This window comes from Peribacillus kribbensis DSM 17871 (assembly GCF_000430765.1).
Lineage (GTDB): Bacteria > Bacillota > Bacilli > Bacillales > DSM-1321 > Paraperibacillus > Paraperibacillus kribbensis.
Map to the genome: position 1 here is coordinate 81,617 of NZ_KE387241.1, position 115,343 is coordinate 196,959.

111 protein-coding genes, 6 pseudogenes, 2 riboswitches and 3 other annotated features (1 of these 122 cut by a window edge) are annotated in these 115,343 nt (G+C 44.2%); of the genes and pseudogenes, 46 read left to right on the forward strand and 71 right to left on the reverse strand.

Annotated elements, in window-relative coordinates; all coding sequences use genetic code 11:
- Nucleotides 1-434: 434 nt before the first annotated feature.
- Together H539_RS0120630 and H539_RS0120645 are read right to left on the reverse strand one after the other, a co-directional pair.
- Nucleotides 435-3,185, reverse strand: coding sequence for a hypothetical protein (locus H539_RS0120630; RefSeq protein WP_026695095.1), 2,751 nt, complete (start codon nucleotides 3,183-3,185; stop codon nucleotides 435-437).
- A gap of 736 nt (nucleotides 3,186-3,921) precedes the next feature.
- Nucleotides 3,922-4,242: an Mpo1-like protein gene (locus H539_RS0120645; RefSeq protein WP_026695096.1), complete on the reverse strand. Its 321-nt coding sequence runs from the start codon at nucleotides 4,240-4,242 to the stop codon at nucleotides 3,922-3,924.
- 194 nt (nucleotides 4,243-4,436) lie between these two features.
- Here H539_RS0120645 and H539_RS32465 point away from each other — a divergent pair, with 194 nt between their 5' ends.
- Nucleotides 4,437-4,592, forward strand: coding sequence for a hypothetical protein (locus tag H539_RS32465; protein WP_169816042.1), 156 nt, complete (start codon nucleotides 4,437-4,439; stop codon nucleotides 4,590-4,592).
- Between the two features lie 253 nt (nucleotides 4,593-4,845).
- On the opposite strand, the gene H539_RS0120655 is transcribed toward H539_RS32465, so the two are convergent.
- The 8 genes and pseudogenes from H539_RS0120655 to H539_RS0120685 form a co-directional block, all read right to left on the reverse strand.
- Entirely contained in the window at nucleotides 4,846-5,670 is an 825-nt protein-coding gene (locus tag H539_RS0120655) for an STAS domain-containing protein (RefSeq protein WP_026695097.1), read from the reverse strand.
- A 146-nt stretch (nucleotides 5,671-5,816) separates the two neighbouring features.
- Nucleotides 5,817-6,395, reverse strand: a complete 579-nt coding sequence (locus tag H539_RS0120660; protein WP_026695098.1) for a TetR/AcrR family transcriptional regulator — start codon at nucleotides 6,393-6,395, stop codon at nucleotides 5,817-5,819.
- Nucleotides 6,373-7,110 carry an MBL fold metallo-hydrolase gene (locus tag H539_RS0120665; protein WP_026695099.1) on the reverse strand — a complete coding sequence of 246 codons (738 nt, stop codon included), beginning with the start codon at nucleotides 7,108-7,110 and terminating at the stop codon, nucleotides 6,373-6,375. The genes H539_RS0120660 and H539_RS0120665 overlap by 23 nt, the downstream gene beginning before the upstream one ends.
- 251 nt (nucleotides 7,111-7,361) lie before the next feature.
- The gene (locus tag H539_RS0120670; RefSeq protein WP_026695100.1) at nucleotides 7,362-7,574 is read right to left on the reverse strand and encodes a hypothetical protein; all 213 of its coding nucleotides are present in this window, start codon (nucleotides 7,572-7,574) and stop codon (nucleotides 7,362-7,364) included.
- Between the two features lie 375 nt (nucleotides 7,575-7,949).
- Nucleotides 7,950-9,587: a glycoside hydrolase family 13 protein gene (locus H539_RS0120675; protein WP_026695101.1), complete on the reverse strand. Its 1,638-nt coding sequence runs from the start codon at nucleotides 9,585-9,587 to the stop codon at nucleotides 7,950-7,952.
- Between the two features lie 81 nt (nucleotides 9,588-9,668).
- On the reverse strand, nucleotides 9,669-11,351 hold the full coding sequence (locus H539_RS0120680) for a glycoside hydrolase family 13 protein (RefSeq protein ID WP_026695102.1): 1,683 nt from the start codon (nucleotides 11,349-11,351) through the stop codon (nucleotides 9,669-9,671).
- Between the two features lie 37 nt (nucleotides 11,352-11,388).
- A pseudogene (locus H539_RS32900) lies at nucleotides 11,389-11,502 on the reverse strand (carbohydrate ABC transporter permease); the annotation flags it as partial.
- Between the two features lie 87 nt (nucleotides 11,503-11,589).
- Complete coding sequence (locus tag H539_RS0120685; protein WP_026695103.1) at nucleotides 11,590-12,597, reverse strand: LacI family DNA-binding transcriptional regulator; 1,008 nt, start codon at nucleotides 12,595-12,597, stop codon at nucleotides 11,590-11,592.
- A 215-nt stretch (nucleotides 12,598-12,812) separates the two neighbouring features.
- Here H539_RS0120685 and H539_RS0120690 point away from each other — a divergent pair, with 215 nt between their 5' ends.
- Nucleotides 12,813-13,745, forward strand: coding sequence for a catalase family peroxidase (locus tag H539_RS0120690; protein WP_026695104.1), 933 nt, complete (start codon nucleotides 12,813-12,815; stop codon nucleotides 13,743-13,745).
- Between the two features lie 292 nt (nucleotides 13,746-14,037).
- On the opposite strand, the gene H539_RS29225 is transcribed toward H539_RS0120690, so the two are convergent.
- The 7 genes and pseudogenes from H539_RS29225 to H539_RS0120725 all read right to left on the reverse strand — a co-directional run bounded on the left by H539_RS29225 (nucleotide 14,038) and on the right by H539_RS0120725 (nucleotide 20,708).
- The gene (locus H539_RS29225) at nucleotides 14,038-15,300 is read right to left on the reverse strand and encodes an MDR family MFS transporter (RefSeq protein WP_051348712.1); all 1,263 of its coding nucleotides are present in this window, start codon (nucleotides 15,298-15,300) and stop codon (nucleotides 14,038-14,040) included.
- Between the two features lie 80 nt (nucleotides 15,301-15,380).
- Nucleotides 15,381-15,651: pseudogene (locus H539_RS31025) on the reverse strand (carboxymuconolactone decarboxylase family protein); the annotation flags it as partial.
- Between the two features lie 52 nt (nucleotides 15,652-15,703).
- Complete coding sequence (locus H539_RS0120705; RefSeq protein WP_026695106.1) at nucleotides 15,704-15,889, reverse strand: FeoB-associated Cys-rich membrane protein; 186 nt, start codon at nucleotides 15,887-15,889, stop codon at nucleotides 15,704-15,706.
- Nucleotides 15,890-15,933: 44 nt separating this feature from the next.
- Nucleotides 15,934-17,934 (reverse strand): ferrous iron transport protein B, encoded by a 2,001-nt coding sequence (gene feoB / locus H539_RS0120710; RefSeq protein ID WP_026695107.1) that lies wholly within the window; start codon nucleotides 17,932-17,934, stop codon nucleotides 15,934-15,936.
- The gene (locus H539_RS0120715) at nucleotides 17,931-18,158 is read right to left on the reverse strand and encodes a FeoA family protein (RefSeq protein ID WP_026695108.1); all 228 of its coding nucleotides are present in this window, start codon (nucleotides 18,156-18,158) and stop codon (nucleotides 17,931-17,933) included. Before H539_RS0120715 ends, feoB begins: the two co-directional genes overlap by 4 nt.
- 417 nt (nucleotides 18,159-18,575) lie before the next feature.
- Nucleotides 18,576-19,961, reverse strand: a complete 1,386-nt coding sequence (locus H539_RS0120720; RefSeq protein WP_026695109.1) for an NAD-dependent succinate-semialdehyde dehydrogenase — start codon at nucleotides 19,959-19,961, stop codon at nucleotides 18,576-18,578.
- 129 nt (nucleotides 19,962-20,090) lie between these two features.
- Nucleotides 20,091-20,708: an exonuclease domain-containing protein gene (locus H539_RS0120725; RefSeq protein ID WP_026695110.1), complete on the reverse strand. Its 618-nt coding sequence runs from the start codon at nucleotides 20,706-20,708 to the stop codon at nucleotides 20,091-20,093.
- Between the two features lie 195 nt (nucleotides 20,709-20,903).
- Here H539_RS0120725 and pepV point away from each other — a divergent pair, with 195 nt between their 5' ends.
- The 8 genes from pepV (at nucleotide 20,904) to H539_RS0120775 (ending at nucleotide 28,104) form a co-directional block, all read left to right on the forward strand.
- On the forward strand, nucleotides 20,904-22,328 hold the full coding sequence (pepV, locus tag H539_RS0120735; RefSeq protein WP_026695111.1) for a dipeptidase PepV: 1,425 nt from the start codon (nucleotides 20,904-20,906) through the stop codon (nucleotides 22,326-22,328).
- 166 nt (nucleotides 22,329-22,494) lie between these two features.
- The gene (locus tag H539_RS0120740; RefSeq protein WP_026695112.1) at nucleotides 22,495-22,683 is read left to right on the forward strand and encodes a hypothetical protein; all 189 of its coding nucleotides are present in this window, start codon (nucleotides 22,495-22,497) and stop codon (nucleotides 22,681-22,683) included.
- 196 nt (nucleotides 22,684-22,879) lie between these two features.
- Nucleotides 22,880-23,596 (forward strand): 3-ketoacyl-ACP reductase, encoded by a 717-nt coding sequence (locus H539_RS0120745; protein ID WP_026695113.1) that lies wholly within the window; start codon nucleotides 22,880-22,882, stop codon nucleotides 23,594-23,596.
- 171 nt (nucleotides 23,597-23,767) lie between these two features.
- Nucleotides 23,768-23,998, forward strand: a complete 231-nt coding sequence (locus H539_RS0120750; protein WP_026695114.1) for a hypothetical protein — start codon at nucleotides 23,768-23,770, stop codon at nucleotides 23,996-23,998.
- A gap of 360 nt (nucleotides 23,999-24,358) precedes the next feature.
- A complete protein-coding gene (locus H539_RS0120755) occupies nucleotides 24,359-25,492 on the forward strand; it encodes an amidohydrolase (protein WP_026695115.1) in 1,134 nt (377 codons plus the stop codon).
- Between the two features lie 10 nt (nucleotides 25,493-25,502).
- Nucleotides 25,503-26,336: a GNAT family N-acetyltransferase gene (locus tag H539_RS0120760; RefSeq protein ID WP_245602232.1), complete on the forward strand. Its 834-nt coding sequence runs from the start codon at nucleotides 25,503-25,505 to the stop codon at nucleotides 26,334-26,336.
- Nucleotides 26,333-27,457: an o-succinylbenzoate synthase gene (menC, locus tag H539_RS0120765; protein ID WP_026695117.1), complete on the forward strand. Its 1,125-nt coding sequence runs from the start codon at nucleotides 26,333-26,335 to the stop codon at nucleotides 27,455-27,457. The genes H539_RS0120760 and menC overlap by 4 nt, the downstream gene beginning before the upstream one ends.
- A gap of 233 nt (nucleotides 27,458-27,690) precedes the next feature.
- The gene (locus H539_RS0120775) at nucleotides 27,691-28,104 is read left to right on the forward strand and encodes a YkvA family protein (protein WP_026695118.1); all 414 of its coding nucleotides are present in this window, start codon (nucleotides 27,691-27,693) and stop codon (nucleotides 28,102-28,104) included.
- Between the two features lie 24 nt (nucleotides 28,105-28,128).
- On the opposite strand, the gene H539_RS33165 is transcribed toward H539_RS0120775, so the two are convergent.
- Nucleotides 28,129-28,260: a hypothetical protein gene (locus H539_RS33165; RefSeq protein ID WP_281171454.1), complete on the reverse strand. Its 132-nt coding sequence runs from the start codon at nucleotides 28,258-28,260 to the stop codon at nucleotides 28,129-28,131.
- 39 nt (nucleotides 28,261-28,299) lie between these two features.
- Complete coding sequence (locus tag H539_RS0120780; protein ID WP_026695119.1) at nucleotides 28,300-29,460, reverse strand: YecA family protein; 1,161 nt, start codon at nucleotides 29,458-29,460, stop codon at nucleotides 28,300-28,302.
- A 155-nt stretch (nucleotides 29,461-29,615) separates the two neighbouring features.
- On the opposite strand from H539_RS0120780, the gene pepT reads away from it, so the two are divergent.
- The 6 genes from pepT to H539_RS0120810 all read left to right on the forward strand — a co-directional run bounded on the left by pepT (nucleotide 29,616) and on the right by H539_RS0120810 (nucleotide 35,936).
- Nucleotides 29,616-30,848 (forward strand): peptidase T, encoded by a 1,233-nt coding sequence (pepT, locus tag H539_RS0120785; RefSeq protein WP_026695120.1) that lies wholly within the window; start codon nucleotides 29,616-29,618, stop codon nucleotides 30,846-30,848.
- A 188-nt stretch (nucleotides 30,849-31,036) separates the two neighbouring features.
- A complete protein-coding gene (locus H539_RS0120790; RefSeq protein WP_026695121.1) occupies nucleotides 31,037-32,668 on the forward strand; it encodes a PAS domain-containing sensor histidine kinase in 1,632 nt (543 codons plus the stop codon).
- Between the two features lie 308 nt (nucleotides 32,669-32,976).
- The gene (locus H539_RS0120795) at nucleotides 32,977-33,255 is read left to right on the forward strand and encodes a DUF1292 domain-containing protein (protein WP_155890175.1); all 279 of its coding nucleotides are present in this window, start codon (nucleotides 32,977-32,979) and stop codon (nucleotides 33,253-33,255) included.
- A 76-nt stretch (nucleotides 33,256-33,331) separates the two neighbouring features.
- The gene (locus H539_RS0120800) at nucleotides 33,332-33,526 is read left to right on the forward strand and encodes an alpha/beta-type small acid-soluble spore protein (RefSeq protein WP_026695123.1); all 195 of its coding nucleotides are present in this window, start codon (nucleotides 33,332-33,334) and stop codon (nucleotides 33,524-33,526) included.
- A 149-nt stretch (nucleotides 33,527-33,675) separates the two neighbouring features.
- Nucleotides 33,676-33,936 (forward strand) — a binding site (T-box leader).
- 104 nt (nucleotides 33,937-34,040) lie between these two features.
- Nucleotides 34,041-35,363: a branched-chain amino acid transport system II carrier protein gene (gene brnQ / locus H539_RS0120805; protein WP_026695124.1), complete on the forward strand. Its 1,323-nt coding sequence runs from the start codon at nucleotides 34,041-34,043 to the stop codon at nucleotides 35,361-35,363.
- Nucleotides 35,364-35,390: 27 nt separating this feature from the next.
- Nucleotides 35,391-35,936: a GNAT family N-acetyltransferase gene (locus H539_RS0120810; protein ID WP_035323598.1), complete on the forward strand. Its 546-nt coding sequence runs from the start codon at nucleotides 35,391-35,393 to the stop codon at nucleotides 35,934-35,936.
- 208 nt (nucleotides 35,937-36,144) lie between these two features.
- Here the strand turns inward: H539_RS0120810 and H539_RS0120815 are convergent, their stop codons facing one another.
- The 7 genes from H539_RS0120815 to H539_RS29235 form a co-directional block, all read right to left on the reverse strand.
- Entirely contained in the window at nucleotides 36,145-37,476 is a 1,332-nt protein-coding gene (locus H539_RS0120815; protein WP_026695126.1) for an amino acid permease, read from the reverse strand.
- Nucleotides 37,477-37,598: 122 nt separating this feature from the next.
- Nucleotides 37,599-37,800, reverse strand: a binding site (T-box leader).
- Nucleotides 37,801-37,872: 72 nt separating this feature from the next.
- Nucleotides 37,873-38,304, reverse strand: a complete 432-nt coding sequence (locus H539_RS0120820) for a ferritin-like domain-containing protein (RefSeq protein WP_026695127.1) — start codon at nucleotides 38,302-38,304, stop codon at nucleotides 37,873-37,875.
- 79 nt (nucleotides 38,305-38,383) lie between these two features.
- A complete protein-coding gene (locus H539_RS0120825; protein ID WP_026695128.1) occupies nucleotides 38,384-38,614 on the reverse strand; it encodes an excisionase family DNA-binding protein in 231 nt (76 codons plus the stop codon).
- A 33-nt stretch (nucleotides 38,615-38,647) separates the two neighbouring features.
- Nucleotides 38,648-39,265: a TetR/AcrR family transcriptional regulator gene (locus tag H539_RS0120830; RefSeq protein WP_245602235.1), complete on the reverse strand. Its 618-nt coding sequence runs from the start codon at nucleotides 39,263-39,265 to the stop codon at nucleotides 38,648-38,650.
- A complete protein-coding gene (locus tag H539_RS0120835) occupies nucleotides 39,237-40,496 on the reverse strand; it encodes an MFS transporter (RefSeq protein ID WP_026695130.1) in 1,260 nt (419 codons plus the stop codon). The genes H539_RS0120830 and H539_RS0120835 overlap by 29 nt, the downstream gene beginning before the upstream one ends.
- 159 nt (nucleotides 40,497-40,655) lie before the next feature.
- Nucleotides 40,656-42,827, reverse strand: coding sequence for an ABC transporter permease (locus H539_RS30285; RefSeq protein WP_051348715.1), 2,172 nt, complete (start codon nucleotides 42,825-42,827; stop codon nucleotides 40,656-40,658).
- A gap of 20 nt (nucleotides 42,828-42,847) precedes the next feature.
- Nucleotides 42,848-44,752: an ABC transporter permease subunit gene (locus H539_RS29235; RefSeq protein WP_162144762.1), complete on the reverse strand. Its 1,905-nt coding sequence runs from the start codon at nucleotides 44,750-44,752 to the stop codon at nucleotides 42,848-42,850.
- 199 nt (nucleotides 44,753-44,951) lie between these two features.
- Between H539_RS29235 and H539_RS0120850 the strand changes: the two genes are divergently transcribed.
- The 5 genes and pseudogenes from H539_RS0120850 to H539_RS0120875 all read left to right on the forward strand — a co-directional run bounded on the left by H539_RS0120850 (nucleotide 44,952) and on the right by H539_RS0120875 (nucleotide 49,989).
- Complete coding sequence (locus tag H539_RS0120850) at nucleotides 44,952-45,899, forward strand: serine hydrolase domain-containing protein (RefSeq protein WP_026695131.1); 948 nt, start codon at nucleotides 44,952-44,954, stop codon at nucleotides 45,897-45,899.
- Nucleotides 45,900-45,957: 58 nt separating this feature from the next.
- Complete coding sequence (locus H539_RS0120855; protein ID WP_026695132.1) at nucleotides 45,958-46,143, forward strand: type Z 30S ribosomal protein S14; 186 nt, start codon at nucleotides 45,958-45,960, stop codon at nucleotides 46,141-46,143.
- A 470-nt stretch (nucleotides 46,144-46,613) separates the two neighbouring features.
- A complete protein-coding gene (locus tag H539_RS0120865) occupies nucleotides 46,614-49,013 on the forward strand; it encodes an immune inhibitor A domain-containing protein (protein WP_026695134.1) in 2,400 nt (799 codons plus the stop codon).
- A 403-nt stretch (nucleotides 49,014-49,416) separates the two neighbouring features.
- Nucleotides 49,417-49,640 (forward strand): annotated as a pseudogene (locus tag H539_RS33455) (DUF2533 family protein); the annotation flags it as partial.
- Nucleotides 49,641-49,767: 127 nt separating this feature from the next.
- On the forward strand, nucleotides 49,768-49,989 hold the full coding sequence (locus H539_RS0120875) for a hypothetical protein (RefSeq protein ID WP_026695135.1): 222 nt from the start codon (nucleotides 49,768-49,770) through the stop codon (nucleotides 49,987-49,989).
- Between the two features lie 52 nt (nucleotides 49,990-50,041).
- On the opposite strand, the gene cstA is transcribed toward H539_RS0120875, so the two are convergent.
- The 3 genes from cstA to H539_RS0120890 form a co-directional block, all read right to left on the reverse strand.
- Nucleotides 50,042-51,835, reverse strand: coding sequence for a carbon starvation protein CstA (gene cstA / locus H539_RS0120880; protein WP_026695136.1), 1,794 nt, complete (start codon nucleotides 51,833-51,835; stop codon nucleotides 50,042-50,044).
- 181 nt (nucleotides 51,836-52,016) lie between these two features.
- Nucleotides 52,017-52,757, reverse strand: coding sequence for a LytR/AlgR family response regulator transcription factor (locus H539_RS0120885; protein ID WP_026695137.1), 741 nt, complete (start codon nucleotides 52,755-52,757; stop codon nucleotides 52,017-52,019).
- The gene (locus tag H539_RS0120890) at nucleotides 52,732-54,510 is read right to left on the reverse strand and encodes a sensor histidine kinase (RefSeq protein WP_026695138.1); all 1,779 of its coding nucleotides are present in this window, start codon (nucleotides 54,508-54,510) and stop codon (nucleotides 52,732-52,734) included. Before H539_RS0120890 ends, H539_RS0120885 begins: the two co-directional genes overlap by 26 nt.
- Before the next feature lie 212 nt (nucleotides 54,511-54,722).
- Between H539_RS0120890 and H539_RS0120895 the strand changes: the two genes are divergently transcribed.
- The 3 genes from H539_RS0120895 to H539_RS0120910 all read left to right on the forward strand — a co-directional run bounded on the left by H539_RS0120895 (nucleotide 54,723) and on the right by H539_RS0120910 (nucleotide 57,053).
- The gene (locus tag H539_RS0120895; protein WP_026695139.1) at nucleotides 54,723-55,679 is read left to right on the forward strand and encodes a D-2-hydroxyacid dehydrogenase; all 957 of its coding nucleotides are present in this window, start codon (nucleotides 54,723-54,725) and stop codon (nucleotides 55,677-55,679) included.
- Nucleotides 55,680-55,959: 280 nt separating this feature from the next.
- A complete protein-coding gene (locus H539_RS0120905; RefSeq protein WP_026695140.1) occupies nucleotides 55,960-56,223 on the forward strand; it encodes a CD3324 family protein in 264 nt (87 codons plus the stop codon).
- Nucleotides 56,224-56,399: 176 nt separating this feature from the next.
- A complete protein-coding gene (locus tag H539_RS0120910) occupies nucleotides 56,400-57,053 on the forward strand; it encodes a FusB/FusC family EF-G-binding protein (RefSeq protein WP_026695141.1) in 654 nt (217 codons plus the stop codon).
- Between the two features lie 36 nt (nucleotides 57,054-57,089).
- On the opposite strand, the gene H539_RS0120915 is transcribed toward H539_RS0120910, so the two are convergent.
- The 6 genes and pseudogenes from H539_RS0120915 to H539_RS0120940 form a co-directional block, all read right to left on the reverse strand.
- Nucleotides 57,090-58,193: a threonine aldolase family protein gene (locus tag H539_RS0120915; RefSeq protein ID WP_026695142.1), complete on the reverse strand. Its 1,104-nt coding sequence runs from the start codon at nucleotides 58,191-58,193 to the stop codon at nucleotides 57,090-57,092.
- Nucleotides 58,194-58,722: 529 nt separating this feature from the next.
- Nucleotides 58,723-59,043 carry a hypothetical protein gene (locus H539_RS0120920; protein WP_026695143.1) on the reverse strand — a complete coding sequence of 107 codons (321 nt, stop codon included), beginning with the start codon at nucleotides 59,041-59,043 and terminating at the stop codon, nucleotides 58,723-58,725.
- A gap of 74 nt (nucleotides 59,044-59,117) precedes the next feature.
- Complete coding sequence (locus tag H539_RS0120925) at nucleotides 59,118-60,038, reverse strand: hypothetical protein (RefSeq protein ID WP_026695144.1); 921 nt, start codon at nucleotides 60,036-60,038, stop codon at nucleotides 59,118-59,120.
- Between the two features lie 115 nt (nucleotides 60,039-60,153).
- Nucleotides 60,154-60,960 (reverse strand): annotated as a pseudogene (locus tag H539_RS29245) (aldo/keto reductase).
- A 43-nt stretch (nucleotides 60,961-61,003) separates the two neighbouring features.
- Nucleotides 61,004-61,855, reverse strand: a complete 852-nt coding sequence (locus H539_RS0120935; protein ID WP_026695145.1) for an NAD-dependent epimerase/dehydratase family protein — start codon at nucleotides 61,853-61,855, stop codon at nucleotides 61,004-61,006.
- A 55-nt stretch (nucleotides 61,856-61,910) separates the two neighbouring features.
- Entirely contained in the window at nucleotides 61,911-62,150 is a 240-nt protein-coding gene (locus H539_RS0120940; protein ID WP_026695146.1) for a hypothetical protein, read from the reverse strand.
- A gap of 359 nt (nucleotides 62,151-62,509) precedes the next feature.
- On the opposite strand from H539_RS0120940, the gene H539_RS0120945 reads away from it, so the two are divergent.
- Entirely contained in the window at nucleotides 62,510-64,117 is a 1,608-nt protein-coding gene (locus H539_RS0120945) for a glycoside hydrolase family 43 protein (protein WP_026695147.1), read from the forward strand.
- Between the two features lie 123 nt (nucleotides 64,118-64,240).
- Here H539_RS0120945 and H539_RS0120950 read toward each other — a convergent pair whose 3' ends face one another.
- Nucleotides 64,241-65,416: an ROK family protein gene (locus tag H539_RS0120950; protein ID WP_026695148.1), complete on the reverse strand. Its 1,176-nt coding sequence runs from the start codon at nucleotides 65,414-65,416 to the stop codon at nucleotides 64,241-64,243.
- Between the two features lie 329 nt (nucleotides 65,417-65,745).
- Between H539_RS0120950 and xylA the strand changes: the two genes are divergently transcribed.
- Complete coding sequence (gene xylA / locus H539_RS0120955; RefSeq protein ID WP_026695149.1) at nucleotides 65,746-67,068, forward strand: xylose isomerase; 1,323 nt, start codon at nucleotides 65,746-65,748, stop codon at nucleotides 67,066-67,068.
- Between the two features lie 82 nt (nucleotides 67,069-67,150).
- Nucleotides 67,151-68,653 (forward strand): xylulokinase, encoded by a 1,503-nt coding sequence (xylB, locus tag H539_RS0120960; protein WP_026695150.1) that lies wholly within the window; start codon nucleotides 67,151-67,153, stop codon nucleotides 68,651-68,653.
- Between the two features lie 148 nt (nucleotides 68,654-68,801).
- Here the strand turns inward: xylB and H539_RS0120965 are convergent, their stop codons facing one another.
- The gene (locus H539_RS0120965; protein ID WP_026695151.1) at nucleotides 68,802-69,152 is read right to left on the reverse strand and encodes a general stress protein; all 351 of its coding nucleotides are present in this window, start codon (nucleotides 69,150-69,152) and stop codon (nucleotides 68,802-68,804) included.
- A gap of 68 nt (nucleotides 69,153-69,220) precedes the next feature.
- Nucleotides 69,221-70,285 carry a C45 family autoproteolytic acyltransferase/hydrolase gene (locus tag H539_RS0120970; protein ID WP_026695152.1) on the reverse strand — a complete coding sequence of 355 codons (1,065 nt, stop codon included), beginning with the start codon at nucleotides 70,283-70,285 and terminating at the stop codon, nucleotides 69,221-69,223.
- Nucleotides 70,286-70,449: 164 nt separating this feature from the next.
- Between H539_RS0120970 and H539_RS0120975 the strand changes: the two genes are divergently transcribed.
- A complete protein-coding gene (locus H539_RS0120975) occupies nucleotides 70,450-70,827 on the forward strand; it encodes a VOC family protein (protein ID WP_026695153.1) in 378 nt (125 codons plus the stop codon).
- Nucleotides 70,828-70,866: 39 nt separating this feature from the next.
- Here the strand turns inward: H539_RS0120975 and H539_RS0120980 are convergent, their stop codons facing one another.
- On the reverse strand, nucleotides 70,867-71,475 hold the full coding sequence (locus tag H539_RS0120980; protein ID WP_026695154.1) for a class I SAM-dependent methyltransferase: 609 nt from the start codon (nucleotides 71,473-71,475) through the stop codon (nucleotides 70,867-70,869).
- A gap of 268 nt (nucleotides 71,476-71,743) precedes the next feature.
- Here H539_RS0120980 and H539_RS0120985 point away from each other — a divergent pair, with 268 nt between their 5' ends.
- Nucleotides 71,744-73,108, forward strand: coding sequence for an aldehyde dehydrogenase (locus tag H539_RS0120985; protein ID WP_026695155.1), 1,365 nt, complete (start codon nucleotides 71,744-71,746; stop codon nucleotides 73,106-73,108).
- Between the two features lie 233 nt (nucleotides 73,109-73,341).
- Here the strand turns inward: H539_RS0120985 and H539_RS31730 are convergent, their stop codons facing one another.
- Both H539_RS31730 and H539_RS0121000 read right to left on the reverse strand, forming a co-directional pair.
- Nucleotides 73,342-73,548 carry a hypothetical protein gene (locus H539_RS31730; RefSeq protein WP_155890177.1) on the reverse strand — a complete coding sequence of 69 codons (207 nt, stop codon included), beginning with the start codon at nucleotides 73,546-73,548 and terminating at the stop codon, nucleotides 73,342-73,344.
- A gap of 529 nt (nucleotides 73,549-74,077) precedes the next feature.
- The gene (locus H539_RS0121000; protein WP_026695157.1) at nucleotides 74,078-74,827 is read right to left on the reverse strand and encodes a creatininase family protein; all 750 of its coding nucleotides are present in this window, start codon (nucleotides 74,825-74,827) and stop codon (nucleotides 74,078-74,080) included.
- A 336-nt stretch (nucleotides 74,828-75,163) separates the two neighbouring features.
- Between H539_RS0121000 and H539_RS0121005 the strand changes: the two genes are divergently transcribed.
- A complete protein-coding gene (locus tag H539_RS0121005; RefSeq protein ID WP_026695158.1) occupies nucleotides 75,164-75,859 on the forward strand; it encodes a response regulator transcription factor in 696 nt (231 codons plus the stop codon).
- A gap of 1 nt (nucleotide 75,860) precedes the next feature.
- A complete protein-coding gene (locus H539_RS0121010) occupies nucleotides 75,861-77,255 on the forward strand; it encodes a sensor histidine kinase (protein ID WP_026695159.1) in 1,395 nt (464 codons plus the stop codon).
- A 160-nt stretch (nucleotides 77,256-77,415) separates the two neighbouring features.
- On the opposite strand, the gene H539_RS29250 is transcribed toward H539_RS0121010, so the two are convergent.
- Entirely contained in the window at nucleotides 77,416-77,844 is a 429-nt protein-coding gene (locus H539_RS29250; RefSeq protein ID WP_051348717.1) for a BsuPI-related putative proteinase inhibitor, read from the reverse strand.
- Between the two features lie 138 nt (nucleotides 77,845-77,982).
- Here H539_RS29250 and H539_RS0121020 point away from each other — a divergent pair, with 138 nt between their 5' ends.
- Nucleotides 77,983-79,236, forward strand: a complete 1,254-nt coding sequence (locus H539_RS0121020) for an MDR family MFS transporter (RefSeq protein ID WP_026695160.1) — start codon at nucleotides 77,983-77,985, stop codon at nucleotides 79,234-79,236.
- A 191-nt stretch (nucleotides 79,237-79,427) separates the two neighbouring features.
- Here H539_RS0121020 and H539_RS31735 read toward each other — a convergent pair whose 3' ends face one another.
- From H539_RS31735 to H539_RS29255, 3 genes are all read right to left on the reverse strand, one after another.
- Complete coding sequence (locus tag H539_RS31735) at nucleotides 79,428-79,580, reverse strand: hypothetical protein (RefSeq protein WP_155890179.1); 153 nt, start codon at nucleotides 79,578-79,580, stop codon at nucleotides 79,428-79,430.
- Between the two features lie 86 nt (nucleotides 79,581-79,666).
- Nucleotides 79,667-80,551 (reverse strand): AraC family transcriptional regulator, encoded by an 885-nt coding sequence (locus H539_RS0121030; protein WP_026695161.1) that lies wholly within the window; start codon nucleotides 80,549-80,551, stop codon nucleotides 79,667-79,669.
- Between the two features lie 123 nt (nucleotides 80,552-80,674).
- The gene (locus H539_RS29255; RefSeq protein ID WP_051348718.1) at nucleotides 80,675-81,865 is read right to left on the reverse strand and encodes an MFS transporter; all 1,191 of its coding nucleotides are present in this window, start codon (nucleotides 81,863-81,865) and stop codon (nucleotides 80,675-80,677) included.
- A gap of 121 nt (nucleotides 81,866-81,986) precedes the next feature.
- Between H539_RS29255 and H539_RS30290 the strand changes: the two genes are divergently transcribed.
- Nucleotides 81,987-82,817 (forward strand): helix-turn-helix domain-containing protein, encoded by an 831-nt coding sequence (locus tag H539_RS30290; RefSeq protein WP_026695162.1) that lies wholly within the window; start codon nucleotides 81,987-81,989, stop codon nucleotides 82,815-82,817.
- 11 nt (nucleotides 82,818-82,828) lie between these two features.
- Nucleotides 82,829-83,620, forward strand: a complete 792-nt coding sequence (locus H539_RS0121045; RefSeq protein ID WP_035323608.1) for a Cof-type HAD-IIB family hydrolase — start codon at nucleotides 82,829-82,831, stop codon at nucleotides 83,618-83,620.
- 186 nt (nucleotides 83,621-83,806) lie between these two features.
- Here H539_RS0121045 and H539_RS0121050 read toward each other — a convergent pair whose 3' ends face one another.
- Together H539_RS0121050 and H539_RS0121055 are read right to left on the reverse strand one after the other, a co-directional pair.
- The gene (locus H539_RS0121050; protein ID WP_035323611.1) at nucleotides 83,807-84,043 is read right to left on the reverse strand and encodes a hypothetical protein; all 237 of its coding nucleotides are present in this window, start codon (nucleotides 84,041-84,043) and stop codon (nucleotides 83,807-83,809) included.
- A gap of 15 nt (nucleotides 84,044-84,058) precedes the next feature.
- A complete protein-coding gene (locus tag H539_RS0121055; RefSeq protein ID WP_051348733.1) occupies nucleotides 84,059-84,265 on the reverse strand; it encodes a hypothetical protein in 207 nt (68 codons plus the stop codon).
- Nucleotides 84,266-84,368: 103 nt separating this feature from the next.
- Between H539_RS0121055 and H539_RS0121060 the strand changes: the two genes are divergently transcribed.
- Nucleotides 84,369-84,848: an Hsp20/alpha crystallin family protein gene (locus H539_RS0121060; protein ID WP_026695166.1), complete on the forward strand. Its 480-nt coding sequence runs from the start codon at nucleotides 84,369-84,371 to the stop codon at nucleotides 84,846-84,848.
- On the opposite strand, the gene H539_RS0121065 is transcribed toward H539_RS0121060, so the two are convergent.
- On the reverse strand, nucleotides 84,845-85,072 hold the full coding sequence (locus H539_RS0121065) for a hypothetical protein (protein ID WP_026695167.1): 228 nt from the start codon (nucleotides 85,070-85,072) through the stop codon (nucleotides 84,845-84,847). The genes H539_RS0121060 and H539_RS0121065 overlap by 4 nt on opposite strands.
- 48 nt (nucleotides 85,073-85,120) lie before the next feature.
- Between H539_RS0121065 and H539_RS30295 the strand changes: the two genes are divergently transcribed.
- The gene (locus tag H539_RS30295) at nucleotides 85,121-85,978 is read left to right on the forward strand and encodes a hypothetical protein (protein WP_051348719.1); all 858 of its coding nucleotides are present in this window, start codon (nucleotides 85,121-85,123) and stop codon (nucleotides 85,976-85,978) included.
- Nucleotides 85,979-86,311: 333 nt separating this feature from the next.
- On the opposite strand, the gene H539_RS0121075 is transcribed toward H539_RS30295, so the two are convergent.
- Both H539_RS0121075 and H539_RS0121080 read right to left on the reverse strand, forming a co-directional pair.
- On the reverse strand, nucleotides 86,312-86,776 hold the full coding sequence (locus H539_RS0121075) for a hypothetical protein (RefSeq protein ID WP_026695168.1): 465 nt from the start codon (nucleotides 86,774-86,776) through the stop codon (nucleotides 86,312-86,314).
- 71 nt (nucleotides 86,777-86,847) lie between these two features.
- Nucleotides 86,848-87,231: a YidH family protein gene (locus tag H539_RS0121080; protein WP_035323614.1), complete on the reverse strand. Its 384-nt coding sequence runs from the start codon at nucleotides 87,229-87,231 to the stop codon at nucleotides 86,848-86,850.
- Nucleotides 87,232-87,390: 159 nt separating this feature from the next.
- Between H539_RS0121080 and H539_RS0121085 the strand changes: the two genes are divergently transcribed.
- The 3 genes and pseudogenes from H539_RS0121085 (at nucleotide 87,391) to H539_RS29275 (ending at nucleotide 89,594) form a co-directional block, all read left to right on the forward strand.
- Nucleotides 87,391-88,401 carry a DUF3231 family protein gene (locus tag H539_RS0121085; protein ID WP_026695170.1) on the forward strand — a complete coding sequence of 337 codons (1,011 nt, stop codon included), beginning with the start codon at nucleotides 87,391-87,393 and terminating at the stop codon, nucleotides 88,399-88,401.
- Between the two features lie 3 nt (nucleotides 88,402-88,404).
- Entirely contained in the window at nucleotides 88,405-88,866 is a 462-nt protein-coding gene (locus H539_RS29270) for a hypothetical protein (protein ID WP_035323617.1), read from the forward strand.
- Nucleotides 88,867-88,986: 120 nt separating this feature from the next.
- Nucleotides 88,987-89,594 (forward strand): annotated as a pseudogene (locus H539_RS29275) (DUF2238 domain-containing protein).
- A gap of 169 nt (nucleotides 89,595-89,763) precedes the next feature.
- Here H539_RS29275 and H539_RS29280 read toward each other — a convergent pair.
- Nucleotides 89,764-90,606, reverse strand: a complete 843-nt coding sequence (locus H539_RS29280) for a class I SAM-dependent methyltransferase (protein ID WP_051348720.1) — start codon at nucleotides 90,604-90,606, stop codon at nucleotides 89,764-89,766.
- A gap of 139 nt (nucleotides 90,607-90,745) precedes the next feature.
- Between H539_RS29280 and H539_RS0121105 the strand changes: the two genes are divergently transcribed.
- Nucleotides 90,746-91,030 (forward strand): YtxH domain-containing protein, encoded by a 285-nt coding sequence (locus H539_RS0121105; RefSeq protein ID WP_026695171.1) that lies wholly within the window; start codon nucleotides 90,746-90,748, stop codon nucleotides 91,028-91,030.
- 143 nt (nucleotides 91,031-91,173) lie between these two features.
- Here H539_RS0121105 and H539_RS29285 read toward each other — a convergent pair whose 3' ends face one another.
- Nucleotides 91,174-92,484 carry a VTT domain-containing protein gene (locus tag H539_RS29285; protein ID WP_051348721.1) on the reverse strand — a complete coding sequence of 437 codons (1,311 nt, stop codon included), beginning with the start codon at nucleotides 92,482-92,484 and terminating at the stop codon, nucleotides 91,174-91,176.
- Nucleotides 92,485-92,734: 250 nt separating this feature from the next.
- Between H539_RS29285 and H539_RS0121115 the strand changes: the two genes are divergently transcribed.
- The gene (locus H539_RS0121115; RefSeq protein ID WP_026695172.1) at nucleotides 92,735-92,980 is read left to right on the forward strand and encodes a DUF2164 domain-containing protein; all 246 of its coding nucleotides are present in this window, start codon (nucleotides 92,735-92,737) and stop codon (nucleotides 92,978-92,980) included.
- Between the two features lie 28 nt (nucleotides 92,981-93,008).
- Here the strand turns inward: H539_RS0121115 and tyrS are convergent, their stop codons facing one another.
- From tyrS to H539_RS0121130, 3 genes are all read right to left on the reverse strand, one after another.
- Nucleotides 93,009-94,214 carry a tyrosine--tRNA ligase gene (tyrS, locus tag H539_RS0121120; protein WP_425414754.1) on the reverse strand — a complete coding sequence of 402 codons (1,206 nt, stop codon included), beginning with the start codon at nucleotides 94,212-94,214 and terminating at the stop codon, nucleotides 93,009-93,011.
- Nucleotides 94,215-94,310: 96 nt separating this feature from the next.
- Nucleotides 94,311-94,519, reverse strand: a binding site (T-box leader).
- 87 nt (nucleotides 94,520-94,606) lie between these two features.
- Nucleotides 94,607-94,753, reverse strand: coding sequence for a hypothetical protein (locus tag H539_RS31740; RefSeq protein WP_155890181.1), 147 nt, complete (start codon nucleotides 94,751-94,753; stop codon nucleotides 94,607-94,609).
- 14 nt (nucleotides 94,754-94,767) lie between these two features.
- Nucleotides 94,768-95,397: a chloramphenicol acetyltransferase gene (locus H539_RS0121130; protein ID WP_026695174.1), complete on the reverse strand. Its 630-nt coding sequence runs from the start codon at nucleotides 95,395-95,397 to the stop codon at nucleotides 94,768-94,770.
- Nucleotides 95,398-95,639: 242 nt separating this feature from the next.
- Here H539_RS0121130 and H539_RS0121135 point away from each other — a divergent pair, with 242 nt between their 5' ends.
- Complete coding sequence (locus H539_RS0121135) at nucleotides 95,640-95,957, forward strand: hypothetical protein (protein ID WP_026695175.1); 318 nt, start codon at nucleotides 95,640-95,642, stop codon at nucleotides 95,955-95,957.
- 51 nt (nucleotides 95,958-96,008) lie between these two features.
- Here the strand turns inward: H539_RS0121135 and H539_RS0121140 are convergent, their stop codons facing one another.
- From H539_RS0121140 to H539_RS29290, 8 genes and pseudogenes are all read right to left on the reverse strand, one after another.
- A complete protein-coding gene (locus tag H539_RS0121140; RefSeq protein ID WP_026695176.1) occupies nucleotides 96,009-97,355 on the reverse strand; it encodes a TrkH family potassium uptake protein in 1,347 nt (448 codons plus the stop codon).
- Between the two features lie 495 nt (nucleotides 97,356-97,850).
- Nucleotides 97,851-99,497 (reverse strand): M4 family metallopeptidase, encoded by a 1,647-nt coding sequence (locus tag H539_RS0121150; protein ID WP_026695177.1) that lies wholly within the window; start codon nucleotides 99,495-99,497, stop codon nucleotides 97,851-97,853.
- 161 nt (nucleotides 99,498-99,658) lie between these two features.
- Nucleotides 99,659-99,802, reverse strand: coding sequence for a hypothetical protein (locus H539_RS31745; protein ID WP_155890183.1), 144 nt, complete (start codon nucleotides 99,800-99,802; stop codon nucleotides 99,659-99,661).
- Entirely contained in the window at nucleotides 99,753-100,703 is a 951-nt protein-coding gene (locus H539_RS0121155; protein WP_180321070.1) for a siderophore ABC transporter substrate-binding protein, read from the reverse strand. Before H539_RS0121155 ends, H539_RS31745 begins: the two co-directional genes overlap by 50 nt.
- A gap of 36 nt (nucleotides 100,704-100,739) precedes the next feature.
- Nucleotides 100,740-101,498 carry an iron ABC transporter ATP-binding protein gene (locus H539_RS0121160; RefSeq protein ID WP_026695179.1) on the reverse strand — a complete coding sequence of 253 codons (759 nt, stop codon included), beginning with the start codon at nucleotides 101,496-101,498 and terminating at the stop codon, nucleotides 100,740-100,742.
- A complete protein-coding gene (locus H539_RS0121165; protein WP_026695180.1) occupies nucleotides 101,495-102,442 on the reverse strand; it encodes an iron chelate uptake ABC transporter family permease subunit in 948 nt (315 codons plus the stop codon). The genes H539_RS0121160 and H539_RS0121165 overlap by 4 nt, the downstream gene beginning before the upstream one ends.
- The gene (locus H539_RS0121170; RefSeq protein ID WP_026695181.1) at nucleotides 102,432-103,388 is read right to left on the reverse strand and encodes an ABC transporter permease; all 957 of its coding nucleotides are present in this window, start codon (nucleotides 103,386-103,388) and stop codon (nucleotides 102,432-102,434) included. Before H539_RS0121170 ends, H539_RS0121165 begins: the two co-directional genes overlap by 11 nt.
- Before the next feature lie 66 nt (nucleotides 103,389-103,454).
- Nucleotides 103,455-103,780, reverse strand: a pseudogene (locus H539_RS29290) (antibiotic biosynthesis monooxygenase).
- A 439-nt stretch (nucleotides 103,781-104,219) separates the two neighbouring features.
- On the opposite strand from H539_RS29290, the gene H539_RS31750 reads away from it, so the two are divergent.
- A complete protein-coding gene (locus tag H539_RS31750) occupies nucleotides 104,220-104,417 on the forward strand; it encodes a hypothetical protein (protein ID WP_155890185.1) in 198 nt (65 codons plus the stop codon).
- An 87-nt stretch (nucleotides 104,418-104,504) separates the two neighbouring features.
- Here the strand turns inward: H539_RS31750 and H539_RS0121185 are convergent, their stop codons facing one another.
- The 4 genes from H539_RS0121185 to H539_RS0121200 all read right to left on the reverse strand — a co-directional run bounded on the left by H539_RS0121185 (nucleotide 104,505) and on the right by H539_RS0121200 (nucleotide 108,905).
- Complete coding sequence (locus H539_RS0121185; protein ID WP_026695182.1) at nucleotides 104,505-105,695, reverse strand: MFS transporter; 1,191 nt, start codon at nucleotides 105,693-105,695, stop codon at nucleotides 104,505-104,507.
- Between the two features lie 65 nt (nucleotides 105,696-105,760).
- Nucleotides 105,761-105,860, reverse strand: a riboswitch (purine riboswitch).
- Nucleotides 105,861-106,026: 166 nt separating this feature from the next.
- Nucleotides 106,027-106,848: a Cof-type HAD-IIB family hydrolase gene (locus tag H539_RS0121190; RefSeq protein WP_026695183.1), complete on the reverse strand. Its 822-nt coding sequence runs from the start codon at nucleotides 106,846-106,848 to the stop codon at nucleotides 106,027-106,029.
- A gap of 141 nt (nucleotides 106,849-106,989) precedes the next feature.
- A complete protein-coding gene (locus tag H539_RS0121195) occupies nucleotides 106,990-107,415 on the reverse strand; it encodes an ASCH domain-containing protein (RefSeq protein WP_026695184.1) in 426 nt (141 codons plus the stop codon).
- 38 nt (nucleotides 107,416-107,453) lie between these two features.
- Nucleotides 107,454-108,905 (reverse strand): protein adenylyltransferase SelO, encoded by a 1,452-nt coding sequence (locus tag H539_RS0121200; RefSeq protein WP_026695185.1) that lies wholly within the window; start codon nucleotides 108,903-108,905, stop codon nucleotides 107,454-107,456.
- A 273-nt stretch (nucleotides 108,906-109,178) separates the two neighbouring features.
- On the opposite strand from H539_RS0121200, the gene H539_RS0121205 reads away from it, so the two are divergent.
- Nucleotides 109,179-109,784 carry a YdcF family protein gene (locus H539_RS0121205; RefSeq protein WP_026695186.1) on the forward strand — a complete coding sequence of 202 codons (606 nt, stop codon included), beginning with the start codon at nucleotides 109,179-109,181 and terminating at the stop codon, nucleotides 109,782-109,784.
- A gap of 126 nt (nucleotides 109,785-109,910) precedes the next feature.
- Here H539_RS0121205 and H539_RS0121210 read toward each other — a convergent pair whose 3' ends face one another.
- Complete coding sequence (locus H539_RS0121210; RefSeq protein ID WP_026695187.1) at nucleotides 109,911-111,206, reverse strand: NCS2 family permease; 1,296 nt, start codon at nucleotides 111,204-111,206, stop codon at nucleotides 109,911-109,913.
- A gap of 90 nt (nucleotides 111,207-111,296) precedes the next feature.
- Nucleotides 111,297-111,398, reverse strand: a riboswitch (purine riboswitch).
- A gap of 173 nt (nucleotides 111,399-111,571) precedes the next feature.
- On the reverse strand, nucleotides 111,572-111,775 hold the full coding sequence (locus H539_RS0121215; protein WP_026695188.1) for a hypothetical protein: 204 nt from the start codon (nucleotides 111,773-111,775) through the stop codon (nucleotides 111,572-111,574).
- A 567-nt stretch (nucleotides 111,776-112,342) separates the two neighbouring features.
- Here H539_RS0121215 and H539_RS29300 point away from each other — a divergent pair.
- Nucleotides 112,343-112,828, forward strand: a complete 486-nt coding sequence (locus H539_RS29300) for a GNAT family N-acetyltransferase (RefSeq protein WP_051348723.1) — start codon at nucleotides 112,343-112,345, stop codon at nucleotides 112,826-112,828.
- A gap of 364 nt (nucleotides 112,829-113,192) precedes the next feature.
- Complete coding sequence (locus H539_RS0121235) at nucleotides 113,193-114,098, forward strand: DMT family transporter (protein WP_026695190.1); 906 nt, start codon at nucleotides 113,193-113,195, stop codon at nucleotides 114,096-114,098.
- Between the two features lie 67 nt (nucleotides 114,099-114,165).
- Here H539_RS0121235 and H539_RS0121240 read toward each other — a convergent pair whose 3' ends face one another.
- Both H539_RS0121240 and H539_RS0121245 read right to left on the reverse strand, forming a co-directional pair.
- Nucleotides 114,166-114,873 carry a M48 family metallopeptidase gene (locus H539_RS0121240; protein ID WP_026695191.1) on the reverse strand — a complete coding sequence of 236 codons (708 nt, stop codon included), beginning with the start codon at nucleotides 114,871-114,873 and terminating at the stop codon, nucleotides 114,166-114,168.
- A 156-nt stretch (nucleotides 114,874-115,029) separates the two neighbouring features.
- Nucleotides 115,030-115,343, reverse strand: partial view of a DUF421 domain-containing protein gene (locus H539_RS0121245; RefSeq protein WP_026695192.1) — the 3' portion only. 394 nt of this gene lie beyond the right edge of the window; the window shows 314 of its 708 coding nt (coding positions 395-708); its start codon lies beyond the right edge, outside the window; its stop codon occupies nucleotides 115,030-115,032.

The following is a 115,343-nucleotide window of genomic DNA, read 5'->3' on the forward strand; positions in this document are numbered from 1 at the left end:
TGTCCTTTAGACCCTTCCTCATGGACAAATCTCTGACTCTCTATGAAAATTTGTCCCTTAGAAACCCCTCAATTTAACAAAACCCATTTATATTATTGAATTGATCAAACTCAGGACGAATTGCGGTGCCAGGGACCAATAGAACTTAAAACCGATAAAAAAAGACTGCAGATAACTCAGCTTTTGAGTTAATCTGCAGTCTGGATAGCTTCGTATATTAACATTTTTTAAGATTGTTTTAAAAGATGTTGAGTAAATAAAAGTAATTAAATTAGGTTGGACTTCGTTCCAGGTAGGGGTTCCCGCGATTAGCATCAGCGGGACAGGTGAGACCCGCAGGCTCAAGCTTGAGGAGGCTTACCGCCCGCCCCGCGGAAAGCGGGCATCCTGGAACGCTACTACTTCAAAAGCAATTCATTTTTTAAAAACCTGCTTTAATAAATATACTGAACTTCCTTATCAACAATCATGATCCATTCGAATGAGCGGAGGCGTACTTCGAATAGGGTCAGTGGATCATAATAGGCTGCCGGGTCCTGTTTGAGGGCTTCCAGCGTCTTGGTGTTGCTGCTGATTGCTTTCTCGGTGTCTTCTATGACGGAGAGGAGTTCTTTATTTGGTTCTTTAAAGAACATTCTCATGTCTCTATTCAGCGACCGTTCGAACATGTCGAATTGGCTGAGAAACTTGTCTGTGACTTTTTTAGCTATTTCACTGTAGTCTTCGCTTTCGATATACTGCTTGTATTTGTTATAGACTGGTGTTTTATTTTGAGATATTGCCCCAAACAGCTTCCCAGCACTTTTCAGCAGGAACTGCTGAGGCGAGAATCTGTGCAAAATCTTCATGTTGTCGAGGTGGAAGCCTCCCGTCATCCGGTCAGAATCGCGCTGCCAGTCGTCGAGAACCTTGAAATCGCATTTCAGGGCAAGCTTCTCTTCTCCATACATCGAGTTAAATCCTTCTCTCATTTCATCAAGGAAAGTCTGGCTCTCATTGAACTCACCTGCTGCATTTTTGATCCATTCCTGCAGGGATAAATAGAATCTTGGCAGGATATCGCGGTCAATATAGCTTTCGATCCGTTCATTCATTTCGTCGTTCAGTTTTTCTTCAATGGTTGAGAAGTCGCTGTCCTCGTTGATAAAATCTGAGCTTTTCTTCAGGAGCTGAGGAATCTTCTCTTCCATTTCAGCCCTTACCTTGGCTTTGATAGAGGCAAAGGATTTCTCAACACGGCCTGCTTTTACTTTCTCAAGATCATCCAGCTGATGGGAAGCACCTTTTAGCTTGCTGAGGATATCAACATCCCATTGGACGGTCTTCTCCAGTCTTTTTTCCTGTTGAGACCGCTTTTCAATGAGGCCTTTGATGGTCTGACGGATATAAAATAGCAGCTTGGCTGTGCGTTCTTTTTCGAAATTCCCTTGTGAATAGCTTGTGCTGATGAATTCTCCCAGTTCCCTGAAGCCCTTAAAGCTTTCTTCCTCTGAAGAATAGCCAAATACATGCGCCTTAGGGAAATAGGCATTAATCAAGCTCCTGGTTTCTTCAGCAACCCGGTGCGCGGCATCCTTTCCATAATACGCATCCATGCTATTGATGACGAAATGGATCGGAAGGTCTGGGGCTGCTTCCCTGATTTGCATCAGGATGTCCCGCTCCTCAGCCGTGAATGGAGTATCTGCATTCAAGATAAACAACAGGCTGTCCGCAAAATGCAGGTAGTCGAACACAGGATTTCGATCAGGAGTAGCATCCGTGAACGCAGGTGTTTCCAATAACGATAACCCATTTTCTCTGAAGAATTTGGACGGCAGTTTAAATTCGATGATTTCAGATCTGTTCTGCCCACGTCCTGTCAGTTCATAAAAATCCTTATGGGTAATATCCTGGACCTGGGCATCCGTAATGCGCTGAATCGCGGTATCCTGATAATTTTTAAAGGCAATGACTCCAGTGGTGTCTGCATTCAATATGGACTGCCCTATTAAAGAATTGGAAAATGTAAATTTGCCGTTTCCTTTGGTTCCTGCCACCACAATATGTCTGGTCTTAAGGTCAAGAAGTTCCTGGATGATCCATTCATATTTGGAATCAATGACCGTATCATTCTTCTCTGCCCAAGAAACAATGGATTGATATAATTCGATTCCATTTTTAAGTGCATCATATTCTTTGCCAGTCCTATAGATCAGGTTTTCGGCCTGGTTGATCACATCCTGGCTGATGCTTTCCTGGAAAAGCTCGCTCCATGATAAAACTGCTGCGGAAGCAAACAGGATATCGGAGTCGTGAGCCAGTCCCAGCCAATTGGAGACAAGCCCCGGCACCATATGCTCCACTTCCTTCAGCGTGAAACGGCCATTCACTAGATAAGAATAGGTTTCTTTAAAGCTTGAAGAAAGCTGATGCCATGCGTGATTGCCAATTTCCATCCCAGCAAGGATACTGTTGATATTGATAATCCACTGAATATAGGATTCCTCATTTTTAAAGTGATTCCATAAGGCACGGACAAGACTTTCAAAGACCTCATCCCGGACTCCTTCTGCCGCATAAATGGCTTTATTAAAATAATCGGGGGCTGTCCCTTTGGCATGGCCGCTCCTGATATAGGAGATCAGAGTATTAAACCAGTCCTCATTTTTGGTGCGTGCCGATTCATTGACTGCCAGTTCAATGGCGCTGTCATAGTCCTTGTTTTCCTCAAAGAAGACGCGGGCTATTTCGGTCAAAGTCGGATAATCCGGATGAATCTGGACAATATCCTTAATCACCCTGTCAGCAGAGCTTATGTTTTCTTCTCTGATATAGAGTGAAAACAGCTGGAGAGCCACCTCTGCCTTAAGGGTCATATCTTCCGTTTCAATTGTTTTGTACATTTCCTCTGCCTTTGAGAAATATCCCTGGGCATAATAGGCATCACCAATGTTTTTTCTCGCCCAAAACTTCAGGGGGTTATCCACAAGCTCCCATTTAAAAACAGCAGATTCAAAGTCTTTATTCTTAAAATAGACCTCCCCCTGGGCAAAGCGGATGCTGGCAAGATCCGCAGATTCGTCTGCCTGTCCTGCCATCAGGGCTTCCCCGAGAATTGCTATTGGGTGAACCGTTTCATCATTATTATTTTGATAAAAAGAATTATAAAATGCCTTCTCGACTAATTGCTTTTCCAGTGTCATATTAAACCTCCACCATTCAGGAAAATAAAAATTTACATCTATTTTTATTATCCTTATATTGTAACAAAGTTTTTTTACAAAAATATTTCTGAGTATTGCAGAATGAATACAACTTTAACAGAGAAGCAATCCTCCTGAATTTCTCAGGAAGATTCGTTTAGCAGTTTCTTCAGAGGTTTTAAATTGGGGCTGCGATTAGAATCACTCATTTATTTTCCACTTATATCATATTTCAAACAATATATGCACGTAAAAAGCCTTTACCACTTTTGTACAAAAGAACTGCCCTGAGCAGGGCTCAGGGCAGCTCTTTATTATTTAGATTTTCCTTTAGGAGCAGTTACAGTGGCCGTTACCTTTGCTGTATTGCCGGCTTTATCTTTATTGCTAGGTAATCCCATCTGGCCATAGCATTAGTAAACTTTAACTTTGGGAATCGAAATCATCCAGCTGTTCATTGTTTTACTAGCAAAACCCATCCTTTTTTATCTGCAAAAATTCAAAAAATACCGGGCTGGCGTAAGTACAGGGTCTGCGGTCATCTTTATCCCTGGCTTTATCTGGCTCATCCAGCGGTTCAGCTGATTGAAAAAGGCTGCCATATAAGGATTAGAAGCCTTATGCGGCAGCCTTCTATGCTGAAGTCTGAACCTGCTGCGCCATAGCGGACTTCGGACTGCATCCCGCCCTTGAGCAGAGCTGTCCGAACCTTCTTGAATTCACGCTTCACGTTAGTTTAAGATGCCACTCTTTTCAATTCGTTATTAAGTCTGCCAGACAAAGTAAGACAGTACATCCGGAAATCCGCCCTGAGGGACCAGAATGGATGGCCGAAGGTAGCAGGCTTGTTGCCCTCTATAAAGAAATGGCTGATCCAGGCAAGTGAATAAGCTGAAACAGGGGCCAAAATCAGGATCCAAAAGTTCCATGTAATAAAAGATAGCAGGATAAAGACAAACACCAAGCTGGTCCCCGCAAAATGCCATGCCCTGGTTACAGGCTTTCTGTGCTGTGTAAGATAAAAAAGCCAGAATTCCTCATAATTTTTAAACTCCATAGATTCACTTCCCTTTTACAGATACTTAGTAATTTCATCATCTGTCATCTCAATACCTTCTATAGACCCCTAATAATTCATTATTTCAGGAAAATATAGGAATTAAGAAGGAGTTTTATATAGGAATATAGAATCATATATATCTAACTACATGTATAAACACCCCTATACAAAACCGATAAAGCAGGTGCAAAATGGAAAATAAGCCTATGTATTATGATGGAAGCGGCACGCTGAACCCTCCGCTTAGAAAAACACCCATCCAACACCAGATCACCCCGGAAATCAGAAAAGTAATCGGCTGCAATCCTTACAGCAGGCATACTGCAGAAAAGACTAATCAACAATAAACACTTTTTGAAAAGCAGACATCCGACCAGCATAAGGCGGGCAGCCCGTGGGAGCGTTTATCTTCCCATGGGCTGCTTGACTTATGACTCGAGGATGTCAGTTCGATGGATCAGGAGTTTCGCACCTTCCGCTCCAATCAACCTGTTTAATAATGAAATCGCCTCTCATATTTTTAAAAAACAACTTCTGCCTTATTTTATTAGTTTTCTGCCTGTTAGTTATAAACGCATGTGGTCTTAAGCAGGCACTGTTCTACGCTTTTGATGTCAAACTGTCAATCGCCTGTCTTACTGTCGCATAGGTTTTAATGGCGGTGAGGTTCAGGTTTTCTTTTGTGATAATCTGGGCCAGGTCGGGCCTGATTCCGGTGGCTATGGTGCTTACTCCAATAAGGCGGAGTACATTGTGAATGTCAAAGATGTACTTAGCGATGAAGGAATCGATTGTAAGGATACCCGAAAAATCCAGAATCAGGCAGGTTACTTTAAGTTTTGTGATTTTAGGGATCACTTTTTCTTGAATCACCGCAGCTCTGTCATAGTCAATGGAGCCAATGAGCGGCAGGATGGCTATGCCGTCCTGAATAGGAACAACAGGTGCAGACAGCTCCTGTGCTTCATTCCTTGCCTGCTTAATCATTTCCTCGGCATGCCGTTCAAAAGCATAAACGGTTTCATTGATGCTTAAGTCCAGGAAATAGTTGACTCGTGTAATGATGGTAACCATTTCGTCTGGCGAAAGGCTGTATTCCATGCAGATCGAAGATATTTTTTTGGTAAACACAATCCTTGTGTCAGGATAACGGGATAAAATGACAGATATCTGTCCGTTAACAGAGGCTTCCCGCTCGCCGTTCTCTTTACTCCATGAGAGGAGTTCTTCCGGGATTCTTTCTTCATTGCAGGGAAGAAATTCTCCTAAGAACTCAAAGAAATTTTCATAAATATGTTTTGCTTGCTCTATTTCACTATGAGGAACCTCAAACTTAAATCTGCTTGCTATTTCTGTGACAATTTCATTCGCCAGCCTTGATGCATGGTTAGAAAGATGTTCAGCAATATCTGTAATGGTAGCCAAATTTCATACACCCTCTACTTGTGATATCTAATATTATATAATATTTTTTCTTAGGCTAAATAGGGTATTTAATAGGATATGGTTCCCATCTTCTATTCCTTTCATTTTAAATTAATTACAAATGGAACAAGAAATAAAGAAAGCCTTCATTCATAAAGGCTTTTTTTATCCTCTTTTAACCCTTCAAGATAATACCGGATGATATGCTCCCGACTTTCTTCAAGGTCCGTATTCATTTGAAATTGATGCTTCAATTCCAAATATGCAAATCCATGCAGCAGGCTCCGAAGTCCCCTGATGGCATGGACTTTATGCTCTTCGCTTAAATGATAGGCACCCAGTACGCTGTACATGATGCTGAGAATCGCTTCTGAGGGGGCCTTGATGGCATCGTCCGAAAAATCCGTATAGCCCATGGTTGCCTCGTAAAGCTGGGGCTGAGTTCTTACAAATGAAAGGTAGGCAGCAGAAAGGCTGTATATCGCTTCATCCCCTGACTTTCCGATCACTGCCTGCAGTAAACAATTCTTGAATTCTGTCAGTCCCAGGACTGCCAGTTCTTTTTTGAGTCCGTTAATTCCGGCGATATGGTTATACAATGATGGAGTTTTAATCCCGATTCTTTTGGCAATTTCACCGAGTGAAATGGCATCCATTCCCTTTTCTTTCGCTATGGCCAGCGCCTCTTTCACTATACCGTCTTTATCGGCCAGTCTTTTTGGCATCTTCTGCTCCCCTGCATTCCTGCTGTAAATTTGATATAGCCTGAGCCATCGCTGCATCAGGATCATGCATAATTTTCCCGTGTCCGCAGGCAAGAACGGCTGGAGCCAGCTCTTTCAGCTTTCTTGCGCTGTCAAGGGCGGTTTCCTTATGCCAGGTTCCTATTGCGGGAAATGGAAAACGGAGGTTTTTACCGCCAGATACAGTCACCCTGCCCACGGAATGAAAAGCATCTCCTGCAATGAGCGCCCGGGTTTCCCTATGCAGGAGGGCGATGGACCCCGGCGTATGTCCAGGAGCAGAAATGACTTGTAAGGAACCAATCATGTCTCCCTCCTGTACCAGGATATCTGCTCTCGCCTTCATCTTCTTAGGCACTCCTCCCCGGATCTGAGCAGAAGCTTCACCGGGTTCAAGCGATCGGTCGCCGTCCATAAGCCTTGAATCTCTTCGGGAAATATAAATTTTTACATCACCCAGCTCTTCTTTCAGGCGGTCCAATGCTCCGACATGATCGTCATGAGCATGAGTCAGGATAATTCTTGTAATCCTTCTGCCCATTGATTCAGCAGCCTTTAAGATGCCTTTCCAGCTGTATGGAAGTGCCGCATCAATCAGTGTCAATTCATTTTCCTCTTCAACAAGATAGCAATTCACAGGAAATACCGAAGGAAGAAATGTGACCTGGCGAATAGGTCCAAATGGGGTAACCTTCAAGGGAAAACCTCCTAAACTAATGATATTAACATCATAACTAATATCGTTAGTTTTGTAAATCATTTCCTCTTATGGAAAATAATATTTTTTCGAAAAGGTTATATCAATAAAAAAGGAGCACCATGGAGAGAGCAGACCGCCCGTTTTTTGTTACAAGAAAACCTCGTAAGCTCCTAAGCTTAAAAGGCTCCTTAAGCCAAAAAGGCTGCACGCATAAGATGCGGCACAGCCTGTTGGCAACGGAAAGCTGTCTATAAATCAAGGAGATGCAGCAATCGTTCCCTTCCTGCCACACGGATTAACAGCGGAACTCTTGGTCCCTGGTTTCTGCCTGTCGTGAGCTGATAGATATGCCTGAATAACTGCTTCTTCCTTTTCCGCATCTTCTTTGAAGCACAGGTAAACACTTTGTGCGCAGGATACTTTTCTATTAATCGATTTGCAATCTCATATGCCCAATGCATTTAAACACGCCTTCCAGCATTTTTTATGTTGCGGACAAAATAAAAAACTCCCGCCTCCAGGATTCTTCATCTTGAGGGCGAGAGTTTGACTTCGCGGTACCACCTCAGTTTGCTTACCTGATCGCTCAGGATAAGCCTCATCAGGTACGGCATTCTATGCGATACCTTATCCCTGGAACGGGGGAACCCGTCGCAGCATCCCTAAAAACATCTTAGTTCCGTGCGAAGCTCAGAGGGTTTTTTCAGCAAGAATACCCTTCCCTCTTTTCAGCTGCCGAGGGTCTCTGTAAAGCTTCTTCTTACTTGCTCGTCTCATCATCTGCTTTTAATATTGAAATAATATTAACAAATTTTTCCCCGCGTACCAATGATTTATTAACCCATTTTCAATTCATAAATCCGGGCCTCGTGCGGCTGCAGAGAAAGTCCATCTCCCTCACTTTGAGGGTCCGGATAATTGGCGATTACGATTCTCTTATCCAAACTCTGGAACTTTTCAGGAATGGCTGCTGTATGCGTCTGGTCGGAATGGTTTAAGACGACCAGCCATGTCACATCGCCATAAGAACGTGTATACATATATACATGCTCATCTCCCTCCGACCAGTCGATGTAATCTCCGTACACCATGACTTCGTTTTCTTTTCTTAACGAAATAAGCTTCTTATAATAATAGAATACGGAATTTTCATCTTCCAATGCCTTCTTTACATTGATGTCCTTATAATTTGGATTGACTTTGATCCATGGAGTCCCTGCCGTAAAGCCGGCTTCAGGAGAGTCATCCCACTGCATGGGAGTTCTTGAATTATCACGGCTTAATAGAAGAAGGCTTTCAAAAACCTCCTGCGGATTCCCGCCCTTTTCCACCAATTCTGCGTATTTGTTCTTCATGGCAATGTCATCATAATCTTCAATGGAGTCAAATCGGACACCTGTCATCCCAATTTCCTCTCCCTGATAAATATACGCCGTGCCCGGAAGAGTGTGGATCATGGTGGCCAGAAGCTTAGAGGACTGCACACGGTACCCGCGGTCATTTCCATACCGGGTAACCTGCCTGGTATGATCATGGTTATTGAGGAACTGGGAATTCCAGCCCTTATCCTTTAATCCATTGTACCAGGCGGATTGTATTTCTTTATAGCGGCACATATCCCAAACCGCCATTTCATCGGCGACCTGGAAATGAAATAAGGTATTTAATTCATTCCGGTCCTCATGCACATACAAAAGGCCGGTTTCAGGTGTAACGAAAGGAATTTCTCCTACAGTCATGGCATCATAATGCTGAAGCACTTCCCTGTTCATTTCCTCCAGGTATTCATGGATGCCGGGATTGTCTGCGAGATAGCTGATATCATATGGGTCTGCCGCATCAGGAAAGCCCTCCTGCTTAGCCAGAAGGTTGATTACATCCATCCGGAAGCCATCGATACCTTTGTCCAGCCAAAAGCGCATCATTCTATAAATTTCCTTGCGGAGCTCCGGATTTTTCCAATTAAGGTCCGGCTGTTCGACAGCAAAGGAATGGAAATAGTACTGTGCGGAAGCCTGGTCCCATTCCCATGCCGATGGTGCAAAATAGGACCGCCAGTTATTGGGCTCCCTGCCCTCCTTCGGCTCCTTCCAGATGTACCAATCGCGCTTTGGATTTTCTTTGGAGGTTTTAGACTCAATGAACCATGGATGCTGATCGGAAGTGTGATTCACCACTAAATCCATAATCACCTTCATTCCCCGTTTGTGAATTTCACCTACAAGCCTTTCAAACACTTCCATGTCTCCCGCTTTTTCCATCACTTGATAATAATCTGCAATGTCATAGCCATTGTCCCGGTCTGGCGATCTATAGAAAGGATTCATCCAGATAACATCGATGCCAAGACTTTTCACATAATCAAGCTTTTGGATGACACCTTCCAGATCGCCAAAGCCATCGCCATTCGTATCATAAAAACTGCGCCAATAGATTTGGTATACAACCGCTTCTTTCCACCACTTCTTGTTCATTTCCATTCTCCTTTCAGTTGTGTGACAGCTCCCGTACTCTTTTAAAAAAGGACCCTTTAAAAGCGGTCCTTCATACATGAATTATTTAATTTTATATACCCTGGATTCATATGGTTTAAGAGCCAGTTTTTCTATAGACTCCTGCGGATCAACATTGTAATTGGCGATCAGCAGCTCCCTCGAATTGTGCTGCAGTTCATCGGGAAGGATAAATTCAGGAGATTCCCCGCTGAAATTACAGATCACAAGCAGCACTTCTTCTCCAAGTGTCCTTGTATAAGCAAAGATTTGCTCATCATCTTCCATCAGCAGATCAAATGCTCCATAGACGATCACTTCATTCTGCTTACGCATCTGAATCAGTTTTTTATAATAATAGAAAATAGAATGTTGATCCTTCAATACTGCTTCAGCGTTGATCTCTTTATAGTTAGGATTCACTTCAATCCATGGAGTTCCTGTTGTAAAGCCCGCATTCTTGCTGCCGTCCCATTGGATCGGTGTCCGTGCATTATCACGGCTGCGCTCATGTATGCCTTTGAAGATCTGTTCATGAGTGAGTGCTCCATCCGTTAAATCACGGTATGCATTCAGGGTTTCAATGTCCCGGTAATCCTCGATGCTTTCAAAGTGAACATTGGTCATCCCGATTTCTTCCCCTTGATAAATGTAAGGGGAGCCCTGCATCATATGAAGGCAGGTCGCAATCATCTTCCCTGATACCACCCTGTATTCCTCTGAATCATTCCCCCAGCGGGAAATGGCGCGAGGCTGATCATGATTGCTCCAATACAGACTGTTCCAGCCTTCATTTTCCAGTCCCTTTTGCCATTTTGTAAAGATCTTCTTCAAGTCAGTCAGCTTCCATGGATTTGGATCCCATTTGCCGAAGTTCCCATCACCTAAACCAACATGCTCAAAGTGGAAAACCATATTTAATTCATTTCGGTCTTCACCAGTATAAAGCTTGCCCTGTTCAACAGTCACTCCGGGCATTTCTCCAACTGTGATGGTATCATACCTGCTTAACGCCTCTTTATTCATTTCCTGCAGAAATTCATGGATACGGGGTCCGTTCATGTAATATTTTCCGCCGTCTCCATACTTATGGCCATCATGGATTTCACCCTGTGGATAGCTTGTATCCTTGGAAATGAAGTTTATGACATCCATCCGGAAGCCATCGATTCCCTTATCCAGCCAGAAGCGCATCATTTCATATACTTCCTGGCGAAGCTTTGGATTCTCCCAGTTTAAATCCGGCTGCTTCTTGCTGAATAAATGCAAATAATACTCTCCTGTCTGCTCATCGTATTCCCAGACACTTCCGCCAAAGGCAGCTCCCCAATTCGTAGGGGGTTCACCGTTAACGGGTTTTTTCCAGATATAGTAGTCCCTGTATGGGTTATCTGCAGATTTCCTGGATTCCTGGAACCATTCATGTTCATCGCTGGAGTGGTTCACAACCAGGTCCATCATGATTTTAATATTATATTTATGTGCTTCAGCAAGCATATAATCGAAATCTTCCATGGTCCCAAATTCGTTCATAATGTCCCTGTAGTCAGAGATATCATATCCATTGTCATCGTTCGGAGATTTGAAAACCGGGGAAAGCCAGATGACATCGACCCCTAATTCATTTAAATACGGAATCTTTTCTTTAATGCCGTTCAAATCTCCGATTCCGTCACCATTGCTGTCGTTAAAGCTTCTTGGATAAATTTGATAAATGATGCTCTCTTTCCACCATGTTTTATTCATAATATCCACTCCGATCGATTTGTTATTAAGGCAAAGCCTATTTAATAGATCCCTTCATGACGCCGCTGATGACCCAGCGCTGGGCAAAGATGTATACGATGATCATAGGGGCAAGTGCCATCAGGTATGCAAATGCAAGGTTATAGTCCGAAATCGTTTACGTAATTCAGTAAAAAAATAAGTTCCTACTGATCGAACTTCTACGTAAACGTTTACGCAAAAGTCCATAAAAGAAAGGTTACCCCTTTTCTTTTACACTTAGCCTTTCAATCATCTGATGGGGCATGATTCGGCTTTTTGCTGCCTCTCCCGATTCCAGCATGCTGAAAACCATCCTGGCTGCTTCCTCTCCCATTTTTATCAACGGCTGTTCTACCGTTGTAAGAGGAGGAATCGACATCTTAGCAATGCTTAAATTATCGTAGCCAATAATGGATAAATCGTCAGGCACTCTAAGATCCATCTGGTAAAGAGTAGAATAGGCACCTATAGCTAACTCATCACTTGCCGCAAAAATCGCTGTAAGTTCCGGGTTCTGCTCAAGTAACTTCCTGCTTCCCTCCACTCCATCCAAAAAGGCGAATCCTTCGCAATACACCACGTTCTTTTCATTAACCGATATGCCGTGATCTTCAAGCGCTTTCTTAAAGCCCTCTATCCTCGGTATTCCCGCAATGATGTCCATCTTGTTGCCGCTGATCATACCAATTTTCGTATGTCCCTTTGCAACCAAATATTCCGCAGCAGCATAGGATGCCTTGTAATCATCCACTTTCACATAAGGCACAGGATGCTTATGTGAAAGAGTAGCCAAAAGCACCATCGGTATCTTCATCTTACTGGTGAATTCATAGTATTCATCCTTTAAGATTCCACTGGTAAAGATAATACCGTCAATCCGCTTTTCATTCAGCAGCTGGAGATAATTCATGGTTTTTTCACCATTGGACTCGGTATGGCAGACAATTATGCTGGAGCCGGCTTCATTGGCTGCTTTTTCAATGCCATCCAGCACCTCTGCTACAAACATGCTGGACAAGGCCGGTACAAGCACTCCGATTGTATGCGTCCTTTTATTGACCAGCCCTCTTGCAACAGCATTGGGATGGTATCCCAGCTCTTCAATAACCGTCAAAACCTTCTTTTTGGTTTTCTCGGAGTAGCCAGTTTGATTATTGAGGATCCGAGAAACGGTAGCAATGGAAACATTGGCTTTTTTAGCGACATCCTTAATGGTATAGGGCATCTTCCCACCTGCTTTTCAATCTGACATCAATTCAACGAAAACGTTTACGTAGGTATAATAACATGCTTTAAAAACGCTTTCAAGATAATTTTTTTATTTTATTCCCGCGGCTGTTTGGAACGCTCAGAATTTGATAGGAGATTGTTTCTTCAAATGATAGTAACATTCCATAATTTTGGGTAAATAATTTGATACCATTGCTAGGAGGAGTGTATATGAAGCTGTCAGAAACATCGCAAAGGGACCTTGCCGGCAAGGCCATAGATCATATAGAAACAATCGGAGGAAAATTCCCGGCTCTAAGGAGGGCGCATGCCAGAGGCTGCTTCTATGAAGGCATATTTAAACCGAACGGCCGTGCAGCCGGGCTGACAACGGCTCCTCATCTTCAAAACGAAAAAGTCCAGGCGATCATCCGGTTTTCAAACAGTTCAACGAATCCCGGCCACAGTGATGCTCTCACCCCTCCCAAGGGGATGGCCGTTCAATTCAAGCTTTCCGGCGGTTCTGTTACCAATTTGGTATGCACCAGCATTCCGATATTTTTTGCACGGACCCCAGAGTCTTTTACCGAGATCCTGCAGCTTGCTGCTTCTCTTAAAAAGGGGAAACCTGATGTAAAATCCATGCTGAAGATTGCCGCAAAATATCCGGAAAGCAAAGGCTTCTTTGAAATGCTTCAGGAAATCCGCCTGCCTGCAAGCTATGCCATGGCACCTTATTATTCTATCCATGCCTTTTATCTTATCAATCAGGAAGGCAAGCGAACCCCAGCCAAGTATATATGGAAGCCGCATGCCGGAATCAGCATGTTCACCAAAAAAGAAGCAGCCGGGCTTATGCCGGATTATCTGGATGAGGAAATGCAAGAAAGAGTGGAAGCGGGGCCGGTTGGATTTCAGCTCTTCCTCCAGATTGGGGAAGAGGATGATCCGATAGACGACCCCACAGCCGTCTGGCCTGGAGGAAGGCAGCAGATCCACATCGGTGATTTATTCATCAATCAAAAGCTCATGCCCGCTCCTGACAGCCTTCTCTTTGATCCAACCATCCTCCCTCAGGGGATTGAATGCACACCTGATCCCATCCTGCAATTCAGGCATGCGGCGTATGAAAACTCTTATCGCCGCAGGACGGATATGAATTGAGGATTGCCGGCAGGTGATTCCCTGGATACTAAAAAAAGGAGCTCTCCGGAAAGTCAGGTAAAAAGATCAGAATCCTGTTCTCAATGAAGTAACCAGCAAAAGAAAATTAAACAGAGAGATTCCGGTCGGATTCTGAACGGAATCTCTCTGTTTATTTATCAACCGGGTGCATAAATCCTCGAATCGACAATTCCTTGAGGGAGAAATCAGCCGAATAAAACCAAAAGCAGGTGGAGTACTTTTCGTTTTTCTCCATCCGCTTTTAGTTAGCGTTTTATTGACAGCCCCCTGATTATACCGCCCTGCCCGCCTGCTTTTTCACAGTACTGCCGGCATGCTTCTTTATCACCAGGCTGAATAGTGCGAATGATAAAAACCCGCAGAGGACATAAACCAGTGACATCCCCATGGATCCAACTGCCGCTCCAAGGATGATCCCTCCTGCTCCAATCAGCTTGGCCCCCTGGAATACCAGGCCATTGATCGCCATATAAGCCCCTCTGGCATTCTCCTCCATCAACTCCGCCATCATGGACTGCCTCACCGGGATATAAAGCATTTCCCCAATGGTCTGGATCAGTCCTGCCGTCAGCAGGATCCAGATTGAATTGCTGCAGGCCAGGACCGCATAGCCGGCAACCTGTGTCAGGATGCCAAGGAATAATACATCTTTTTCTCTGTATTTCCTGACCCAGCCTGCAACCGCCACAGTGAACAATACAATGATGAAGGTGTTCTCGGTTGTCAGGAAACTGAACATCCGAATGCCGTCAATGTGAAGATCTGTTCTGAACCAGTCCAGTGCCGCGGACGGAAATTCCTTTTCAAGCCTAATGGAAATATAGTTATTCCTCTGCATCTCGAGGCCCAGAATAAAAATGCTGGCAAGGGAAAAGACCAAAAACAATGAATTATGCATCACCGCTTTATAGCTTAGCGCCATGTCCTTCCAGATGTTTACCTTTACTGGATTCGCCGCCGGCTTATAGCTGTCAGTCATCAAAAATATAACCAGGAGCAATGTGAGTACTGCTACTCCTGTGACGGCAAGAAACAGCTCGAATTTATGAGTTTTAAATAAAAATCCGCCCATCAGCGAGCCGATCATGATAGAGGCATTAATGGCCCAATAGTTGATACTGTACATAAAGGTCCTTGTTTCTTTGGTGCTCACATCAATCAGCATCGCCTCTGCCGCCGGATTGATAAAGCCCGAACTGATGCTGTTTACAAGCATCATGGCGAATGTCACCCATACCGATTCCATCCATGGGGAATTGGCTGCGGCCATGACAGTAAATGCTCCCGTCGTCAGCGCCTGCCCTGCAACAAGCACCTTTTTCCTTCCAATTTTATCAGTGATATATCCCCCGTAAAAACCGGAAAGAATGGAGGCTCCAACGTTAATCAGCAGGAGGATACCTGCCAGGGCATCCCCAAGCTCCTGTGCAAAGTAAATCGCCATGAACGGAAAAATCATGGAACCTACGATTCTTGTTAAAAATGAAGTTAAGATTCTAATTTGAATATTGCGGTGAAGTGTAAAAAATGTCATGGTTCCCAGCTCCTTTTTCCCAGTATAGGGTAAAAAAGGAGGAAAAAAAAGGATAGACTTAACTAAAAAATGTCCCCTTTTTATGCTTTTGCTTCCAAAATTCCCCGTTCCTCAAAATTTCCCTTAGCGGTAAAATTAGCATTAAGAACCCTCGGGAATTCTGTATTGGAACACAATGAACAATCGCTTCCGTCACCCGGGAGTAAGGCCTGCATTAAGCGCAGCCTTTATATGTACCTTTTGCTGCGGCTCACATCCTCCCTGTGTGGTCAGAGCCGCAATTGTGATGAGCTGCCGCTGCTTTAGTTCCAGTCCTTCCCGCGAATAGATATCCCCAAAGACGAATTCCACCCCCTAACTAAAAAGGGCCCAGCCAATACTTTCTAGCTGTGCCCTTTTATAATTAACTTAATTTTTTATTTGCCGCCCACATATTGGGCTCGCCTTGAACTGCACTGCAGGCGGACTTACAGTTTTTGCTTAAGGAGCAGGCCGCGCATTTTCCCTGCCTGCTTTTTACTACATGTTTATACAGGGTAAAGCCGGCGTATCCAAAGATGATGGCGCCAATCAATAGATTGATGATCATGCAAGATTCCCTTCCTTCTGCAAAGTTTCTCGGGGCAAAGCTTCTCAATATCCCAGCAGACGACCGATTTGATAGATGACAAGCGATACAATATAGGCAATGATCAGCGCATATACAATGGAAAACCACGTCCATTTTGCCGATCTTGTTTCGTTTTTAATGACTGCAACCGTGGCCAGGCATGGCACGTACAGCAGTAAAAATGCCATGAAGCTGTAGGCTGACAGCGGAGTGAAATGATGTGCCATGATTCCCTGCAAAGTCGTTAAGTCAGGGGCTGCATAAATAATATTCATGGTGGAAACAACCACTTCTTTGGCCAGGAAACCTGTCAGGAGGGCAGCACCTGCCTGCCAGCTGCCAAATCCGATTGGCTCGAACAGAGGGGCAAGTACTCCTCCAATCATCGCCAGGAAGCTTTTATCCATAGATACATTGAATCCAGCAGGACCCGCATAGCTTAAGAACCAAATGGCAACTGAGCCTCCAAAAATGAAGGTCCCGGCTTTCTTGATGAAGCCTTTCCCTTTTTCCCAGGTATTGCGGAGCAGCGACTGCCATTGCGGGAAACGGTAAGGCGGCAGCTCGATGACAAACATGGAGCTTTCATTTTTCAAAAGAGTGGATGAGAAAATCTTGGCCAGCAAGAGGGCAATGATAATTCCCAACAGATACAGGGACAGCACAATCAATGCCTGATTATGTGTGAAAAAAGCTCCTGCAAAGAGACTGTATACCGAAAGCCTTGCAGAGCAGGACATAAGCGGTGTCAGGATCACCGTCAAAAGCCTTTCCTTAGGCTGCTCGATTGTCCTAGCCGCCATGATTCCAGGCACATTGCAGCCGAAGCCGATAATCATCGGGATGAAGGCCTTTCCGTTCAGCCCTACACTTTCCAATACTTTATCCATCACAAGCGCAATCCTGGCCATATAGCCGGAATCCTCAATGAAGGATATCAAGAAAAATAGAATCATAATCTGCGGAACAAACACCAGTACCCCGCCGACTCCTGCCACAATTCCCTGAAGGACCACCGCCTTGATAAAATCGGATGCCCCTGCTGAATTCAGCGCGGATCTTAGAAAGTCTGTTACCGTTCCCGTCAGAAAGCCGTCCAGCATATCTGACAAGGGGGTGCCCAGCCAGTCAAATGTCAATTTGAAAATTAAAAACATGAACAGAATGAAAATGGGAATTCCTAAATATTTATTCGTAACAATGGTGTCAATCCGGTCCGACAGTGTATAGGAAGCTGATGCTTGGGTTTTGACTGCTGACGAAAGAATTTGATCAATATAAGCTGATTTAACCGTCCTGATATAGTAAGGCAGTGATTTAGAAGCATGCTTCACCGCATTTTCGGCTTCTGAATAGATTTCTTGCAGCTGCCGATGGGAGATGTGTTTCTCCAGAAGCTCCTTAACAACCGTATTCCCCTCAAAGAATTGAAGGGCCAGCCATCTTGAAGGCGGAAATTTTTCGTCTTCAGGAAATAATCCGCTCAGCCTGTGTATGGAGGCTTCCAATTCAGGCCCATAATCCAAGATCAGCGGTTCAGAGCTGCCGTTCAATCCAGCAAGCATCCCTGAAAGCTCCCGGCAGCCCTTCCCTGTACGGGCAACAATGGGTTTTACCGAACAGCCAAGCTGTTCTGAGAGCTTTCTTTCATCAATCACGAGTCCTCTTCCCCGCGCGACATCAATCATATTCAGGCCGATAATAATCGGCTTGCCGTACTCCAGCAGCTGAAGCGTTAAGTATAGGTTTCTTTTAATCTGTGAAGCGTCAATAATATTAAGTATGCTTGTGAATTCCTCATTCAATAGGAAATGGGTGGCTACTGCCTCATCATTCGAAAGTGGATTCAGCGAATAAATGCCGGGCAGATCAATGATCTTTCCCTCTTTGCTTTTCAATACGCCTACTTTCTTTTCAACCGTAACTCCGGACCAGTTTCCCACATACTCATATGAGCCCGTCAGTATATTGAACAAGGAAGTTTTACCGGTATTTGGGTTTCCAGCCAGCGCTACTTGAATCATGATACTTCAACCTGAATCAGCTTTGCTTCCTTTCGGCGGATGCCGATGGACTGGCCCCCGGCTTCAAGAGCAAACGGACCTCCAAATGGAAGTATGCGCTTTATTGAGATTTCCGTTCCTTCTATAACACCAAGGTCTAAAAGACGTCTTTTTACAAGAACATTCACTTTTTCGATATCGAGTATCTTTGCTCTGCCTCCAGGCTGCAGCTCCGTCAGTACCATTGATTCCACCCCAATTTCATATCAGCTGTTTATATCCATAAACCTCAACAACAGAGATTTCTAAACGACAATGATAATTATTATCAGTGATCTTATTTTCTATTATATGAGATTCATTCTCATTAGTAAATAGATTTACTGCTGCGGCCTTAAAAAATCTTGCATCCTCATATGGGCAATAAGAACAAAAGACACCCTGGCAGGGTGTCTTTTGTCAATCTTATCATAATTCAGTTTAGGCCCTGATCGTCCTCCGACGTTTCATTAAAATGTAAACAGCATGGAATTAGATGAGCGCCGCTCCAACACTAAAGCAGTCCCCGAAGAAAATAAAGAGGCAGTCCCTGCAGGAGACCGGCATGCTGCGTTTAGAACCGATGCCTGACTTCCTGTTTTGGGACAGCCTCTTTCTTTCCCTTAAATTCCCATAGAAATGTATTTTACTTCAAGATACTCTTCCATACCAAAGTGTCCGCCCTCGCGGCCCAGTCCGCTCTGCTTAAAGCCTCCAAAAGGCGCCTGTGCTACAGACGGCAGACCGTCATTCAGACCTACAATTCCATATTCCAGTCCCTCTGAGATGGCAAAGGCCTGGCTGAGGTTTTGGGTGAATACATAGGCAGCTAGTCCATAGATGGTATTGTTCGCTCTTTCAATGGCCTCCTCCGCTGTTTTGAAGGTGGCAATCGGTGCGAACGGGCCGAAGGTTTCCTCATTCATGCAGAGCATTTCGTCCGTGGCCCCTGTAAGAACAGTGGGTTCGACAAAATAGCCTGAACCGCCCTCTTCGGGATTCCCGCTTCCCAATACCAGCTTTCCTCCCTTTTCGAGTGCATCGTTTATATGGCGTCTTACTTTCTCGACCGCATTTTCATCAATTAACGGACCAATTTCCACGCCATCCTCCATTCCATTGCCAACTTTCAGCTTAGCGACCGCATCGGTAAACTTGCGGCTGAACTCCTCCGCAATTCCTTCCTGTACATAAATCCGGTTCGCACAAACACAGGTCTGCCCGGCATTCCTGAATTTGGAGGCAATCAAGCCCGCAACAGCGGCATCCATATCCGCATCTTCCATGATGATAAAGGGTGCGTGGCCGCCAAGCTCCAGCGATAATTTTTTGACCGTATCAGCCGCTTTTTTCATCAGGATCTTCCCAACCTCGGTCGAGCCTGTGAAGGAAATTTTCCGTACTCTTTCATCCTCCATCCATGCATCGCCTATTTCAGAAGCGCTTCCTGTCACAATCTGAAGGACCCCTTTTGGAATTCCTGCTTCGTACGCAAGCTCTGCCATCCGAATGGCAGTCAATGGAGTCTGCTCGGCAGGCTTTACCACCGCTGTGCAGCCGGATGCAAGTGCCGGGCCCACCTTCCTAGTGATCATGGCAGCAGGAAAATTCCATGGAGTAATGGCTGCTATGACGCCTACCGGCTGTTTCTGGACCAGAATTCTCTTATTAGGATGGGAAGCAGGTATGGTCTGGCCATAGATCCGTTTCCCCTCTTCCGCATACCAGGAAATAAAGCTGTTTGCGTAGGAAACCTCTCCAATCGCTTCCTTAAGAGGCTTCCCTTGCTCCTTTGTCATGATTTCTCCAATCTCCTGCTTATGCTCTTCAATCAAATCATGCCATTTCATCAGTAAACTGCTGCGCTCATCCGCAGTCTTCTTCGACCAGCTTTTAAATGCCTCCGCTGCAGCATCTACTGCAGCCCTCGCTTCCGCTCTGCCTCCATTCGGCACTGAAGCAATCACCTCAAGCGTAGCCGGATTCACAATATCGATCACTGAACTCATACGGCATCTCCTCTCTTTATTGGGGGGTCTGACCCCACTTCCCAAATTATTTCCAGCTGACAAACTCTTTATTTCTTATTTCTAAGATAACGCAATCTGTGTGCTGATAAAAATAATTGGCTTAGGAGTTTAGAATCCCGACGTCCTGCTCTTTTGCACGGAGGGCTGATATCGTCTCATCGGTCTTGCGTTAATAATTTCTTTAAGATAGGTGGTGCCGTCCGGATTGGTCTGCTTCAGGAGCTCCATTAAATATGTAATATCGTCAAGCGCCCTGTGTGTCTGGTGGTCTGTGATCCCATGCGCCTGCAGAAGGGTGAGGAGCTTACTGTCCGGAAATCCATATTTCTTCCAGGGTACACTTCTCATCGTACAGAACCACTTCAGCTCATTCACTTCCGGATACATTCTGTACAAGAAGCTTCTGTCAAAGGAGGCATTATGGGCAAAAACTGTTTCAGCCCTCTCGAAATATTGTTTGATTTTCGGTTCATAAAAGGTTTTCCCTTCCACCATCTCATAAGGAATCCCATGCACCCGGAAGGCATTGCCGTAATTCCTCCTGGCAGAGAAAGACAGCGGTTCCCTTAAGAAAGAATCCTTCTCGATAATTTCAAGCACTTCTCCTGTTTCCTCATGGTAGGAAAAAAGCTTCAGCGCAAGCTCAATGATTTCATCCCGGTCTGGACCAAGCCCGGTTGTCTCTACATCGACCACGAGACCCAGCTTCTGTTCTTTATTCAACATGCTGCACATCCTTTAACAGATTTATTTCTTAGTAGTATTGTAAACTTCCTTTTCTGCCAATTATATAAAAACCGGCTATTTCCATAAACTGATTTGCCTTCTGTACGTTGAACCTCATAAGCGCTCTCCCGCTATACGGATGGATACTACTGAAGAAAACCATGCTAGAATAGTACTGAAGAAATATTTAGGAGGCTGACTTTGATGAACTGGCAGGAAAAAATGAACGAAAAGCAGGACAGTCTTTTATCGGATTTAATATCCCTTCTCCGTATTAAGAGTGTGAAGGATCCAGGGAGTTCTTCTGCTTCAGCCCCTATGGGGGAACGGGTTGCAGAAGCCTTGGAATTTATGCTGGGCAAGGCCAGAAAAGATGGCTTCAGGACCAAAAATATTGAGGGCTACGCAGGGTATGCTGAAATGGGGCCGGAGGATGCAGAGGGCTATATTGCAGTTCTGTGCCATGTGGATGTAGTCCCGGCCTCAGCTGGATGGACTTCTCCTCCTTTCGAGCCTGAAATCCGTGAAGGAAAGCTCTTTGGAAGGGGTGCCATCGATGACAAAGGACCGACTATGGCCGCTTATTATGCGTTCAGCCTTCTAAAAGAACTGGGACTCCCCTTAAAGCATAGAGTGAGGATTATTTTTGGTACAGATGAAGAAAGCGGCATGAGCTGTATGGCTAAATATTTGGAAACAGAGCCCCACCCCATCACAGGATTTGCCCCTGATGCCGATTTCCCCATCATCTATGCCGAAAAAGGACAGGTCAATCTGCAGCTCGATTATCAAAAGGAAGATACTTCCGCTATAGCTGGAGACATCCAGGTCCTATCCTTTCAGTCAGGAGAACGGGCTAACGTGGTGCCAGACTCTGCAGAGGCTGTGCTTTTTGGACAAGGCCTTTCAGATGCCGCAGAACGCTTCAAGTCTTATTGCAGAAAACAGAAACTTGAAGGCAGCAGCTCTATTGACCAAGATCAGCTGACCCTGAACGTAAAAGGACAATCAGCGCATGCCATGGAGCCGGAAAAAGGAATTAATGCGGCAGCCCATCTTGCCTCCTTCCTGTCCTCCGAAAAGCTGGACAGCCGCGGCCAGGGTTATATGGAGTTTATCGCCGGACACCTGGCAGGCGATCATTATGGAAAAGGACTATCGATCGATTTCAGCGATGAAATCACCGGCCCGCTTACAGTGAATCCCGGAATCTTCAGATATGGGACCGAGGAGGCATTCATCCATTTAAATATCCGCTGCCCGGTTAAAACTCCCTACGAGGAGATGCACCAAAACTTAGAGGAAACAGCCCGCACTCATGGATTCAGAATCAGCGGCCTGCGTGAAAGACTTCCGCATCATGTAGACAAGAACCATCCGTTGATCAAAACCCTCCAGAGAGTCTACTTGGAGGAAACTGGACTCGAGCCCAGTCTGCTGACAACAGGCGGAAATACATATGCACGGATGATTAACAATGGCGTCGCTTTCGGTGCGCTCTTTCCAGGCCGTGAGGACAAGGCCCATCAAAAGGATGAATATATCATCATAGAGGACCTATTAAAGGCCGCTGCCATTTATGTCCGCGCCATCCACGAACTCGCCAATCTGGACTATTAACCTATTCCGAAGGGCTGTCTCACAGGAGGCAGCCTTTTTTTGCTTGGCAAGGAAAAGCTGCGTCCAAAAAATTTACAAAATAGCCTCTGGATTTATATAAAATCCCTGCTATAATATCAATGTAAACCTGATCTTTACATTAAAAATCATTTAAAAGGTGGGACTCATGGGAAAGTCTTCTTCCAGATTTATCATCCAGGCTACAGGGAAAGGCGGGGAAACATACTACACGTCCTGCCAGTGCAAAAACGAGTTGAAGAAATGGATGGCCGATCATCAGGATAAATTGCTGCTGAATGAAGTAAGAGTTACGGATAATAGGAAGAACCCTTTACTGAAGCTGTTCTCCTTTTAAGAGATGTTATGCACGGAATATTCACAGATGTTTTTCATCTAACATAGATTTGGATTCTTATTTTGCAGCCGTTCGTATAGAACGGCTTTTTTTCATATCTTTTATGAAGCAAAAGCATGCATCCTAGGCATTTTCCATGAAATTTTCTATCAAAAAAGGGTATATTATGATGGAGAAAACTAGAAGGAGTGATTGAATGATTTCCTTAAAGGGAAAGAATGCCCTCATCACTGGGGGAGGCCGAGGCATAGGGCGTGCCTGCGCACTGGCTTTAGCGGCTGAAGGAGTCAACATTGGCTTGATGGGCCTAAATTTATCAAATCTTGAAAAAGTGACTGAAGAGCTCGAGCAATATGACGTCACTGTATCTGCTGCCAGAGGAGATGTTTCTGATCTAGAGTCTGCCAGGAATGCAGTTGAGCATATCGTTTCGGACCTGGGATCAGTTGATATTCTGATCAATAATGCCGGCATCGCAAAGTTTGGGGGCTTCCTTGATCTCGATCCTGAGGAATGGGAAAAGATCATTTCCGTTAATTTAATGGGAGTTTACAATGTGACAAGGGCCGCGCTGCCTGGAATGATTGAGCAAAAGTCCGGCGATATCATCAATATTTCTTCCTCAGCGGGTCAAAGGGGAGCACCCGCAACCAGCGCCTACAGCGCCTCTAAATTTGCTGTACTCGGTTTAACGGAATCTCTGGCTCTTGAAGTCAGAAAACATAATATCCGGGTGAGCGCCCTTGCTCCGAGCACCGTGGCTACCGACCTTGCCATTGAAACGAATTTAACCGATGGAAATCCCGAAAAAGTCATGCAGCCGGAAGACCTGGCAGAATTCATTGTTTCCCAGCTAAAGCTGCATCCAAGGGTATTTGTTAAAACAGCGGGGCTTTGGTCAACAAACCCTTAAATTCCCGCCATGAAGAAGCTGTCTCAGAAAGCGTTCCGCTTTGTATGAGGCAGCTTCTTTTGCTTTGTTTTTTTAAAGAGAAACTAGTATTTACACACAATTTTCATAGAAGTAGTTTCAGCCCTTTCCTTCTTCCTTTTAACTACATATCTTGTAGTGTAGTTAAAAAATTTGAAGGGCCAACAAATTGCAAAATTAAACGGGTTTAATTATGGGTATGGAGATTATCAGCCTGATGGCCACAGAAAAATGGAAATGGAACATGCTTATGATTCAAGCAAGGGAAAGCGCAAAAAAGACTTCCAAGAAAAAATCATAAGTCATGTAACAGTAATTAAAATTTACTGTGGCGGTAAAAAGAACAAGAAGAAAGAAAAGAAATGCCGTCACTATGACTATTAAAAATATAAGGTTTCCTTTAGGGACAAGCATCTCCAGGAATAAGCATTCTCTTGCTGGACATGGCTTTGACTCCTCAATATTTTCAGAGTCTATTCTATTGCTGGAAGCAAATTCTTTCTATTTATGATATAAGTGAGAATATAGGCTGAACCAGGCTTTAGGATTCGGTTTAACGTTTGCTAAAACGAAGCTTTCATTCAACTTTTCCCGGCTGCTTTACTTCCTCATCATCCAGAGAATATCCGGCACCGTCAGAGGACTGGCTTACATACCAGACCGAAGCACTTTTAGATTCTTGGGCATATAATAAAAAAAGAGTGTGTGAATTCCTTAAACCACATGAAAAACTGAGGTGTTATCTTGGACCCCCTATCTTTTATCGACAAAAGTGTAAAACAGATTTACAAAACTTATGAAGAGCTTCACCGACTGGCTGAGCCGAGCTGGCAGGAAAAACAAACTTCTGCATACATAGCAAACGAGCTGAGAAATGCCGGCATTGCTTTTAAAACATTTGACAGCCACTATGGAATTGCAGCTGAAATCCCCGGTACAATGAAGGAAGCTGTCATACTCAGGGCGGACTTGGATGCCCTTGTTCAAGAGGTGGATGGCAGAGTGCGGCCCAACCATTCCTGCGGGCATGATGCGCACAGCACCATGGTGCTCTATACAGCTCTGGCAATTGCAAAAAGCGGCGTCAAACCCAGGCATACTCTCCGTTTTATCTTCCAGCCTGCAGAAGAAAAAGGAGAAGGCGCCTTAAAGATGATGTCAGAAGGAGTTCTAAAGGATGCGGAATATCTCTTCGGGCTCCATCTCCGGCCTTCTTTCGAAGTGCCCTTTAATCAAGCTTCACCTGTCATCATCCACAGCTCTTCAGGCACGATCAAAGGAAGAATTAAAGGGAGGCAGGCACACGCAGCAAGGCCGGATGACGGCATTAATGCCATCGAAGCCGCTGCCCTTCTTGTCCATAAATTAAAGCAGGTCACAATTGATACCAAAGCATCCTACTCAATCAAGATGACCCAGCTCCAAACCTCTAATAATGCAAGCAATGTCATTCCCGAGACAGCGGATTTCTCGCTTGATGCCCGCGCTCAGGAAAACAGGGTCATGACAGAGCTTAAGCGGCTTGCCCATCTTGTCATGGACGAGGTATCAGCCGAAACAGGAACCGAGATTTCCTGTACACTGGAAGAGTTTGTACCAGCTGCCCAGCCGAATAAGGACGCTATGAAAATAGCTGAAACCGCCATAAAAGATGTGCTTGGAGAAGAAAACTTCCTTCCCGTCTGCATTTCTCCAGGCGGAGAGGACTTTCACTTTTACACACTGGAAAACCCAGGAATTAACGCTACCATGGTGGGACTTGGCTGCGGCCTGGCCCCCGGGCTGCATCACCCAAAAATGAGCTTTCGGAAGGAAGCCTTGATTTACGGATGCAAGATTCTGATAAAAACCGTGCTGCTTGCCTCGGAAAAGGAGTGATGTTCTGATCATGGAATCCATTGAAATAAGGACACTTACTGATATGAAGGACCTTGAGGATGTGAGGAGGCTGGAAAGTGAGATATGGGGAGCCCATGATTCAATCCCATCACACCAGACCCTCACAGCTGTCAAAAATGGCGGAATGGTACTTGGCGCTTATGATGGCGGACGTCTCGCGGGCTTTCAGTACAGCTTTCCGGGCTTTAACGGCACCTCCGTCTACCTTTGCTCCCACATTCTCGGCACTCATCCGGATTACCGAAATCAAGGGATCGGCGAAAAGCTGAAACTCGCCCAGAGAAAGGAAGCCCTGAAGCTCGGGTATTCCCTGATCACTTGGACCTACGATCCTCTAGAGAGCATAAACGGCTATTTAAATATCGGCAAACTGGGCGGCACTTGCTCCCAATACGTAGAAAACTGCTATGGAGAAATGGAAGACTTATTAAACCGCGGCCTCCCTTCAGACCGATTCCTCGTTGAATGGGATATCTCTGAAGCAGCAAGGCAGATTCCCCGCCCGGAAGACGAGCTGCAAACGGCGGCGGCAGAGTCCTTGATTTCCTGGCATATGGAGAACGGCCTTCCTATCCCGCTGGATATCAAGGAATCTCCCCTGTCCAAAGAGGAGTTCATATACACAGCTATCCCTGCCGATTTTAGAAGGATCAGGGAAACCAGTCCAGACACCGCACTTGCCTGGCGGATGAAAACGAGAATGGTCTTTTCGCGGCTGTTTCAGGAAGGCTGGAGTGTAGTCCGCTTCTTAAAGGGTCCCAAAGAAAGCCCGGTCCATTTTTATGTCCTTACAAAAAATTCAAATGATGAGGTGTACATATGAAAATAACGCAGGTCGTTTTAAGATATATGAAGCTTAAGCTTCTGACTCCTTTTGTGACGAGCTTTGGAACGGAATATGACAAAGATTTTATACTGGTAGAAATCAGAACTGACAAGGGTATAACCGGCTGGGGTGAGTCGGTTGCCATGGTCGATCCTCTTTATAACGAAGAGACAGTAAAAACGAACTGGCACCTGCTTGAGGACTATTTGATCCCGATCATACTTAAATCCGAGATCCAGCACCCGGATGAGGTCTCAGAGGTGCTGTTCAAACATATTAAAGGAAACTATATGGCCAAGGCGGCACTTGAAGGGGCTGTGTGGGACGCCTATTCAAAAATGAACAATCTTTCCCTTGCAAAAGCACTTGGAGGAACAAAAGAAAAAATTGAAGTCGGTGTCAGTATCGGCATCAGGGAAACGGTTGAAGATACCGTAAAAGTCATTGAAGACCGGCTCCGGGAGGGGTATAAGCGATTTAAATTAAAGGTGAAGCCAGGCTGGGATTTGGAGCTTCTTGAGGGAGTACGGGAGGTCTATCCTGACATCCCATTGATGGCGGATGCAAATTCAGCTTATACGCTCCAGGATATAGAGCATCTGGCAAAGTTTGACCGCTTTAATTTGATGATGATCGAGCAGCCGCTGGCCCATCATGATATTATGGATCACGCTGAGCTCCAGAGGTCCATCAAGACCCCTATTTGTCTTGATGAAAGCATTCATACATATGAAGATGCGAAAAATGCCATCAAGCTTGGCAGCTGTCAGATTATCAACATTAAAGTAGGACGTGTCGGCGGACTGACACAGGCAAGAAAAATTCATGATTTATGCCAGGCAAATGGAATCCCAGTGTGGTGCGGCGGAATGCTGGAAGCTGGAATCGGACGTGCCCATAATATCGCCATCACTTCCCTGCCCAACTTCCGCCTGCCGGGAGATACTGCGGGATCCGCTCTTTACTGGGCTGAAGATATCATCCGTCCCGAGGTCATTGCCGAAAACGGGTATATAACAGTGCCTGTCTCACCAGGGATTGGGTATGAAGCCGACCTGGACATCATTGAAAAATATACTTTGCATAAAAAGGAATACTCTAGTCAATCCATTAACTAAGAAGAAAGCTTTGCAGCTCCAATGCTGCAAAGCTTTCTTCTTTGACCTTTCATGGAATCATCCAGCCATGCCTGCATATATTGTTTGACTCCGCTCCCATAATATTTTAAAATAGCACTAAACACACACACAAGTGTGCATTAAATAAATCTTTTGCACATGTCTATGGACAATCATTAACAGAAACACATATACATGTGCATCAGCACTGCTGACCTTGAGGAGGTCCTTTTATGCTCGATAAAAAATATGAAAAGGTATTCAGACGTTTTCTCCCTAAAGCCAGCCATTATACGGACAATAAAGATAAAGTATTCGTACTTTTAAAGGAAGCCGCAGTGAAGGCGTCTGCTGAAAAGGGAAATCTTGGAGAAGCCTGGGAAAGTCTTCAGCTTTTGTTCCAAATGGTACGGTCCTGGCTGAAGGGCGAATATCAAATCCCTAAAAAATCCCTTGTCACCATATTGGCTGCCATCCTTTATTTTGTGATCCCTATAGATACCATTCCCGATTTCATTCTGGGATTTGGCCTGATAGATGATGCAGCTGTCATCGGCTTTGCCGTGAAAAAGGTCATGGGAGAACTGGACAATTTTAAACTCTGGAAAGAATCCAGCCCTCATATCATTGAAAATAAGTCCGAATAAATCTTCAAATAATCCTTTTGCTTTTTAAACTGCAATAGCGGCGTGCATAAGACTGCCAGCTTGTTGAAAAGCAGGACCGATAAAGAAGGCTGAAATAGTAAAGCAGGCCATTCCACTTAGCGTTTTAGGAATGGCCTGCTTTTTTTCTTGGTTCAATAGCAGTGTCCTGAGTTGAGGATACTAAAAGAGAACCTGCTATTTCCCACAGCACTTTTTATATTTTTTCCCGCTTCCGCACGGACAAGGGTCATTCCTGCCTATTTTCTCTGTCTGGAGTGTCTGCTCCAATTCTTCCTCCAGCACCAGCATCTGGTCTGCTTTCCCCTGCTCTTCAGCCTGACGCTTCCAATGTGCGAGTTTGGGATGTGTAAGATTTAATAGTTTATAAAAGCTGTATGCATCAAGCTCCTTTTCAACCATGTATGCATCATAGCCTCTTTCCATAAAATCAGCAATTTCAGGCAGGCATTCGTGTGATAATTGATGGGCCAATTCTTCAAATATAAGTTCTTTATCCATATCTTCCAGGCTGTAATATAAATCTTTTAATTCCTGGACGGCCCTTGGAGATTTTGTTCCACCCAGCACAGATGCAGCGTACACACTCCCCTGTCTGGCATAAGGCAGGACAGCTTCCACCGCTTCATCACTCTGCCAGCCTATCAGCACATCCGCAGTTTCTTCAAGCAAAAAATCCTCTTCTTCTCTGGCAAACAGCCCTTTTAGTAAAGGAAGATATTCTTTTTTTCCCTGGATGCCTATCATATAGACAACGAAAATCCCTGCAAAGGTAAACCAATCAGAATTCAGGTTTTCATTAAGGACCACTTTGAACTCGAAGTCATCCACCCAGCCCTTTTCCGCAATCCTTTTGGCAAGCAGCTTAGCTCTCCGATAGCTTTCTGGATTATAGGGATTTTCTGTATCCAGCTTTGCGAGATACGAGCCGTATTCCTCCCAGACCTTCTCCTCATCGCCATGCACGATAATATCATAAAGCTCCCATAGACCTTCGGGGAGGACAGAACGAAGATCCTTCTTGTATTTCATGGCTGATTCAGGACTGATAAGCTGTAAAAGATTTAAGTCAACCTTCTTCCCCTGGATAACTGCTTGTACGATGAGCTCTGCCGTTTCCCTTCCCAATTCATGTTTTTGCAGATGGAAGCCTGCATGAACGGCCTCTTCCTTTCCCTCAAGGACCCGCTCTACCTTTTCCTTCACATACTCTTCAGGAACAAATGGGTAGTCAACCAGCGTCTGCGCAATAAACTCCCGGACCAGTTTGTCGTCTGAAGTAATGAATGGACGTATCTTCTCTATGAATTCCGTATTCATCACATGATTTTTTTTCATTATGCACCATCCGTTTATATATTCTCTATTTTATTTTACCCCTTCCCTCTTAACATCTCCATGGATATAATTCTGCCCGAAAGCTTTTGCACATTATGCGGGGGATTTTTTTCATGGTAAAATAAACATACAACATTACAGGAGATGAATGGACATTGAAACAAGACATCATTAACCGCTTTACATCCTATGTAAAAGTGGATACTCAATCCAATGAAACAAGTGAAACCACTCCTTCCACTCCGGGACAGCTTACCCTTGCCAATATGCTGGCAGAGGAGCTTCAAGCCATCGGCATGGAGGATGTGACCATAGATGAAAATGGATATGTAATGGCGACACTTCACGGGAATACAGACAAGGAAGTTCCGACCATCGGGTTTTTAGCCCATGTCGATACGGCAACAGACTTTACAGGAAAAAATGTAAACCCGCAAATCGTCGACGATTATGACGGCGGCATCATTACACTAAATGAGGGAATGGGAGTATACCTTTCTCCGGAGGAATTCCCAAGCCTGTCCCGCTACAAAGGCCATACTCTCATCACAACAGACGGCACTACACTTTTAGGGGCTGATAATAAGGCAGGCATAGCAGAGATCATGACAGCTATGGAATATTTGATTCAGCATCCGGAAATTAAGCACGGCAGGATAAGGGCAGCCTTCACGCCCGATGAGGAAATCGGCCGTGGCCCTCATAAATTTGATGTCAAGGCATTCAATGCTTCATTTGCCTATACAGTCGATGGCGGCCCGCTTGGAGAGCTGGAATATGAAAGCTTTAACGCGGCCCAGGCCAAAATTACGATAAAAGGACTTAATATCCATCCTGGCTCCGCAAAGGATAAAATGGTCAATTCTGCTAAAATCGCCATGGAATTAAACTCCAGGCTGCCGCAGGAAGAAGCTCCGGAATCAACCGAGGGTTATGAAGGATTCTACCATCTAAGCTCAATCGGCGGAGACGTATCAGAAACAAACCTTACCTATATCATCCGGGATTTTGACAGAGACAGCTTCAATAATAGAAAAGCAAGTCTTGAAAAAATAGCCGATGATTTAAGAGAGCAATACGGCAGGGAGAATATTCAACTGGATATCAAAGATCAATACTATAATATGAAAGAAAAAATTGAGCCTGTCAAAGAAATTGTGGACATTGCCTATCAGGCCATGGAGAATTTGAATATTACACCTGATATTAAGCCAATCCGCGGGGGAACAGACGGTTCACAGCTTTCTTACATGGGGCTTCCGACCCCCAATATCTTTACCGGCGGCGAAAACTATCATGGCAAATACGAATACATATCAGCCGATAATATGGTGAAAGCTGTTGAAACAATAGTAGAAATTGCAAAGCTTTACGAACAAAGAGCGTAATCCGGACCAGCTGCAGAAGGCTGTCTTCAAAAAAGGAATGTTTACAGGGCGATTCCCGTGGCACCTTCCTTTAGGAGACAGCCTTTTTTCTTAGTCTGTTTTGGGGCACCTTTCCCCCTGTAAATGTATTTTGCTTCTTATTCCTGATATAATATGTTAGTTCTAAACGGGCTTTGAAGGAGACTAAAATGAATAAACAAAAAATATTGATAATATATCTCATTTCCGGGATCATTTGGGTATTTTTGACCGATTTTTTTATCGACTCATATGTATCTAATGCTCAATTATACAGCTTGATCCAAAAAGCAAAAGGACTTTTTTTCATTCTATTAACAGGCCTGCTATTATATCAAGTCCTTAAAAAAAGCGAAAAGTTCTCCATTCTCCAGGAGCAGGAGGAACGGCTCTCTACCTTAATCAATTCTATGGTGGACTTTGTAAACTTCAAGGATGGTGAAGGACGATGGATTGAGGCGAATGAATTCGGTCTTAAGCTCTTCCAAATTGAAGGCGCAGAGTATAAAGGGCTGAAGGATTCTGAGCTGGCCAAACACTCAGATTTTTACGGCGATGCGTTGACGTATTGTGAGATTTCAGATGAAGAGACCTGGAACGAAGGAAAAATCACCCGCTGCGAGGAGATCATTCCACTCCCTGAAGGCGGCTGTAAAACCTTTGATACAATCAAGGTTCCCTTGTTCAACAGTGATGGATCTAGAAAAGGCCTGGTGGTCATAGGAAGGGATATTACGGAGCGTGTAAAGGCTGAAAAGAATCTGTCAGACAGCCAGCAAATGTACAAATCGCTCTTTGATTATAATCCCGATTCAGTATTCATGATGAATCTAGAGGGCATATTGACTAAGGCCAATCCTAAATTTCAAACCCTGATGGACATGGGTAACGGAGCACTTGCCGGAACCCGGCTCGACGGCTTTGTTACAGGCATTGAATCCGATAAGGATAAGCTGAGGAAAGCATTCTTATATGTAGTGAATAACAAGACTGGAATCGCTACAGATGATATTACCTTTATTACATCAAAAGGGAGCAAGGTCCTTCTTCACTGCACATTTGTTCCCATGCTGATTGATGGAGAGCTTGCAGGCGTCATAGGCTACGCAAAAGATGTGACGCTGATCAGGGAAACCGCAGAACGGCTTAGAAAAACAGAAAAACTGTCGATTGTAGGTGAACTGGCCGCCAGTGTCGCCCATGAAGTGCGTAATCCGCTTACTTCATTAAAGGGGTTTGTCCAGCTTCTTAAGGACAATGAAAGCCAATATCAAACCTATTATTCCATCATGCTAAGCGAGCTGGACCGGATCAATCAGATTGTGAGTGAACTGCTGGTCCTAGCTAAGCCTCAGGATAAAAAGTTTAAGAAATGCAATCTGGGTATTCTGCTTAAAGAGGTTAAAGCCCTTCTTGAGCCCCAGGCCATGATTGAAGGAGCCGAAATACTCATTGAAGAGAAGGAAGAACTCCCGTTGATTTTGTGTGAAGCCAATCAAATTAAACAGGTGTTTATCAATATCATCAAGAATTCCATAGAAGCTGCTGCCACTACAATCAAGATTTCCCTGCAGCGGGCAGGCGAAGAGACCCTGATCCACATCAAGGATAATGGATGCGGCATCGAGCAGGAAAGAATTCCCCACCTCGGCGAGCCCTTTTACTCATCCAAGGAAAAAGGAACCGGTCTTGGACTTACCGTCACTCAACGGATTATCCAGGCCCACCATGGCAGGCTAGCATTTCAAAGCAAAGTGAAAGAAGGGACAGATGTAACCATCCTCCTCCCTTCAATAAATTAGCTGCAAAAAAAATCAGGAGCTGCTGCCTCTGATTTTTTTATGTTCTGTGCTTCAACGTCGGCCAGATATAGAGCCCCAGTTCCCTATTTCAAAGCATAAGCCCTTTTAATGATAAGAGAGAAACTAATAAATTGCCGATTATCGTCTTCGATTCCGTTTTGTAAGCGTATAAAATCCACTATTCATTTTTTAGTATTAGCCTCCCATTTCGCCTTCATGCCAAGCATTATGTCGTGGATCATAAATTTCTTCCTTTTATTATCCTTTTTCCTGGATAGGATAATAAAGAATACATGGAGGTGACCATCTTGGAAGAACAGGAATTGAGAGATTTTGTCATTATAGAAGATGAAGAAGGAACCGAACAGCAATACGCCATTGAAGCCCTTTTTGATATGGAAGACCAGTCCTATGCCTTGCTGACTTCGGGAGAGGATACCATTCTCGTCCGTGTCGAAGAAGATGAAGGAGAACAATATATCGAAAACATTACTGATCCAGAGGAAAGAGATAATATACTGGCTGCCTATCAGATCGCAGTAGAAGCTGCCCCTGCAGAAGAAGTGGACCGGACCATGGACTTTTAATGCATTCAAATCAGGAAAAAAGGTTATCTTAACAGAGAGCCTAGCTGGCTCAATTCCTCGTCGGGAGTGATGTGTCTTGGCAAGAAACAAACTTTTGGTCCCTGGCGCCGGCAACGCCCTTGATCAGATGAAGCAAGAAATTGCGAATGAGTTTGGAGTTCAGCTTGGAGCAGATGCGACCGCACGTGCAAATGGTTCTGTCGGCGGTGAAATGACCAAGCGGATGGTGGCGTTCGCCCAGCAGCAGCTTAGAAATCAGCAAGGACAGTAACCAAGGAGAAGAGACCCCAAACCGGGTCTCTTTTTCTGGCTCTCCATTCTTCCAGCAAAGCCCTGCAGACCTTCCAAATTTTTAATATATAGAATTATCTAAATTTCGTTGACAATGACTACGATACCTGTTAAATTATATCTACATAATAAAAATCAGTGACGAGAAGAGTAGGATAAGATTATGTTCCACAGAGAGCCGGCAGGCTGCTTTTAAAAGGCGGCAGGGTGAAAGCCGGTGTACAGATCGTGTCCGAAGATCATCTCCGAGATTCAAAGCTGAACTAAAAGTAAGCTTTGACGGGTTTTCCTCCGTTATAAAGGACCGCGTATGATTGTACGTGTACAGAGCGCCGCATATTTTTCATGCGGAATTAGGGTGGTAACGCGAGATAACAACTCGTCCCTTTACTAGGGGCGGGTTTTTTATTTTGTTCTTTTAGCAGATGTTTTGGCCATTCATCTGTTATATAAATATAATATTTTTCAATAAATCCATAAAGGAGATAAATGACATGAATCGAAAAGACACCTTATTTATTGGACTAATGCTGTTTTCCATGTTTTTCGGAGCAGGAAATTTAATTTTCCCGCCATTTTTAGGAGCAGAAGCAGGAACCTCCTTCTGGGGAGCAATCACAGGATTTATTATAACCGGAGTCGGCCTTCCCTTTGCCGTTTTGCTTGCGGTTTCCCTTGTCAAAGGTGGCGCGCAGACCATTGGGAACAGAGTTCATCCTGTTTTCAGCACAATTTTCATGGTTATTATTTATTTGAGCATCGGTCCTTTTCTGGCCATTCCCAGAAATGCCAATGTCGCATACGAAATGGGGGTAAAGCCCTTCCTTGGCACATCGGCGTCCGGAACCTCACTGCTCTTATTCACCCTGGTATTTTTCGTATTGGTTTACCTGGTCAGCTTGAATCCATCCACCATGGAGAAATACATGGGGCGCTGGATTACACCTGCTCTTCTGCTGGCCATGGTCGTATTATGTACAACCGGCCTGCTGAAGTTCCATTCTCCGTTCCAGGCTCCATCCGAAGCCTACAAGAACGGCGCCTTTTTCAAAGGATTTTTGGAAGGATACAACACCATGGACGCACTTGCCTCCCTTGCCTTTGGAATTGTCATCCTGACAGCAATCAGTCAAAAAGGCGTCAAAAAGAGAAGCGATTTAACCAAATACACATTAAAAGCAGGAATGATCGCCGGGCTGCTCCTTGCCCTTGTCTATCTTAGCCTTGGCCTGATGGGAGCTAAGATGCCTTCTGAAGGAGCCGCAAATGGGACTGAGCTTTTATCCTCTGCTTCTGTTATCCTTCTTGGGACGAAAGGCACTGCCCTGCTTGGAGTCATCTTTACCCTGGCTTGCTTTACAACCGTGGTCGGTCTGACATCAGCATGCGGCCAATACTTTTCAAAGCTCCTGCCAAGGCTCAGCTACAAAACCGTTGTATTGCTGGTTACACTTACAGGTTTCATTTTGTCCAACCTGGGATTGGATCAAATCTTAAAGGTATCGGTTCCTTTCCTTGTTATGGCCTATCCGCTGACGATCGTCCTTGTCGCATTGACGTTCTTCAGCCGTTTTTTCAACAATTCCAGAAAAGTCTATGCCAGTACGGTCATCTGCTCAGGATTCTTTGCCATCCTGGACGGACTGGGAGCCTTCGGGCTTCATCTTGGACCCCTGCAGGCGCTAAAGGATGCCCTTCCTCTCTCAGCACAGGGACTTGAATGGGCACTGCCCGCCCTTGCCGGGGCATTGATCGGGCTTATTCTCGATAGATGGAAGCCCTCCCTGCCCGCTGAAGGAGAATCACTCGAGCTATAAAGTCATATAATTACCGAGGTGAATACTATGCTGTTAAAGGTGAACAATGATTTGTTTATAGAGTTGATGGGACCCGAGCACAAATACGAGCTCTTTCATATCATTGATACAAACCGGGAGCATCTCGGTAAATGGCTTTTATGGGTGAACAAACGGCAGGCAGCGGACGACCTTGATCCGGTCTTCCCAGTCTGGCTGAAAAATTTTGAAGACAGCAATGGCTTTGACGCCGGAATCCGCTATCAAGGAAGGCTTGTTGGAATGATCAGCCTTCATTACATCGACTGGAAAAACAAATCAACAAGCATTGGCTACTTTCTCTCGAAAGAGGCCGAGGGCCGGGGGATTATCACAAAAACCATCTCCTCCCTGCTCACCCACATCTTTGAAGAGCTTGGTCTAAACCGCGCAGAAATCCGGGTAGCTTCCGGCAATACCAGAAGCCGGGCCATTCCGGAACGCCTCGGCTTCATCCAGGAAGGCATCACCCGGGACGGCCAATGGCTTCATGACCATTTCGAAGATCTTATCAATTACAGCATGCTCGGACGGGATTGGGTACAAAAAAAATAAACTAACCAGGCAGCCGAATGACAGAGGAATGGACGTATGTATGGGCATACGTCTTTTCTTTATTTCATTAAGCTTAGACCAGTTGTCCATTGTTTGATGATGGACAGTTTTTTTCATGGCAGCCCTATCTATCGGAAGGAACTATCGTTTTATTTGTGCACCCATGCCTGCGCACACACGAAAAAGAGGCCGCAATGGCCTCTTTTCCTTACTTGGTTTTCAGTTTTTTCACCGCAAAGGACATCAGGGCCAAAACCGCGACCATGACAATGCACACGATGGAGCTGAGGCGGTTTTCCGGGCTGATCAAAAGAGTGATGAATGAAATTACAAGGCCAATGATGACCAGCAGCGTCAGATACGGGAAACCCCAAAGTTTGAAGTACGGCTGGTTGGGATATGTGCGTCTGAGCTTTAACTGTGCCAGACAGATACTGACCCAGATGATGGATACAGCGAAGCCGGGAATAGCCATTAGATAGGTAAAAATTTTATCCGGCTCCAGATAAGCAAGATACGTTCCGAGCAGAAGGACGAGTGCGCTTATGCTCAATGAAACATATGGAACTCCTCTTTTTGTCACACGCTTTAAGCTTTGAGGAGCGACCCCGCTTGCTGCAAGTGAGTGCATCATTCGTGTACTTCCATAAATCCCTGAGTTGGCTGCAGACAGAACCGCTGTAATCAACACAAAATTCACAACGTGGGAAGCCCCATTCATTCCCGCTGTTTCGAATACCTGTACGAATGGACTTCCGCTTTGAGAAATGTGATCCCAGGGAATGAGACCGCAGATCACAAGAATAGGCAGTGTATAGAATAAAATGACGCGCACCATGACCCCTTTTACAATGCCGGGAAGTGCCTTTTCGGCATCCTTCATCTCCGTAATGGTCAAACCGATGAGCTCAGAGCCGCCATATGAGAACATGACGATCAGAAGCGTAGAAAAAATGGCACCCCAGCCGTTTGGCACGAAATCCGTGAAGTTATGGAGACGGGGAGCTGGTCCGTCGCCCGGAATGATGCCGAATAATATGGCGGCCCCCAGTAATATGAAGGCAATGATCACCACAATCTTCAAGCCCGCAAACCAAAATTCGATTTCACCATATAATTTCACACTGAAGCTGTTAAGAAGGATGATTCCAAGGGCACAGATCAGGCTGAGCGCCCAAAGCGGTGCCGAGGTGAACCAGTATTGCAGGAAGCTTCCTGCAGCTATTACCTCAATGACACATACAACAAGCCAGAGGATGACATAAAGCCATCCGGTTATGAAGGCATATCTGCTTCCCAATGCTTTTTCAATCAGCTGGTTCATATCATGCCCGCGATAGACGATGGCCATTTCAGCCATGGCACCCATCACTACGAGAAGAAGCAGTCCCGCAAACAGGTAAGAAAAAATGACTCCAGGCCCTGCCATTCCCACTGTATCAGCGCTTCCTTTGAAAATCCCTGTTCCAATCATGCCGCCCAAGGCAATCATTCTTACATGGCGGGATTGAAGCTGTTTTTTTAACTTGTCGTCTTGCATGTGACACCTTCCTTTATTATTATTTATACACGAAATAGATTCGGCTTAATCCCGATGAGCTGGATAAAGCTTCAATGAGAGACAGGCCCAGAGAAAATAAAAAAGTCCCTGCTGAATAAATCAGCAGGGACGAATGAACGCGGTACCACCCTTGTTGCAGCTATAGCTGCCTCTCATTTTTATAACGGGACTGCCCGTCTCCTCTAGGTAAGGAGAAGCTCCAGGATTGAAATTCGTTTCTAATCTATGTACCGGCTCTCAGCACCGCCGGCTCTCTTAGACATAAAACATTAGCAACTACTAAATTCCCTTCAACACTTATCTATTTTATTTTGGTATAATTCCTGAGTATATTTCTTGATTATAGAAGGGCTGGAGTGCCATGTCAACTTTAATTTAGATTCTATGCACCATGAAGTATAGGAACCAAACGGCATGATTTTGTTCATCTGCAGCTGCACTACGGAAGGCTTCCCTGATAGATGGATCATTCGTCATCTGCGCAATCCGGTGATATTTATCTACCGTTTCCTGTTCATCTTTAAAGGCAAAGTCAAGGCCCCTCCGGTAGTCCCTTGGGCATTCCTCTCTGATTTGGACCTGAGGCTGTCTGCCAAACAGAGTGGAGTATATTTGAACAAAGGTCTGATAATGATGGATTTCATCTTTGCGGATTTCTAAGATTTGATTCCTGGCTGCTTCAGTGGGCGCCATGGATGCGATCTTCTCATAGCAGATGATAGCTGTATATTCACCGTTAATCGCATTGCCTATTTCCCTTCTGATCTCCTCGTTCTGCCTGGCATATTCCATATATGAATATTCCATTTACATCCCTCCCCAGAATAGTTTATGGGGAGAAATAGTGTAGGTGCCTGCCTTCAATAATCTTATTTACCAGCTTAGCCTAGTCTTCATCCTTCACATCCATATCCTCTGGAATCGATTCATTCTGCCATTCTGCAAAAAGGCTTTTATATTTTTCCATCTGCTCAAAATGAGTGGCAAACTGCTCTTTATTAATTAAATACTGCTTCCCGTCATGGACCGCCCTGATCTTTTTCTGCATGACCAGACTTTCCACATAATGGGCTGGAAGTGAGAGGTACTCTGCCGTCTCCTCTATAGTTAGATACATAGTTTCACCTACTTTTATCAGGAATTCTTAATTTTATTGTTCCACCTGCAGGACTGCTTTCAAATACATCCTTAATGCTTCAACCTGCTCAGAGACATAGACTTCCTTGGGTCCCAGCCTGTTGAAGCTCATCAGGCGGTATAGCAGCAGTCCGTCCGAAACATTCATGATAAACAGTATGATCGCGTCTATAGGCTGAAGGGGCTTGAACTCCCCAGTCTCGACCCCATTTTGTATCAGCTTGGAGAAATACTCCCTCAAGAACTGGAATCTTTTCATTAAGTAGGAAGCCCGCTCCTCCACCCGGAGGCTGTTCAGAAAGTATTCAAATTGAACCACGCCAAACCCGATGCCGTCAGACAGCCGGTCCTGCTCTGTCTCTTGAAGAAGCTTTTCAACAGCTTCCCAGGCAGTGCTGCTATTCTCGATCAAGCTGAGGAACCATTTTTTTGATTCCTGATCATTACGGTCCGTTATATGCCGGAACATTTCATCCGTGCTTGAAAAATATTGATAGACCCCGCCGCGGCTGAGACCGGTGGCTTCCACGATGTCTGTCATGGTGGTCTTTTCAAAGCCCTGCTTGATAAATATTTCCCTTGCTGTTTCCAGAATTTCTTCTTTACGCTTCTCTTTGTATTCCTCGCTCACTTTCGGCAACTGTCACACTTCCTCCTGATGCTGGTTTGACCCATGCAGAAGCAAGCCCAATCAGGACGAGCATACTGCCGGATAGGATAAAGGCTGCTTTAATGCCGGCAGCTTCCACAAGGATCCCGCCTAATAGCATTCCGATAACGGCAGCACTGGATGTTACACTATTAATAGTACCAAAAACCCTGCCGCTCATGTGCACAGGTGCGCTCTTTTGTGCCAGAACATTGAAAGGAATAAAAATGGAGGCCGCTGCTATTCCCACGATAAAAAATAAAACCGGATAAACGATTTTTATAAACAATATAGGAAAGCCTGTAAATAGCACGCATACAGCAAATCCTCCGCCTACCCCAATCGCACCGAGTGATAAAAACCATCGCGCAGATTTAATTGGTTTTTTACTTAAGATGGCTGCCATGACAAACATTCCTCCGCCTGAGGCCGACATGGCGTAGCCTGCCAGGTCTATAGGGATCCCTGGTATTTCGCGGAGCAGGATCATAAACTGGGAGTCTGCGATTTGCAGTACGAGAAGAGAAAGACTCATCACCACAAGTCCTGCCAAGACCTCGGGGACTGACTTCAAAAAGGAAAATCCGGCCTTCATTTCTACCAGGAAGTTTTTCTTCTCCCCTGAATCCGCATCATTCTTAAGATTGGTGCTTTTCTTTATATTCAGGAGCAATACTGCAGATAATACGAAGGTCGCAGCATCGATATAAAAGGCGGGATGAACACCGAATGAAGATACAACTACGCCGCTGACCATTGGGCCGATGATCTTGCTTCCATTGTCGATCATCGAGCTGATGGATACAGCCTGCTGCATGTGTTCATCCGATACAATTTCTTTTAGCTTTCCATTCTTTGCGGGCATAAATAATGCGGAAAAGGAGCTTTTCATAAAAATCAGCAGATAAACGGTCCAGAGATTGGGGGCAAACACAACCAAAGCTACAACCGCCGCCCTCATGATATCAGTAAAAATCATTATTTTCTTGCGGTCGACTTTATCTGCGGCCACTCCTGCGAAGGATCCAAACAGGATGGAAGGAAGTACAAGACAAAGCATTAAATACGTCATTTCCATCGGGCTCGCCTTCCAATTGATGCTTACCAGGGCCATGAGTGCCAGGAGATCCAGCCAATCCCCTATGCTTGATACAATCTGAGAGCTAATCAGGTACACATACTGTTTATTTTTCAACAGTTTAACATTTTCCATTATACCCTCCAATAAAAATGACATCTTTGTCGTTATTATAAACGACATTAATGTCATTTTACAATGGGCTATTTAAAATATTTTCCAATACTTCCATTACACACAAAAAAAACGGCATATAAAATGCCGTCGGAAAGTGAAGCAACAGAATTCAAGATCTCACTTAATAATCTTTCCTCTTCCGGATGAATAGTAATCCAGATAGTCAGCAGATAAAGCATCAACCGGCCCATATACCTTTTCCATCGCTTTAAGAGCAAGCTCATTCGTCTCTGGAAGCTTGTTCTGAATTTCTTTATCAATATAGTCATTTTTCTTCAGCTCAGCTGCAAATTCTTTGAATTTTTCCAATCCTTTTTCTCTTAAAAGATAGCTGGTGAGCAAGAATCCTGATGCATACTGCTCCATCCAGTTCTTAGTCTGCAGTTTCCCGATTTGGCCGATTGGCAGGGGGTGGGATTTCAGCATCTGCAATCTGTCTCCTTCATCAAATCGTAAAACATCCAGATTTAGAAGCAGTCCTCCATCCCCGCTATCCGTTACTGCACTCCTCAATGCATCCGCCACCCCGTTCTGCAGATAGGAAGGTGCATTATCATTGGTCATTTCCTGCATCATTTTGGAGGAAAGCTGAGAAACCAGGATGGATAATACAGGGCTGCCTGGCCTTCCAACAGGGGTAATCATTTTGATGGATTCACCATAATTGCTCCAATCCTCCACCATATAGGCCGGAATCGTCGCACCCATCTCCTCAATGGTTTTATATAGTTTTATATGGATAGGGCCTGGTTCCCAGCCAAATTCCTGTTTGTAAAGCCGGACCACGGACGTAGCATCCAGCAGCAGGCTGTCTGCCTCTTTGTCCATTCCTTTGAGATAATGGACAGTGACAGTATTGTATCTCTTTTCTTTAAAAGGAAGGTCGTTCAAAAGCCATTTTCCGCCGGATTTACTAATGGAATACGTCACCTTTTCCGCGTACTCCTCCCCTTTTGATGTTTTGATGTTTACTTTCAGTTCGAGGGAGCCTGTATCGGCGGACTTCAGATTTATACTTCCTTTCTGCACTGAAGTCTCCCAGCCGGCTTTTTTATTCTGGCTGATTTCCTCCAGCCAGCTTTCTTGCTCTCGATAGAAGAGTGCATTCGATTTGTTTTGAAATGAGAGAAACTTCTTCATATTGTTATCTTCAATGGCTTTAAGCATGGAATTAAACTGCTTTTTAATCTTGGCATTTGATAGGGCTATCGTTTTATCCCCTGATGCCTCCGCTCTGGCACTCGTGGATAAGAGAATATTTTTAAGGGGGTCTTCATCCGTCCGGAGATAATACCCGCAATAAAATACAAAAAGCGCTGCACCTAGAATAGCTGCCCTATGTTTGACAGACGCAGTCAGGATTCTTCCAGGCTCCTTCCAAATCCTCCATTCCATGATCGCAGCCATTCCAGATCTGCTGCCCGTGCTCCTCTCTGCTTCCAAATGATCCAGCCATTCCTGCCCTGCCTGATAGAATATAAAAAAGGGAGTGTAAATCATCAGAAGTGCAGCGGAAAGGACCATTGGCTTGAAGTCGAGCATGATATAGTATGTCAATCCTCTCGTATTGTAAATATATTCAACTATGAATAAACTCGACATTCCTCCCCATACTAAAATCTTAGAATGATGAAAGATCGATGGGAAAATGTTGCGGAAATTATGGATGGTTACAATTCTGAATCTGCCCATCCCTTTTGCCATGGCATATTCTGTATAGGGTTTAATCTGTTCTTCCTCCACCAGCATCAGCAGCAGCCGGAATAGGTAGATGGCCGGAAGGATGGCAAGAGTCAGGATGGGGGCCAAATAAATGGTTTCATCACCCAAAACTGCAAAATTGACCAGCATGACACCTGTCTTTTTGAAAATGGCAACCACAGTCACTTGCAGAAAGACTGCGATTAATAAGTCCGGGACTGTCTCTAACACTCCCAATACCCGCTTAATCGGATCAATCACATAATAAGGCAGAAAGAGCGTCAGCAGGGCCAGAAGCAAGGCAGCAGCAAATCCAAGTAAAATTCCGGAGATAAATATTTTGGCTGAATATATATAAGGCTCCTTCAGGAAATCCAGGATTGGCATCGGCACATTTTTGTAGGTATACACCCAGTTTTCAGGCTTAATAAAAACTAGGACAAACCTGTAAAATTCTTTGAAATATAAAGGGATATTATAAATCTGCCCTGATGAAATGACACTCGGAACAATGCTGACAAATACAATCCCAAGAGCCCCAAGAAGGTAGTAAAACAAAATTTTAATAGATCTGATAATGAATTCCAAAGAATCCCCTCCCTTCGCGGTTACATAGCTTGTCTATTTTTCTTGGACAATAGGGAAAAAGAGTTTTTTTCCTTAAGGGATACAGGTTTTTCTAAGTCTGCACCCTGCTTTTTTCTGGACCGCTTCGGCATTAAAACACCAACCTTCCGCTGCTGTACCTCTTTAACTCCCTGAACAATGAGCTGCATGGCGAGAATGCAGAGCATAAAGGCTGCCAAGGCAGGAACCACAAGCCAATATTTTTGGTACATAAAAGCATCCCTGGCGTCAGCAATCAGCCCTGACCATTCATAGGTAAGACTTCTAGGCGGATCCGGTGTCTCGCTTAGTGAAATGATGGTGCCTCCAAAAAAAAGATAGAACAGACCCAAATGGACGAATATGAGCAGAACCTGGATAAACTGCTGGCCGAACAAAATGAACAGACGCGGAGCCAGCTGCGGAAAGATGTGCTTCCAGAGAATATGGCGGCTGTCACCTCCCAGTGTCTTAGCGCTTTCTACATACGTCTGCTGGGATATGATCTTCATCTCATTCCCGATTAATACGGTGATCAGAGGAACAACAAGAAGAGTTAAAATGACTACCTCCAGCACCACCCGCTCAAGGAATGAATAATCCCAATTCCTCCCTCCCCTGTCCATTACAATGGGATTCAGGAGAATAATAGCTATAAGACTCAGCGGCAGGAAATGAATGGAGTCCACTACTTTGATAATGAAAATTCTGGTAGTTTCCTTAAAATGAAAAGTGTAGTATATCACAAAGAAAAATCCCCCCGCCACTCTTAATAGGGCGATGAGCAAACCATAGGAGATCGTATATTTTGCCCCGACAAAAAGCTGATCTCTTATGCTCCTTCCCCCTGTATCCGAACCGAACCACATCTGGGAAGAAGGCGGATGAGGAGAAGAACTGAGCAATTTCCCATGTGAGTCCATTAAGAGAAGGACCTTTTTGATTTCATGTTCTTTAAACTCAGAATAGAAAAAGCTGAATGCCACTAAACCGAATAAGAATAAAAACCCCACCGTAAATTTCGGGTTGGAAAAGTGAACCCCGATTCCCTTAACGGCATGGATCAGCCGATTTTTCCAGTTTAGTGTAAATCCATACATTTCACTGTCGTTTTGGCTCCTGCCCAGAAGCGAGGCTGTATGGGTGATAATAAAAAATGGAGTATAAAGAAACAGCAGGCCAGCCGCCATAATGACTGGTTTAAAGGAGGCGGCCATATAGATGCTCAATCCCTTGATTTGAAGAATGGATTCCACGGCAAAAAGACCCATGATCAAAAGGGAGGCCGCCGTCCTCAGATGTCCTGCCAAACTTTCCCCGCGGACTTTAGCCTGAACAATAAATTCCCGGAAAATAGGAAAGAACCCCCTACTTTTCAGTTTTATTGCTTCTTTTTCATCCCACAGCAAACATTTACCAAATAAATAAACAGCTGGAAAGACAGCAGCAGCCAATATTCCAATGATTATACTCACCGGTGCTGAAAAGTGTATTTCCAGAGCAGAAAGAAAATACATGAGACCAAAGCCTATTAATAAACTCAGTCCTGCTTCAGAGAATATTTGATAAATCTCCTGTATCGATTTATTCACTGCTGAAGGCAGATGAGCAGTCACACGTCTGAGCAGAAGCACTGCAAGCATTCCTGTGCAAAGAGCACCGATCAGGACAGAGAGCGAGATTAAATAAGGAGCCTTCATAACCTCCATGATAGAAAATGACGTGCGTTGGTAGGTAACAATCCAATTGCCCGGATGGATAAATTTCGGGATCAAATCTAGAAGCTCTTCTACATATCCGGTTATATTGAATGGCCCTTTTTCGATGGCTACCCTTGGAATTACACTGACCGCAAGGATCACCAGCACTGTAAAGAAATATTGCAAAAACACTTTAAGGCCTTTCATCCAACGTCCTTCCTCCCTTTTCATTTTTGGATATTCCTTTGGTCAAATATCCATCCAAAGGACTTTTCCCTCACATTTTTTATTAGACGATCCAAAACTTTGAATGTTACATTTATAAGCGAATTATTTGATTTATTTTACAATTTTGTAAATTTTATATTTTACAAATGTGGATTCCCCAAGGAAAAGGAGAGGAAGAATGAATCTGGATTTTTTGAATAAAGAAATTAAAAAAGAAAAGGTGAACTGCTGTCTAATTTATCAAAACCAAGATCTCCAATATTCCTACTATAAAAACAATAAGCAGCGGGATAAGCTGCACAAGCTCAACTCCTGCACCAAAAGCATTCTCTCGATTTTGATAGCAATAGCTATAGATAAAGGATATATCCCATCCATTCATACCCCCATACGATTTTACTTCCCAAAAGTCCTCTCTTCACAGGCGGACCCCAGAAAAAAGGAGTTAACCATCCGCCATCTGCTGACAATGTCTGATGGATTGGACTTTCCGGAACTTGGGGAATGGAACAGCTTTGCACCCATGGTGTACCATCACGATATCATTAAGTTTGTTTTGGATAGACCCCTTATACACGAGCCTGGGACCCACATGAATTACAATTCCGGATGCTCCCACATCCTGTCGGGCATCCTTCAGCTCTCAGCTGGGATGAAGACAGAAGAGTTTGCAGTAAAGCATCTATTTAAGCCGCTTGGCATCTCAGAATACAGATGGTATGAGGATCGGATGAAAATTAACAAGGGTGCGGACGGACTGGTCCTTAAAGCAGAGGATATGATCAAGATTGGATGTCTAATGCTTCAAAAAGGGCTGTACAGTGGAAAGAGAGTGGTTTCTGAAGAATGGCTTCTGGAAAGTATAAAGCCCAACCTTTTAACCTATGAATTTATCGGACATCATGGGATGCACTGGTGGGTGAATAAACTGGAGCCCTTGAACGATTTTTCTCCAAAAAATTCATTCTACTTTGCCCTTGGCTTTGGAGGACAATATATCATCGTACTTCCTTCCCTCCAAATGGTCATAGTTATAACAGGTGAATTGTACCATGACAGCCTGAAGCCGATGAGAATTATTAGAGAGAAACTATTCCCTGTTCTTAAAGAAAACCTGCCATCATAATCTTGGCAATTTTTTCTCATTAAAACATTATCATACTATAAAGAAGGAGGTTAACTATATGGCGAAAAAGTCCATGATTATCAAGCAAAAGCGTACACTTAAATTTATGGTCCAAGAATATACACGATGTGAAAAATGCGGACGTCCGCACTCTGTCTATAAAAAGTTTAAGCTTTGCCGTATTTGCTTCAGAGAGCTAGCCTACAAAGGGCAGATTCCTGGAGTGAGAAAGGCAAGCTGGTAATAAGCCTCCTGATTGGAGGCTTATTTTTTTGGTTATCAAGCATTAGATAACCATACGCCCGGCTCAGCCAGCTCCGGAATCCATCTCGGCGCAAAGAATAAAAAAGGCAAGCTTAGCTTAAACGAATGTACTATAATCCTGGTGGTATTTTTATTATTCTGCAAAAAAGTTCTTTTTCATGTGCTTCGATGAAAACTACTTACCGCATTTTAGAAAAAACACACCTTTATTCTTCAAATTCCAGCAACATTTATCCAATTTTTGGTTTAACTATTAAAATACAACTAGTTAAACCAGGCAGAATTAATGCCATTTAACTGTTAAATTCCCCATTATCCGCAGTTTCTCTATCATTTTTCCGGTAGCACCTTATAGTTAAATTGTCTGAATATAAGGAAATTTACCTATATGTTTATCTCAATTTTTAGAATATTATGGGATTATACTAAAACATATAGGGGGGTTCTTTATTGAACAAGTTCTTTAAGACAGGCATTACTTCAGTAGTAGTAGCAGGTACTCTCTTCACTGGCCTTCCCGGCTATATGGCAGGTCCTGTTCAAGCGCAGACTACAATTGAGGCTAATGTCTCTAATTCACATGGTTCACTCGACAAGGCCATTGTCAATGACGATAAATTGCTCGAGGCCTTAATCAAGCGCGGAGAAATTTCTGCAAAGGCTTCTGCAGCAGACAAACAAAAAGCGCTGCAGAACTATCTTGATTTAAAAGGGAAGCAGGATTCTGTTAAGCAGAAGGATCCTCTTGCTCCAAAGGTGAAGGCAGCTGAATCTACTAAACAGAAAAAATTCAAAAACTTTAATAATGGTCTATTAAATGGCAGCGGTAACAAGAACGGCCATTTAAAGGGCAATCCTGATCCAGTTAAAGAAGGTACTTCCCCTGGAATCCAGAAACAAGGAAAGCTATTAACTTTGATGGTTGAGTTCTCTGATGTTGAGCACAACAATATCAAGCCTGAGGATACTGACAACTATTACAAGGATTATAATACTGAACACTATGAAAATATGATTTTCGGCAAAAAGGGAGAATATAAAGGCCCTAGCGGCGAGGATCAGATTTCACAGAAGCAATTCTATGAAGAGCAGTCAGGCGGCACCTATACTGTGGATGGACAAGCCTACGGCTGGCTTAAGGTTCCTGGCACTGCGGCATATTATGGAGCAGACAAGTCTACTGGAGGTCATGACAATGTGACTCCAGGAGGTTCAAAGCAATTAGTAATAGATGCTTATGCTGCAGCTAAGGCGGCTGGTATTCCATTGAAAGACTATGACTTAGAGGATCCGCATGATTTAGACGGAGACGGAAACTTCTGGGAGCCGGACGGCCTTGTTGACCACCTGCAGATCATCCATTCCGGAATGGGCCAGGAAGCTGGCGGCGGAGCTCAGGGCGATAACGCAATCTGGTCCCACCGTTCTGCTAAATTCGTAGATCCTGATGGCTTAGGAAAAGGACTGCCAGGTTTCTATGATTACACCATGATGCCTGAAGATGGTGCAACCGGTGTATTCGCACACGAATACGGCCACGATCTAGGCCTTCCTGATGAATATGACACCATCTACTCTGGTACTGGTGAGGCAATCGGCTATTGGTCCATCATGGCAAGCGGCTCCTGGGCTGGTAAAATCCCTGGTGCAGAACCTACTGGCTTCTCTCCGTGGGCTAAGCAGTACTTCCAGTCTACCTTGGGCGGTAAATGGACTGCGCCAACTGTTGTAAACTGGGATCAAGTATCAACAACAGGTACACAGCTCCTGCTTGACCAGGCTAACTCACCGCTTGGACAGAATAATCAGGCAATCCGTGTAAACCTGCCGAAAAAGAAAACACCTGTAAACACTCCAGCAGCCGGTTCCTACGAATATTGGGGCGGCCAGGCTGATGAAATGGACAACAGCATGGTTACCTCTGTTGACCTTACAGGAAAGTCTTCAGCAACTTTAACCTTTGATGCTTGGTATGACATGGAAGAGCAATGGGATTTTGCTTTTGTTCAAGTTTCTACTGACAACGGGGCAACTTGGAAGTCGCTAGGAAATGGTAACACACGCAGTGATGTGGTTCCTGAAGGCTATCCAACAATCCTAAATTCAATGCCTGGATTCACTGGAAACTCCGACGGCTGGAAGCCACAGTCCTTTGACCTTTCAGCTTACAAAGGACAAAAAATTCAGCTGCGTCTGCGTTCAGCAACTGACTGGGGCACTTCAAATGTCGGATTCTTTGCTGACAACATTAAAGTAACAGCCGATGGTGCTACACTGGTAGACGATGGTGCAGAAAATGCTGCTTCCCCATTCACTTTAAAAGGCTTCCAGAAGTTTGATGGGAACAAACTGACTGACCACTACTACCTGCTTGAATGGAGAAACCACAAGGGCGTTGACGAAGGCCTTGGACACATTGCCCGCGGTGCATCCTTGATGAGCTATGACGGCGGATTAGTTGTATGGTATGCAGATGACAGCTTTACTGAGAACTGGACTGGGGTGCACCCTGGCGATGGCTATTTGGGGGTTGTGGATGCACATCCAAACACAAACCTTTTATGGGATATGGCGGATAGGTCTCCTGCAAAACAAGCCAGCACCCGCTACCATATCGCCGACGCTGCATTCGGTTTAAATCCGACTTCTGGTTTAAATATTAATTATCCAGGAGTACAGACTCTAACACTATCCAGCCAGCCTGCTGTATCTCTATTCAACGACAGCAGCTCATTTGCTAACACATTTATGCCGGATGCCGGCCGTAACCTTACTAACTATGGCCTAAAGGTCCGAGTGAATGGGCAAGCAGTTGATAAATCTGTTGGTTCTGTTGTGATCTATAAATAACATTACAGTTTGATAGCTTTAAGTTTGAAAACCTCTTGTCCAGCATTGTGGACGAGAGGTTTTTTATTCAATCACTCATGAAAAGGATTTATAAACATCACCGATAAAATTAAGGATTGAAAGTCCTTGCTTCTCTCATCTAAGATTGTTCAAAGCTTTCAGCAAAGCTTAATAAGGCCGTTTGGATTTATATCCTTCTCCTTATGTCTATGCTCTGGTTTATGGTTGTGAAGCCGTCTCTGTTGGTAAGTCATTACACTATTAACGGAGCTATAATTGAATAGTTCAGGAGTGTTCAGGATAAGTGTTCAGGATAAGTGTTCAGGATAAGTGTTCAGGATAAGTGTTCAGGATAAGTGTTCAGGATAAGTGTTCATAAGGATTTTAAAAAAATGCTGAGAAGCAAAACAAGATTTATAATCAATTTCTGCCTCTGGATGAGAAAAGAGAGCAATATATTGAGCAAGCCTTGCGTTATGCCAGCAGGGCTCTTCATTCAGCACCGGTCCCATCAATGAAGTCACAGATAAAATTAACCGGATGGAAATGAGTATTATACCAAAACGCAAACATGTAACAGCTGAGGCGATCCGGGAATATGTAAGTAAACTGCAGAAGGAAAAATAGAAGCTATTAAGTGGATAAGGGCTGAATGCTCTAGGGGGTTTCCTCCCTTCAACTGCTTAAGCCATCTTTATTTTAATTGTTATATTATCTGATCCCAGAGGAAAGCTAGTTATATGGAGGCGATAAAATGGCAGATAAAGAACAAGGTGGAAGCACTGGACAGAAGAGATCAAGCGGCAGCCATGCTGTTGACGTGAGCAGTTTATCCACAAACAGTATTCAGAATCCTGATATCCGCTCACATGGCAGAGGGCCGGTAAAAATAAATGATCAAGAAGCTACATCCCTTAATAATGCAATATTTGATCATTCTAACAGTGAATTTTATGATGGTGACGAGTTCCGGTAGAAGTCCATAGAACAGGAAAAGACCAGGCCATAAATTGCCTGGTCTTTTTGCTTTATGCTGTTTTTCTGCTTAATTTCACTTCAGGCCTGTTCCAATTTTCAAGCCAGTTTTTCACGGCTGTGACCATAATGACTACTCCCAATACAAGCATGATGATTGATAAAATGCCATTTAGCACATTGTAGCCTGCAGCCGCCGAATTAAGGTATACATTTTTAACCATCCAGTAGCCCGCATAATTGACGGTTACGTATAGATATGCAAGCGGGATCAAACATGTCAGCATATACCTGCGCTTGTCGGCAACCTTCAGGATGACGGTAGCACCAATGATCAGTCCGATTGATGCCATCAGCTGATTCGATACTCCGAACAATGCCCAGACAGAGCCGATGTCCCCGGAGAATAACAGGTAGCCCCATAATAGACAGGCAAGCGCACTTGCAAAGATATTACCCGGAATCCAATCTACACGTTTTAATGGCTTATAAAAGGCACCGCCGAAATCCTGAATTAAGTAGCGGGCAACACGGGTCCCTGAATCAATCGCCGTCAAGATAAATAGTGCTTCAAACATGATTACGAACTGGAAGAAGAACGAGGCAAGCTTTGAGAACCATGGAATGTCTGTGAATATATATGTCATCCCTACAGCGAGTGTAACAGCTCCCCCAGTTCGTCCTTCCAGGTTCAGGCCGATTTCCTTGCTTAGCTGTGGCAGGTTCACCGTATCCATACCAAGTGTTTTGAACACTTCAGGAGCAGAGTTAATAGCAAAATAATCTCCTGGATGAAGCGCAGTTGCAGCCACAAGAGCCATAATACCGACAACACACTCAACAAGCATCGCACCGAAGCCTACAGATTTAATATCGGTCCATCGGTCAAGCATTTTGGGCGTTGTACCGGAGCCGACAAAGGCGTGAAAGCCGGAAATGGCCCCACATGCTATCGTTATAGAAATGAACGGCCAGACTGGACCATTTAACACCGGTCCGCCGCCATGGATAAACTTAGTAAAAGCAGGCATCTGCAAAGTCGGGTTAACCACAAACACACCAGCGATTAAAGCAACGAAAACACCGATCTTCATAAAGCTGCTCAAATAATCTCTAGGCGCAAGCAAAAGCCAGACTGGCAGGGCAGCTGCAAAAAATGCGTAAACAGGAAGTATGATCGATAATGTCTTAACATCAAGGGTCAGCCACTCACCCAGCTGTGAATCCTGGATATAGGGCCCGCAGAACACGGCAGCCATAATCAAGATAAAGCCTGCAATGGACGCTCCCTTTAAATTTCCTGTTTTACGGTGATACAATCCAACAGCCATTGCAATAGGGATGGTAATTCCTACAGAGAATGTTCCCCAAGGGTTATTTTCCAATGCATGAAGCACCACCATGGACAAGCCTGCCATTGTAATCGTAATGATAAAAAGCATAGCAAGTCCTGTACAAAAGCCGGCTACAGGGCCTAATTCCTTCTTAGCAACCTCTGCAAGGGATTCACCCCTCTGTCTCATGGAAGCAAATAATACGACTGCATCATGGACAGCTCCCCCTATAACTGCACCTATTAACAGCCATAGCAGGCCGGGAAGATATCCGAATTGTGCCGCAAGAATGGGTCCTACAAGCGGTCCCGCCGCCGCTATGGCAGCAAAATGGTGGCCGAATGTAACCCAGCGGTTCGTCGGCACATAGTCTTTTCCGTCCTCAAATTCATGGGCAGGAGTCTTTTTTGAATCGTCCAATTTTAATACCTTGACGGCCATAAATGTACCGTACAAACGATAAGCTATCATTAGGATACAAATAGAGCCTATTACCATTGTAATCGCATTCATTTTTCTGCCTCCTCATGTTTGTATAAAACAAATATACCTTATGAAAACGAAATGTCAGCGTTTTCAATGCAAACAACAAAGAATATGGCCTGAGTTGCAGCCAAAGGAGGCTGAAATGCAAGAATGAAAGCGGATAAATAAAACCCAATGCGGCGAAGACAGCATTGGGCCTAATCATAATTTAAAAGCCAATCAGGGTCCTGAGATCTTTAACATAAGTCCTGCTTACGGGCACCTTTGAATGGTCTTTCATAATTAAGTTGTAAGTAGAATTAAACCATGGCTCTATTTCAGCTATATGGTCCAGATTTACTAAGTAGCTCCTATGTACCCGCACAAGCCGATTGGGGCTCAGCTTCTTTTCAACCGCAGTCAGGGTATCTGCGGCTTTATATTCTGAATCTAAGGTTTTGATCAAGGTTTTTCCCTCATCTGTAGCAATATAGACAATGGAACTGATATCAACGAGCACAATCCGTTCATCGGAGGCGACTGCAAACTTTCCTGTCCCCTGCTCTTTATGTGTTTGAGAAGCAGGAGCAATCCTGGCAGCTCCAATAGTTTTCAGGCTTTGGATTTTATTAAGAGTCTGCCTGATTCTATCTTCATCAAAGGGCTTTAGAAGATAATCAAAAGCATTCAGCTCAAACGCCTGTAAGGCATATTCATCATACGCGGTCGCAAAAACCACAGCCGGTTCCCAGTCCATCTGCTGGATCCGCTCTGCCAGCTCAAGTCCGCTGTCCCCGGATAGGTCGATGTCCAAGAATACCAGGTCTGGTTTTAGTACGTTAATTTGGGTCAAAGAATCGGCAATGCTTCCTGCTTCACCTATGATCTCTATTTCCTTCGTTCTCATGAGAAGATACTTTAATTCATCCCTTGCAAGCGGCTCATCATCCACTAAAAACGCCTTCATCATAAAGCTCCCATCCTCCCTTCTTTGCCGATGGAATCCTAATAGCTATCGCAGTGCCGGCGTCTTCGCTGCTTGATATATTAAACGAGGATTCATTGTTATAGATTCCCTCCAGGCGTTCCCGGATATTAACAAGTGCCGTTCCAGTCCCGCGCTTTGACTTCACAGGTTCTTTGCCGATCACGTCCAGAACTTCGGGAGCAATTCCCCTGCCATTATCAGTTACCTCAATATACAGGTCATCCCCTCTATACTGCACAGTTACCGCCACTCTTCCCTTTTGCTTTCCTGAAAAAGCATGCCGGATGCAGTTTTCAACGAGAGGCTGCAGGACAAAGGGCGGCAGCCGAAATTTCTCCAGACCTGGTCCTATGTCAAACCCGACTTCATATTTATCAGGGAAGCGCGCCTGCTCCAGGGATAAATAGGCCCTGACATGCTCCAGCTCCTTTTCCAGGGGTATTAACATAGATCTGGCTCCCTGAAGATTACTTCTAAAGAAGTGGCTTAATTCAAGCAGGAGCTTACGGGCCTTTTCGGGGTTTGTCCGGCAGAGAACCGAGATTGTATTGATGGCATTAAATAAGAAATGAGGATGGACCTGAGCCTGAAGAGCTTTTATTTCAGCATTTTTAAGCAGCTTGCTTTGCTGCTCTGCCTCCGCCAGTTCCAACTGTGTGGAAAACAGATTGGCAAGCCCCTCCGCCAGCTCCTTCTCAACCTCTGTAAGCTTGTCCGGGTTTGTAAAATAAAGCTTTAGCGTACCAACCGTTTTTCCATGAACCTTCAATGGAAGGACAACAGCCCCGCGAAGCGGACAGGATTCATGCCTGCACAGAATCTCTTCACGGCTCTTGGCAGTGATGACCCTTCCCTCTTTCAATACTTTTTTGGTCAAACCCGTTGAGAACCCTTTCGTCGGCACATGATGGTCAGAGGCCGCCCCGGCATGTGCCAGTACACCCACGGAGTCTGTAATCGCAATGGCATCTGCATCCGTAAGCTGCAGCATGAGCTCAGCTACCTTTAAGCAGGACTCAGAATTCAGGCCTCTTCTAAAAAACGGCAGAGTCTGGTCTGCAATATAAAAGGCTTTGCTGGTCTGAAGGGCTCTGGCCCTCTCCTGCTCCTTTAAAATGTACTGGATAATGAGCATGAATAACAGCATACCCAGTCCGTTAATTACAATCATAGGGATTCCTATAATTTTCACTAACCCCCATGCCAGGTGAAGCGGTTTTGTGACCAAAAGAATGATCAACATTTGCATGATCTCCATTACCACTCCCACACTTACTGCAAATAAGGGAGTCAGCGGGGCCCGCCGCTTCCAGAGAAGCCCTAAATATCCAGCTGCAAAGCCTGCCAGAATTGCTGAGGCAGCACAGGCAAACGCCGTAAACCCGCCAAGAAGGAATCTGTGGACGCCAGCAATAACTCCTATGCCCAGCCCTACAACCGGTCCGCCTAGAAGTGACCCAATCACAATACTGATAATCCGGGTATTGGCAATGGCACTATCTGGTTCAATCCCTATTAGCCAGGAGGTGTCCGCAGCTGAATTGAGATGAATTTCAATACCAGTGTAATTGCTTATCACACCAAACAGACCAAAGACAGCAATTAAAAGGGTTTTCTCGCGCAGCCCCTGGTCGTGATGGATGATTTTGCGGAAGGATTTCATTTGAGAGAGGAGAAAAACGGCAATTAGAATAACCCCGACTCGTTCAATCATTAAGGGTAATAAGTGAATCATTTGTCCTTCACCTCAGGAAAAGTTGTTCCTTTTATTATACTAGCCATGGACCAATTGTCGAAATTCTTTGTATTGTGCAATTTTTTTACAACAAAAAATCAGACGGCGGGACTTTTAATCATATTTTCAAAAAAACTAAGCTTTCATTTTTACCTAGGGAAATTCCTTTGCTACAATTATTTTCAAATGGGCTGTTGATAGGAGATGGAGAAATGTCAGTAAGAAAGCTAATAATTGCACAAAATCTGGAACATACATATGTAGAACGGATTCGGGCTGTCATTCCTGAATGGGAAGTTATTGTTGGCAGAGATCGGGAGGTCTGGCTTGATCACATTTCAGAGGCGGAGGTTATTGCGGGCTGGAAGAAAGTGATGGCTGATCATATCGGCAGCGGAAGACTGAAATGGGTTCAAACCTGGAGTGCCGGGATTGATACCCTTCCCCTTAATATCCTTAAAAACCATAATGTAGCTCTTACAAATGCAACAGGTGTCCACGCCTTCCCTATATCGGAAACTATTTTTGCCTTAATGCTCGGCCTGACGAGGAAGCTTCACTCTTATGTAAGAAACCAGCAGGCAAAAACCTGGTACCATTCAGACTTAAAGCTTGAGATTCATAATAAAACAATCGGTATTTTAGGAATCGGGGCAATTGGACAGGAGACAGCGAAAATTGCCAAAGCGTTTGGGATGGAAGTGCTTGGCCTCCGCCATTCTGGTAAGCAGGATAAATATGTGGACAGAATGTATAAAACAGAAGAACTGAACGATATGCTTCCCCTTTGCGACTATGTGGTCGTCACTCTGCCTTTAACAAAGGAAACACATCATCTCATTGGAAAAGAGCAGTTTAAAAGAATGAAAGATACGGCTTTCTTCATCAATATTGGCCGCGGAATCCTGGTGGTTGAGGACGATTTAATGTCAGCTCTTCAATCAGGGGAAATCGCCGGAGCAGGGCTGGATGTGTTTGAAACTGAACCGCTTCCGGAGTCCAGCGCTTTATGGGAGCTTGAAAATGTGATTGTCACTCCCCATACAGCCGGCTCCACCCAGCATTATGATGAGCGGGTAGTAAACGACATATTCATACCAAATCTAAAGATCTATCTCAATGGGGATCATCCTGCAATCAATCTGGTTGATTATAAAAAAGGATATTGATGAAGACAGACATCCGTTTTATCTTACCGCAGGTCTTGTGGTAAAATTAGGAGAATACCATCCTGCAGCCAAAAGCTTTTAGTGCTGCATGGTTCTACTCTTTAGGGAGGTGATGGATTTGGCAAATTGTGTTTGTTTGCCAGAAAGCGCAGTGTCTCATGCAAAGCCATATTGGGAGAAAGGCGATACTTTGCATGAGGTAGACTTACTAATCGCCTGCTCTCATATTCGGCTTTGCTGCCTTATTTTCTTTCAGAATAAAAATAAGGAGCTGGCAAACGTGAAATATGTAAGAGCGACTTCAGTATTACCCCCATCTTTGATTGCTGAAATTCAAAAATACATCCAGGGAGAGACCATATACATCCCAAAGCCGGAGGGAACCCATCAAAAGTGGGGGACTAATTCCGGCGGGCGCAAGATGATTGACGAGCGCAATGCGGCGATCCGGCAAGCTTTTAAAGAAGGAAGCGGCATTGGCTCAATAGCCCGGGATTATTACCTCTCCGCTGAAACCATACGAAAGATCGTTTATTCCAAGTGAGGGCAATCAGGCTGTAGCAGATTATGAGACAGCCTCTTTCCCATGAATGCTAAAAAGCCGGCAAGTATGCCGAAAATAATTCCTAACCATCCTGCACCTTGATGTTCCCCGCTGTATTCGATACTCTAAATAAGGAAGCAGTTTTCCAGTACTAACGAACGACGGAGGGGCTTGCCATGGCTGAAAAATTCATCAAAAATCATGAATTCAATTTTATAAAGAAGCAAGTTGGTGTAATAAAGAATTCCCTAAAAACGGGTGCCGATAAGAATGTGAAAAACGCTGTCAAAGACAGCGCCGATGCTAAGATAACTGAGCTTTTTGCTGATGCAGATGCCGAACGTAGGGCATTGCTTGATCTTTCCCACTGTTCCAAGGATGAAGATTATGATCAATATATAAATACATTGGGGGAGTATGTCCAGCCTTTCCCCCAGGTTTCTGAACAGCAGATCAAAAAAATGTTCCCTAAAAATAAAAAGTTAAAAATGCCGCGTCTCGAGGAATTGGATTTGAGCCGGACTACCTATTTATCCTGGAATGATATCGGAAGCAATAAAAAGTTCCTCCTATTTGAGCTTGATGGCAGGCTTGCAGGCGTTGAATGCAAGTACACACTGTTAAGCCGCGACAATGTCTGTTCATTCTGCTGCCGGCACGGGCAGGTTGCCTTTATTTCCGCTGTGACGAAAGCAAAGAAATCGAACAATCCGGATTATTACAAGGCAATTGGTAACTATATCTGCTCGGACAGTTCCGAATGCAATAAAAAGATTACAAACACAGACTATTTGACCTCTTATATCGAGGATGTACTGCGTGAAAAATAAAGACAGAGGCTCTAATGCTGCGCCTCTGTCTTCGTTTTATACAGCTGTTCCATTCAGGGCGCGGATGCCTTGGTCCAAGATTTCAAATGCTTTCCTTAATTCATCCTTGGGTACGTCTCCATAGGCATCGCCTATACTGATCTCATAGGAGCATCGATTGCCGTTTACTTCCTTTAAGTATCCTGTCAAGCCGATTCCTGTTTTTTCATAGACATCTAGAAAAATAGGCTCAAGCTTCTCCTTAGGCGCGGTAATATGTACATGAAACATATTGGAAACCGGTACTTGCGGCAGTGTTAATACAGAGTGGCAGGCATTATACATAGCTGCCAGTTCGATTGCCTCTCTATAATATTGCTCCATTTTTCCCACGCGGAGATCAAAATAATAATCTGCAGGTACAATGTATGGATACAAACTGATTAAATCGCCGCCATGCCGCCTTTTCCATACCCTCGACTTTTCAGTGAATTCCTTGCTTCCTGCGAGGATGGCGCCGGCAATTCCTCCGATTCCCTTATAAAAGGAAACATAGACAGAGTCAAACAGGCTGCAGATTTCCTCCGCTGTTTTTTGATAATATGGAAGAATCTCAAACAGTCTTGCGCCATCCAAATGAAGAGCTATTCCTTGATCACGGCAGTATTCAGAGATTGCTTCAAGAGTTTCATAGTCCGGGAGCTGACCGCCAATTTCACGCTGGGGGAGTTCCAGCAGGAGGCAGGATACTCCTTCGCTCATCCCTGCAACGTCCTCGTATGTAATGAGCCTGTGCTCGTCCCCAAGAAGAATCGTTTCGATACCGTGAAGCTCCTTGAGGCCATCCTCTTCATGTATTTCCAGATGACACAAAGGATGATAGGCGACCCGCTTAGCACCCTTTTCATCACACCATAATCGTAATGCAATCTGCTGGGCCATTGTCCCGCTCGGAAAGAACACCGCCGATTCCTTTCCCAGATAGCCCGCCATCTTATCCTGGAAAGCACTTATAAAATGTCCATTCCCGTACATATCACTTTCTTCATGAGGATCGATATCCTTAAAGGCTTCCAATAAAACCCCCACTTCTCTTTTCCCGTGTCCAGCCGTTTGGTACTTTGTCTCTTTAAAGGCTTCGAGCATAGATTTCTTTTCCATAGCACAAGGCTCCTTGTTAAGTAGTTTTGTGGATTCCTATATCATATTCTAGCACAGCATTTTCGAAAAATTGCTGAAATTCAGGAGACAGAAAAAGCCTAGAAAAAAGAAAACTGCTATTTTGCACACCGAAAAAGGGTCCAGAGGGAATAGTTTAGACCAAAATTCCAGCTGCTTCTCCTAATGGTTCTAAGAAGCAATCTCATGACCAAAACTTCTGCCGCTTCCCCTCTTTATGGTTCTGAGACGCACTCTCATGACCAAAACTTCTGCCGCTTCCCCTCTTTATGGTTCTGAGACGCACTCTCATGACCAAAACTTCTGCCGCTTCCCCTCTTTATGGTTCTGAGACGCACTCTCATGACCAAAACTTCTGCCGCTTCCCCTCTTTATAGTTCTGAGACACACTCTCATGACCAAAACTTCTGCCGCTTCCCCTCTTTATGGTTCTGAGACGCACTCTCATGACCAGAACTTCTGCCGCTTTCCCTCATTATGGTTCTGAGACGCACTCTCATGACTGCCCATTTCACTCTTCCTTAGAAGAAAGAATATTCATGATCACCGTCAAAGTCAAATCACTGCAGTGAATTTCGTAGGCCGCTGCCCTCCAGGAAGTGTCCCGGGACTTTTGCACATTCTCTATACGCAGCACATCCATGATGGCCAGCTGAAAATTTGTTCCGCCTCCCTGGCTGCTGATCATAAGATGTGAAGCATTCTGCTGAAAGCGGTAGGAACGTATCGTTTCCACATTAAACAGAGACGCATGCCTGACTGCGATCTGGATATCACCGTGTTCGAAGTTCTGCAGAATTCTAAGAAACTCGTGCATCGTTTCCTCAGACATATATTCCCCTCCCGTATACTTCCATCCTAACAGCAAAAGAGCAGGATGCGCTTTGCATTCTGCTCTTAGGGACTTTAGTTTTTACTGTCTCCTGGCTTAATTCCAAGCTTGTCCAATTGTTTTTTTGCATCGTCCATGATCGCCTGTGCTTTTTTCTTTGTTGCAGGATCTAGGTTTTCAAACAAATCGTGTTTGAATCCTTTTTCCGGAAGCGTCACACCGAGTTTTTTCAACTGATCTTTCGCTTGTGTTTCTGTCAGGGTGCCAGCTCTCAGCTTATCCATGACCGCCTGCGCTTTTTCTTTGGCGGCTGCATCAAGGTTTGCAAACATGCCGTGGCGTTCACCCTTTTCCGGAAGTGTTACACCAAGCTTTTTCAGCTGGTCCTGTGCCTGGGTCTGCGTCAGGGTGCCGGCCTTCAGCTTTTCCATAATCGCCCGCGCTTTTTCTTTGGTCGCTGCATCAAGATTTGCGAACATGCCGTGGCGTTCACCCTTTTCCGGAATTGTTACACCAAGCTTTTTCAACTGGTCCTGTGCCTGGGTCTGTGTCAGAGTTCCGGCTCTTAGCTTATCCATGATCGCCTGCGCTTTTTCTTTGGTGGCTGCATCAAGATTTGCGAACATGCCGTGGCGTTCACCCTTTTCCGGAAGGGTTACGCCCAGCTTTTTCAGCTGGTCCTGTGCCTGGGTCCTTGTCAGGGTGCCGGCCTTCAGCTTTTCCATAATCGCCCGCGCTTTTTCTTTGGTCGCTGCATCAAGGTTTGCGAACATGCCGTGGCGTGCACCTTTTTCCGGAAGTGATACGCCCAGCTTGGCAAGTTTTTCTTTAGCTTGCTCCATGATATCCTGCGCCTTTTGGCGTGTATCACCATTCTGCGAAGCTGAAGCTCCCTGGCTGGATGTGTCCGCCGCATATGCAGAAAAACCTGCTCCTAACAATCCAACAGATAAGGCTCCAGTCAAAACAAATGGCGCCAGCTTATTTTTTTTCATTATCTATTCCTCCTGATTGGTTAATTTTTTTGGTACAAGTTTACTTTAACCAGCAAGAGTGAAAAAACAGTGAAAAAAACCTCGCTTGGCGCACATTTCTTAAAAACTTTTTCTATTATTCTCTGTTGAAGTCATCAGGATCGGCAAAAGCGCGTTCTCCTGTATCCAGGCTGTCAATGGCTGCCATATCTTCCGGTAATAATACGGTGTTCCTTTTTTGATTTTGGAATGCTTACCACTTCATTTTGAAGATCCCACCGAATGATGACTTGGGCGGTAGACTTTCCATACTTCTCCGCAATCTGAATCAGTGCCGGATTATCGAGAAGCTCCCCTTGCTTCAATGGAGACCATGCTTCAAGCTGGATGCCGTGCTCCCTGCAATAAGCTCTTAGCTCTTTTTGGGCAAAATGGGGATGAAATTCAACTTGATTGACCATCGGTTTGATTTCAGCATCCTTGATTAAGTCATCCAAATGATGCTCTTTAAAATTACTTACACCGATTGCACGGACTTTTCCGTCTTTGTATAACTTCTCTAGAGCCTTCCATGTTTCTTTGTATTTGCCTTTGGAAGGGACCGGCCAATGAATCAAGTATAAATCAAGATAATCGATCTCCAGCTTTTGCAGGCTTGACTCAAACGCAGCCAAAGTTTCTTCATACCCCTGGTCGCTGTTCCAGACCTTGGACGTGATAAAAAGCTCCTCACGCGGAACGCCGGATTCCTTGATTCCCTGGCCCACACCCTCTTCATTCTTATACACTGCGGCAGTATCGATGCTTCTATAGCCATTTTTTATGGCAGCTTTAACCGAATCGATTGCTTCCTGGCCGTCTTCTACTTTAAAAACACCAAGCCCAAGCCAGGCATCTTCACACCATTATGCAAAACTGTAGTATCCTGTAAACTTTTTACCATCAGTATCCTCCTTAATGTAAATGTATGATTGATAAAATTAAACTTAGGAAAGCTTTACATAATCACGCCAATTGTGGACCGGCTGCCAGCCAAGTACCTCTTTTGCCTTATCATTGGCCAATAGGGTTTCGAATCCCTCTAATGGTCTTCGGATATCCTTGAGATTTGGGAAACAAGCCTCAAGCAGATCGCGGCTTTTGATATCCATGGACGTATGATCTGCTGCTAGATTTAATGCAACAGCGCCAAGACCATCTTTTTCAACAGCAAGGCGGTAGGCTGCAGCTGCATCCCTTGCATCAATATAGCTCCAGAGAATAGGCTTTCTTTCCTCAGGGTTATGGATAAATCCCGGGAAATTTTCATACATATGAGGGGCAATTACATTTCCCAGCCTTAAGGAAACAACCTGCATACCTGTCCGATTGTGAATCATTTCCGCTGTTTGCTCATTCACAATCTTGGACAATCCATAGCTGTCTTCCGGCAGTCTTGGATGCTCCTCATCGATCGGTACATATTGAGGCTCCAGGCCATTCTTGGAGAAACAAATTCCATACGAAGACTCACTGGAGGTGATGACCGCCTTCTTCATCCCTAAGTTCCCTGCCGCTTCCAGAATATTATAGGTTGCCATTACATTGTTGCTGAAAGTCTTCTCATTTGTATAAATAAAGGGTCTTGGAATGGCAGCCAAGTGAACCACTGCATCTGCACCTTCCAGCACACCATACACTTCGCCGAGATTTGATAAATCGGCTAATATGGTTTCACAAAGCTCTTGTTCTGGATACTGCCGGTCAACATTTAATACCTCATATTCATGGTCCAGAAACTCCTGAATAACAGAAGGGCCCAATAGCCCGCTTCCTCCAGTAACCACTATTTTCTTCATCTTCGTCCACCTGTTCCTTCCATTCATATTCAACTAGTTTGTAAACGCTTGCATTTTATTTAAGAAAGCGCCCTGAATCTGGAAATTCTCGCCATGAGATTTTCATAATCCTTTTTTCCATGTTTTTAAAAGATTGAGATTCCAGTTCATTAAACTCCTCTGCCAGCAAATCAGCTGTCAAATACAGGGTTAATTGTTTTTTGGCCATTTCCTGCGGGTGGCCGCTGTCAAGCTGATGTGAGGAAATCACCGTATACGCAAACTTCTCGGGGTCAATACTCATCTTCTTTTCCATAGGAAATCTCCCTCCTTATCCATTTTTAATAATTATTGAAGTTATTATACTCTTTGTTTATCAAATATACAAAGTTTTTGCTAATTTGATAAAATTCCATCACTTCGATATTGAATTAAATATTTTTATATGCTAATTTATTCAAAAATAGTTTGTTTGATAAACAAAGTTGAAGGAAGGAGATGCTTATCTAAGAAGAAGTTTTTTATAACAGGATGAAATCCCTTTTATGGGAAGATAGTATATTAAAAGGAGTGGGCTCGAAACGCAATCTATTAATCCACAGAATTATGTTCAGCCAGCCATCACTGCCACACTAGAGAAGAAAACATTAAAAAAAGTTGCAGGAGGAAATTAATTTGAAGATACAGAACCCCGTATTAAAAGGCTTTAATCCTGATCCGAGTATCACGCGCGCAGGGGAAGACTATTATATCGCCACCTCAACCTTTGAATGGTTTCCCGGAGTCCAGATTCACCATTCAAAGGATCTAGTAAACTGGCGCCTTGCAGCCCATCCGCTGAACCGCCTCTCTCTTCTTGATATGAGGGGAAATCCTAATTCAGGCGGCATTTGGGCCCCTGACTTAAGCTGCCATGATGGGAAGTTCTGGCTTATTTATACAGATGTAAAAGTCACAGATGGCATCTGGAAGGACTGCCGAAATTATTTAACCACTTGCGATACAATAGACGGGGAGTGGTCGGAGCCTATTCCATTAACAGGCTCAGGATTTGATGCCTCCCTGTTCCATGATACAGACGGTAAAAAATATCTATTAAACATGTATTGGGACCACAGAACCTATAACCATAATTTCTACGGAATTGCCATGCAGGAATATTCCCATGAACAACAAAAGCTGGTGGGCAAACCAAAAATTATTTATAAGGGAACAGATATAAAATATACGGAAGGCCCGCATCTTTATCATATCGGGGAGTATTATTATCTATTCACTGCGGAAGGCGGAACTACATATCAGCATGCCGAAACCGTCGCCCGCTCCAGGAACATTGAAGGACCCTATGAAACACAGCCTGACTATCCATTGCTGACGTCCTGGCATGACCCTAGAAACGCCTTGCAGAAATGCGGCCACGCCTCTCTTCTGCATACGCATACAGATGAGTGGTTTCTGGCACACCTGACAGGCAGGCCGCTTCCTATCGGGGATCAGCCTATCCTTGATAATAGGGGCTACTGCCCGCTGGGTCGTGAAACAGCTATTCAAAGAATTGAATGGAAGGATGGCTGGCCGGTTGTAGTTGGCGGGAAGCAGGGAGCATTGACTGTGGATGGCCCAAATATGGAAGAAGTAAAATGGGAATCTTCGTATCCCGAGAAGGATGATTTTGATGGCAAGGAACTAAACATCAACTTTCAGTCCCTGCGTATACCATTGACAGAGGATATAGCTTCTTTACAGGCACGCGATGGACATCTTAGACTGTATGGGAAAGATTCTTTGATTTCCACGTTTACACAGGCATTTGTCGCCAGGAGGTGGCAGGCATTTTCCTTCGATGCCGCCACAAGCGTGGCTTTCCAGCCGGACACCTTCCAGCAGGCAGCTGGATTGACCTGTTATTACAATACCGAGAACTGGACCACGATTCAGGTTACATGGAACGAAGAGAAAGGCCGTGTAATTGACCTTCTCGCCTGTGATAATTTTGTCTTCTCGCAGCCGCTGAAACACGATTTGATTCCTGTTCCGGATGAGGTGGAGTATGTTCACTTCAAAGTTGAGGTCCGTGTTGATTCTTATCAATATTCTTACTCCTTCGATGGAAAAGAATGGATCAACATTCCTATCTTCTTTGAATCTAAAAAACTCTCTGATGATTACATTCGCGGAGGAGGATTCTTTACTGGAGCCTTTGTCGGCATCAATTGCATCGATACCACAGGCCAGGACAAGCCTGCGGACTTTGATTATTTTATCTACAAAGAATTAGAATAAAAAAACAAGACTGTCCAATAAGTCCTAAAGCAGGTGGAGAAAAGAGAACTTTTCTGCACCTGCTTTTGTTTTTGTTCGGCTGATTACTGGACAGCCCCTTATTTCATACCTGCGGATTGTGGTTTATTTCATCAAGCGTAAATGATCAGGCTCATTAAGGAAGTGCTCGATGACAAATGATGCTGCGCCCAGGACCGTAGCCTTCCTGCTTAATTGGGATAAATAAATTTGATGATTTTGATGAGCATACTGAGAGATCCTTGAAGAGATGGTATTTTGGATCGAATTAAGAACAATCGGATTGGATTCAATCAATCCACTCCGCAGCACTATTGCCTCAGGATTGAATGTATTAATAATGTTGGTCAGCCCGATTCCTAAGTAATAACCAAACCGGTCAAGCTCCTTGATAACTTCCATATTCTGGACCTGGATCAACTGGCTTATTTGTTTATATGTCACATGTTCCAGACCTTTTAACTTGGAGATATTCTCAAACAGAGTCTTTTCTGATGCATACAGCTCCCAGCATCCGGTATTCCCGCAGCCGCACTTTTTTCCGTTATATTCTATGGACATATGCCCCATTTCCCCTGAGAAACCCTGCGTTCCGCGGTATAATTCATTATTTACAATAATGCCTACACCAATCCCTATTCCGATGCTCAGGAAGATTCCATTGCTGCAATTCTTTATCGCACCAAAAAGTCGTTCCCCATAAGCTCCTGCATTCGCTTCGTTTTCAATAAGAACGGTACAATGAAACTGCTCCTCCAAAATGATTTTTAAATCGATGTCCTTCCATTTTGAGTGAGGAGTAAAAACGATGGTTTGATCATTATTAACAAAGCCATGGATGCCCACTCCTATACCAATAATGCCGTAGGGTGACTCAGGCGCACCCTGGGCGGCCTCCACTATCCTTTCAATTAAAATAGGCTTAATAGCTTCATAGGAAGAATCAATAATTTCATAAGAGTTTTGAAAAAGGATATTTCCCTCTAAATCTGTTAAAACGGTCAGGATATAGTTAATGCCCAAATCGACTCCAATCACATATCCTGCTGTTTTATTAAAAACAAGCATCACGGGCTTTCTTCCGCCGCTTGACTCACCGGTCCCAATTTCATAGATCAGCTTCTTTTCCATCAAAGAGACTGTTTGTGAAGAAATAGTAGCCTTATTCAGGGAAGTCATTTTTGCCAAATCCGCCCTCGAAATTGGATAATGCTGAATAAGCTGATCCAATATAATCTTTTGATTATGGATTTTTACAAATGATTGATCTGCTGTGTTCAAATTATAATCCCCTTAAGTTTGTTTGTTTAATAAACAAATAAATTAATAATACACCAAGTATAGTATTTTTTTTCTGAAAAATATATTGTTTTTCAGAATAAATCATGCTAGTATGTAATTGCACTTAGTTTATTGAAGAAACAAAGTAACTTCATCTTTAATTAATAGCTGTTTTCTTTAGAAGACATTCTACGGATTTAAAAAGAGCTCAGGAAGCGGACATCCCGAAATGGAAACAAGCCTTCTGTTCTGCATGCCGCATGAAAACAGCCTTTTTTTTCGAATCTCTGTATCCGTTTACAATTTGCTTTTACTCAGGAGGAATCGATATGACTTATTTTCCTAACATCGACAAAATTAATTATGTTGGCAGACAATTAAAAAGCAGCCTTGCATTCAATTACTACAATCCAGAAGAAGTTGTTGCAGGCAAAACCATGAAGGAGCATTTACGATTTGCTGTAGCATACTGGCATACATTCGCAGAAGATGGAAGCGATCCATTCGGCGTAGGAACTAAAACCCGCTCTTGGAACCGCCTTCAGGGACTTGATGCAGCAAAAGCACGTGTAGAAGCAGCATTTGAATTCTTTGAGAAGCTCGGAAATCCATTCTTCTGCTTCCATGATATCGATATTGCACCTGAAGGAGATACACTTCGCGAATCCAATCAAAATCTGGATGTTATTGTAGCCATGATCAAGGATTACATGAAAACAAGCAATGTAAAACTTCTTTGGAACACAGCCAACATGTTCACAAATCCGCGCTTTGTGCATGGTGCAGCAAGCTCAAGCAATGCAGATGTTTTCGCCTATGCAGCTGGACAGGTAAAGAAAGGACTTGAAGTTGGTAAAGAGCTTGGAGCAGAAAACTATGTTTTCTGGGGCGGACGTGAAGGCTATGAAACTCTATTGAATACAGATATGAAGCTGGAGCAGGATAACATCGCACGCTTCTTCCATATGGCAGTGGATTATGCAAAAGAAATCGGCTTTGATGCGCAATTCCTGATCGAGCCAAAACCGAAGGAACCAACAAAGCACCAATATGACTTTGATGCCGCTACTACTATCGCATTCTTAAAATCTTATGATCTGGACAAACACTTTAAATTAAACCTTGAAGCTAACCATGCTACATTGGCAGGACATACATTCGAGCATGAGATCCGCGTAGCAAGAACTCATGGACTTCTTGGATCATTAGATGCCAACCAGGGTGATATGCTTCTTGGCTGGGATACAGATGAATTCCCTACCGATCTTTATGCTGCTACTCTCACAATGTATGAAGTCCTTAAGAACGGCGGATTGGGCCGGGGCGGTCTGAACTTTGACTCCAAGACCCGCAGATCTTCATTTGACACAGATGATCTATTCTATGCACATATTGCAGGCATGGACAGCTATGCACTTGGTTTGAAGGTTGCAAGCCGATTGATCGAAGACCGTGTATTCGATGAGTTTATCGAAAACCGCTACAGCAGCTTCAATGAAGGGATCGGCGCTGACATTGTGGCCGGAAAAACGGACTTCAAATCATTAGAAAACTACATTATCGATAAAAAAGACATTACAAACCAATCAGGAAGATTAGAAATGTTAAAAAATACGCTGAACCACTATCTTCTTGAAGAAGCAGCAAAATAAAAGGTAAACATAAAGGGATACGTCTGGGTCACTTCCCCGTGGCCCGCTATCCCTTTTTATTTTATCAAAAGGAGCAAAAGAGATGAAATACGCCATTGGGATTGATTTAGGAACAAGCTCGGTAAAAATTCTTCTAGTAGACCAGGACGGAAATGTCCATAGCTCTGTCTCAAGGGATTATCCCCTTATCCAGGAAAAGCCAGGATATAGTGAGCAGAATCCTGAAGAATGGGTGGAAAAAAGCATACAGTCACTAAAGCAGCTTGTGGATGAATCCGGTGTGAAAGCGGAAGATATCGAAGGGCTCAGCTTTTCCGGGCAGATGCATGGCCTGGTCCTGCTGGACAGCGAGCACCAGATTATTCGTAATGCCATCCTTTGGAATGACACTAGAACGACACCTCAATGCAGAGAGATTGAAGAAAAGCTCGGAGAAAGACTTCTTGAGATTACAAAAAACCCTGCGCTGGAAGGTTTCACCCTTCCAAAGATTCTTTGGGTGCAGGAAAATGAACCTGAAAACCTCGAAAAAACTAGTGTATTTTTATTGCCTAAAGACTATCTCCGGTTCCGTCTGACCGGCGAAATTCACGCAGAATACTCTGATGCAGCAGGCACCCTCCTCCTAGATATCGAAAATAAATCCTGGAGCGGAGATATGCTGCAGGCATTTGGTCTAAACTCTGATATCTGCCCTCCTCTCGTGGAGTCAGGCGATTTTATAGGAACAATCCTTCCGGAGATTGCTGAAGCAACAGGACTTACAACTTCCGTAAAGGTTTTTGCCGGCGGGGCTGACAACGCCTGCGGAGCAATAGGAGCTGGGATCTTATCTGAAGGGCAGGCACTATGCAGTATTGGTACATCCGGAGTATTCTTGTCCTATGAAAATGACAGCAGCCGTGATTATGGCGGCAGGGTCCATTTATTCAACCATTCGCAGAAGGATTCCTATTACAGCATGGGTGTCACCCTTTCTGCCGGACACAGCTTCTCATGGTTTAAAAATACCTTTGCTGAAAACGAAAGTTTCGACCAGCTGGTAAAGGACGCATCTGAATCACCTGCAGGAGCCAATGGCCTTCTCTTCACCCCTTTTCTGGTCGGTGAACGTACTCCCTATGCGGATGCAAAAATCAGAGGAACCTTTACCGGAATTGACAGCTCCCACCAGAAACGCGATTTCACACGTTCTGTCCTTGAGGGAATCGTCTTTTCCATCAATGAAACCGTTGAAATTTTCCGTGACAGTGGAAAGAAAGTGGATACGGTCATTTCTATCGGCGGAGGGGCAAAAAGTGACCTTTGGCTTCAGTTACAAGCTGATATTTTCAATGCAAAAGTCATCAAGCTTAAGAGCGAACAAGGTCCCGGAATGGGTGCAGCGATGCTGGCGGCAGCCGCTTTAAACTGGTACCCATCCCTGAAAGAATGCGCAGATGCCTTCCTTTCTGAGGCCGCATCCTATGAGCCTGTTCCAGAAAATGTACAGCGCTATCAGGAATTGTTCAAGCTTTATAAAGAAATTTATCCTCAGACTGCCGTTATCAACCATGGGTTATTTGAGTTCAAGCAAAATCAGTAAAATATAGAAGAGGCCGGCCTCCCAAGCTTTCGTTGGGCCGGCTTCTTTTTATTGCAGAACCGCAAAGAAATCCCAGAAATAGGAGTGGAGCACCTTAATTGAGCAGTAAAAAAAGCCCGGCATAAGCCAGGCACTAGAAAAATCATTTTCAGCTTTTCTTTTTTTCCACCAATACAATTATTTTTCCTGCCTCCACATCCTCCACATAACGATTGGCTTCTCCCTTGGAAGCACCGTTATTCATCAAATGTTCATCAAGCTGGTCCTCTATATCCATAAAATATCTCATCGCCTTATCCAGGAAAGAATCCTTTTCATCACTATGCGCTGCGACTACATTCATTTGCGGCGTATCATCTGCATTCAAAAAATTAATATCCTCTTCATTCTTGGCGATAACGGTAAACACATTCTCCTGAAATCCGCGCTCTTTCAGCTTATTGATCGCATCAGACGCTTCCTTGGCACTATCATAAACACCATATACACTTTGCTCCATGACGGTTCCTCCTAAAAGTTTTTTTTAATCTTTATCCTCAGGAGGATTTCAGTAAACCATAGGAAGCTTTATCTTTTAAACCAGTCTGCGTTTTCATCCATATGAACAAAGGGAATGTCTGTATCCACTTCACCCGGAATTCTCTCTGCTTCAATATCCTTTCCAGCAAGCCAGGCTGCAAAATCAAACTCTGCAGGCTCCCTGTCTCCCCCAAGAGCGATCCATGCTTTCATTTCTCTTGGAAAATACGCGGAAGTATGGATCGTTCCTGCCCAGCTGCTGTAAAGCTTAGAAAATACCCCTCCGTTGGAGTCATTCAGGAGGCGGAAGGCTTCGCGGCCGCTTTCCAGGCTGTCGTACTGATCCTGCATCACCTGGAGCCTTCTATTGGAATCTGTAAGGTGGTTCCGGTTTTCGTGCTTCATCATTTCGAAATGGTTCGTACACGCATTGGCACTGCGTACTTCCACACCCCGCGGCGAGGTTTCAACAATAAGCGTCTTTCCGCTTCCATCAAAGACAATATAGCTGAAGGAATGGCGATGCGGAATTTCCTTCAGCATCGCAGCTGCCTCATCTACATTTGCACTGGATTCCAGAATCAGCCTGCCGATCATGCAGCAGATGAAGCCATCACCGGGGTTTTTGCGGTGCATGAAATTATAGCCGATGGCAAGTCCCTTTTCATTCATTCCATCCATCCGCCCTGTCACGCGCTGGCTCGGCCCGATCATGGCATAGCCCCCGTCTGAAGGCTGAAAGAACGTATACCGGCCTTCATAGGTTTTAGGATGATAATCATAATTCCGTATCAGATAGTCTTCACCTGTTAAAATGGAGCAGCCTGACTTCACATAATCCAGCCGGTATCCCCCAAACTCCTGGAGAACCTTTTCCATCGGCCACTCAAGGGCATCCCGAAGTCCAAGGAGCTCATCCCAGACTCTCGGTGCAAAAGGCAGGATTGCCTCCTTTGCTTCCTCCTCCTGTACCATAAACCTGGGCTTCCTTACCTTCCACTGGTTTTCCCGATTTTTAAGAGTCAACGAATCCTTTATCTTCCCTCCCTGAAAGTATCCGAAATCATAGTGGGTTCCCCTGAATTGGATGATATCGCTGTAAATTTTCTTCATGATGCAGCCCCTCTTTTCTATGTACCTTACATCTAGTCTCATTCCATTTTGGATCATGATAGAAGGGGAATCAAATGATAATGGTTATTTTGCAGAATTTTAAAACACGGACAAATTTTATTGTATAATTTTACTAGTATATGATGAACAAAGGAGGAGATTATATGGAGAATAAAATTCAAAAGATTGTGCAGATCGGGGTGCCTGTTAAGGATGTGGAAAGGGCGGCTTCGTTTTACAGCGAAAAGCTCGGTTTAAATCTGCTGTTTAAAACAGATACCATGGCGTTTCTTGAAACAGATGGAATCAGGATTCTTTTAACCCTTCCAGAAAATGATTCTTTTACCCATCCCAGCTCCGTCCTCTATTTCCAGGTGGAGGATATAGAGGCAGCCTTCGAAGCTAATAAGAAACAAGGGATCACATTTATAGACGAACCTCATATAATAGCCAGAATGGGTGACACAGAAACTTGGATGGCCTTCTTTTACGATTCAGAAGAGAATACCCATGCCTTGATGTGCGAAAAGACAGCTGAGTAAATGCCAAAAGCCCGGAATCCATTCCGGGCTTTTGGCATCTTAATAGCTTAATTGATAGATCATGAATTTTTCATAGGGATTATGCTCGTACACTCCCTCAAGCCTTACTTCTTTTTTAAGGGTGAAAGATGTGCTTTCTTCCAGATAAAAAACATAATCATCTGCCGGGTAATATAGGATCAGCTCTACATTCCTCTGAAACTCTTCCACCGATTTTAAGATATTTTGGACAACCTTCATAAAAACCTGGACGGAGAAAGGATTAAAAAGGTAAAACCGATTGTCCGCCGGCTGGATCTCATATTCTTCGGCCAGACAGCAAAGAAATTGCAGCCTCTCCCGATACCTGCTTTTTTTCTTAAAGTAGCTGTCCCTGTTCTTCACTGCTTCCCTGTAAAATTCCTCATTCATTTCTATTCCGGTGGCAGATGCCTGAAAGAAATGATGGACATAGAAATTCAGCCTGCCCTTGCCGCAGCCAAAATCCACGAAGGAATCCGTGCTTTTTACTTCATAGGAATGAAAAAGCTCAGCAAGTGCGCCGTAGGGAGTGGGCTCATACCGATGATAGTGAAGGGATGAATTAAATCCTCTTTGGTCTCCCTCTGTCTTGATGTTCAATAGCTTATCAAAATAGTGTTCTTTCATAATCCCCTCCAGAGCCGGGTGCTTAATCTACATCTATTGTAACATTCCTCTATGTGATATGATTCAAATAAACCATTCTATTATTTTCCACAAAGGAGTCGTCCGCCTTGGCCAACACTTACTTCTTTAAGGCTTTCCCGGGTTTATCGCTCCCTGCCTCATATCAGAAATTCTTCAAAAGGAATACGAAATCAGCCGCTTTTATCTGCTAAGCAGCATAAGCATGATCAAGATAAGCAGCTGAAGATTCAATAAAGGAGAACAGAATATGTACCGGAGTCTAATGGATAGACAGAGAAGCTTTTTCCGTACAAACAAAACGAAAGAGATCGCTTTCCGCCTTAACGCCCTGAAGAGCTTACAATCCGCTGTCAAACAGTACGAAAACCAGCTCATCGCAGCCTTAAAGGAAGATTTAAACAAGTCGGAGTTCGAGGCCTATTCGACCGAAATCGGTGTGGTCCTGGAAGAAATACGATTCACTCTGAAACATCTTCGTTCCTGGGCAAAGCCCAGGAGAGTGAAAACCCCTCTTACCCATATAGGCTCCAAAAGCTATCTCTATTCCGAGCCTTACGGAACCGCGCTGATCATAGCCCCCTGGAATTACCCGTTCCAGCTGGCGGCCGCCCCTTTAATCGGCGCCATTGCAGCCGGCAACTGTGCGGTTATTAAACCCTCGGAACTGACTCCGAAGACTTCGGAAGTACTGGCCAGGCTCATTAAGGAGCATTTTCCAGAGGAATATATTTCTGTGGTGCTCGGAGGCGTCGAGGCAAGTGAGGCCCTCCTGCAGGAAAAGTCTGACTATATCTTCTTTACCGGGAGTCCGGCTGTCGGCCGGATCATCATGGAGGCTGCCGCAAAAAACCTGACGCCTGTTACCCTTGAACTCGGAGGAAAGAGCCCCTGCATTGTACATGAAGATGCCGACATCAAGCTTGCAGCGAAACGAATTGCATGGGGCAAATACACAAACGCAGGCCAGACATGCATTGCACCCGATTACCTGTATCTTCATACAAGCATCAGGGATTCCTTTCTTGCTGCCTTTAAGGAAGCTGCAGCAGACTTGTTCGGGCTGAATCCACTTGAGAATCCCAGCTTTACCCGGATTGTGAGCGAAAAGCATTTCCTGCGGCTTCAATCCCTTATGGGTGATGGAGAGATCTTCCTCGGAGGAGGCACCGATAAAAAACGGCGGGTCATTGAGCCGACAGTCCTTACAAACATCACCTGGAAAGACAGCATCATGCAGGATGAAATTTTCGGGCCGATTCTCCCCGTCCTGGAATACACAAATCTTGACGAAGTGATAGAGGGAATCCACCATCATCCAAATCCGCTTTCCCTTTATCTGTTCACCAGCACTCCCGCCGTCCAGGAGCAGGTTCTGAACAGCATCTCATTCGGCGGAGGCTGCATCAATGATACCGTATACCATTTTGCTTCTCCCCACCTGCCATTCGGCGGAGTCGGCTCAAGCGGAATTGGGGCCTATCACGGGAAGGGAAGCTTTGATACCTTTTCCCATCACAAAGGGGTCCTCAAGCAGACGAACTTATTTGACATCCCCTTCCGATATCCCAATGCAAAGAATGGGCTGAAGAGGATTAAAATGTTCTTGAAGTGACCTATGCAAGAAGGCTACCATCCCAAAGGCAGCCTTTCCTTGCTATTCTAGTAAAAGAACCCTCCAGCTTATTTAAAAAGACTCTCTGAGAACAACAGCTTCTAAAGGAATACATAATAAATCCTTTACCTCCGTTCTTTTCATTTCTACTTATCATACAGCCAGAATGAAAATAAGAACAGGCTCCGAACGATTCGGAACTCCTCTATGAACCTTTCCTGTTCCGTCCATACTCAGGCAGGCTTTTTCATTTTTCCTTTATACACAAATTTTCGTTTTATAATAAAGAGACCAGCCAGCCCAATCATGCTGAGCAGCACTCCCGCACCTATAAAAACACCCCCAGCTCCCACCCAGACAGCCAGCATGCCTCCAGCCACCGGACCAATCAGCATGGATAGATTCATAAATGAGCTGGCAGCCCCAGAGACGCGGCCCATAAGAGCAGCTGGGGTCTCCTTCTGCAGGATATAGCCAAACGGAAGAAATAATTTTTTCTAGTAAAAATTAAAAAAACTCCGAAGATGAAATCCTCGAAGTTTTTTGTGCAGGCAGCGTGAAGCTCCTTGATTACTTTCTGCAGCACAAAGCGGCCGAGGCTGGAACGCTTTTGGACTACTTTCTCCTCCTGCCTCCTCAACCTGTCCGAACTCAGACCGCCTTCGGACTACTTTCCTCTTCCGCTGCCTCAACCTGTCCGAACTCCGACCGCTTTCGGACTACTTTCTCCTCCTGCCTCCTCAACCTGTCCGAACAGAGACCGCCTTCGGACTACTTTCTCCTCCTGCCGCCTCAACCTGTCCGAACAGAGACTGCCTTCGGACTACTTTCTCCTCCTGCCGCCTCAACCTGTCCGAACAGAGACCGCCTTCGGACTACTTTTCCCTCCTGCCTCCTCAACCTGTCCGAATGACATCTGCTTTCGGACTACTTCTGCCCCCCCAGCGGCCACACCTCGAACCCAATAACCTATCCCATCTTTATACTATACGCTTCCTCCAGATGCTCTTTCAGCCCCTCACAATTTTTACGGATAAAGGTCATCCAAAGGGTTTCTCCTTTCGCGGCCAATTCATCGGGTGTGTAGACATCCGGAATAAATTCTCCCCAGTTGCCATCCTTTGTAAGCTTGTCCCAGCCCACGTAATCTGCCAATTTATTGTGTGCAGACGGAACGGGTGAGCCCATGTGCTCTAGTTTTACCAAATCAGGACAGAGCCACATCGCCGTACAGACCCCCAGCAGGCCGCCATGCATTTCATTTCGGCCAGAAAGTCCCGCCGCCTCCACTGCTTCCTCCCAGGCATGCCGCTGATGATGAGGATGAATCACCATGATATCCTCATATTCGTAGTTCATATGCTTGATAAATGCCGAAACCCAATATGAGCCTCCATGGCCGGAGGTTAATACAAATTTTTTAAATCCCTGCCTTCTTAGATTCACAATCATATTCTCTAAGAATGCGGTCAGGATATTCAGGCTGACGGTTACCGTCCCTTTAAAAGCCGCATGCTCCTCTGAAGTGTTAAAAGGCAGAACGGGAAGGACATATGCGTTCACTGCTCTTCCATATTCCCTCGCATAGATTTCCGCAATTAAATTATCCAGATTCATCGGCAGACCAGGTCCGAACTGTTCGGTCGCCCCGATTGGGATTACCACTGTGTCGGTCCTGCTGTCTGTAATTTCTGTTGTTGTATTTGTATAATTCAGCAAATCTTTTCTCTCCTTAATTAAATGATATCCTTTTTCATTGTAAATGAAGAGCGGCAGATCATATATCCTTTCTGATATAATTTTTCCACTATTCTACTTTTTTAAAAAAATTCATTGTCTTTTGTGTTCTGCCAGCAATCAAAGGGAAGGATAATGGTAAATAGATCATTTGGGCAAATTGGTTTCTGCTTAGACGTTATTCTGCTGTATCTAACGTATGCCTAAGCAGAACCTCCAATGAAAAAAAACATTAAAAATACATTAAAAGCCCATCCTTGACTAATGAAAGTTATACAATAGTCAAGAAGGGAAATTTGTAACGAAATGGGTGATTATATGAAGAAAAGACTCTTAATTGTCGAAGATGAAGAACAGATTGCCCGTGTTCTTAAAATAGAATTGGAATATGAAGGCTATGACGTGGAGCTTGCCTATGATGGGAAATCCGGTCTCGACGCCATTTTGACATATGCACCGGATTTGGTTCTGCTTGATATCATGCTTCCCGGTTTAAGCGGCATTGAGGTACTGAGGAGAGTCCGAAAGACTGAGAGCTTACTGCCGGTAATCCTGCTGACAGCCCGCGATGCCACGTACGATAAAATCATGGGGCTTGATTTAGGTGCGAATGATTATATCACCAAACCATTTGAGATAGAGGAAGTCCTGGCCAGGATCCGGTCATGCCTGCGCTTTACAAAGGCATTTGCAGACGAAGGAGTGGGGGAGACACAAAAGCTTACCCTTGGACCTCTTACAGTGGATTTGGAAACAAGGGAAGCAGTGCGCGATTCCACCTCCATATCCCTGACACCGAAGGAATATGACCTGCTGATTTACCTCCTCGAAAATCAGAACAAGATTGTGACTAGAGAAACCATTATTTCCACGGTATGGGGATATGATTTTGAAGGCGAGACCAATGTCGTCGATGTGTATATCCGCCATCTCCGCAGAAAAATTGATGATGAATTCGCTTTCCCCCTGATTCACACTGTCCGCGGGGTAGGATATACGATGAAGGTAAAATAGTATGAAAAATAAGCTAAAAATCACAACCAAGATTAATCTGCTCATTACTGCCTGGCTCCTGATTATCCTTCTGCTTGTCAATACCATCGTTTATCTGCTGTTCATGAAGACCACAGTAAATATGGAGGAGCAGATTCTAAGACAAAAGGCACATGACATCATAAAAGAGCATGCTGTATCCGACACTCTTAAGCTTCCTAAGGACTATCTGCAATACTATATATCCGATCATTCCTACATCCGGATTATTGATTCCGAACACAAAGTGATCGACGAGGCAGGCAATGATCGAAACCTAATGAAGGATGTTAAGCCAAAGTTCACAAAAAAAGAGCAGGCAAAGCTTTTTGCCATGCATGAACATCAAAATCTGGTGGTTCGTGTTCCCATTAATCAACATGGTAAAACCGCAGGGACCCTCGAAATAGGCGAATTGCTGTCCGGACTGGAGGCACGGAAGGATATACTGATTTCTGTCATGGCTTCCGTTACAGGCATTTCGGTCATTCTTTCTTTCTTTGCGGGAAGATGGCTTTCCAATATTATCATGAGGCCCATTTCTTCTATTATTTCAACCATGGAAGAAATTGAACAAAGCGGAGTTCCCAAAAAAATCCTGATTAAAAATGAAACCAAGGATGAACTGCAGCAGATGGCATCGACCTTTAATCGGATGATCTCCAAGCTCCAGGAAAGCATAGAGAAACAAAGGCAGTTTGTTTCAGATGCCTCCCATGAGCTCAAAACCCCATTAACGGTGATCATAAGCTTTGTAAACCTGCTAAGGAGACACGGAACCAAGGATGAGGGGCTGACAAAGGATGCCATAGAATCAATCTATTCAGAGGCGAACCGCATGCAGTCACTGACCAAATCCATGCTGGAGCTGGCAGGCTCCGAGCATCCAGGAACAATTGCGCTGGAGCCATTGGATCTGGCCCTGCTGTGCAAATCTGTCCTAAAACAGCTTCAGAGAGTATATAAGCGGAGCATACAGCTGCATGAAGAGGCCTCCAGTCTGATGATCGAAGCAAATGAAAATCAAATCAAACAGGTAATCATCATTCTCTTGGACAATGCTTTAAAATACAGCAGCGGCAAAATCGAAATTTTTCTACAAGTGCAGGAAAATATGGCAGCCCTGAGAATCAAGGATTACGGGATTGGGATCCCGGCATCCGAGCTGGACAACATCTTTGAACGTTTTTACCGAGTCGATAAAGCCCGAAGCCGCAAGACAGGCGGAACGGGGCTCGGGCTTTCAATTGCAAAAAATATTGTCAGCCTTCATCTTGGAGAGATTCATATCAAAAGCAAGGAAAATAGCGGAACAGAGGTAACCGTCCTTCTTCCCCTTGCATCAAGCCCGGGAAGTACCCATTCACAGGAAATGTAAACGCTATAAAAAAAGAAGTCTGACCCTCGCTAAATCTGCTTATGGCAGCGCTGGGAGGCCAGACTTCCTTTTTTTGGCTCTTTTCTATTTAATGAATCTACGAGGCGATTCCACGGCTGATCAAAGCAAATCCTCGTTTCTAAGCAGTAAATGCCTGTTTTTATTTTACAGTAAAGGTATGGGAAGCCCGTACTGTACGATCAGCTCCCCAAACAAACTCAAGTGAGTATGTCCCTTTGGGAAGATCTGAGAATACGGCTTGATAATTCAACGCCTTATGCGGCTTTATCGTAATATGTCTGATAGATTGGCTGAACCTCTTATTTTCAGAGTATTGCTCCACCTTCCTGCCTTCCTTTTTTAATACATAATCATACGATTTCCCGCTCGGAAAGACAGCTTCTTGACTTTTTTCTGTATTATTTCTGACTGTAAAGGTAAATTGCTCTTTAAGGGCTTGTTCATTGAGAACTTCTCTTGAAATGCTGCCCTCTATAGCTTTTGGAGGAGTCTTTTCCGAGGACCCGCAGCCCCCTAACAACAAAAGCATAACGACAGCCAAAATGCCTCCCATAACAGGATTCTTCACTGGATCTCTCCTTTCTCATTCAAAAGTCTGAGATTACATACAACCCCCTGCTAATTTAGGAAATCACTTTATTATATACAATGAAAGCATGAAAACAGAGATTTCAGCAATAACTTTTTTAGAAAGAAGGCAGGTAAAATGAGGTTCAGAGAATTTCACAGAAATATAAAAATCCGGATTGCTGAAACCTTTCTCAGCCGTTTTGCAGGCGGGATGATCTTTCCGTTCATGACGATTTATTTAGCCTCCCACTTTGGAGCAAGAACTGCAGGACTGCTGCTGCTGATCAATGTCGGAGCAGGAATTGCCGTTTCCTTCATCGGAGGCTATCTATCCGATACCTACGGAAGGAAAAAAATCATGGCAGGCGCGGAAACGGCACGTCTGGCTGCCTATATCATTATGCTTATAAGCAATTCCCCCTTGTACCAGGCCCCTCTCATCACTTTTTTCATGATGACGGTAAACAGTATCAGCTGGGGGCTTTCAGGACCGGCAAATCAGGCTATGCTGATCGATGTCAGCACTCCGGAACAGCGGCGGCTGATGTACTCTGTTACTTATTGGGCCAATAACTTATCCATCGCCATTGGCGGTATTTTGGGAGGATTTCTATTTAAGGATTATTTATTTGAATTGTTTATGGCGTTAGTGCTGCTTGAAATCGCGGTGGTTTGGATGGTGATTTTTTTAATGGAGGAAAGCCATGCGGGGTCTGTAAGGAAGATCGCGCCCGCAGAGCATATCTTTCAGCTTATTGCGAGTTATAAAACCGTGGTAAAGGATCATTTATTCATTCGCTTTGTACTTGCAGGAGTTCTGATATCCTCCATGGAATTTCAGCTGACCAATTATACAGGGATCCGCCTTAGTAATGTGATGGAATCGCAGTACTTTTTCTCATGGAAAATTGACGGTCTCGCCATGATGGGATTCCTGCGGAGTGAAAATACCATCCTTGTAGTTATCATGGTATTATTCGCCAGTAAATGGAGCAGCATCTTTAACGACAAAACCACATTAATTATAAGCTGTTTCCTTTTCACCATTGGGTACGGAGTGCTTTCGTACAGCACGGATATCTGGGTGTTAGTCTTATTCATGGTAATCTTGACGATCGGCGAAGTCTTCCGGGTGCCTGTCGAGCAGTCATACACGGCTTCCATACCGCCGGAGAATGCCCGCAGTGCGTATATGGCTGTTAAAGGCCTGAATTATAATCTTGCCATGCTCATAGCTTCCCTGACTGTCACCCTGGGATCCTTTGTTCCTCCTTTGTTCATGACCGTCCTGATTACATCTGCCGGGCTTATAGGAATACTGATTTATTCCAAAATTATACCTGGCCTGGAAGATAGAAAGACTCATATGGAGGCTGGCAAATCTATGTGAAAACAAGACGGAACAGAATTTTGCAATGGCGAAAAATGACGTTTGAGCCTGCGGACGCGCGAGTGGTTATATAGACATAAAAATTCCGCCTATTTTACTTATTAGATTACTCGGTTTGGGACTAGACAAAGGGGCCGTTCAGAAAATCGGTTTACCTGACTTTCTGGACAGCCCCATTGTCTATTAAGCTTTTACAGCAGATTGTTCAGATCTTCATTTTTGTTATCTGTCTTCTGGCTGCCTCTCGGTGCATCATCCATCTGCTGCATCACGATGTCAAGCTGCTCATCCGCCGGCAGGTTTAACAGGGATTCAATATTTTCATTCTTTTTATTTTTCTTCATGTTCAACAACTCCTTTTAGAGTACCTTCCCCCCAAAACAGAGTTGTTATACGGCAGGAATGAAATTACTGAAGGCAAAAAAACATATCAGCCTCGTTTTTTGATAGGAATATAAATGTCCATCTGCTTATCCTTGCTGCCTGAAGAGCGCTCGTCATACCATTCAATCTCTGCTCCCCCTCCGTGCTCATAGCCTGATGAAGGAAACCATGTTTGGATTGCATAATCCCATGTTGAATGAATTGAGGATGAAAATTCTGCCTCTGATGCTTTAGGGGTTGTAAACACAGTATACTCACATTCAGGAAATTCCCTGACAATAAGCCCTTCCGGTGCTTCAGCACCCTCTTCCACTTCCATTCCGATGATATAGACGAAGCTCTCATCATCCGGATTGAAATCTGTACAGATCCCAAGCTCGACTCTTGGATGCTTCGGCTGGGGAATGTTCTCCCAAAGACGGTTCTGCAGATAATTCTGCCAGAACTCAGGTATTTCCCTTCGGTTTCTCCCCTCAGAAATAGATGTTTTTAGCTCATACCCAATCAAATGAAACCCTGGCTTCACAACAATCTTCGGCTCCATATAAGTTCCTCCCCGCAAAATATATGTTTTTAGGCAGGCTTTTTCCTGAAGTCTACTAGCTAAAGGCTTTCCGTTTCTATATTGAGATGGAGAAACACCATAGCATCTCTTGAACGCTCTGTTGAAGGACTCATGTGATTGAAAGCCGCAATCCAGCGCGATATCCAAAACCTTCCTTTTGGGGTCCAGCAGAAATAAAGCTGAAATAGCCAGCCGCCTTCTTCGTACATAGTCCATGACTGGCTCCCCTGCCAGCAATTGAAAGACTCTATGAAAATGAAAAGGGGAAAAACACGCAACTTCAGCTAAATCCCTCAAGGTTATAGGATTTGAAATATTATCCTCAATAAAATCAATCGCTCTTTGAATGCATTCTTGATATTCCATACTGACCACCTGCCTGATGTAACCATAACAAAGTAAGAAGATTTCCTCTTAACCGTTTTTGCTTTTTATAATGACCAATACTATTTATTAAACAATGAGGAGCAATTTTCCTGCCGCTGCATTTCAAGCTGCCGGAAGCTTCTCCTCCCTTTTCCTGTATCTGCCCCCAAGCCAGGTTTGAACTGCTCCTCCTCCTATAAGGAAACATCCCAATACGTAAAATAATACCGTTCCTCCAAAGGCCGAGTAAATCACACCCCCTACAAGCGGCCCGGCTGCCCTGGATATATCCCAGTGCAGTCCATAAACTGCAAAGCCTTTGCTTCTATGCTCTGGAGCACTTAAGATCGATACCAGCTTCTGCAAATGCGTGGATACCAAAATGGCGCCAAGACAGAGGAGAAGCTGTGCGAGGGACAGCAGAAACAGATTAGCTGACAGACCAAGGATAAATGCTCCCAGCGCATATAGAAAATAGGCGATTGGAATGATCTTAACGGGCAGGATATGCTCGGTTTTTCTGGCCGTATATACTTCAATCAGGATGAACAGGATGGCGCTTAATGTTTCAAGATAGGCAAAAACTTTCAAATAATCTTCAAAGTGATCTTTTAAATGGAAAATCCACGTGGTTTCCATAACAGAGTGAAGCATGCTGACAGGTAAGGATGCTGCCATCAGGAACAGTACAGCCCACATCCTGACAGCTGCTCCTGATGCTTTCAGTATGGGCTGTTCCTCCAACGAATAGGTATCTTCTGTTTTAAAACGAATTAAGACTGCATAAACCCCAAAGGAAAGAGCTGAAAGAAAGAATACAAGCACAGGGCTGATGTTAAAAAGAGCGACTCCCACTATGGGTCCGAATAATCCCCCTGCGCTTTTTGCCATTCCCAGGAGACCAAAGACTTCTGCCCGCTTGTTTTCCGGGACTGAGTCTACAATCTGCGCATTTGCCGCTGGAAAATAAAGAAATCTGCCCAGGCCATTTAAAATGGTGAATACGGCAAACATCCAGGTTAGTTGTGATACGGCTAGGCCGCCCATCGCAGTCATCTGAATCAGAAGTGCTGCCAGAATGACCTTCTTCCTCGAATACTTATCTCCAATTCCGCCTGCAAGAAGGGTGAGTACGATATCCGTCAAGGGCTGAAGGACAACTATCATGGCCGAAGAAAGTACACTTCCCCCGGTTTCCTTATAAATGTTTAACGAGAGAAAAGGGATCAGCATTCCCCCGACAAGTGAGGTCAGCCCGTTCCCTGCAGCACGGATCCATACAAAGGTGCTAAATTCAGAAAAATAAGTGCGCATTCATTCCACCAGCTTTAAAATTATTGTAAACTAATGCTAATATACTTTTTTCAAATTTTGATTTCTTATCAAAAATTGCTTGAAAATGTCCTGGATATTGCTAAGTCCGGAGGAAATAGATATGGAGATTCGAATCGATTACCCTGGTTTTGGCTTCACCTATTTCACCATGGAGCCCAAAGAGCAGGAAGCTCTTCATTCACATAATCATTACCAGATCAGCATTCCTATCACTGCCGAAAGCCAAATTCAGCTCAACCAGACGACCCACAGCGTCCAGCCCTTCCAAAGCATACTGGCCATGCCGGGGGAATCCCACCGTCATGCCAGTATCAAGGAAGAGACCGCCATCCTTTTATTAAGCGTTTACCATACACCTCTTAAGCGGGCGTTTCAGGAAATGAACCTGGACATAGACAGCGTTCTTCAGAAACATACAATGATAGGGAATAATGCAGAGCTGTTCCGTTTTTATCAAAATCTGTTAAGCAGCATTTCCGCCCATGCTGCTTTCCCTTTTCAGGATGAAGAAAAGGAAATCCTTCTGGCCAGGCTCGTTGCAGAGGGGATCATGATGGGGCAATCGCGGGGAAGCTATCCTCCTTCAGGCAGCTGGAGCACCAGGGATGATATGCTGAAGGTTAAGAACTATATCGATACACATTTTCGCAGTCCAATGACTTTGGAGGACCTGACAGAATACAGCCATATCAGTAAATATCATTTAATAAGGCGGTTCAAGGAAGTGACTGGCTTCCCGCCCCTTCAATATCTGCAGGCTCAGCGCCTTCAGTATGCGAGAATTTTGCTCACTTCCACAAAGGATGGAATTCTTGAAATCGCCCTCTCCTCCGGCTTCGGAAGCTTAAGCAGCTTTCAACGCAGCTTCAAGCAAAGGTACGGCTGCTCTCCAAGGGCATTCCGGCAGACGGAGGCAAACTCAAAACTATAACACTGGAGGGAATGGAACTGAGTATATACAAAGCATTATTCCTCGACATTGACGGAACCATTGTAAGACCTGATAACACCATGGAGGAATCCACCAAAAGGGCGGTTGCCCAGGCAAAGGAAAAGGGGATTATTTCCGTCCTGACAACCGGAAGGCCTATCCATGAAATCTCGAATATAGCGGAGGAACTAAGCATCAGCTCATTTATCGGCTACAACGGAGCTTATGCGGTCCACCAAGGAATAGACGTATATAAGAGTCCCCTGCCCCGCGATATTGTTGAATACATTCTTGAAACATCCCAAAGATACGATCATGAACTGGTTCTGTATACAAGTGAAAAAAATCTGTATACTTCACAGGAATCCCCACGAACAAGAAAATTTATTGAAAAGCTGCACCTGACAATGAATGAAGATTACAATCCTTCTGAGGCTGATAACATTTTAGGGATTACCATCATGGCAGGGAGTGCAGAGGATTTCAGTCTTTATGAGATCGATCAGACCCATCTTTCTCAGGTGAATGTCGACGGGTTGCTCCATTGTTTTGATGTGATCAGGGATGAAGCCAACAAAGGAATAGGGATGAGGAAGTTCTTGGAGCATCTTGGATTCCCACCTGAATCATCGATCGCGTTCGGGGACGGCATGAACGATAAAGAAATGCTGGCGGCGGCAGGCGAAAGCTTTGCCATGGGCAACGCACACAGTGACTTATTCGCGTACGCCAAACACAAAACCACCGATGTAAATCATTCAGGCGTATATAACGGCTTGAAATATCTTGGAATTGCTGAATAAAGTACAATAAGGGCTGCCGCTGCCGGCAGCCCTGCTTTTTTGCTCGGGAAACCTTCCCCATATATCCTCCAAAACGGGCTCCATTCTTCATCTAACCGGACATCTTACTTTTGCCGGTTACTGGATTAAGGACAAAGACATCGCTAGCATGAAAAAAGGAATGCCTTAGAGGCATTCCCTTTCAGTTTATATAACACTTGTTTTCACAGAATTTGAATCATTTAAATCAGAATCATTCAGCATGATCAACGGTGTATTCACGAAACAGAAATCTCCGTTTTCCTCCCCGAACCCCTGATTCTGTTTATTTGACATGAGGGTGTCTAAGTATTGATTGGGACCCATGCTTAGGGAGGCACCACGGTCCATGACATTTATTTTGAATGCCAGCAGATTCACCATAACCGGACCAAATAAAACCATTAGAATCCTCCTTCATCATGGAAGCGGAATTTTTTGAAAGGTGGAAGGACTGTCAATCAAGTCTCTATCATCCACTGCACTATTCGTGCCGATAAAGCCGCTGTCATCTCCGAAATTCTGACCGTAGCCCTGAACCTTTTTATCAGAATTGTTCCAGTCGGCCAGTAAGTTCTGGCCAATATTCACAGCTGAAGCATTTTCAAAGGAATTTATTTTTAACATAAAAATATTAATATTAATAGACGCAGATGACACTGCTTCTTCACCCCCTTTTCAAACTATATTCATCCAAAAGTGATATATGAAGCTTTATAAGGAGGATAAAATGGATTTCCAAAAATTGATGCAGTGGATGGAAGCAGCGAAGAAGTATCAGTCACAGGATTTTTGGAGCGGGATCTTTGATCAGTCCTCCTTTGAACATTTCATGAAAAATATGGCCAGCGATGAAAACCCGCAGAATGCAAAAGGGCAGACAAGCCCTGCTCCGAGGGATGACTTCCCCCCTGTCGATGTATATATAGCCGGAGCGGAAATCATTTTATTGGCGGATTTAGCCGGCTACAATAAAGAAGACCTGGATATATCCGTTTCGGGATCCAGGCTTTTGATCAGCGGTACAAGGAGCCCCCTCGTAAACGGCACCGCTGTAATCCAGGAGCGGTTTACAGGAGATTTTAAGCGGACCATCCAATTGCCTGAACCGACTGACTCGAGTCAGATCAGGGCAAAGTTCCGGAACGGCCTGCTGATGATTGCATACCCAAGACAGCACACCTATGAAGAGCGGATCAACATTGATTAACGTCCCTTTTTCGATGTCTCAGCGTCCCTTCCATCCGAATCATTCACAAGCCATACAGGGGATTCAAACAGACCCCGGTCCCCATTCTGTTCCCCAAAGCCTTCTGACCGATTGTTGGCTACATGGTTTCCGATTTTTATCGTGGAGCTTAGCGAAAAATTCGCCAGCTTGTCAATGGTGTTTACCTTGGTATGGAAAATGGTAATGATGGTTCTATCCGCCATACTCTCCCTCCTTTCAACGAAAATTTCAGGATAATGCGAGGAAAACATATGCCTATAAAAGGATTATTCAATCGAGACGGGAATCATGAAAAAAACCTAATTCATGGCCAAAACCTGGAAAAGCTGTCTCTCAGGATGAATACGCTGGAGGTTCACATGCAGAGGCTGCTAAAGCTGGAGGAACGGCTGAGCTTATCCTCCATTTCCATAAAACAGAAGAAGGACTCTCCCAAGAACATCCCTGGCGCTGCGGATGTGGAATCCCTTGTAGAGAAGCGTCTTAAAGCCTATCACCAGCAAGTGCAGGATTTGCACTTCAGAATGCGGAAGCTGGAGGCAGTTCAGAAGGAGGAGAAAGACCAATCTCCTGAGCCAAGGTCCTTCCAGAGAGAAGAATCAGAATCCGTACTGGATCCGATTGTTGAAAAAATGGGCATATTCGAAATCCTTTTAAATGAAATGGAAAAAAGATACTCTCTTCTGTATGAAGCCCATCTCCAATTGGCCGAGAGGGTCGGCCTCCTTGAAAAAAAGGGTGCTCCTCCTCCGGAAGATAAACAGGTTGTCATCAAAGAAATCAACATTGATAAATTCTTCCTTGATAAATATGAGTTAAATAACGTGATCGCACAAATGGGCATCAAGGAGCTCAGCGGAGCACTGAATATCGGGGCCACCTATGGCAAGGGTGCTCTTCCACAGGAATTTACCCCGGCCATTCAAAAGGACTTTGAGGAATTAATGCAGGAAAAAGAAGAATTGAAGAAGCAATATACAAAATCCGCAGAAGAAGATCAAGACGGGGACTCCGGTTCAGAAAGCTCTGAATCTGTTTCAGGAGAAAAAGAAGATGACGACACCTTTCCAGTCATTTATACAAAAATTGATATAGAGGAAGAGGAATGACCGCTAAAAGCTTCGATCACAAAGGAAATACCGGCGAAATGACAGTCGGATTGGCATCAGGAAAAACAAAATGAGATTTAATACAATGTCCTTAATTGAGCAACCAGCAAAAGTAATATAGAGGGAGGTTTTCCGGTTGGAAAGAGACAACATCTATGTTCCAATTTTTCAAGTCAGTAAGCTGAATTCTTCCGTCTGAATCCGGCTATTAAGATTAATTAAATTCGTACTCATAACATAACTATTTTCCCTCCATCAATAGCCATAAATAAAAGAAAGAGACGTATGCCCATTCATACGTCCGTCATTCTTGTTTTGTTTATTTACTACTACTTATTTCTGGCGCGAAAAGCCTTCTTCCTCCAGATACTGACGCGCTTCATTATAGGAATTAAAGGTTCCGTCCAGATTCAAGCCTGCATACACATTCCACATATCCTCTTCCTCCTGGATAAGAGTCAGGGTCTGATTTTCTTTGTTTACCCAGACCTCCTCCATTCCCTCGAAAACCATCTCTTCTTCTTCCTTCAGGGAATGAATGGAACGTTCTAAAAGCAGACGGAGTTCCTCACTTGAATAGTCACGGATATTGACCATTCCTTTTCCATCTGTCTTACAGCCGGCTATTCTTCCTCCGTATACAAATCCGTTCCCATTCGGGTGCAGATGGTAGACTACATTTTTCTTATCTCCTGCGCTTTCCGCATAATGAAAATTCACGCGCCCCAGGGATACATTCTTCCGTTCAAGCTCAGGAAATGATTCTATGATAGCTAATTTTTCTTCAAAAGTAAGCATGATGCCTCCAAGTTATATAAAAATAGATTCTGTCTCATTATACCTTATCTAAAGTCCTCGTGCTGAAGCTGTTAAATAATCCCCCAGACAAACAGATAATAGAGTGAAAAAATCAAGAATACAACCAATAAAGCCAATGATAAATAAAAAATAATCCATTTCTCTGCTTTGAATGTCTGGCGGTTAATTGAATTCTTCTTATTAAAATAGCTTACCGCTGCCAGAATGATCGTGAGGATTCCTACAGCAATTGATGAAATCCCGATCACCTGCGCCAGAACATCACCCATAAACGAGAGGGTTGATGGTGTTGAAAAATGCAGGTTTGTAATCAGGAAACCTACCCCGATAATCGTAATGCTCGTCCTCACCCACGCCAGATAGGTTCTTTCATTGGCCAGATGCTGCTGTATATATTTTGAATCCGTAGTCTGCTGCTCCTTTTCTTCCACCATGATACCCCATTCATTACCTTTTCCTTTATCATACCCTTTTAGAAAAGCCGTGCTCAATAATTGTGAATGACTCAGCCCAGAATAAATCCATGTACATTCATACTTTCTATAAGGATGTGCAAAACTATATGTATTATTAAAGAAAGCGGGTAGTCTTTTATGGAGGATAAAATGAAGCTGCGGCTGACCTCTGCAGAAATGTCCATGCTGTGGGCCCAATATATGAACGATACCGCTTCAGTCTGTGTCCTCAGCCATTTTTCACAAAAGGCAGAGGATGAGGAAGCAGCATCTATCATTCAATATGCTCTGACCGGGTCCAAAAGTAACATTGCCTTTTTACAGGAATTATTTATGAAAGAAAATTTTCCTGTTCCACACGGCTTTAAAGAAGAAGAGGACGTACAAGCTGATTCCCCCAGATTATTTTCAGATACATATGCGACCATTTATTTGCGAAATATGTCATTGCTCGGCATGACGGCGGGGAGCGTTTCTCTTGGGCTGGTCACAAGGCCTGATATTGTCCGTTTTTTTAAGAATGTACTAAAGACATCAGTTGGCCTCCAGGATCTAACGAGGGATCTCATGCTGAAAGAAGGAACATATATAAAGCTCCCGTACATTTCTACGCCTGATGAAGGAGATTGTGTAGATAAGCAGCGATTCTTAAGCGACTTCTTTGGCGAGAAAAGGCCCCTTACTGCCCTGGAAATCACCATGCTGTTCAATAATATCCAAACGAATTCCATCGGTAAAACCTTAATTATCGGTTTTGCCCAAACTGCACAGGATTCTGAGGTTAAGCAATATTTCCTCAGGGGAAGGAAAATCGCCCAAAAACACATTGATATATTCAGCGATATTTTAAAAAAAGAAGACCTTCCTGCTCCCATGACCTGGGACACAGCTGTTTCGGATACGACGGAGCCTGTTTTTTCCGATAAATTGATGATGTTTCATGTTTCCGCCATGATTGCCTCTGGAATCGGCAATTACGGGGCATCCATGTCCGGCAGTCCGCGCTATGACCTTGGCTTTCGATATGCTTCATTGATTCCCGAAATAGCCCTTTATGCAGAAGATGGAGCGAATATTATGATTAAGAATTCCTGGCTGGAGGAACCGCCGCAAAGCGATCCGAGAGAAAGGCTCATTAAAGGGGAATAACTCGTGGGCAATCCAATAGAAAAATTATTGTGGAGCATAGCCCTCCCAGGCTTTGGACAGCTGCTAAATAGAAAATATGTAAAAGGTCTTCTCTTTGTTTTCCTGGAATTCCTGATTAATGGGCAATCCCATTTTAATCAAGTCATTTTCCTTAGCTTTCACGGAGACATCTCTCATGCAATCCTTCAGACGAATTACCACTGGCTGCTTTTTTATCCCTGTCTATATTTCTTTGCCATGTGGGATGCCTGGAAGGACGCTGGAGGCGGGAGGGGCCGGTATTCTTTTCTTCCCTTTGTCAGTTGTGCGTATATGGTAACCGTCGGAACGATATACTCCCCGCGTTTTACGCTATTCGGCCTTCTTCTCGGTCCCATCTGGCTTCCTATTTTAAGCGTCATCCCTGGAGTATTGATCGGCCTTGCAATAAAATGGGGGATGGATAAAGCAGCGAGGCAGCTTTGACTGCCTCCCCACAGTTTCCAGTCGATACTCAGAATCAACTCATTAGGACATAAGCAGCCATATAGTATACTATTCTTTTAAAGGAATATTTTACTAGATTAATAGAATGGGAGCTGCTGTATGAAAACGAGGAATTTACTTTTGATCGCGGCTTATCTGGGAGTCTTAATCTGGTCAGCCATTCATCCGGAAGACCGTTTTACTTGGTGGCTCGAGGTCACACCCGGTTAATCGGAATATTGGACCTTGCGGCTATCTATGGCAGATTTAAATTTACGGGGCTTTCCTATGTTCTTATATTGATTCATTGCTGCATTTTATTTATTGGGGGGCATTATACATACGCTGAAATGCCTTTGTTTAACTGGCTGAAAGACATCCTGGATTTGGAACGGAATTATTATGATCGGCTCGGGCACTTCGCCCAAGGATTTATCCCAGCCATCATTGTTAGAGAGGTGCTTTGGAGAAAATCCCCCCTCCATAGACGCCCGTGGCTGCCGTTCATTGTGATTAGCATCTGCCTGGCTATAAGCGCTTCTTATGAGCTGGTCGAATTCTTTGTTGCCCTTGCCACAGGAACAGCTGCAGAAGCCTTTCTCGGCACCCAGGGGGATGTATGGGATACTCAGTGGGATATGCTCCTGGCACTTATTGGAGCCTTCACCTCTTATATTACCCTGCACAGCTTCCATGAGCGCCAGATGGAGAAGCTGGCTAGATTATAAACCCCCGCCTAAAGCCGGGCTTTCCTATGTATGATCTGATATCAGAACCTCTGCTTATATGCCTCTTCGCCGCCATCCAATATCCAATTCATTAGCCTGCAGGATCATCCAGCGTAAAATACTCTAAACCATCCTTCCTTTCAGGTACTAGTTAACCCAGTTTCTTGAGTCAAAGTATGGACCGGACATTTTCAGGCTCTACTGGTTGCATCTTTTTTCTTCCTATATAAAGCAAATGAGAGGAAATTCCGAGAATGGAGGGATCGGCAGCTTGTTCTTTAATAAATTGAATAACTTTTTCGGCCTCTCCCTTGTTTCTCCAATAATCCCAATGCTCCGGGGTTAAGATCGTGCCCGCATTTGAACCTAGAAGCGAAAGGGCTTCAAAACCATGGGCATCCATAAATGGCTTGATTTCATCTATATTGAAGTAATAGGCTCCTGTGAACCGCCCGTCATCCTGATGGTTAAAGCAGCCGGTACTCATAAACTCATTAATCTGATCCATGGAATTGTTCGGCTTCCAATTTTCAGGATGCAAAAGGGATGTCAAAGCATGGCGGATTCTCGGCATAAAGGCCACAAAAACGATTCCACTTTCTTTTGTGACCCTGTGCAATTCCTGAACGGCATGTTCACGATCCATCTCATCCTGCAGATGATACATCGGTCCCAGCATCAAAGAAGCATCAAATTGTTCATCCTTAAGCATGTGAAGGTCTCTTGCATCAGCGGTATAGAAACCTTCAAACTGCCCGGTGAGCTGAAGCTCCCCTGCTTTTCGTTCAGCTATTTCAACCAGCCTTGGAGTCAAGTCTGTCAGCGTCACCTTATAACCTTCTTCCGCAATCTTCATAGAATACTTGCCGGGTCCGGCACCGTTATCCAAAACTCTCCCCTTTTCCGGAAGATGCTTTTTGATATAATGCCAGTTCACCTGAAATTCAACCGGCTCCCGATCAAGCCTTCCCCATTCATCATACTGATTATAGTAGCTGATTACCTTGCTCAAATGGGATCCCCCTCAGTTCTTCTTTTCACTTATCATATCTTCCATATATTTCATATTCAATCTTTTTTTGAAAAAGCTAAGGTTTTGAAACATGCAGTAAAGGGGAAAACGATATAATTAATGTAAAAGAGGTGAACCCATGGCCAAAAAAAGAAGAATTGGGATATATAATAGAAATAAGAAGGATAACTGGTTTGTAACAGGAATGATTGTCGGCGGGATTATCGGAGCTGCCCTTACCCTGCTGGATAAAAACACAAGAAAGCAAACCCTTACATTATTGTCAGAAACAAAGGATCATCCTTCAAACGTAAAGGAAAAGCTGAACGAAAAAATCGTATCTGCTACAGATACAGTCGAAAAAAACATCCAAGAAGCTGCTGACATCTATGATCATGCAAGCAGCCAGCGCTTTGAGTTTTGAAAAAGTAAAAGAGCAGACCCTGGCCAGCACCCTTTTAAGTCCTTAGTGCTGTCCAAGTCTCTGCTCTTTTTTATTTTTTCTTCAAAAAAGCCTGGCCGGGTTAAGCAAATCCGCGATGAACCGAGAATCGTATTCCATGTTCTTTATTTCTTCAGACGAGGGCCATTCCTGTAGGAAGAATCCTCTTTTATCAGGCTTAAGAAACGGAACAGCTCGAGTGACACGATTGCACCACTGAGCCATACTCCGCCAAAAACATAACCGGCCATCACTTCACTCGGTGTGAGGCGGGAAAGGTACACGGAGCTTACCGCATAGGCAGCCAGCAGGAATGCGGCCAGAAGAACCATTCCGCCGTTTAAAATATATTTAGAGCTGTGGCGGATCAGCGAGATAAGCAGGAGTCCGTATACTGTTAACACAAGCATGGCCCTGGCGCTTGGGAAATCCTTGCTTATCAGGTCGCCCATCAGCGTATGGAACACCCAGTGTATTCCATAGGATAATAGGTACGAACCAAGCCATGCCACGACATAAAAAGTACATTCAAGGCGTATGTTCTGGCGGTTGAGGAAGATTACAGCAAATGTAATGAGTGCCAGCATGCCCAGTACAATCCATGACCCAATTCCGTATAAAGCATTCATGATTCCTGCCCAGCTGCCATTAAAAAGAGTGAACACAATAGTATCGAATACTTTATTAAACGGGCTCACATCATTGCTGATGAAATCCTGGATAAAGGCAACCATCAATATGACGGCTGCAACAAATAACAGCAGGCAGAATAAGATGAGAAGCTTAATTTTAAGAAAGCTTCTAAAACGAAAGATGACCGATTCAAAAATCAGAAATAATCCTTCCTTGAGAAATGTCCGGTTGGAGCGGATGACGATATAAAGAATTCCGGCGATTCCAAGGAGTACACTTCCCAGCACCAGCCATTTTTTGATTTCTCCCTCAAATTGATCCCATTTTGGGCCCATAATGTCTCCGAGCCAGATAAAGGCCCCTGTCCATAGGGTAACACCAATATAGGCAAATATGGAAAAGGAGCGGAACGGGAGCTTGATCACTCCTGAGATAATGCTGGCTATATGCCTTACACCAGGAATAAAAAAAGAAACAAGAAGGAGTACTTTTCCATACTTCGTATACCAAGCTGACATCCTGTCCATTTTTTCCGGACCCATGTGAATGAAATGCCCGTATTTTCGGAAGAATGGAACACCTAGCTTCTTCCCCAGCCAATAGGAAATGCTTACTCCGAGCATTCCCCCGAGCGCAGCAGATGCGACGGATAGAACCAGATTCATCTGCCCCTGATAGCAGAGGACCCCCACATAGCTCATCAGTGCTTCGTTTGGTATGGGAACAATAATCAATTCGAGCATGAGAGATAGAAACAGAACAATATATCCATAATGATTCAATAACTGTATAACATCGGGCATACGAACACCTCCTGACTTAAAACCAGGTGTTTTTTATAAGTTTTCCTTTAATAGCAGAAATTCAAACTTCACGAAAAGGTGAAGTTGTTCACACAGTATATCACCCCAGGCTGAATCTCTTATGAAATTTCTATTAAAATCCCATTAAACGGAATGCTTGTACATAAAATTCCGGCAAAAAACAGCCTGTCTTTTTTAGAAATTCGGCTGTATAGTTACAGGTACCCTACCAGGAAAAGGAGATAAATATATGTATATCAAGCTTACCAAAGAACAGCAGCAGATGATGATTTCGGACATCCAATATTTCTTCGCACAGGACCGGGATGAGGAACTGACGGAATTCGCGGCAGAACGAGTACTGGACTTTGTAAAGGAGTCACTTGCGCCCCACTTCTACAATGCAGCTCTGAAGGATGTAAAATTCGTAGTGGAGCAGCAATTCACTTCCCTTGAGGAGGAAATCATGACCCTGGAGCGGCCGATAAAAAAATAGGCCCGCTCTTAAGGAGTGAATCCTGCATTCACTCCTGCCCCTTTATTCTGACATACTTCCTCTTTCCAACTTGGACAATATGTTCACCCTTTAGATGCAGGACCAGGAATGGATCGAGCACCTTTTCTCCATTCACTCGTACCCCGCCATTTTGTATCATTTTCCTCGCCTCTGTTTTGGATTGCTGTAGTCCTGAGGCAAGAAGCAGCTCAATAATACCGGTTTCTGGATCCCCGTCCCAGTTCAGCTCGGGAATGTCCCCGGGTATGTCACCTTTTTGAAAGACAGCTTTGAACTCTGCCTCTGCCTGCTGTGCTTCCAGTTCCCCATGAAAAATTCGTACAATGGTCCTTGCCAGAAGCATCTTGGCATCCCGCGGATGAAAACTTCCATCCTCCAAGCCTTTTTTAACCCCAGTCTTCTTTTCTAAAGGAAGATCTGTCACCAACTCCATGTATTTGGCAATAAGCTCGTCAGGAATAGACATGGTTTTTCCGTACATATCTGTCCTGTTCTCGTCCACTCCAATGTAGTTATTCTTAGATTTAGACATTTTTTCAACGCCATCCAGCCCTTCGATCAACGGAAGCAGAATCACCACCTGCTTCTCTTTACCAAAGTGCTCCTGCAGATGCCTTCCCATTAGTACGTTAAAATGCTGGTCCGTCCCTCCCAGTTCAACATCACTCTCCAGCTCAACCGAATCATAGCCTTGCATTAACGGGTAGAAGAATTCATGCAGGGAAATTGGTTTACCAGCTGCAAGCCTTTCGGAGAAATCATTCCTTTCGAGCAGCCGGGCAACTGTGATGCTTGAAGAAAGCTGAATGATTTCCTCGAGATTCAGACTGCTCAGCCATTTCGAATTATAATGCAGCTCTGCCTTCTCCATATCCAGTACTTTGCCGAACTGTTCAAAGTATGTTTTGGCATTCTGTTTTACTTCATCATTGGTAAGCTGTTTTCTGACCGATGATTTCCCGGTCGGATCCCCTATTTTCCCCGTGAAATCGCCGATGATCAGCTGAATCACATGCCCGTTTTCCTGGAACTGCTTCAGCTTGTTCAGCACCACCGTATGCCCAAGATGGATGTCAGGAGCGGAAGGATCAAGGCCCAGCTTAATTTTCAACGGTTCATTCCTTAGCAGGGATCTCGCAATCTTATTTTTTAATTCAAGTCCAGGAAGGACTTCATTTGCTCCATTGCTGTAGATGGCAAACTGCCTTTCCATTTCCGTAAGCTGTTCGTCGGTCAGCTGTTTGATAAAGTCTTCCACGATGTTTCCCCCTTAAAGTTTCATAGATAAATAAAAAAACCACGCCCCTAAATAAGGGACGTGGTTAACGCGGTACCACCCTTGTTGAAGATTTCTCTTCCGCTTGCTTCGAATAACGGCCGGCCGTTTTTTGCTACTAAAAAGTTCACAAAAAAGGTTCAAGGAGGTAATTCACTCTTATCTTTGTACTGATTCCCACCAGCCATCAGCTCTCTGTTACAGGGAGATAAGGAGCTACTCATTCCTGTCATCACCTTCTATTTAATTTTAAAATTGTTCTCATTTTACTCCTGGAACAAAGAATAATCAATAGAATTTTGTGAAAATTCCCAAATCATCTTTCTTCTCTATTTCTTTAGCAGGGAATCAAGTTTTTCCTCGATCCGCTCAAGCCGAGCGGCCTTTTTCCTTCTGGAATTCCAAAAAGCTGCAATTGCTACGACAACCACGACTGGAACACCCATCATGACTAATCGAAAGATTAAGTCCCCCAAACTATAGCAATCCTTTATAAGTCGATAACATTCAACTTCTCCTGCATGCTCTGAAAGAATTGTCCCACATGCAGCCCATCTACCAAAGCGTGATGAGCCTGAACAGAAAAGGGCATTTGCAGCTTTTCATTTTCTTGAAAAAACTTTCCCCAGGCAAATCTGGGAATGCTGTCCGCCGGGCTCAAATGGATGGGATGAGTAATCGCAGTGTAAGATACCCAGGGGATGCAGGTTGTAAAAATCACTTCATCCTTCCCCTGCTGATCATCAAGCTCCACACTGCCCTGGATCTGCTCCAGCCTGTCTGATACATGCTCAAGAAAATGTGAAAGATTCTCATAATATTCGGCTGTACAGAACGAAAATAAATCATCAGAAGCTGGGGCTGTAAAGGATACATCAATTCTTTCATGCTCCAAGACTCCACCCTCCCGTATGCGGAAACGGAATTCCCTGATTTCATTCGCGGTTTTGGTCACCAGGTACAAAAAAACCTGAAAAAAGGACACATTTTTCCTCTTACACATCCCGTAGAGCCGTGTAACATCCAGGTTTGCTGTAATGTTCAGATGGGGAGAATCCATTTTATTAAAAAATTCAAAATGCCTTCTTCTCGGCCATGTTTCCATGTTTATATATTTCACCCTCAGCCCTGCCTTTCCTGTTGTTATCCTAATTGTACAATTTCTTCCAATTTTCGTAAATACAGGGTATTCCCCTTCTCCCTTCTTCTTATAGGTTCATTCTATTTTTTAAAGGGAAACCAAATTAGGAGGTGGTGAAACATTTCCAAGCAAAGCATTTGAGAAAAAGAAAGAAAATATTTGGAACTTTTTACCTGTTCGTCCGTATGTATGAGTAAACTAAACAGAAAGGCGGCATTTAAATGAAAAAACTCCTGCTTTGCCTTTGTACAGCGGTCATTATTGTGGTTATTAATTATCTCGCTACTCTGCTGGGCCTAAAATTTATTGATGCCTCATTTTTCAGCGGGCTGTTGTCTGCCATTATTATCTATTTCTTTACATCGTCAGGCGGCTTTACTTCCAATCAAGTCCGCCTGCAGGTCCAGGCCCAGACTGGCATGAAGATGGATGAGGAGAAAACAGCTTTTAATCCATCCTTTGCCTTCTACACTGCAGTTGCCTATATGATTATTTCTTTCATCGCGACCTTTATTTACTATAAAGATTACTTTATTTAATGATGAGTCACGGCATATAAAAGGCAGGACCTTATGCCCTGCCTGCTCACATTACCCAATCATAATATTCCCTTTTGGATATCCAATCTTATCATTATTGCCTTTCCTTCTCATGGTGACTGCATAAGCCAGGGTCAATGGACCAAGACGGCCCGCAAACATGGTGAAGATTATGATAACCCGGCCGATATGGCTTAATTCCGGTGTCAGCCCCATTGACAGCCCGACAGTACCAAATGCGGAAGTCGCTTCAAAAAGGTACATGATGAAATTATGGTGTTCCCCTTCTGTAATGGTCAAGAGCATAGTTACAATCATAACCAAAAATATACCGATCATCGCCACAGTCAGAGCTTTGAAGATGATTTCCATTACAATTTTGCGGCGGAACATGACTACATCTTCTCTTCCTTTAATCTGGGACCACACTGCCGCCGAGAGCACAGCAAGAGTGGTGATTTTAATCCCGCCTGCGGTCGATCCAGGGCCGGCCCCCACATACATAAGAAAGATGATTAAAAAAAGAGTTGGTTGTGTTAAATCGCCAATTGGAAGTGTGTTTGCGCCTGCCGTTCTAGGTGTAACTGCCTGGAATAGTGATCCCAGCACCTTCCCGCCAAAAGATAAAGGCTCCAATGTTTTTATATTATGATATTCAAGGATAAAAATCAGGATAGTGGCGCCAAAGGTTAAAATAAGAGTAGTGGTAAGAACTACTTTCGTATGCATAGAAATCCTATGTATTTCCTTGAACTCATATAATTCGTTCATGACAATAAAGCCGATTCCGCCCAATGTTATCAGGACGCAGACGGTCAACACGACTGCCGGGTCATCAACAAACGGAGTCAGGCTCCGGAATTCTCCATTTAAATCAAATCCGGCATTATTAAAATTGGAGATAGAATGAAAGATTCCCCAGTAGATTGCTTTTCCAACCGGCATATCTAGTGAAAAACGGGCAGCAAGGATAACGGCTCCGGCCATTTCGATGACAGCTGTAAATATTAAAACTCTCCTAACCAGGCGGACGATCCCCGCAAGAGATATATTATTCAATGCCTCCTGAAGCACCAAACGGTCACGAAGTGAGATCCGCTTTCCCAAGATGAATGCCAGCAGCGTGGCAAAGGACATGAATCCTAAACCGCCGATCTGGATTAAAAAAAGAATGACAAGTTCTCCAAAGGTGCTGAAGGTATCCGCTGTATCCACCACTACAAGGCCCGTCACACAGGCCGCAGAGGTGGAAGTAAATAAGGCGTTTAAAAAGGTAAGTCCCCTTCCATCCTCTGTTGCAAGTGGAAGCATGAGCAGGCATGCCCCTATCAGAATCAATGCGGCAAAGCCCAAGACGAGAATTTTTGGGGGGTCAAAAAAATTTCTAATTCTGTTCATAGAAATCTCCTGTCTGTTAGAGGAATAAACATTTCCGTAATATTCCCTATTATGAAGCACAAAGAGAGTCCATACAACCAGTAAGGAGGCTTGGCGGATTTTTAAGGAAAAGCGGCTAGCCCGCGGGCACAAAAACAGGGACTGTCATTCTTTAAAATAAAGCAGGTGGAGAAAAACGAATGCTTTCCTCCGCCTGCTTTTAAATTTTGTTCAGCCGACTTCCCCATTTAGGAATTTGATGCTGCACCTGAGCTGATACATAAAGGGAGAATTTCCCCTTATTTCGTAAAAATGAGGAAAAAGAGCTTCAATAGAGGGAGAAATTCCCTCTATTGAACAAAAAAATTCTAAAATTGAGGAATTTTCATTCAATAAGGGGAAAACTTCCCCTTATATCCACTGAAAAGAGCTCTATTCTTAATTTAAGCGTAAAAGTTCCCCTTATTTTGTTAAAGGCAAAGGCCTTTTTCAGAAAGCCAGTTTACCTGATAGCCATTACTGAATTCCAACCTGATCGAATCCGCCTGAGGCTGCTTTTGCTTCCTGGCTTCCCTCTCCATAAAGATCCACCGCAGATTGTACGACAGCCTTGCGCGCATCACTGAAAGTAGATGTTGGCGTTAGATATTGGGTCAGGGCGCGATAATAAATTTTGCCCAGTTTTTCACGGCCGACTTCCTGGGCCGTCAGGTACGCTGCATGGTTAATAATCGAGGAATTGATATGGACTCCTCCATTATCCAATGACAGCGGCAGGTTATAAAATTCACTCATATTGGATGGGTATTTTCCACTTCCATTTCCATAAGCGGTATACTTGTCACCTACCGGATATTTGCCCGGATCACTTAAGCTTCGAAGAGATTCTCTTCCTCCTGCCTTCGCTTCAGGAGCCATAATTTCTTCTCCAATTTCCCAGTTTTTATCGTCGATCAGTGCCCCAAAAATATCGGAGAAAGCTTCATTCAAAGCTCCTGACTGATTGCGGTACTGAAGATTCGCCGTGTTTGTTGTAACACCGTGAGTCATTTCGTGGGCGGCTACATCCAGCCCTGCGGATAGGGTAATCATGAACTTGCCGTCTCCATCGCCATAAGTCATGTATTTACCGTTCCAGAATGCATTATTATAGTCTGTACCATAGTGGACATAAGAAATGATGGCCATCCCTTTGTCATCCAGTGAATTTCGGTTATGTTCCTTTAAATAATACTCGTAAACAGCTTCTGAGTTATGATGAGCATCCACTCCTGCACGGTCATAATCGGTTTTGAATGAGGCACTCTTACTAGAAACGATTTGGTTGGAAGGATAATCATATGTAATGATGCCTTTTAAATTATTATGGGCATAATCTGCCAGCTGGAAGGTGGTTCCCTGATTAGGTTGTTTTACCTGAGAGATATGCAGCAAACGGTTTTCGCCAAGCACGCCTGTACCGACCCCTGTCTGCGATTTGACCTCATCTGAATGCATTAATCCATTGACGGCGTCCAGCACCTTGCCTGTTGAAGCATCCACATAGATAAACCAGTTGCCCGGCGCGTCCCCAAGGAAGTTCAAGTTCACTTTATAGGCCAGAGTATTTTTTTCCGGAGCAGAGTAAATGACAAGGTCAGTTGCCGGTTCTAATTGAAGCTTTTCTGGGGCGTTCACCGCAGCCATCGCAGTCGCAAGTGCACTTGTACTGCTTACGGTTGGAGCAGTGTTTAGATCTGAATCCTCCACTTCCTTGTTGAAATAACCGTTAACTGCCGCTACTTCATTTTGTTTATTGTAATGGACAATGACCTCTGAACCTTCTACAGGCACTCCATTTTTTGTCTGGGTAAAGCGGACATGGGTCATACCAAGGTCATCTTTTTTTGACGTTTTTTCTTTTAGGCTCGCTTTAGGATTCTTGATGCCGACCGCTGCTTTTTGCTCATTCAAAAAGTTCAGCGCATCAGCGGCATTGCCTCCTGAGCGCTTCTCTAGCTGTTTTTCTTGTACAAACAAAGGAACCGCCCCTTTAGATGTCTGCGCATATGCAGGCTTCTCTGCGGCTTTCTCAGGCTGATCGGCCAGTACATTGCCAAACGGCAGAAGTCCCGCTGCCAAGGATGCGGATAAAACAAGGGGTGCCATTACTTTTTTCTTCAAAAAAATCCCTCCTGAAAATGAATATCCTTAGTATAAATTCAAGTCCGCCAAATTTCATGATTAATTTGAATTATCTGACATTATTTTTAGTAGGTCTTTCACTCTATTTATTTAGTAAAGCGAAATAAAAAAAGAGGGCGGGACACCCACCCTCTAAAAAACTATTTTGCTGTTTCTTTAAGGACTTCTGCCACCGAAGCAATCAGGCTGGAAGAACCTGTTAACTCTTCTATTCTTGCGGAATGCTCCTCAGATTTATTCCAGCCCTTTTGCTGCTTCCTCTGCCATTTTGGCCGATGACTCAAGACCGCCTCCGGAGAGATACCAGTAACCAGGATCCAGATAAATAATTTTTCCGTTTTTATAGGCATTGGTTTTCTTCACCAAGGCATTCTCTATGACTTTTTTAGCATTTTCCCCTTCGCCAATGGCCGCGTCACGGTCAATGACATAAAGAATATCAGGATTCTTTTCTGCAATGAATTCCATCGAGATATTCTGTCCATGTATCGGGTCAGCTTCTATATCATTTGCAGCTGCCTTAATGCCAAACAAGCCGTGGATGAGACCAAATCTTGAATTCGGGCCAAATGCTGTTACTTTTCCGCCTTCTGTCAATGTTACCAATGCTTTTTCATCGCTCTGTGATGCTTTGTCTTTAATATTCTTTACAGTCTGGTCGAAGGCTGTCAAATCTTCCTTAACCTGCTTTTCCTTGCCAAAAATTTTCCCTATCGTATTGGCATTATCTTTAAAGGATTTCTCGTAATGCTTGTTATCCATACCAACGAAAATGGTAGGAGCAATCTCCTGGAACTTATCATAGGAATCCTGCTGCCTGCCGGAAATAATGATTAAATCTGGCTTTAGCTCATTGATGGCTTCGAAATCAGGCTCCTTTAATCCTCCAACATTCTTATACTTGGAATCTTTATATTTACTTAAGTAGACTGGAACATTTTTTTGAGGAACTCCTGCCACAGAATCTTCGAGTTTCAGCTTATCCATTGAATCTAATGCTCCAAAATCAAAGACTACCACTTTCTTCGGATTTTCCGGCACCTTTGACTCACCTAATTGATGTTTGATGGTTAATGTATTATCCTCCTTGGGAGAAGATGAACCTGTAGTTTTCCCGCTGTTCCCGCAAGCGGCCAAAAAAAGCACTAGCATGGAAATCAATAAAAAAACAGATATTTTCCTCATGATTTTTCACACCCCAAATAATTTATTTTTAATATTTCACACATAGTACACACAGATCTTATTGTCACTGATTTCCTGAATAGGGATTTCCATATCATATAATGGAGCCAATACACCCGGATCGATGATGCTATGTACAGGACCGCTTTGGATGACCCGCCCATTCTTTAAAGCGACAATCTCGTCTGAATAACAGGAAGCAAAGTTAATATCATGAATGACGATTACGACCGTCTTGCCCAGCTCCCGGGTCAATCTTCGGAGGACTTTCATAATTTGGACAGAGTGCTTCATATCGAGATTGTTTAATGGTTCATCCAGCAGGATATAATCCGTATCCTGGGCGATTACCATCGCAATATAGGCCCTTTGCTGCTGCCCCCCGCTCAAACGGTCCATGAACTGATGCTGGATTTCCTCAAGCTCCATGTAGGCAATGGCCATATCCACGAAGCTCCAATCCTCTTTCGTCAGCCTCCCCTTTGAATATGGGAATCTCCCGAATGCTACAAGCTCTCTGACAGTCAGCCGGACATTGATCGAGTTGGACTGTTTAAGAATTGACAGCTTCCTCGCAAGCTCATTCGTATTGCAGCTGCCCACTTCCTTCCCATCTATCCTGACTTCACCAGAGTCTTTTGACAGAAGCCTGCTCATCATGGAAAGAACGGTACTTTTCCCCGCTCCATTCGGTCCGATAAACGATGTGATTTTACCTTTCTGGATCTGAAAGGAGACATCTTCAACGACAAATTTATTCCCGTATTTTTTCGAAAGGTTTTCAACGGTGATCATGCTTTCCTCTCCTTTAACAGCAGATATAAAAAGTACACTCCTCCGGCAAAGTTAATGATGACGCTGATTGTAGTTGAGAAGGTGAACACCCTCTCAACAAGCAGTAATCCGCCCGTCAATGCCATGATGCTGATGAGGATTGAACCTGTTAGCAAATGGGAATGGCGGTATGTTTTCAAAAACTGATAGGCTGTATTTGCAACGAGAAGTCCCAGGAACGTAATCGGACCGACAAGTGACGTCGATATGGAGACCAGTACCGCCACCACGATCAGCAGTCTTTTCACAACAAAGTGATAATCTACCCCCAAATTAACGGCGGAATCCCTGCCGAGTGATAATACGTCGAGATACTTCACAAATCTTAAGGAATAAAGGAAAACCATGACAAAAAGCACAGACGACAAAAGCAGTAAATCCGTATTGATATTATTAAAGCTTGCAAACATTCGGTCCTGGATGATCATAAAATCGTTTGGATCCATAATGACCTGCATGAAGGAAGAAAAACTCTGGAATAAAATCCCCATGACCATTCCAGCCAGCAAAAGAAAATAAATGTTCCTTCCATCTTTTTGGAAGAGGACTTTAAACAGCCCCAAGGCAAATAGAATCATAAAACAGATACAGATGACGAAATTAATATTTTTATCCATGACTGTAGAACTTGCTGTACCAAATACGAAAATCAGCACCGTCTGAATGAGTATATACAGGGAATCTAATCCGATAATACTCGGTGTCAGAATCCTGTTATTCGTAACGGTCTGAAAAATCACGGTTGACAGGGCAATAGAAGTACCCGTCAAGACAATGGCTGCTATTTTGACCAGCCTCTTTGGCACAACATATCCCCAGTAATTCCCGATATCTGTAAACAAAAAGATGCATACCAGTATCAGGGTAATGGCTGCAGCCAGGATCAGCTTTACATTATTGTGCATAGGCCCTTCCCCTTATCAGCAGGTAAAGGAAGATTCCGCTCCCAATAACTCCTACTGTCAAACCGATTGGAATTTCGTATGGAAAAATGATGACCCGGCCGAGAATATCGCAGATTAGTAGAAATACTGCACCTAAAAGAGCGGTCGGGAATAAATTTTTTTTAAGATTATCTCCATTGAAAATGGAAACAATATTCGGAACAATCAAACCTAAAAAAGGAATGGTTCCTACTGTCAGCAGTACTGCAGCCGTAGACAGGGCCACGATGACAAGTCCGATATTAACGGTAAGCCTATATTTAAGGCCCAGACTTCCGGCGAAGTCTTCCCCCATCCCTGCCAGAGTGAATTTATCCGCGTAGAAATATGCTAGAATCATTAAAGGAACACTTATGTAAATCATTTCATAGCGGCCTGCCATAACCATGGAAAAGTCCCCCTGCAGCCAGGCAGATATGCTTTGAATCAAGTCATGCTTATAGGCAAAAAAAGTGGTGATGGAGCTGATGATATTGCCGAACATCAGTCCGACCAGCGGAATAAAAATGGCATCCTTAAACTGGATAGAGTCTAAAAGTTTCATAAATAAAAAGGTGCCGGCAAGAGCAAAAACAGCGGCAATGACCATCTTTACCATCATCCCCGCCGAGGAAAACAGCAGCAGGGAAACGAGAATTCCAAGCCTGGCACTGTCCATCGTCCCCGCCGTAGTCGGGGAAACGAATTTATTCTGCGACAGCTGCTGCATGATCAACCCGCAGATGCTCATGCTGATTCCTGCGATCAAGAGTGAGATTAAACGCGGGAGGCGGCTGATCAAAAGAATATCTCGTTGATCGCTGGTTAAATGCAGCAAATCACCGGGCGAAATATGCTTAACACCAATGAATAACGAAATGATTGATAAAATCACAAGAACCATCATGAGTAATATTTCTTTTTTCATAAGAACCCCTAACGATAATGAAAATCATTATCAATACAAGCTGTTAAAAAAATGAATTCCATGAATTCATTTAGTAACAGCTGCTTTTTTGACTGCCTTTATTTCATATTTCCCAGCCTCCGAGCTTAGAATATAATCCGGCTTCGGCTGTCCGATTCTGGCTTTATGGCCCGCAATGTGGGCATCGCTTTTTTCCCATTGCTTCCAATGCTCCTCTGATTCCCACTTAATCAGAATCAGGACCTCTTCTTCCCCGCTGCGGACCTTTTTCTCAAGGATCGTCAAATCCACAAATCCCTCCTGCTGCTCGATCAGCCCCTTCTTACTGAAGCGTTCCCTACCTTCTCTGCATTGCCTTCTGTAACCATCATTTTTCTAAACTGAACAAACATGTTTGTAACCCCCCCATTTCCCAATCATTTATACAACAAGGATAATTGATAATGATTATCACTGTCAATTAATTTATCAGAAAATAAGCAGAAAAAGTCACAGCTTAAGCTGTGACTCCTCCAATTTTATTGATCTTCTTCCCTATTCCCCTGGGTCTCCTCAGCAAATTTGGTTCACAATATTATTACTGATCGCTCCCCTTATGGGCTCTTCTTTACACTGGATAAAAAAAGAACCTTTGAAATCCTTTTTTATGGCTTTTCAGTTCATCTGCTATGGACATACCTGGAGATCTATCTAGGACGGAGCGACTACTTTATTCATAAATATTATCTTGCACCTGCATTGCCTTTTGCTATTAATATGACAGCATCCGTCATACCCGTCGCATACTTACTTTTATATCAATACTGCACCAAGAAAAAGAGGAACTTTTATTTGTTTTCTATCATATTGAGTGCCATTTTAGCCTTTGGTATGGGTTCATTGGAAACATACTTTGACTTAATAGAAGTAAGAATGGGAATGAATGAGTTCTTTCTTTTCTTGATTGATGTGATTGTCGCTTTCCTTGCATTCTGGCTTACTAAACTGTTTTTGTTTTATAAATCCCACAGTGAAAAAAAGACGGCTTAACAACTTTTACAAATACATAAGCCTCAAAAAAAATAGGTGTCTGTGCTCTAAAGTGACAGACACCTATTTCTTTAAAAACGGCTGAATTTAATTTTCTGAGCCCTGGAGAGCGGAAGCAGTATGATTTTCTCTCTTGATAGCCGGTCTGGTCAAAGAAAAGACTGCACATAGCAAGGAGATGATGACAATGACACTTCCGAACCACGCTGTACTGGAGACTGTACCGGTTTGGTCCAGTACGATTCCGCCGATTGCCGAGCCAAGGGAAATGCCGATCTGCAATGCCGAGTTATTAAAGCTTTGCTGTATATCGGAGGTAGCCGGATCAATTTGAATCAAATAACTTTGCTGCGGCGGTGCCAGACTCCAGCTCAGCGCTCCCCAAATCATCATAATTGGAATGAATATAACAAGTGAAAAAGTCGTAAATGGCAAGATGGCCAGGGCGGCAGCAAATGCGCTGATCACAATGATGATACTTTTAGGAGCACCGATCCAATCTGAAAGTGTACCGCCGAAGGCTCCGCCCATTACTGCTGCAATGCCGAAGACAAAATAGCAGATGCTGATCCAATATGAATTCAAATGAAGATTTGTTTGCAGAAATGGTGTGAAATAAGCATAAAGTGTATAATGTCCTGCCAGCATAAACAATGTAGCAAGATGGGCACTGCCGATCTTCGCACTGCCTACTGCTTTTAACTGCTGTGACAGCGGAATTGATTTTTCGCCGGGAATACGTTCCAAAAACAGCGAGATCAGTACCATTGATCCAATGGATAACACAGCAATTCCAAGGAAAATCACGCGCCATCCAAATGTATTGGAAACCAGGATTCCAAGCGGCACACCCAGCACGAGTGACGAACTAATCCCCATATATATAAGACCGAGAGCCTTCGCCTGGTGAGCAGGATCGACAACTTTTGCCGCAATGATCAAAGAAAGTACTACGATAAGCGCTGTACTTGCTGCCGTTAAAACCCTTGCAGCCATCATAACAGTAAAATTCGGACTGAAGTATGTTATGACATTGCCCAGGATAAAAATAAACATGGAAGCAAGGTACAACTTCTTACGTTCAATCCTGCTGGTTAAGATGAGTAATAGCGGTCCGGCAATCGCATAGATCAGTGCAAACACCGTGATCAGCTGGCCGGCAGAGCTTAAAGAAATGTTAAGATCATCAGCGATAGTCGGCAAAATTCCGCCGACAATCAATTCAACCAATCCAACAGCAACAGCTGATAAGGCCAGGATAATAACTTTGAAATTCATAGTATATACTTCCTTTCTTCATAAAGTGATATTTTCAGAAAACACAAAAAATCCTGATTACAAAAAATGAAAAATTCATTTTCTGTAATCAGGATTTTATGGTTCCTGGTAGAGACCCTCAAGCCATATTCTTGAAGTTATACAGGTGTTATTTATTTAAATGTCACGACTCTGAATAATTTACTATACTTCCTCCTGTTTTTCAAGTGTAAAAAACTTTCCAGCAAGTAAGCAACTGAAGAACTTTGGTCTATTGTTTGGACCCCTTAAATAAAAAGCCACCCAAAAGGGCAGCTTCCTAATCTATGATAAATTCTTCACAAAGGCGGGCTTATCTTACCGGCAGCTTATTCAGTATAAACTCTTCCACAACTTTAGCCACACCGTCGTTCATATTAGTGTCTGTGATATAATCAGCTTTTTCTTTGATGGCATCGACCGCATTTCCCATGGCCACTCCAAGGCCCGCAAATTCAATCATGGACATGTCATTATGGCCATCGCCGACTGCGATCACTTCTTCACGGGTGATACCCAGCTGCTGGATGAGTGAATTCAGGCTTGTTCCTTTTGTAACACCAGCTTCCGTAAATTCGAGGAAGAATGGTTTGGAGCGCATGACTGCAAGCTTCCCTGCGAATTCCTGCTGAAGTTTTTTCTCTACCTTCACCAGATATTCAGGCTCCTCTAGCATCAGTACTTTTACAACAGGCTCTGTAACCGCATCGGTGAAGCTGTCAACAACTTCAATATCCAGCTTCGTTATATCGCCTTCGATATCTGTATACTGATTGGCTTCCTGCGTCACAATCTTATCACCGACATAAGTGTGAATCCATACGTTTTCACGTCGGCTGACTTCGAATAATTGGTGGACGGTCTCAACCGGCAGGGTAGAGCTGAACCACTCATTTCCTGTCTGGCAGTTAACGATTTTCGCTCCGTTAAAGGATAAAATAAAGCTGTTATAATCCTTCAGGCAAAGCTCTTCTGCAACAGATAACATGGCAGAAGTCGGGCGGCCTGAAGCAAGTACGACTTTTACTCCTGCTTCCTGTGCTTCCATAAGGGCGTTCTTGGTCCGCGGGGATATGCTCAAATCATCACAAAGCAATGTATCGTCTAAATCTAAAACAATCATTTTATATGTCATTCTAGCTGGTTCCTTTCATCTATGGCATTCAACTCCTATTTTACTATAAAAATTGATATGAGCCTACTATTCTGCCGGTTTTCTGCCTTTTTTAACAGAAATTAACTGCATAAAAAAGAGGGCATCTGCCCCCTCTTTACTCTAGCTATTCATTTCCCACAGCCCAAGCCTTCCTTTAGCCGGAATGTATTCATTCAGCTGGCTCATGTCTTTTACTACCCAGCCATAGCAGCCTTCCCGATAGTCACCTAAATAGAAATCATTGCCTGAGATGATGCGGCCATCCTCCAGCACTGCCCAGGTACCATTGTTTTCTGTTACCCTCAGGCAATCCATGAGAGTGCAGGATCCTATGATCACTCCAGTGGGCAGACTCTCTGCCGTATATCCATGCTTAAACAAAAGCTCTTCGACTTTCTTCAATTTGCAGGCGGCCTTATCTATCTTTTTGCTTGTATGAATGGCGAGAGGACCGCGGTAATGGGTTCTCCATGTTCTTGTTTCATAGGCTGTCTCGCCTAGGACAAAGAGGCTTGCCCAAGGCTGTATCATGGAAAGAACCTTCATAAAACCTTCCTCCTATGTGAATAAAATGTCCTAGATGATTATGTTCCGCAAAACGTCTGATATGGGCAATCCGAAGGCTCAGGGAGGGCTGCGTATTTTTCCTGCTCGGCTGTATGAGCGTAAGGGCTCGCAAGCACATGCAGAAGCCGCTTCATCACATGATAATCTCCACTCTCTGCCGCTTCCAAGGCCTCTTCGACCCGGTGGTTTCTAGGGATAACCGCAGGATTGCTGTTCTTCATCAATTCAGCCGCCTGCCCCTCCGTCTGTTCCTGCCTGCTGCGGCGGGCTATCCACTTTTCATGCCACGCAGTAAACTCCGGAGTTCCTGACATGGCTGTTTCCCTGCCAAATGTAAGATCCAGGAAGGTATTCGTGAAGTCAGCCCGATTTTTCTGCATCATTCCAAGGAGCTGTTCGACAAGCGCCTTATCTCCTTCTTCTCCACCAAAGATGCCAAGCTTTGCCCTCATTCCTTCCAGCCAATTGCTGTAGAAATGATCCTTATACTCAGAAATGGCCTCTTGTGCCAGTTCAAGTGCTTGATCTTGGTCTTCATGAAGCAAAGGGATCATCGCTTCTGCAAAGCGGGCAAGGTTCCAGCTTCCAATGCCAGGCTGATTGCCGTATGCATACCTTCCCTGAACATCTATCGAGCTGAATACGGCAGCAGGATCGTAGACATCCATAAATGCACAAGGTCCATAATCGATGGTCTCTCCGCTGATTGTCATATTATCCGTGTTCATCACGCCGTGGATAAAACCCGCAAGCTGCCATTTTGCAATCAGCAGCGCCTGGCGTTTAATCACTCCCTGAAGAAGGGCCAAATAGCGGTTATCTCCTGTTTCGGCATCTGGATAATGACGCTCGAGCGCATAGTCGGCAAGTGCCCGAAGCTCTTCCTCTGTTCCCCAGTTAGCCGCAAATTCGAAGGTCCCGACACGAAGATGACTTGCAGCAACCCGTGTTAAAATGGCGCCCTGCAGCTCCGTTTCCCGATAAACAGGCTCTCCGGTTTTCACCACGGCAAGGCTCCGTGTGGTAGGAATCCCAAGGCCATGCATGGCCTCGCTGATTATATACTCCCGAAGCATGGGCCCAAGCGCTGCCCGGCCGTCACCTCCCCTGGAGTACGGCGTACGTCCCGGCCCTTTCAGTTGGATATCAACACGGCCGCCTTCCGGAGTAATCTGCTCGCCAAGCAAAACAGCCCGGCCGTCCCCAAGCATAGTAAAATGCCCGAATTGATGACCCGCATAGGCTTGAGCTAAAGGAAAAGCTCCTTCCGGAAGCTCATTTCCGGCAAATATGGCCACACCTTCATTCGTCTTCAAAGCCTCGGCATTAAAGCCAAGCTCTGCAGCCAGGTTTTCATTGAACATCACCAGTTCTGGTGATGCCACAGGCTTTGGCTTATGACTTGTGTAAAATTTCTGCGGCAGAAGGGAGTAGCTGTTGTCTAGGTTCCATCCTATATTCTTTGTCATCTGGTCTCCTTCTCTTACTGAAATTTTTATACCGATTATGTTCCCTGTCTTCCCTTGGTATTAACATTATTATATCCTTTGACGAAATCTTAACGCGATTTATTATCACTTAAAAGATGCAATCTACGTAATTATTTCTTTTTACATCATTAAAAAACCTGAACTATGCAAAAAGGATCGCCGTTGATATGGACAGTTGCCTTTTTCATATTAGAAAATATGGAATAGAATAGTATAGTGTATTCAATGGCAAGGAAAGGATAGAGGTGAAACATGCTTATTTCCAGCCTAGACGGCAAAAATCTCACGGATGACCAGAGGACAAACCTCTTGTATAGCGGAATAGAAGATGACGGAAAAAACGGGGACTGCATTTTTGTAGCCGGCAGCAGCAGTGCGGTTTTGTACCGTCTGCCAATCGCCGTCCAGCTTTATAAATCAGGACGGGCCAGGAAAATCTTGTTTTCCGGCGGAGTGAAATGGGAGGGAAACACTCTTGCGGAAGCAATGGAATTAAAAAGGGCAGCCATTGCATTGGGTGTGCCTCCTGAGGATATCCTTGTCGAAGACCTCTCTCTCCACACGAAGGAAAATGTACTAGCTTCCTTACTGGTTTTGGACCGCGCACTCCAGCTCCATAGAATCAGGCGGATTTTAGTCGTGACAGCTTCCTATCATATGAGAAGGCTCCATCTGACCATGAAGACCTATATGCCCCAGTGGATTGATTTTACACTATGCCCTGCCAACGATAAACGGACGAGAAAAGATAACTGGTTCCTTACGGAAATCGGCAGAAGGCGTGTCGAGGCAGAGACTTCCAAAATTATCTCCTACGTAAAACAAGGGGCCCTCGTGGATGAGGATATGGTTATTTAGTTTAGTGATTTCTGGGAAGCGAGCGCCTGGAGTGGAAGTCAACCTCCTATTCCCATAGAAGAAAAGATTGTGGAAACAGACAAGATAGTAAAAAGGCAGCTCCCGCAAAGGAAGCTGTCTTTCACTTTAGATGACATATGCAAAATAGCCGATAAATATGATAAACAACGCATACATAATCGGATGTATGTCCTTCGTCTTTTTCATCGCGATCATGCTGATTGGATACAAAATGAAACCAAGTGCAATTCCTGTTGCCACACTGTAGGACAGCGGCATCATGATGATGGTGATGAAGCAGGGAATCGCTGCAGCGCCATCCTTCCAATTAATTCTGCTGATTTCTGTCGCCATCATGGCACCAACGATAATTAAAGCCGGAGCAGTTACCGCGGGAGTCACAATGGACAGGACAGGTGAGAAAAACAGCGATACTACGAAGCCTGCCGCAATGATGATAGAGGTAAAGCCTGTACGGCCGCCGACCGCAATCCCGGCAGAGGATTCCACCATTGATGCAGTTGTGGATGTACCCAGAACTGCTCCGACAGTTGCTCCCATCGAGTCTGCCATGAGAGCTTTTCCCGCATTCGGAATCTGATTATTTTTCATCAGGCCCGCCTGGCTGGCAATGGCAATCAATGCACCAGCCGTATCGAAAAAGGCTACAAAAAGAAAGGTGAAAATGACAGCCAGCACTTTTGGGGAAAAGATGTCATCGAAATGGCTGAACACCACACCAAAGGTTGGTTCAAGGTTTGGAATCTTTCCAATAATGGCTTTTGGAGTGTCAATCACTCTAAACAGGATGCCGATAATAGTAGTCAGTACCATTCCATAAAAAATGCCGCCTCTGATGCCACGGTTTAACAGAATAATCGTAATAATAAATCCAATGATGGCAAGAAGCGTAGGAGCTGACTTGAAATTTCCGATGGCCACAAAGGTATCCGGATTGGATGTCACAATCCCTGCATTTTTCAAGCCAATGAAGGCCACAAAGAAGCCAATTCCCCCGGCAATAGCATGCTTTAGATCCTGAGGTATGATATTAATAATCTTTTCACGGATCTTCAGCAGACTCAAAATCATGAACAGCACACCGGCAATAAATACTCCAGTCAGTGTGGTCTCCCATGGGATCTTCATTCCGATGCAGACGCTGAATGTGAAAAAGGCATTGATCCCCATGCTTGGAGCGATCCCGATTGGATAATTGGCAATCAGACCAATCAGCAGGGAACCGATGATCGCAGAAAGGGCAGTGGCTGTAAAGACAGCTCCCTTATCCATGCCGGTCTGGCTCAGGATTACCGGATTGACCACCAGGATGTAAGCCATTGATAAAAAGGTGGTGATTCCTGCAATGCTTTCCTGCTTGTACGATGTGTTCCGTTCGGAAAATTGAAAGTAATTTCTCATGAAGTGTCCTCCGAATCTAATAAAATGAAAAAAATCCTCCGGCGGCTGCCGAAGGATTCCTAAAGGAGGACAATAAAAGGGTATAGCTGACCCGCTCCCATTGCCCCCTGTAGACAGACTATTTACGGCAGCCTGGTAGAGACGTTCAAGCCCTATTCTTGAACTTATACAAGGTAAAGATAAATTAAATTAATAGTGAAAATAGTATCAGGTATAAAGTAGCGAGTCAATACGATCCCTTATTTTCGGGCAATTGGCTATTTTCGGACACACAATTCCAGGCTGCCGGCTGATTATCCTTTTGCCAGAACAAAAAATTCCCGGCATCTCCAGCTGGGAATCATAGTACCATTCAATTCCAGTTATCAAACATAATACGGCGCAAAACCCGGATATCCAAATGCCGGATAACCAAAGCCTGGGTATCCATAGCCTGGGTATCCATAGCCGAACCAAGGACGGCTGACTAACGCACTGCCTAACAAACCGCCTAAAAATGCACCTGCCAATGGAAAACCGAATCTTTCCTCATTTACTGCCGGATAATGCGGATCACGATAAGGGTACATCCCACCATACCTCCTTATTTTTCATTAGGGGCCCTTCTATTATCTTTTATGCCGGGACAAGGAGATGGGTTTGGGCTTTGAACAATAATGAAGGATGATCAGGCTTGGTCCATGCCAATAATACAAAAAACTGTTTCTTTTCGGTCATGAAGCTGCAGATAAAACCCTCTCGCAATCTCTTATACCAATTAATTTCCAGTTATGTTATTTGGATAAAAAGGATGTGTTATAATATAGAACTAAGAAACCCGGTTCAGGTCCTCCTTATGTCAATCATGATAGGCTTTATCCTGGTCCTATTTAAAAGCAGGCTTTACAGCTGCATGGCTATCGCCCTCTGCCTGCCGCGTATACTCTACCTTACAGATCGACTAAGAGGATTGGATAAGAAAGGGAATCTGCTCTTTCATATTGCTCTTTACATTCTAGCCGCCATAAGCCTTTATCTAATTTCAAAGCTGGGATAATCTTTCCCAGGCCTTACGAAAAAATCTCCCCGCTAAACAGGCACAAAACCGCATCTCCTTCTATAAATTGTTCTTATGAACGATGTTATGAGGTGCTGTAATGACAATACGAAGAGCAAATCCGATGGAGACAGATTACATATTGCAGATTTCAGGAGGACTGGTTCAGGAAAGCTCGGCAGGACATCTTGAGAATCAGGGGCAGAATGGATATAACTTGTTTCTGCCTATGCTTCAGAATGGGGCTTATTATTTAATAGATGAGGATTTCGGCAAATTAAAAGGGTTTATTTTGCTTGGGACGCACCGGCACCAGATGACCGGACGGACCATCGGACTTCTCCTGCATGTATATGTATTCCCGGGATTCAGAAAGTCCGGGATAGGCCGGATGTTAATGCAGTCTGCCATTCATGAGCTCCATGCAAGGGGAATAGATACCATTCAGCTGAATGTGTATACTGGGAATCCGGCGAAGAGCCTGTACGAAAAATTAGGGTTTACGAGTGTATCTGCGGTCATGGAGCTGAAAAAAGGCATCGGAATGAATCCAATGCCTCAGCGGATATCAGGCTTTAATTACTGAATTTCAGACATGCATCCAAGATAGAATCCAATTCTGTATTCAAGCTTCTTCTTCCGCCCGTACAGTCTGTCAAGGCTCTCATAGCCCAATTGCTGGCGGCTGTTTTTATATCAAGCATGCTGATTCAACCATTTCAATTTAGGGCTTCCGCCTCTTAACTATCCTTTTCCTTTTCTTCGCATGTGTTTTTTGCTTCTTCCCTTTCTAACGGCTTCCCGCTCGCTCTTCTACAGCGGGAAGCTTTCTCTTTTCCTTCTCACTTTTATAATCATTTGTAAAAATAAGTTATTATTCCTAAACGGAATCTCCAGCTCGGACAAGCATATGATGGGAGTAATAATCTTTCGCACAGAGAGGGATGCTTATGGCTTCTTTCAAATCAAAACTAACAGCTTCCCTATATGCAGTAATGTCAATCAGCTTCTGGGGAGTTTCATTTGTATCTACAAAGGCTGTGCTCGGTAAGCTGGATCCCTATTCCCTGCTGGTCGTCCGCTTTGGCATTGGAGCCTTATTTCTGCTTCTGCTTTTACTCATGCAGCGTCATTCGCTCCGAATCTCCATCACTCACATCCCGCATTTATTGATCCTTGGGACTATGGGTGTTTTTATCCACCAGCTGCTTCAGGCCACAGCCCTACTGACCATCGATGCATCCTCAGCGGGCTGGCTGATTTCCTTTTCCCCCGTCTTTACAGTCGTCCTCTCCATAATGTTTTTACATGAAAAAATGGGCCTGGCAAAGGTACTGGGAACGAGCCTGGCCATAGCTGGCGTGCTTTTTGTCACCACCGGAAGCGGACAGCCGCTTCAGTTTTCCATGAGCATTGGATTCCTGCTTATGCTCTTAAGCACTTTGAACTGGGCGGTTTATTCTGTACTCCTTAAGAGCCTGAAACTTCCCTATCCCTCTCTTTTAGTTACGTTTTATATGTGTTTTTTGGGCTTGATCCTCACCACGCCCTTTCTTCTCCGTAACAGAGGCTGGGAATCCCTTTCTCTAATGGCTCCTGCCGAGTGGGCACATCTCCTCTTTCTTGGAATCTTCGTGTCGGGCATCGCCTACTGGTATTGGGGCAAGGCACTCAGGGTCCTGGATGCTTCAAAGGTATCTATGTTTCTATATTTGGAGCCCCTCGTCACCTTACTGGCAGCTATCCTGCTGCTGCAGGAAAAAGTTCTGCTTATGAGCGCCGCCGGTGGAATTCTAATCATCCTCGGTGTAGTGCTGGTTAATGGGCAGTTGTTTTTTATCTCCAGAAGGAATTAGCCTCAGTCAAAAAGACACGGGAGTCATCCCATCCTGTTCCTACTCTATATTGGAAGCTCCATCAGCCCTAAACCGTCATCTTCCAGCTCGATGCAGAAAGCCAATTTTCCTGCTCCTTATAATCGGGCATAGTCTTTCCGACAAGCCGCCAAAAGGAACGATCATGATTGAGGTGGACCATATGACACATCTCATGCACCACCACATAGTCAATAACCTTTTGCGGCGCCATTGCCAGCTTCCAATTGAAGGTTAACTGCTGCTTGAAATCACAGGTTCCCCAGGTCTTAGTGCTGTCATTAATCTTGATGGAGCGCGGCTTCATTTTAAAGTGCCCCTGCCAATTCTGGATGCTCTTCGCAACCAGTGCCTTGCACTGCTGATAATAGAAACGCTTCAGAGCCTGTCTGATCCGTTCATCTTCCCGACGCTTCACAGTAATTCTCAGCTCATTCCCGTCAAATACCACACCATCCTGAATAACCTTTTCATCATGAAAAATTTGGATAGGATACGTCCTCCCTAGATATAAAAAGCCCTCCCCAGGATCATACACCTTTTCCTGCGGTCCCTGCAGCCGTTCCCTCATTTCATCCAGGGTCTGCTGAATCTTGCCCCAATTCCCCTCAAGCAGCCGGATCACCTGTTTCTCAGATGTCCCTTTTGGGGCTTGGACCACTACATTCAGATATGAATCGATCGTAATGCTAAACGAAGTCCTATTTTTATACTGTATCTCATAGCGGATTGTCCCGCCTAAATGGGTATGTAACATTATTAGTACTTCCTTGGTTATAATTTTTTTAAAAAAAGGTTATCGATATCTCCCATTTTACAATGTTTTCTTCTGCGAAACCATTCATAGGAGTACCATTGATACCCCTCCCGTAAATTGAAACTGACAGCGGGCCCATACCCAGGCCTTTCTGCTTTAATTCTCCGTTCCCGGTTTATAAAAATAAGGGCTGCTATTTTCCGCATGAATTTCATTGTTATCGATAAACAGCTTCCCGTTTTCTAAATAAGTGGCAAGCATAATCTGGTGAACTTTATCTCCCATCGCTTCGACCTCTCTCAGCAGCCAGTTCCGATCCAGCTGAAGATATTTAAGATTGTGGTCAATAATCTGCCCCTCCATAATCAAGGGGATAGGAAGATATTCTCTTTTCACATTCAGATGCAGGTCCCCGGGCTGTACCGGCCTGCTTTCTGAATTGGGAATGATACTTAAATTCCCTGTCCCCT

Bases quoted from the DNA above. Each gene is read 5' to 3' on its own strand.
- H539_RS0120980 (WP_026695154.1), bottom strand. From the start codon at position 71,475: ATGAAAGAACACTATTTTGATAAGCTATTGAACATCAAGACAGAGGGA.
- H539_RS32465 (WP_169816042.1), top strand. From the start codon at position 4,437: ATGGAAAATAAGCCTATGTATTATGATGGAAGCGGCACGCTGAACCCT.
- H539_RS29300 (WP_051348723.1), top strand. From the start codon at position 112,343: ATGACAATACGAAGAGCAAATCCGATGGAGACAGATTACATATTGCAG.
- H539_RS29255 (WP_051348718.1), bottom strand. From the start codon at position 81,865: ATGCGCACTTATTTTTCTGAATTTAGCACCTTTGTATGGATCCGTGCT.
- H539_RS0121115 (WP_026695172.1), top strand. From the start codon at position 92,735: ATGTATATCAAGCTTACCAAAGAACAGCAGCAGATGATGATTTCGGAC.
- H539_RS0121210 (WP_026695187.1), bottom strand. From the start codon at position 111,206: ATGAGAAATTACTTTCAATTTTCCGAACGGAACACATCGTACAAGCAG.
- xylA (WP_026695149.1), top strand. From the start codon at position 65,746: ATGACTTATTTTCCTAACATCGACAAAATTAATTATGTTGGCAGACAA.
- H539_RS0121010 (WP_026695159.1), top strand. From the start codon at position 75,861: ATGAAAAATAAGCTAAAAATCACAACCAAGATTAATCTGCTCATTACT.
- H539_RS0120850 (WP_026695131.1), top strand. From the start codon at position 44,952: ATGAATCTGGATTTTTTGAATAAAGAAATTAAAAAAGAAAAGGTGAAC.
- H539_RS0120825 (WP_026695128.1), bottom strand. From the start codon at position 38,614: ATGTATCTAACTATAGAGGAGACGGCAGAGTACCTCTCACTTCCAGCC.
- H539_RS0121205 (WP_026695186.1), top strand. From the start codon at position 109,179: ATGCTTATTTCCAGCCTAGACGGCAAAAATCTCACGGATGACCAGAGG.
- H539_RS0120875 (WP_026695135.1), top strand. From the start codon at position 49,768: ATGGCAGATAAAGAACAAGGTGGAAGCACTGGACAGAAGAGATCAAGC.
- H539_RS31735 (WP_155890179.1), bottom strand. From the start codon at position 79,580: ATGAAGAAAAATAAAAAGAATGAAAATATTGAATCCCTGTTAAACCTG.
- H539_RS0120690 (WP_026695104.1), top strand. From the start codon at position 12,813: ATGAAGCTGTCAGAAACATCGCAAAGGGACCTTGCCGGCAAGGCCATA.
- H539_RS0120660 (WP_026695098.1), bottom strand. From the start codon at position 6,395: ATGCCAAAAAGACTGGCCGATAAAGACGGTATAGTGAAAGAGGCGCTG.
- H539_RS0120775 (WP_026695118.1), top strand. From the start codon at position 27,691: ATGCTCGATAAAAAATATGAAAAGGTATTCAGACGTTTTCTCCCTAAA.
- H539_RS0120895 (WP_026695139.1), top strand. From the start codon at position 54,723: ATGTCAGTAAGAAAGCTAATAATTGCACAAAATCTGGAACATACATAT.
- feoB (WP_026695107.1), bottom strand. From the start codon at position 17,934: ATGATTCAAGTAGCGCTGGCTGGAAACCCAAATACCGGTAAAACTTCC.
- H539_RS29225 (WP_051348712.1), bottom strand. From the start codon at position 15,300: ATGACATTTTTTACACTTCACCGCAATATTCAAATTAGAATCTTAACT.
- H539_RS0121170 (WP_026695181.1), bottom strand. From the start codon at position 103,388: ATGAAAAAAGAAATATTACTCATGATGGTTCTTGTGATTTTATCAATC.
- H539_RS0121240 (WP_026695191.1), bottom strand. From the start codon at position 114,873: ATGTTACATACCCATTTAGGCGGGACAATCCGCTATGAGATACAGTAT.
- menC (WP_026695117.1), top strand. From the start codon at position 26,333: ATGAAAATAACGCAGGTCGTTTTAAGATATATGAAGCTTAAGCTTCTG.
- H539_RS30290 (WP_026695162.1), top strand. From the start codon at position 81,987: ATGGAGATTCGAATCGATTACCCTGGTTTTGGCTTCACCTATTTCACC.
- H539_RS0120675 (WP_026695101.1), bottom strand. From the start codon at position 9,587: ATGAACAAGAAGTGGTGGAAAGAAGCGGTTGTATACCAAATCTATTGG.
- tyrS (WP_425414754.1), bottom strand. From the start codon at position 94,214: ATGGAAAGGCAGTTTGCCATCTACAGCAATGGAGCAAATGAAGTCCTT.
- H539_RS0120745 (WP_026695113.1), top strand. From the start codon at position 22,880: ATGATTTCCTTAAAGGGAAAGAATGCCCTCATCACTGGGGGAGGCCGA.
- H539_RS0120810 (WP_035323598.1), top strand. From the start codon at position 35,391: ATGCTGTTAAAGGTGAACAATGATTTGTTTATAGAGTTGATGGGACCC.
- H539_RS0121235 (WP_026695190.1), top strand. From the start codon at position 113,193: ATGGCTTCTTTCAAATCAAAACTAACAGCTTCCCTATATGCAGTAATG.
- cstA (WP_026695136.1), bottom strand. From the start codon at position 51,835: ATGAATGCGATTACAATGGTAATAGGCTCTATTTGTATCCTAATGATA.
- H539_RS0120965 (WP_026695151.1), bottom strand. From the start codon at position 69,152: ATGGAGCAAAGTGTATATGGTGTTTATGATAGTGCCAAGGAAGCGTCT.
- H539_RS30295 (WP_051348719.1), top strand. From the start codon at position 85,121: ATGCCTATAAAAGGATTATTCAATCGAGACGGGAATCATGAAAAAAAC.
- H539_RS0120760 (WP_245602232.1), top strand. From the start codon at position 25,503: ATGGAATCCATTGAAATAAGGACACTTACTGATATGAAGGACCTTGAG.
- H539_RS0120820 (WP_026695127.1), bottom strand. From the start codon at position 38,304: ATGGAATATTCATATATGGAATATGCCAGGCAGAACGAGGAGATCAGA.
- H539_RS0121195 (WP_026695184.1), bottom strand. From the start codon at position 107,415: ATGAAGGTTCTTTCCATGATACAGCCTTGGGCAAGCCTCTTTGTCCTA.
- H539_RS0120715 (WP_026695108.1), bottom strand. From the start codon at position 18,158: ATGGTACTGACGGAGCTGCAGCCTGGAGGCAGAGCAAAGATACTCGAT.
- H539_RS0120670 (WP_026695100.1), bottom strand. From the start codon at position 7,574: ATGCATTGGGCATATGAGATTGCAAATCGATTAATAGAAAAGTATCCT.
- H539_RS0121200 (WP_026695185.1), bottom strand. From the start codon at position 108,905: ATGACAAAGAATATAGGATGGAACCTAGACAACAGCTACTCCCTTCTG.
- H539_RS29235 (WP_162144762.1), bottom strand. From the start codon at position 44,752: ATGAAAGGCCTTAAAGTGTTTTTGCAATATTTCTTTACAGTGCTGGTG.
- H539_RS0120720 (WP_026695109.1), bottom strand. From the start codon at position 19,961: ATGAGTTCAGTGATCGATATTGTGAATCCGGCTACGCTTGAGGTGATT.
- H539_RS0120685 (WP_026695103.1), bottom strand. From the start codon at position 12,597: ATGCCCTATACCATTAAGGATGTCGCTAAAAAAGCCAATGTTTCCATT.
- H539_RS0120790 (WP_026695121.1), top strand. From the start codon at position 31,037: ATGAATAAACAAAAAATATTGATAATATATCTCATTTCCGGGATCATT.
- brnQ (WP_026695124.1), top strand. From the start codon at position 34,041: ATGAATCGAAAAGACACCTTATTTATTGGACTAATGCTGTTTTCCATG.
- H539_RS0121160 (WP_026695179.1), bottom strand. From the start codon at position 101,498: ATGATCACCGTTGAAAACCTTTCGAAAAAATACGGGAATAAATTTGTC.
- H539_RS0120740 (WP_026695112.1), top strand. From the start codon at position 22,495: ATGGGAAAGTCTTCTTCCAGATTTATCATCCAGGCTACAGGGAAAGGC.
- H539_RS0120890 (WP_026695138.1), bottom strand. From the start codon at position 54,510: ATGATTCACTTATTACCCTTAATGATTGAACGAGTCGGGGTTATTCTA.
- H539_RS0120680 (WP_026695102.1), bottom strand. From the start codon at position 11,351: ATGAATAAAACATGGTGGAAAGAGAGCATCATTTATCAAATTTATCCA.
- H539_RS0121190 (WP_026695183.1), bottom strand. From the start codon at position 106,848: ATGACATATAAAATGATTGTTTTAGATTTAGACGATACATTGCTTTGT.
- H539_RS0120885 (WP_026695137.1), bottom strand. From the start codon at position 52,757: ATGATGAAGGCGTTTTTAGTGGATGATGAGCCGCTTGCAAGGGATGAA.
- H539_RS0121105 (WP_026695171.1), top strand. From the start codon at position 90,746: ATGGCCAAAAAAAGAAGAATTGGGATATATAATAGAAATAAGAAGGAT.
- H539_RS29285 (WP_051348721.1), bottom strand. From the start codon at position 92,484: ATGCCCGATGTTATACAGTTATTGAATCATTATGGATATATTGTTCTG.
- H539_RS0121075 (WP_026695168.1), bottom strand. From the start codon at position 86,776: ATGCTTACTTTTGAAGAAAAATTAGCTATCATAGAATCATTTCCTGAG.
- H539_RS0120985 (WP_026695155.1), top strand. From the start codon at position 71,744: ATGTACCGGAGTCTAATGGATAGACAGAGAAGCTTTTTCCGTACAAAC.
- H539_RS0121085 (WP_026695170.1), top strand. From the start codon at position 87,391: ATGGAGGATAAAATGAAGCTGCGGCTGACCTCTGCAGAAATGTCCATG.
- H539_RS0120855 (WP_026695132.1), top strand. From the start codon at position 45,958: ATGGCGAAAAAGTCCATGATTATCAAGCAAAAGCGTACACTTAAATTT.
- H539_RS0121140 (WP_026695176.1), bottom strand. From the start codon at position 97,355: ATGAACAGAATTAGAAATTTTTTTGACCCCCCAAAAATTCTCGTCTTG.
- H539_RS0120920 (WP_026695143.1), bottom strand. From the start codon at position 59,043: ATGTCTGAGGAAACGATGCACGAGTTTCTTAGAATTCTGCAGAACTTC.
- H539_RS0121050 (WP_035323611.1), bottom strand. From the start codon at position 84,043: ATGGTTTTATTTGGTCCGGTTATGGTGAATCTGCTGGCATTCAAAATA.
- H539_RS0120835 (WP_026695130.1), bottom strand. From the start codon at position 40,496: ATGGAAAATGTTAAACTGTTGAAAAATAAACAGTATGTGTACCTGATT.
- H539_RS0120705 (WP_026695106.1), bottom strand. From the start codon at position 15,889: ATGATCATCAATCTATTGATTGGCGCCATCATCTTTGGATACGCCGGC.
- H539_RS0120940 (WP_026695146.1), bottom strand. From the start codon at position 62,150: ATGGAAAAGAAGATGAGTATTGACCCCGAGAAGTTTGCGTATACGGTG.
- H539_RS0121080 (WP_035323614.1), bottom strand. From the start codon at position 87,231: ATGGTGGAAGAAAAGGAGCAGCAGACTACGGATTCAAAATATATACAG.
- H539_RS0121045 (WP_035323608.1), top strand. From the start codon at position 82,829: ATGGAACTGAGTATATACAAAGCATTATTCCTCGACATTGACGGAACC.
- H539_RS0120925 (WP_026695144.1), bottom strand. From the start codon at position 60,038: ATGAAAAAAAATAAGCTGGCGCCATTTGTTTTGACTGGAGCCTTATCT.
- H539_RS0120725 (WP_026695110.1), bottom strand. From the start codon at position 20,708: ATGTTGAATAAAGAACAGAAGCTGGGTCTCGTGGTCGATGTAGAGACA.
- H539_RS0121185 (WP_026695182.1), bottom strand. From the start codon at position 105,695: ATGAATTTCAAAGTTATTATCCTGGCCTTATCAGCTGTTGCTGTTGGA.
- H539_RS0120935 (WP_026695145.1), bottom strand. From the start codon at position 61,855: ATGAAGAAAATAGTGGTTACTGGAGGAAGCGGGCTATTGGGCCCTTCT.
- H539_RS0121055 (WP_051348733.1), bottom strand. From the start codon at position 84,265: ATGTTAAAAATAAATTCCTTTGAAAATGCTTCAGCTGTGAATATTGGC.
- H539_RS0121060 (WP_026695166.1), top strand. From the start codon at position 84,369: ATGGATTTCCAAAAATTGATGCAGTGGATGGAAGCAGCGAAGAAGTAT.
- H539_RS31730 (WP_155890177.1), bottom strand. From the start codon at position 73,548: ATGGGCCGCGTCTCTGGGGCTGCCAGCTCATTTATGAATCTATCCATG.
- H539_RS0121030 (WP_026695161.1), bottom strand. From the start codon at position 80,551: ATGGAATATCAAGAATGCATTCAAAGAGCGATTGATTTTATTGAGGAT.
- H539_RS0121155 (WP_180321070.1), bottom strand. From the start codon at position 100,703: ATGAGGAAAATATCTGTTTTTTTATTGATTTCCATGCTAGTGCTTTTT.
- H539_RS0120815 (WP_026695126.1), bottom strand. From the start codon at position 37,476: ATGCAAGACGACAAGTTAAAAAAACAGCTTCAATCCCGCCATGTAAGA.
- H539_RS0120975 (WP_026695153.1), top strand. From the start codon at position 70,450: ATGGAGAATAAAATTCAAAAGATTGTGCAGATCGGGGTGCCTGTTAAG.
- H539_RS0120780 (WP_026695119.1), bottom strand. From the start codon at position 29,460: ATGAAAAAAAATCATGTGATGAATACGGAATTCATAGAGAAGATACGT.
- H539_RS0121020 (WP_026695160.1), top strand. From the start codon at position 77,983: ATGAGGTTCAGAGAATTTCACAGAAATATAAAAATCCGGATTGCTGAA.
- H539_RS0120645 (WP_026695096.1), bottom strand. From the start codon at position 4,242: ATGGAGTTTAAAAATTATGAGGAATTCTGGCTTTTTTATCTTACACAG.
- H539_RS0120910 (WP_026695141.1), top strand. From the start codon at position 56,400: ATGGCTGAAAAATTCATCAAAAATCATGAATTCAATTTTATAAAGAAG.
- H539_RS0121135 (WP_026695175.1), top strand. From the start codon at position 95,640: ATGAAAAAACTCCTGCTTTGCCTTTGTACAGCGGTCATTATTGTGGTT.
- H539_RS0121165 (WP_026695180.1), bottom strand. From the start codon at position 102,442: ATGCACAATAATGTAAAGCTGATCCTGGCTGCAGCCATTACCCTGATA.
- H539_RS0120630 (WP_026695095.1), bottom strand. From the start codon at position 3,185: ATGACACTGGAAAAGCAATTAGTCGAGAAGGCATTTTATAATTCTTTT.
- xylB (WP_026695150.1), top strand. From the start codon at position 67,151: ATGAAATACGCCATTGGGATTGATTTAGGAACAAGCTCGGTAAAAATT.
- H539_RS0121065 (WP_026695167.1), bottom strand. From the start codon at position 85,072: ATGGCGGATAGAACCATCATTACCATTTTCCATACCAAGGTAAACACC.
- H539_RS0121215 (WP_026695188.1), bottom strand. From the start codon at position 111,775: ATGTACCCTTATCGTGATCCGCATTATCCGGCAGTAAATGAGGAAAGA.
- H539_RS0121005 (WP_026695158.1), top strand. From the start codon at position 75,164: ATGAAGAAAAGACTCTTAATTGTCGAAGATGAAGAACAGATTGCCCGT.
- H539_RS0120970 (WP_026695152.1), bottom strand. From the start codon at position 70,285: ATGAAGAAAATTTACAGCGATATCATCCAATTCAGGGGAACCCACTAT.
- H539_RS0120915 (WP_026695142.1), bottom strand. From the start codon at position 58,193: ATGGAAAAGAAATCTATGCTCGAAGCCTTTAAAGAGACAAAGTACCAA.